Here is a 115343-nt window from a genome sequence, read left to right on the forward strand (position 1 = left end):
GCGTCATCAACCCGGCATAAAGACAGGCGGCAACATAACGCTCTTCCGAGCTGACATTCTCCGTATTAACCCAACGCAGACTGGTGTCAGGATAAGGCCCGCAGCCCGGAACCGCAGACGGCAGCGCCATGATACTGCGCTTCAGAACCTCGTCGAGTATTCTGACACCCTCCTGCAATGAAGGTGCCTTCAGCCCGTCGGTCATCAGGTCAAATTCCCGCCCACCCATATAGCGTGCAGAAGGAACGGCGCGTCCATAGGCGTCGACATTGGCCAGTGCATCACGCTTCGGATTAAGCCCGTTAAGATCGCCACCCACTGCAAAGCTCACCACCCATGTCCCGGTTGAGACGACTGAGAACGGCGGCTCGCGGCCCATGAGATGTGACAGCAGCGATGCATTGGAATCATGGATTCCACAGTGAACCTGCACGGGTTCAGACAGGCCGATTTCGTCAGCGAGTGCCGGGGTCAACGTTCCGAGCGCATCGAATGCGGAGCGCAAAGGGGGAAACTTGCCTTCAAGGCCCAGCGTTTCGACCAGCGATGAGTAGGTACCGCTTTTCGGAAGCCACAGATCAGTGTGACAACCAAGCGATGTCACTTCTACAGAGGCAATGCCGGTAAGCCGATATGCCCAATATTGTGGGTAGGTCAGAATGGTGTGCACATCGGCGAAATTATCTGGAAATTCGGTTTTCAGGTAATGAAGTTGCGCACCGATATTCAGCCCCAGCGATAATGTCGGTGAGAACGTTTCTTCAAAACGAGGCTTTATACGAGCATAAGCTGCGCGAATTTCAGGCCCAAAATCATGCTCATAGTCGAGCACCAGCATAGCAAGTTCGCCGTTCTCATCAAGCAGGACAGCACTGGCACCATGGGTTGTAATTGATATGGTGTCAAAACCCGGCTCTTTCGCAAATGCTTTCAGGCTCTGGATGAAAAACTTCCATAGGGCCTCAATGTCGTAATGCGGATAGGGGCCATCGCGCCGTACAATGTTCGGCGTACGACGAACTGCAATCTCTTCACCCGTTTCTGCGTTGAGAAGAACGGCCTTGGCATTGGTTTTGCCGATATCGAGAATGGCAATACGCTTCATGACATATGAAATACAAGCTTGAGGTCGGGGGCAATTGGCGAGTTATCTGGATTGGTTTCCATGATGTCCGCCATATGCGCCCACCACTTTTTCATCACAGGATGATCAGGCAGAGCTGCCATGCCATGCGACCTCAAACGCGTCAGCACACCAAACAGAATATGCGTTTCCTCATCCAGCCATATTGAATAATCAGACACTCCTGCCTCATGCAGAAGATCAACAAGTTCGGGCCAGATTTCATCATGGCGACGACGATACTCAGCCTCCATACCGGGATGAAGCTGCATCCGGAAAGCATAGCGCTCAGTCGTCATGCTCTGTGCCTCGCCTTGAACTTTCGGCCAAGGATTGGAAGTGAAATGGTAATGATCAGCAGAAGGCCAATGAAGATTGACATCACAATGCCGGGCACATTGAGTAGCCCAAGCCCGAAGGTCACAAGCCCCATAACGAAAGCAGCAATCACCACGCCAATTATGCTGCCAGCTCCGCCAAGGATCGACACACCACCCAGCACCACCATTGTCACAACCTCAAGTTCCCATCCCTGCGCGATCGATGGGCGAGTGGAGCCAAGGCGAGAGGTAAGACAGACAGCTGCAATGCCACTCATGATGCCGGTCAGCAAAAACAGGGTGAATTTCATACGCTCTACCGGAATTCCGGAAAACCGTGCTGCGAATTCATTGTTGCCAATGGCATAGACCCGGCGACCAAAGCTTGTGCAGTGGAGCAGAACGCCGAAAATGATGGCGACGACGATAAACAGCACAAATTCAAAAGAGAATACCCAGAAGACATAGCCCTGTCCGAAATAGGCGAAGCTTGCCGGATAGCCGCCATAGGCTTTATCGCCAAGCACAATATAGGAAAGGCCGCGAAAGAGGCTCATCGTGCCGATGGTGACGACAATGGAGGGGAGTTTCAGCCCGGCAACAAGACCACCATTGATCGCTCCACAGACAAGGCCTGTGCCAATACCGATGAGGACCAAGCCGGGGGTGCCGACGCCTGCTTGCGCTGCCGCCCCCATCGCTGTGGATGCCAGTGCAATAATGGCCGCTACCGACAGATCAATCTCACCGGAGATGATCAAGAGCGTCATGGCAAAGGCGATGAGTGCTTTTTCCGTAAAATTGAATGTTGCATCCGACAAGTTCCACGCGTTCAGGAAAAACGGCGAGGCAAAGGCATTCGCAATGAAAATTGCAATTGCGACGCCTAGCAGCAGCATTTCCCAGCTTGCGAACAGGCGGGTATAGGAAGTTCCCAGCCGATCAGGGATTTGGCGGCGTTCGGTTATATCGCTCACGCGGCGGGCTCCTCATAAGTCTTTGCAGCTTTCTCACGCAGAATGATGCGTCCGCCGCGCTTTTCCTGTCGGGCATTGAAGATCACCGCTGCGATGATCACCGCGCCAGAAATTGCCATCTGCCAGAAAGGAGAAATGTCGATGACGGGCAGGGCATTCTTGATTACGCCCAGAAACAAAGCGCCGAGCACCGCACCAACTGCCGTTCCAATGCCACCCACAATGGAAATACCGCCAATGACACACGCGGCGACACTGTCAAGTTCGAACCCATTGGCGATATCGACATAGGCAACCGCATAGCGCGATACCCAAAGATAACCGCACAGCCCAGCCAGTGAACCAGAGAGCACGAAGGCCAGAAAGCGAGTGCGCCCCACGTCAATTCCTGCATAGACTGCTGCTGTGGGATTGCCGCCGGAGGCATAAAGCGCGCGACCGAAGAAACTACGCGTTAACAGCACAAAGACCAGCGCAACAATTACAATAGCCGTCCAGCCAAGCAGAGGCAGGCCGAGGAAAATCGTGCGCGGCGTATTCAGAAACGGTGCCGTCATCTGATGAGCATTCACCCATGCCCCCCCAGAAAGCACAAATGCCATGCCGCGATAGATGGTGAGAGTGCCGAGCGTGACCACAATCGCCGGGATATCAAGCTTCCAGACAAGAATACCATTGATCGCGCCAAGAGCCGCACCGATACCAATCGCCGCTATGATCAAGAAGAATAGCGGGATATCCGGGAAGGTCGCATTAAGCATCGCTACGGCCATACCGGTAAAAGCGAGGTTGGCTGCGACGGAAAGATCAATGGACTTGGTGAGGATTACGGACATCTGACCCAAAGCCAGAATGATCAGGATCGATGTATCATTAAAGATATTTGCAAGATTGCCCGGCGACGCGAAGCCCGGTGCGCGCAACGAAAACAGCCCGATCATAATCGCGATGATAACAAAGAGCAGGAGTTCACGCTGTTTGAGAAGCTGCTTCATATTCATTCCGCATTCCCCGTAGCAGCACGCACCAGCACTTCTGCATCAAGCCCTGCGCGATCAAAAATACCTTCCATCAAGCCTTCGCGCATGACCATGACACGATCCGACATTCCAATGATTTCAGGTAGTTCTGATGAAATCATGATAATGCTGAGCCCTTCGGCAGCGAGCTCACTGATAAATTCATGAACGGCGGCTTTGGAGCCGATATCGATGCCTTTGGTCGGCTCATCGAGAATGATGACCTTAGGATTGGTCGCAAGCCATTTGCCAATAACGACCTTCTGTTGATTGCCACCGGAAAGCGTTCCGACAGGTACGGATAATGCTGCGGCACGCAGATCAAAACGCTCGGCATATTTACGCGCGAGCTTGAACTCTTCCGCCATGCGCAGAAACCCATTGCGCGAGGTGCGTCCGAGCGAGGGCAGGGAGACGTTCTGGAAAATTGGCATTTGCAAAACTGCGCCATGCCGCCCGCGTTCTTCAGGCACATAGACAATGCCGTGCGCAATGGCTTCGCCGGAGCGGCGTATTTTGATTTCTTTGCCTTCTAAGGTTACGCGTCCCTCAGATGGTGTTGTCATGCCAAACAATGATTGTGCAAACTCCGAGCGACCTGCACCGACAAGCCCATAAATGCCAAGGATTTCGCCGCGCCTAAGATCGAAAGAAATGTCGCGAAACTCGGTCGGATGCGAATAATTCACTACGCTGAGAACTGTGTCGCCAAGCCCAACGTCCTGCTTGGGAAAAGCTTTGTCCACGGAACGTCCAACCATCAGCCGGACGATTTCTTTCTCATTCATTTCAGAGAGAAGTCCGTGCCCAACTGCACAACCATCGCGGAACACCGCATAATGATCGGCAATTTCATAAACTTCATCAAACTTGTGGCTGATGAACAGGATCGCTTTGCCTTGCGCCTTCAAGCGCTCGACGATCCGAAAAAGATCGTCGACCTCCTTGCGCGAAAGTGCTGCCGTTGGCTCGTCCATGATAACAATTTGAGCATCAACGGACAGTGCACGTGCGATGGCCACCAGATGTCGTTGTGCAATCGAAAGCTCTTTGAGCTTGATGCGGGCATCCACAGTGATTTCAAGTGAGGAGAGCAGGGCCTGTGCCCGCGCATAAACGGCAGTCCAGTTCACAAAACCAAGTTTTGTACGCGGCGAATGACCAAGATAGATATTTTCACCGACAGATAATTCGTCGAAAAGTACTGTCTCCTGATGAATTGCTGTAACGCCCGCATTGGTCGCATCCTGCGCGGTCGCAAAATGCAATGCTTTGCCGTCGATAAGGATTTCGCCTTCATCAGGCTGATAGATCCCGGTCAGGATTTTAACGAGGGTGGATTTGCCTGCACCATTTTCGCCAATCAGTGCAGTTACCTTGCCGGGGTAAAGCGCAATATTGACATTATCTAGCGCGCGGACGCCAGGAAATGTCTTGGCGATGCCGCGCATTTCCAGCAACGGTTGAACTGTTCCGTCAGCAGGCCCCGCAGACAAGGTCGATTGCCCGCTTTTTTGCAAAGCTGCATTCATCAGAAATACCTGAAATAAATTCGGAAGATGATGGCGATGTCAGGTGCTGCCTGACACCGCCAACCTCAATCAAGTTTCAATCTGAAATCAGAAGACCTTGGAGAACGCGTCGATGTTCGAAGCATCATAAACGAACGGATCGCTCATCGCCGCTTCACCGTTTTCGCCAATCTTGATCTTGCCCATGCGGCCAGCTTCGATTTCCGAGCCAGGCTTGCCATCTGCATCACCCTTTACGAGGTGATAGGCAATCTGCGTTGCAGAATAGCCAAGATCAATCGGGTTCCAGATCGCAAATTCCTTGGTCGCACCCGATTTGATGGCGCCGGCCATTTCAGATGGAAGGCCAAGGCCGGTCACGTAAACATCGCCGATCTTGCCTGCGTCTTTGACTGCCTGCGAGGCTGCAAGCACGCCAACGGTGGTCGGCGCGACAATCACCTTCACATTTGGATTGGAGGTGAGGAGGCCCTGCGCTTCGCGATAGCTCTTGTCGGCAAGGTCATCACCATAAACGGTGGTTACGAGATTGAGGCCCGGAAAATCCTTGAGCTGCTTCTTCATCTCGTCAATCCAGATATTCTGGTTTGTCGAGGTGGTCGTTGCTGACAGGATTGCGAAGTCACCTTTGCCATCTGGCAGATGGTGTGCCGCAAGCGTCAGGCACATCTTGCCGATCAGATCATTGGACGACGGATTAAGATGAACAATGCGACCTTCGGCAGCGACACCGGAATCCCATGAGATAACCTTGATGCCACGCTGTGCTGCTTTTTTAAGAGCTGGCACCACTGCATCCGGATCGTTTGCCGAGATGGCAATTGCATCGACACCCTGAGCGATCAACGAATTGATGACTTCGATCTGGCCTTCGGCTGTGGTTGTTGTCGGGCCTGTGTAGATGACCTCAACGCCGCCAAGTTCCTTGGCGGCTTCCTGTGCGCCTTTATTGGCAGCTTCGAAAAAGCCATTGCCAAGCGATTTGGCAACAAGTGCGATCTTCATGTCGGCAGCCTGTGCAGCTGTCGCCATGAAGGCAACAGCCAATGCTGTACTCATTGCCAGTTTCTTGAAAAGTTTCATGTCCTATTCCTCCCGATTAAGAACATTAAGATTGATAAATCCGGTTCAGGCTACTTCCGTGGTTTCCCCCCGTTCGCTGCCTTTACCGGCATTCGCAGAAACCTGAGCCACGATGAGCTTGATGCCTGCATTTTCCACCATCCGCCGCGCCTCGTCCGAAATGCCGTCATCAGTAATCAGTGTGCTGATACGGTCGAGAGGACAGAGAATAAGACTGGAGCGACGGGTGAATTTCGATGAATCAACCATCAGAACAATATCGTCTGCCTGGCCCATCAGTTTTTGTTCGCTTTGAATAATCAGTGCGTCCGATTCCATCACGCCGAGAGGGCTGACGCCCTGACAGCCCATGAACATACGCCGACCGTAGAAATTACGGATCACGTCATTGTCGAAGGGCGACAGAATAAGGCTCTGATCGCGATAAATAGCGCCGCCGGGCACGATAACTGTGCTTTTGGATTGGCGCAGAAGATGTTCCGCAATTGCAAAGGAATTGGTCAGCACCTGTAGTCGACGTGCGGCGAGATAATGCACCATCTGAAAAGTGGTCGAACCACCATTGATGATGATGCTGTCACCTTCCTCACAAAGCGACACAGCCTCGCGAGCGATTGCGCGCTTGCGGTCGGTGTTTTCCGTTTCCGATACTTTAAATGGCCGGCCAGCAAGACTACCAAGCTGCGGTGGATGAATGGCTTCCGCGCCACCACGTACCCGCTTGATACGGCCTTGCATATGAAGCGATGCAATGTCGCGCCGAAGAGTCGCCTCGGACGCCTCCGTCAATTCCACCAGATCCTGAATGGTGATCACCGGCTTTTCCTGAACTGCGCTCAGGATAATACGGTGGCGCTCTCTTTCGTGCATAGCTCCTCCTACTTTCTTGTATCAAACATAAATACGCTCAGTGTCAATCATAAACAATCACATCCATGCAAAATAAGAACAGTATTGCGTACTTTTGATCATTTATGATTGACATTAATTTGCACATTACGCCATATCTGTCGCCAACATGATCGTTTGTGCGCGAAAAAGAAAGTGCGCAATCAGGTCTTCACCATAAAACGGGAGGATGACATGGTGGCCCAAAGCAGGCTTTTGGATAACCGCTGGGATGATGCCAAGGCAGCGAAGCTGGATGAGCAGGGCAAATTGCTTTATCGCTCAAATCTCCTTGGCTCCGACAAGCGCATCACCAATTATGGTGGCGGCAATACGTCTGCAAAGGTTGAGGAAATTGATCCGCTGACAGGCCAGAAGGTTCAGGTTCTCTGGGTCAAAGGGTCCGGCGGCGATGTTGGCACGATCAAGCTTGATGGCTTTGCCACGCTTTATCAGGACAAGCTTGATGCACTGAAGGGTATTTACAAGGGTGTAGAAGATGAAGACCGCATGGTCGGATTCCTTCCGCACTGCACCTTCAACCTCAATCCACGCGCCGCTTCCATCGATACGCCACTGCATGGTTTCGTACCATTCACCCATGTCGATCACATGCATCCGGACGCGATCATCGCGATCGCCGCGTCTAAGAACTCTCGCGAACTGACGGCCGAGATATTTGGCAACGATATTGGTTGGCTTCCTTGGCGCCGACCGGGCTTTCAGCTTGGCCTTGACCTCGAAGCATTCGTGAAGTCAAATCCGAAGGCAAAGGGCGTAGTCCTTGAAAGTCATGGACTTTTCACCTGGGATAATGATGCAAAAACCTGCTACGAAACAACCCTTGCTATCATCAACAAAGCTATAGAATGGCTTGATCAGAGGACGGATGGCAAAGCCGCTTTTGGCGGAGCAGTCGCGCAAAGCCTCGACGCAGCGGAGCGTCGCGCCATCGCAGCGCGTCTTATGCCTGAGATTCGTGGTTTCATAGGAAACAGCGAGCGCAAACTTGGTCATTTCGACGATCAGAATGCCGTACTTGAATTCGTAAATGCGAAAGAGCTTCAGCCGCTAGCGCGTCTTGGCACATCCTGCCCGGATCACTTCCTGCGCACAAAAATTCGTCCCCTGGTAATCGATTTTAACCCAGCCAAGCCTGATGTGGATCGTGTTGTTGACGGACTGGAAGCCGCATTGGAAGCCTATCGCGCTGATTACACGCGCTATTATGAGAGCTGCAAGCGCGATAATTCGCCCAAAATGCGCGATCCAAACCCGGTAATTTTCCTGATCCCCGGCGTTGGAATGCTGTCATTTGCCCGCGACAAGGCCACCGCACGCATAGCCGGTGAGTTCTATGTCAACGCGATCAATGTCATGCGCGGCGCATCCGCTGTGTCGGAATATCAGGGCTTGCCGGAGCAAGAAGCCTTCGACATCGAATATTGGTTGCTTGAGGAAGCAAAACTCCAGCGAATGCCAAAGCCAAAAAGCCTTGCGGGGCGTATTGCTCTCATCACCGGTGGAGCAGGTGGCATCGGTTACGCGACCGCAGAACGCCTTGCAGGAGAGGGTGCTTGCGTGGTTTTGGCGGATATTGATGCAGGATCGCTCAAATCCGCTCATGATAATCTATCGAAACGCTTCGGCTCGGATCAGGTGCGCAGCGTGGAGCTGAATGTGACGGATGAAAAGGCCGTGATAAGCGCTTTCACTGAAGCAAGCGTTGAACTCGGCGGTATCGACATTCTGGTGTCCAATGCCGGCATTGCATCCTCGGCACCAGTCGAGGCGACAGAGCTCTCGATGTGGAATCGCAATATCGATATTCTGGCAACGGGCTATTTCCTCGTCTCGCGCGAGGCTTTCCGGCTGTTCCGCCGCCAGAAAATCGGTGGCAATGTTGTTTTCGTAGCATCCAAAAACGGTCTTGCCGCGTCACCCAGTGCATCTGCCTATTGCACGGCGAAGGCTGCCGAAATTCATCTGGCACGTTGTCTGGCGCTTGAAGGCGCGGAGGCTGGTATCCGGGTTAATGTCGTCAATCCTGATGCCGTCTTGCGCGGCTCGAAAATCTGGGACGGTGAGTGGCGTGAGCAACGTGCGGCATCCTCCAAGATCGACGTTACCGAACTTGAAGAGCATTACCGCAAGCGCTCACTGTTGAAGCTCAATGTGCTGCCAGAAGATATCGCAGAAGCCATCTACTTCCTTTCAAGCGACGCTTCAGCCAAGTCGACTGGCAACATCATCAATGTTGACGCAGGCAACCAGCAAAGCTTTCCGCGCTGATAATTGAAAGGTGGGTGAGGCGATCTTGCCTTCCTGCCTTTTATCCAAGAAATTGAGGGCATTCTGGGAGGAACCATGTCCGAACAACGTATTGCAGCAGATTTCATTGCTGAGCATAATTCCGGTTACGAAGGCGCTTTGAAGAGTGATTATCAAGCGCTTGGCGAACAACTTGCTCGTCGCGGCATTGAAATCGAAAAGATCACCGAAAAAGTCGCGAAGTATTTTGTTGCCGTGCCGTCATGGGGTACGGGAACCGGCGGCACACGCTTCGGTCGTTTTCCGTGGCGCGGTGAACCACGCGGTATTTTTGACAAACTCAATGATTGCGCCGTCATCAACGAACTCTCTTGCGCAACACCGAATGTTTCGCTGCATATTCCATGGGATAAGGCCGATCCGAAGAAGCTGGTGGCACATGCTGCTGCCTTGGGGTTGGGCTTTGATGCGATGAATTCCAATACGTTTGCGGATTCCGCCGATCAGCAGCATTCTTATAAATACGGCTCGCTCACGCATGTGGACGCGGCAGTCCGCGCGCAGGCCGTTGAACACAATATTGAGTGCATCGAAATTGGAAATGCGATCGGTTCAAAGGCGCTGACGGTTTGGCTTAGTGATGGCTCAAACTTCCCGGGCCAGCAGAACTTCACCCGCGCTTTTGAGCGCTATCTGCATTCGATGGGAGAGATTTATAAGGCGCTACCGGACGATTGGCGCTTATTCTCCGAGCATAAGATGTACGAGCCTGCCTTCTATTCGACGGTCGTGCAGGACTGGGGAACCAACTATCTCATTGCCACCACACTTGGTCCGAAAGCGCAATGTCTGGTCGATCTTGGGCACCACGCACCCAACACGAATATCGAAATGATCGTTGCGCGGCTGATGCAGTTTGGAAAACTCGGCGGCTTTCATTTCAATGACAGCAAGTATGGCGACGACGATCTCGATGCGGGATCTATCGATCCTTATCGGTTGTTCCTTGTTTTCAATGAGTTGGTTGATGCGGATTATCGCGGTGTAAAGGATTTTCATCCTGCCCACATGATCGATCAGTCGCATAATGTGACCGATCCGCTGGAAAGCCTTATCTCTTCAGCAAACGAAATCCGCCGCGCTTATGCGCAAGCACTGTTGGTAGATCGCGAGGCGCTGGAAACCTATCAGCAGGAAAACGACGCACTTATGGCGTCAGACACGCTGAAACGTGCTTATCGGACTGATGTTGAACCGATATTGGCCGAAGCGCGTCGTCGCACGGGTGGGGCAATCGAGCCGATTTCAGCTTATCGAGCGAGCGGCTACCGTGAGAAAGTTGCCAAAGAGCGCCCCGAAAGCAAAAGTGACGGTGGCGCTTTCAACTAAAACATATCGCAGTCGGGGGGGGGGCGTCCTTATAAGAACGTTCCCCGTTGCATTTCGACTATTGCGCTTTTCTGAATGTCAGATTGTAGCGATATCGCCCGAGTTGTGGGTGCTCGCCATCTTTGAGCGCCAGAATACCGTGATAGAACAGTCTTGATGGGCCGCCCCAAACGACGACATCGCCATGATGCAGCACAAGTTTGCGCACTGGATCACTGCGCTGCAAACCACCGAACTGAAATGTCGCGGGAAGGCCGAGCGAGACGGACACAATCGGATTGGTGAAATCCTTCTCGTCCTTATCCTGATGCAGAGACATCTTAGCACCAGGCTCATAGCGATTGATAAGGCAGGCATCGGGTGAGAAATCGGTATAACCCGCTTCCTGTGCGGCAGTTTCAGCGAGGCTCAGCAATGCATCCGGCATCTGAGGCCAAGGCCTGTCAGTCTCTGGATCGACTGGATTGTAACGATAGCCGCGTCGGTCTGTGACCCAACCGAATGCACCACAATTGCTCATGGCCACAGACATTCGGAAGCCGCCAGGAGTCATCATATGGCGAAAAGGCGCTTCATCGGCGACTACTCCCATCGAACTGATGATATCCTTGTCGTCCGCGAGAGCAAATCCACGTAAAAGTACGGCACCGTCTGCAAGATCTTCACGTGTTTTGAGACTGGAAAAAAGATCGTTCATGGAGCGATCTTAGCACAAAGTTTTTCCGCAACTTCCCGAAAATTGCTTTCAATTTTTGCGCCTCTTGACATTCAACAGGACTCGTAACATATAAAGTTACATGAAAAGAGATAGCAAGTTATCAGGCGTTCTGCACGTCCTCCTTCACATGGCCGAATATCAGAAGCCGGTGACTTCCGAGGTGCTCGCCAAAGCAATGGGCACCAATCCTGTTGTTGTCCGCCGTGTCATGGGCGGCCTGCGTGAGCAAGGCTATGTTCATTCCGAAAAAGGCCACGGTGGCGGTTGGGAGATTTCCTGTGATCTGTCAAAAGTCACGCTGCGCGACATCTATGATGCCATCGGAAGCCCTTCGCTCCTTGCCATGAGCAATCGTACTGAAATGCCCGGATGCATTGTTGAGCAGGCAGTTAATGCCTCGCTGAACAAAGCGTTCCAGGACGCCGAAGACCTTTTGTTGACACGCTTTGGCGAAGTGACACTCGCCATGCTGAGTGAAGACTTCCATCAACGTGCGCTCGAACGTGGCGCTACATTCGATCTGGAGACAGCGCATGACGCATCATGATGCCATCATTATCGGCGGAAGCTTTGCCGGCCTTACCGCTGCGACCTATATCGCGCGCGGCAGACGGTCTGTTCAGGTGATTGACGCAGGCAAACCCCGTAATCGGTTTGCCGAACATTCGCACGGTTTCTTCGCACAGGACGGAAGCAATCCGGCAGCAATGCTCGAAACAGCAAGGGCTCAAGTGCAGGCCTATCCCGCTGTCGCACTGACTCAGGGAAAAGCCATTGGCGGGGCCGGGGAGCTTGATGATTTTTCAATCCAGCTCGATACGGGCGAGACGGTGCACGGACGCAGGCTCATTTTTGCCTTTGGCATCTCGGACGAGCTGCCTGATGTTCCGGGGCTTGCTGAACGATGGGGCAATTCGGTTATCCATTGCCCATATTGCCATGGCTACGAATTCAGCGGAAGATAACTGGGTGTATTGAATCTTTCGCCTGTGTCTGTCCACCAAGCCATGCTGATCGCAGAATGGGGACCCACAACATTCTATCTGAATGGTAGAGATGAACCGGATGCGGCTACGCTTGCAGATCTTGAAAAACGTGGCATAAAAATTGAACCCACCAAGGTGGTCGGCTTACGAGGTGCAGGAACATCTCTGTCAGAGATCGAATTGGCTGATGGTCGCATGTCCTTTGCGGAGGCTCTGTATATTGCTCCCCGCAATCGGCTCAATAGTTCCATAGCCGAACAATTCGGCTGTGTGCTTGAAAACATGCCGCTCGGCAAGGTGATCAAGACTGACGAAATGAAAGCGACCAATGTTGCAGGAATTTATGCAGCTGGCGATGTTTCACGCGGTGCACACAGTGTTGCATGGTCTGTTTCAGATGGTGTTACCGCTGGTGTCTCGGCTCACCGATCGCTTGTATTTTAGAGTTATATTTCATTGTAAGAAAACGGGGCTAATGCCCCGTTTTCAATTGCTAATTTAGATCTATCAATCGGTTCCAAAACGTTCTTCGCTGAGTGCCGCCGCCATTAGTGCTTTGGTATAATCCTCATGCGGATTATCGAAGACCTGCTCCGTATCGCCTTGCTCTACGATCTTACCGTTCTTCATCACAATCACGTAGTCTGATACCGCACGGACCACCGCCATGTCATGGCTGATGAAGATGTAGGAAAGGCCATAATCCTTCTGCAAGTCGCGCAATAGCGTGACGATCTGCTTCTGAACCGAACGATCAAGCGCACTTGTCGGTTCATCGAGTACGATCACCTTCGGTTTAAGGATCATGGTGCGGGCAATCGCGATACGCTGACGCTGGCCACCAGAAAACTCGTGCGGATAACGATTGCGCATCGCCGGATCCATATCGACTTCCCTGAGCGCTTCACAAGCCCGGCGGTCGCGCTCTTTCGCCGACAGCTTCGGCTCATGGATCAAAAGCCCTTCGGTAATGATACGCCCCACAGTCATGCGTGGGCTCAGCGAGCCGAATGGATCCTGAAACACGAGTTGCAGTTCACGGCGCATTGGCCGCATTGCCTGCGATTCATGCGGAAGCTCTTTTCCGAGATAGGCGACCCGCCCCTCGGAAGGCAGAAGGCGCAGGATGGCACGACCAAGTGTGGACTTGCCGGAACCAGATTCACCAACGATACCGATGGTCTGGCCCTCTTTCAGGGTCAACGAAACATCGTTGACGGCTGTGAGATAGGTTGCCGCGCCAAGCCATGGCTTGTTTATGAGGAAATTGACCTTCACATTATCAGCACGGATAAGCACCGGTGCCTGATCAGGCGGTGAGAGCTTTTCGCCTTCTGGCTCAGCATCTAGCAGCATCTTTGTGTAAGGATGCTCAGGCGCGGTGAAGAGCTTGTCTGTCTCGTTGGTTTCAACCACCTCACCATAACGCATGACATAAACCCGGTCAGCAAAGCGGCGGACAATTCCAAGATCATGGGTGATGAAGACCACGGCCATGCCGAGCCGCTTTTGCAGATCTGCCAACAGGTCGAGTATCTGCGCCTGAATGGTGACGTCGAGCGCAGTCGTTGGCTCGTCGGCAATCAGCACATCCGGCTCATTGGCAAGCGCCATTGCAATCATCACGCGCTGACGCTGTCCGCCCGAAAGCTCGTATGGATAGCTGTCGATGCGGCGTTCCGGTTCTGGAATCCCAACCAGTTTAAGCAGTTCCAGAATACGTGGGCGCGCTTCCTTCTTGCTCATCCCACGATGATAACGCAGCGGTTCGGCCAGCTGATCGCCGATACGATAAAGCGGATCAAGCGAGGTCATCGGTTCCTGAAAGATCATCGTGATCTTTGCGCCGCGTATCTTGTTGAGCGCCTTATCGGTCATCCCAATCAGGTCTTGTCCGCGATAAAGCGCTTGCCCGGTTGCCTTGCCGTTCTGGGCCAACAGACCCATCATCGCCATGGTTGTCTGACTTTTACCAGAACCAGATTCACCCACGATAGCGACCGTCTCACCAGCTTTGACATCAAGATTGATGCCGCGCACAGCTTCAACTGGTCCATCATTTGTATCAAAGGTAACGCGCAGATCGCGCACGCTCAGAATGTTTTCGTTCGTCATCTCAGCGATCCTTCGGGTCAAGGCTGTCACGCAGGCCATCGCCAAGGAAATTCAGCGCAAACAGGATGATAGTGAGGGTTGCGGCAGGCCAGATTAATTGCCAGCTCGCGCCGCGCATATTCTGAGCTCCTTCCGAGATGAGAAGTCCAAGCGAGGTGAGGGGGTCCTGCACGCCGAGGCCGAGGAACGATAGAAGGCTTTCAAGCAGAATTGCCTTCGGCACCAGCAGCGTCACGAAAACGATGACCGGTCCGAGCGCGTTTGGAATAATATGTCGTGTGATGACGCCCCGCCGTGTCGCGCCGAGTGCTTCCGCCGCCTGCACGAATTCCTGCCGCTTGAGGCTCAATGTCTGCCCACGCACAATACGCGCCATATCAAGCCACTCCGTCGCGCCAATGGCGATAAAGATAATGAATATGGATCGCCCAAAGAAAACGAGCATCAAGATCACGAAGAAAATGAAAGGCAGCGAATAGAGAATATCGACAAGCCGCATCATGACATTGTCGGCACGTCCGCCAAGATAGCCTGATACTGCGCCATATCCGACGCCGAGCACCAGAGCCATTGCCGAAGCCAGCAGGCCAATGGCGAGCGACATGCGGACGCCGATGAAGATACGCGTCATCAGATCGCGCCCGAGATTGTCGGTGCCAAGTACGAAATAATTACGCGCGACATTCAGCGTCAGCTTGCCAGAAAGTCCATCTGCAGCAAGTTCGATCTTCGGATTGCTGAACAGGTCAGAACGCTGAAAATAACGCAAGACACGCTCATCAGTCGGGCGCTGTGCGGTGAAGTCAACCACGATATTATTGCCGGTCAGTTCCGGCTCGGTCGACGCATTGAGACGGGCGCGGGCAAGTTCGCGTTCCAATCCCGGCATGATGGTATCAGCACGCGGATAGGCCTCCAAACTTGGTGCTACGCGCACAAACTGCGGATAGATTTTGTCGTAAGGATGCGGGCTGACCATTGGGCCAAAAATGCCCACAAGAGCCAGCACGATGAGGACAATGGCGCTAGTAACAGCTGCCTTGTTTTTGCGCAGACGCAACCATGCATCCTGCCAAAGCGAACGGCTTTTAACAGTCGAAAGCTGCGCTGTTTCGGTCGGTACGGTCAGATCAGTCATAGCGAACCCTCGGATCAAGCCATGCATAAAGAAGGTCGACGATGAGATTGAACACCACGACAAAGACGGAAATCACAACCACAGTGCCCATAACCATCGTGTAATCGCGGCTCAAAGCACCCTGCACGAAGTAGCGGCCGATACCGGGAATACCGAAGATCGTCTCAACGACGACCGAGCCTGTGAGGAGTGCGGCAGCGGTAGGTCCAAGATAGGAAACAGCTGGCAACATCGCCGCTCGCAAGGCATGAACGCCGACGACCACGCGTGCCGGCAAACCATAAGCACGGGCTGTGCGAACATGATTGGCTCGCAGTGCTTCGATGGTTGCACCACGCACGAGACGCGCGATTACGCCAACCTGCGGCAATGCCAGGGTTAACACCGGCAATATCCAGTAAGTGATATTTGCAGAAGACCAGCCGCCTGCAGGCACCCAACCGAGAATGACGCCAAACAACAGGCTGAGAAGGGGTGCTACAACAAAATTTGGGGTGGTGATGCCGAAAGTTGCAAGCGCAACAACAAAATAATCGATGGAAGAATTCTGTTTCAGCGCTGCAATTGTACCCAGAAATGTTCCGATAACTGCCGCCAGACTAAGCGCCAGAGCACCAAGCATGATCGAAACCGGCAGACCAGAAGCGAACAGGTCGTTCACCGTAAAATCGCGACGTGTGAAGCTTGGTCCAAGATCTCCGCGAAGCAGATTGCCCAGATAAATCAGATACTGCTGAAACAGCGGCGCATCCATATTATAGGCTTTCTTGAGGTTCTCAAGAATTAGCGGGTCGATCGGACGCTCCAGATCGAAAGGCCCACCGGGCGCTAGTCTTATAAGGAAGAATGTCAACGTCACTATGATAAAAATCGTGGGTATTGCACTACCCAATCGTCGGAGCGTGTAGCCCAGCATTTTTATTTCCCTTCTTTGCCGGACCGCATTGAACCGGTCCGGCAAATCCCATTTCCGCATAATATTTAAATCGGACCCGATTTAAGAAAACTATGCAGCCTTTTAAATTTCAGAGCGTCCTTTTGTGCACTTGCGGGCGCACGGCGCTCTAAGGGTGTTCCTGTTTTTGTTCAGCCTTTTATCGACAACCAATGCGTGGCGTGCGAATTCATCAGATTGTCGTCGTAGCCTTTGACTTTGTCGGCAACCAATGCGGTTGATGAATAATAGAGCAGGGGTATAGAAGCGCCGCCTTTAAGCAATATCTTCTCAGCATCGGCGAGAATTTTTGCCCGTTCTCCGATGTCCGGCGTGATGGCTGATTTCATCATCAGCGCGTCATAGTCCTTGTTCGACCATTGTGCGTAATTGAAGTAGCTGTTGCTCGTAAAGAGCGAGAGGAATGAGTTCGGATCATTGTAATCCCCAACCCAACCATCGCGTGCTATGTCGAACATGCCTTTCTGCTCAAGATAATTGAAATAGGTCGTACCATCGGCTTCATCGAGCGTAGCGCTGATGCCAATATCTTTGAGCATGTCGGCAATCGCCGCCATCGTATTCTTATGGTTTTCTGATGTGCTGTATTTCAGAACCACCGAAAGGCTTCCGGGAGCAACGCCTGCTTCTTCAAGAAGCTTCTTTGCCTCGTCCTGTCGATCCAGAATATCCAGTTTGGCGTAATCTAACTGCGGCGCGTCTTTCACGTAATCATTGATGCCGGGCGGTACCATTGAACCAGCGGGCAGCATTGTTCCACGCCATACTTCCTGGGACAGAAAATCGCGATCAATCGTCATGCCAATAGCTTGCCTGACACGTGAGTCACGCAATTTACTGGAAGGCTCACCTTTGATGTCGATATAATAAACACCGAGCAAAGGCGCCTGACGGAAGGTTTTGCCGAAGTTCTTCTTCACATAATCCATCTGCTCAGCGGCCACATCGGAGCAGATATCCACTTCTTTCGCCTCGAACCGGCGCATGCAGCTGGAACGATCCTGAAACGGCATCCAGTTCACCTGATCGATCTGAACATTCCGAGCATCCCAGTAGCAGGGATTTTTCTTCATGACGATCTTATCGTTGGGATTGAAGCTAATAAGCTCATAAGCGCCATTGCTGATCATGTGACCCGGCTGGCTAAACTTCGATCCGAATTCCTTTACGGCCTTGGGATTGACTGGAAAACCAGTGTTATGGGTCAGCAGTTCAATGAAATATGGAGTAGGGGCGTTCAGGGCAATCTGAAGCGTCTTTTCATCCAAAGCCTTCACGCCCAACTGATCGACGAACATGTGACCGGTCGCGACTTGTTCCGCATTTTTGATCGCATAAAAGACGCTGGCATAGCCAGCTGCAGTTTTTGGGTCCATCAGGCGGCGAAAGGAGAACTCGAAGTCACCGGCCGTTACAGGATCACCATTGGACCACTTGGCATCTTCACGCATATGAAATGTGTAGGTGAGACCATCGGGCGAAATTTCCCATGAGGTGGCGGCACCCGGCACTGCTTTGCCTTTGCTGTCCTGAGCAACCAGCCCTTCGTACAGATCCTTTAAAACGCGGTCTTCCTGAACTGTGGTGGTTAGTTGTTGATCCAACGTCGATGGATCCATGTCATTTCCACGATTAAGTACGATTGCAGCTGACGAAGCGCTGCTGAGCGAAACCAGACAAACGCCTGCCAATAAAATTCCGCGAACCATCGAGAACTCCCATAAAATCTTAAAAATATCTGTCCCATAAAAAAGGACCCTCCGACCCTCCCGAGGCCGAAAGAAAAAGGGGCTGCGCCGTAAGACGCAGCCCGAACTGAAAATTTATTGCTTGAACGAAAGCCAACGGGTCTTGTGGCTGTCCATAAGATTGTCGTTCCAGCCGTCGATCTTGTCGGAAACAAGAGCCCGCGAGGAATAATAAAGGACCGGAATATTGCTCATATCATCGAGCTTGAGTTGCTCCGCTTCAGCCAGAACTTTGGCACGAGCATCGAGATCGAGAATTTTCTCAGCCTCAGCCATCTTCGCATCATATTCCGGGTTTTTCACCTTGGAATAGTTGAAGCTGACATCGCTCTGGCTGATGTAAAGGAAGTTCTGCGGATCGTTGTAATCACCGATCCAGCCAGCGCGTGCGATATCAAACGGGCCATCTTCACGCAGGAAGTTGAAGTAAGTAGCGCCTTCAATTTCGTTGAGCGATGCCTTCACGCCGATATTGCCGAGCTGGTCAGCAATCGCAGCCATTGTATTCTTGTTGTTTTCAGATGTGTTGTAGAGGAGCTCGATTGACAGCGTGTTCGGTTCAACGCCTGCCTCTTTCAGAAGCTCCTTGGCCTTGTCTTCACGATCAAGCATATCGTCGGAATAGTCGAGCTTTGGCGCATCCTTGACGTAATGATTGATACCGGGAGGTACCATCGAATAGCCCGGCAACATCGTTCCCTGCCAAACCTGACTGGCAATGAAATCACGATCGATTGCCATGGAAAGAGCCTGCCTAACGCGTGGATCTTTCAGCTTGCTATCCGCAGTCTTGCCCTTAACCGGCAGATAGTAGACGCCAAGATAAGGCGCCATATGGAATTCGTTAGCAAGATTCTTCTTCACATAATCCATCTGTTCGGCCGGAACGTCAGAGCAAATCTGAACTTCCTTGGCCTCGAAACGGCGCATGCAACTTGCACGGTCTTCAAACGGAATCCAGTTGAGCGTATCGATCTTGACCTGATCCGCTTCGTAATAATTGGGGTTCTTCTTCATGACGATCTTGTCGTTCGGCGTGAAGCTGACCAGCTCGTAAGCGCCGTTCGTCACCATTTTCCCCGGTGTCGTGAACTTGTCGCCATTTTCTTCAACGCTCTTCTGATGCAGCGGGAAACCCGTCTGGTGTGTCAGAAGCTCAAGGAAGTAAGGAGCAGGGGAGCTCAGCGTCACCTTCAGCGTGTGATCGTCAACCGCTTCGACGCCTAGTTCTTCAACCGGCTTTTTGCCACCTGCAACATCTTCAGCATTCTTGATAACAAACAGCATGCTGGCGTAGCCCGCAGCGGTCTTCGGGTCCATCAGACGACGGAAAGCGAACTGGAAATCGCCAGCTGTGACCGGATCTCCATTCGACCACTTGGCATTATCGCGTAAGTGGAAGGTGTAAGAAGTGCCATCTTCGGAAATATCCCACGACTTCGCCACACCCGGGACTGCTTCGCCATCTGCGTTCTGGATAGTCAGGCCATCGTAAAGATCACGAAGAACATTGCTTTCGGAAACAGTGGACGTGCGATGATGGTCAAGGGTTGCCGGATCGGTATCATTGCCACGATTGAGAACAGTCTCAGCCGATGCCGCTCCCATCAACGCCAGAAGACACACGCTTGTCAGTAAAGTTTTGCGAAACACGAAGAACCCCTCCTTGGTAATTTTTGAAATGGCGTGCATCTTATGGATAAGATTGGCTGTTGCAAGAGAACTTCTTAACATGCTGAATCATCTGATATTTTTAGGACGACAACGCTAATTTAGAACGAGAAAATCTGGTACGCAGTGGCCACTACAAAGCGAATTTATGCATGATGTCAGCGGCTGAATAATCATGAAAACTCCTTATTTTGCAGCACTTTTTGCACTGCCGTTGTCAGCAGTTGCATTCAATTTTGAACATACGATTCGCCTGGATTGTCACCAGTAAATTCAGGTCCGGGAAAACACCCATCGCAAGCCGAGTTTCACAGTCCATCAAAGCATCATATTGAAACTGCGGGAAATAGTTCACCCCAAGCAAATGCTGGCATTTTACAAGCCATTTATAAGCCACGCTAGTTCCATAACATACCTTATGCGATTAGAACTTACGGCTGGGGTGGGTTCTATATTAAAGTGCAACATGCCAATGAATTCATGAGCCTAAGACAGCCAAAATTACTCGGCAGTCCAACCACGATCCCATTCGGGTTCCTCGCGAAAACTATCTACGAGATAGTCGACGAGTGCGCGGACTTTGATAGCAAGATGCCGGGCTGGCGGATAAACCGCATAAATGCCCAGCGGCCTGTCTTCAAACTTAGCAAGCAACTGTTGCACCCGACCATCACGAATAGATGGGCCGGCGATGAAGGTCGGCACGTGCGCAACACCCAATCCGGCGGAAGCGGCTTGCAGACAGGCTTCACCATTAGAAAACTGTAGCCGACCAGTAATGCTGACAGGCTGGGTTTCCCCATCTGATGTCGTCAAAAAGCGCCAGACGAATGGTTCACGGAAATTCGTATCGACTATGCAACTATGCGCCGACAAATCACGAGGATGCTCAGGAGCGCCCTGCTCCTGAATATAAGCCGGTGCGGCTACCAGCACGACGCGCGCATCGCACAATCGCCTTGCTATGAGAGTACTGTCGAGCGGCTTACCTATCCTGACGCCAATATCAAAACCCTCGTCGACCAGATTAACGATGCGGTCGGAAAAACTGACATCAATCTGTATATCAGGAAATGTTTTGGCAAACTCAATTAGCACAGGCGTCAGCTGTAGCGTGCCAAATGACATGGGTGCAGTCAGCCTTATTCGTCCGGTAGGTGCGCCAGAAGCATTGCGCACGGACGCATCCAATGCATCAAAATCCTGCAACAAGCCCTTGATACGCTCATAATATGCATAGCCCACTTCGGTCGGAGATAACGCTCTGGTGGTCCGCTTTATTAGTTGAACGCCCAAAGCGGTCTCGAGCTTGGATATGAGCTTGGAGGCCTGCCCGCTGCTTGTGCCGAGGCGCTGAGCCGCCGCAGAAAAACTGCCGGTATCGAGTACCGCGACGAACATCCGCTCACTATCAAGCCGATCCATTGACTGTTTCCATTTTGGCTACTTTCTGCGTCTTCTAGCAAAAAAATAGCCAATTTTGGAAATTATTGTAGATGCGTTTGCTAATCGACTGCATTCAGATTTGTACGGGTGCCAATCCGGGCAGATCAGGACCCAGCGGCACAATTCCGGTTGGGTTGAGTGCCTTGATCGAGTAATAGCCCTGCTTGATATGATCGATGTTGACCGTTTCACGAATACCTGGAATTTCCAGTACTCGCGTAAGCCACATGCTCAATGCAGGATAATCGACCAACCGCCGCAGATTGCACTTAAACAGGCCATAATAGGCCGCGTCGAAGCGCACCAGTGTTACAAACAACCTGATATCCGTTTCCGTGAAACTATCACCGAACAAGAACGGTCCCTGGCCCGCAAGCCCGTATTCCAGCTCGTCCAGCATACCGAATACATCCCGGAATGCTTCATCATAAGCTATCTGCGTTGTTGCAAAACCGGCTCGATAGACGCCGTTATTGAGGCGCGGATAAATACGCTCGTTCAAGGCATTGATCTCAGTATGCAACTGTTCTGGATAAAGATCGATATCAGTGCGTGCGAGACTGCCGAAACCCGAATTGAGGATACGCAGAATATCTGCCGATTCATTATTGACGATGGTCTGCTTATGCTTGTCCCACAACACAGGCACGGTTGCGCGTCCGGTATAATGCGGATCAGCCTTCGTATAGATTTCATGCATGTAAGTCGCGCCGTTGAGAACGTCTCGATCTGAACCGGGATAGTCGCCAAACCGCCAGCCCTGGTTGGTCAGAGCAGGCTCGACAACAGAGACCGTGATAACGTCTTCAAGTCCCTTGAGCTTGCGTGCGATCAACGTGCGCGATGCCCATGGACAGATGAATGCAACATAAAGATGGTAGCGACCAGCTTCGGCCTTGAAACCCGCCTCGCCTGTTGGCCCAGCACTACCGTCTGGAGTGACCCAGTTTCGGAAACCCGAAATCTGGCGCACGAAACCGCCTTGTTCATCCTTGGCGTGGACCGGCTGCCAGTCCTCCATCCATTTTCCATCTACCAGCATGGTACTTTCCTTGAATGCGGGCATCAACACAGAGAGATATGCTCTCCCGCGACAATTCAATAAACGTCTGTTTGTTGCTTATTGGCCGGATGCGGCAGGTTTAACACTATAGGCGCCATTACCAGCCAGTGCCACGACGATAAGTCCCACGATCCAGAATGCTGGAAACTCCCAGCCGCCGTTAGCATTGGTGAAGAAGAAGCCAGCAGCGCCGTGAACCGTTATGATCGCTCCAAGGAGGATCGGAATAAGAGCAACGGCTGCAACACGTGGATAAATGCCGATTATCAGCGCGACGGCACCCAGCACTTCCCAAAAAATGGTGACATAGGCAAACCAACCCGGCAAGCCAAGTGATCCAAAAAATGCGGCAGTGCCCGCAGGTGTGAAGACAAAGATTTTCAGTCCGGCATGGGCGAAAAAGAGAGTGCCCAACGCAAGACGCAGAATGAAGATTGCATAGGGTGCGGTACGATTGTCGATCACGATAAGCCTCGTTTTTAGGAGTAGCGGTTGAGCGTGACCATGCCCAAAAGCCTGTGCAATGATTAGATAGGTGCTCCGAATTGAACTTCTTCCAAAATGGAAGAAATCAAAAATAGGTGCATTTGCGGGCGTTGAACCATCTTGCAGCGACCGCAAGATCGCATTAACAACAGCCTCATTCTTCTGGAGAATTGTTATGGCAGGTGGACGCCAATCTATGCCGCCGCTCAACGCGCTCGTTGTGTTCGACAGTGCTGCGCGGCTTGGCAGCTTTTCGCGTGCAGGCCTCGAACTGGGACTAACCCAGAGCGCGGTCAGTCGTCAGATTGGCAAACTCGAAGCCTTTATCGGCTCGAAACTGTTCAACCGCCTCCCCGTCGGCGTTCAGCTGACCACCATGGGTGAAAGCTACGCCTCCGACATCAGCCGTTTGCTTGGCGACTTGACGGCAGTCACCGATGGCTTGCGCGCATGGACCGGACCTCGACAGATCACAATCGCCTGCTCGCGCGGGATCGCCGATCAATGGTTTCTGTCCCGCGTTGGAATACTCAAAGAGGAAATTCCCGGTATCGAAATCCGGCTTCGCGTGACGGACGACGTCGCACATTTACGCCTGGATGAATTTGACCTCGCACTCTTCTACCGCAAGGAACGCCCTATCGGTGTCAACCTCACGGTACTGGGACGTGAAGAGGTTGTTCCCGTTTCAGCGCCTGGCACAGCCAATATCATGGAGCAGGAAGCGCCTGTTCTACTCTCGATAGAAGACACCATGCGGGAATGGCAAGGGTGGCCGGAATGGTGGCATGATGCCCGCATCTCCCCTCCTCCCGGCGCGCTGGAATGGCGGCTAGGCGACTATGGTCTCTGCGTTGCAGCAGCTACACAGGGAATTGGTATTACATTGGGCTGGACATGGCTCATCAAAGAGCAGCTTGCGGCTGGTACGCTTGTACCTGTCCACGACCACATGATGCGCTCTGATGCCTATTTTTACCTGATGCGGCCTGCCGACCGTCATCAGCGCAAAATAGTACGCGAAGTGTCCGACTGGCTGATAGCCAGCAACGGACCAGACGCGATCACATAAAGATGATGAGGCTTATTCGGCGGGCGCCATCATGGCGCGACGGCGGGCCATCACGCGAAAACGCACATAACCAACAACGGTAAAGACAAGCCACGCAATTTGCGTGATGATGGAACCCAGATTGAAGTTCCACGAAAGTGAATAGATCAGCGCAATACCGCCAAGGATATTAAGCACTGTGATGATGGCATCGTCCACCGTGTAAATGCGTAGCTGAATCAGAGCATAAGCAGAGAGATAAAAGACCGCGCCCAACAAGCCAACGATATCCGGCAAACCCATTTTGATCTCCACGATCAGCAAAAATTCAATCGCAGAAGCTACTTCTTTTGAGGAAGAATAAGCCTCCGCAGATCATTGTGGGTGCTCCTTTATTCCTGTTCGCGTAAAAGCCAAGAGGCACATTTAGCATGGGGGTATGCATAAAAGTCATACCAGAAAAACCGCTTATAACCCTTGAAAATGACGCGATGAGTGGGCTAGTCCAACCCGCAAAATCGAATTAGCTATGCATAAAATACAAGCTAAGACTTCAACAGGGGTAACGCATGACTGAGCACCGAAACGATTTTAATCTCACACGTCGCACGTTCATGACCGGCGCCGCAGGTCTTGGCCTTCTCGCTGTCACGGGCATGAGCGGCTTGATCACCTCGCCCGCCGCCGCAGCGACAGATGGCACGCCAAAGAAAGGCGGAGTGTTGAAGCTCGGCATTGGCGGCGGCAGCACCACCGACAATTTCGATCCGCGTCTTCTGAAGGATTGGGTTCCGGTCAATCAGGCTTACATGCTCATGAACGGTCTCGTTGAAATCGACGCCAACAACAAGGCGGTGCCGGAGTTGTTCGAGAGCTGGGAGCCATCGGCAGACGCCAAGGAATGGACATTCAAAATCCGTCAGGGCGTAACTTTCCACAATGGCAAGACGCTCGACGCCGACGACATCATCTATTCGATCAACCTGCATCGCGGTGAAACTGCGTCGGCTGCGCGTGCACTCGCTGCAGAATTTGCCGACGTGGCCAAAGATGGCGATGACAAGGTCAGGATCACGCTCAAAAGCGGCAATGCCGATCTGCCATACATCCTGTCCGACTACCATTTCCTGGTCGTGCCAAAGGATTGGACTGACTTCAACAAGCCAGTTGGCACCGGACCTTTCGTCTATGAACGCTTCCAGCCAGGCGTGCGCGCACGTTTCAAGCGCAATGAGAGCTACTGGAAGCCGAACACGGCCTGGGTCGATGCAGTTGAAGTCATCGTCATCAATGATGTTTCCGCCCGCACCAATGCCATGATGTCGGGTCAGGTTCACGCCATCAACCAGCTCGACTTTAAGACCGTCGATCTGTTGAAGCGCAATCCGAACCTCAACATCGTTCAGTCGGCAAGCGGCCAGCATTTCTCGTTCCTGATGGATTGCACGCAGGCGCCATTCACTGACAACAATGTCCGTCTGGCAGTCAAATACGCAATCGACCGCGAGCAGCTACTGAAAACCGCTCTGCGTGGTTATGGACGTCTGGGCAACGACAACCCGATTCCAAGCTCGGACCCGTTCTTCAATGCAGAGCTGCCGCAGCGCGCTTATGACCCTGAAAAGGCCAGGTTCCACCTCAAGCAGGCCGGTCTCGAAAAGCTGCCGCTACAGCTCGCAGCTTCCGACGCTGCCTTCACCGGGGCAGTGGATGCCGCTGCAATTTTCCGTACCGCTGCAGCAAAGTCTGGCATTGATCTCAACATCAAGCGCGAACCTGCTGACGGTTACTGGGATAACGTCTGGATGAAGGCACCGTTCTGCATGTCGTATCGCGGTGGCCGTCCGACGGCCGATCTGGCACTGTCAGTTGCCTATGCGTCGACCGCTTCGCAGAACGACACGCATTGGAAGAATGCTGATTTCGACGCCAAACTGCTTGAAGCCCGGGGTATGCTGGATCAGGCCAAGCGTAAGGAAATTTATGCTGACCTGCAGGCCATGATCAGCGATGATGGCGGCGCTTTGATCCCGATGTTTGGCGATTATCTCGATGCTACCTCCAAGAAGCTGAAGGGTGTCACAACCCATCCAATGTTCAACCTTATGGGTGCACGCCTCGCCGAAAAAGTCTGGCTGGAAGCATAATGTTCGTTCTTATCCTCAAGCGTGTAGGGCTAGGTGCCCTCACGCTACTCCTCGTGTCAGTACTGATTTTCGCCGGCACGCAGATCCTTCCCGGTGATGTTGCCTCAGCCATCCTTGGCCAGAATGCCACGCCTGAAGCACTTGCGACATTGCGAGCAAGCCTTGGTCTCGATCAGCCGCTTCTGGTGCGCTATTTCTCATGGCTTGCCGGCTTCGTGACCGGTGATCTTGGTACTTCGCTTGCTAACCAGCAGCCGGTTGCTGATCTCTTATGGCCACGTTTCTGGAACACGATGGCGCTCGCGGCCTTCGCCGCAGTCATCAGCGTTCCAATTGCGATCATTCTTGGCCTCGTCACTGCGGTAAAGCGCGGAGGCCTGTTCGACCGCATCGTCAATATCGTAGCGCTTGCTTTCGTTTCGTTGCCAGAGTACTTCCTCGGCCTGTTGCTGATCCTGTTTCTGTCGATCCGCTTCAACCTGCTGCCAAGCCTGGCCGATACCTATGAAGGCATGACATTCCTTGAATGGGTGCAGGCGACCGCCCTTCCCGCTCTGACGCTGGTTCTCGTCACTGTTGCACAGATGATGCGCATGACACGTACCGCCGTTCTATCGGTCATGGATCAGGCCTATGTCGAAACGGCATACCTCAAAGGCCTTCGCACCAAACGCGTCATAACCAGGCACGCCCTGCCGAATGCGGCGGCTCCAATCGTAAATGTGGTGGCGTTCAACGTCGCTTACCTCATCACCGGTGTGGTGCTTGTCGAAGCTGTCTTCAACTATAACGGCCTTGGCCGCTTCATGGTTGATGCCGTTTCCAAGCGTGATCTTCCGCTCGTGCAGGCTGCGGCACTCGTCTTCGGTGCGGCCTATGTCATTCTCAATATCATCGCCGATGTCGCTGCCATCGCGCTCAATCCGCGCCTGAGGCACCCACGATGACAACAATGAAAAAATCTATTCCCCTGACAGCGTGGGTTGGTCTCGCCATCGTCACCATCTGTCTTTTGATGTTCCTGTTTGGCCCGCTCATCGCACCTTATGGTCAGGAAGAAATCGTCGGCGCACCGTTTGATCCGCCATCGGCACAGTTCTGGTTCGGCCTCGATCAGAATGGCCGGGACATGCTCTCGCGTCTGCTCTTTGGTGCGCAGATGTCCATCGGCGTATCCCTGGCCGCATCGCTCCTGTCGTTTAGCGTGGGCGTGCCACTTGGTTTCCTTGCTGCCATTTTCGGCGGCTGGGTTGATACGATCCTGTCACGCATTGTCGATACCGTCATGTGCATTCCGGTGCTCATTTCGGCGCTCGTCGTCCTGCAGGCACTCGGTTCCTCATTGCCGGTTCTGATCATCACCATCGCATTGCTCGATTCCACCCGCGTATTCCGTTTGGCGCGTATCGTGGCTCAGGGCGTGAATGTGCTGGAATATGCCGAAACCGCACGTCTTCGCGGCGAAGGCCTCGGTTGGCTGATCTGGCGCGAAATTCTGCCAAACACGCTGCCGCCGCTGATCGCGGAATTCGGTCTGCGTTTCTGCTTCACCTTCCTGTTCGTTGCCGGTCTGTCGTTCCTTGGCCTTGGCATTCAGCCGCCATTTGCGGATTGGGGCGGCATGGTGAAGGACAACCAGCAGGCTATTCTCTATGGGCTTTACGCACCGCTGTTCCCTGCGGCGGCCATCGCCATTCTCACTGTTGGCGTCAACCTCGTCGTTGACTGGCTTCTGGCAGGACGCACAACAACGCAGGGAGCTGATCGATGAGTAAGGATATCGTTCTTTCCATCTCCGACCTCGTCGTCAAAGCACCAAATGGCGCAACGCTGGTTGATCATGTCGATGTGATGCTGAAGCGTGGCGAAGTGCTTGGCCTCATTGGCGAGTCCGGTGCTGGCAAATCCACCATCGGTCTGGCCGCAATGGGCTATGGTCGTGGCGGCTGCAAAATCGTTGAAGGCACCATTGTCGTTGACGATATTTCGCTGATGGACGGCACGCGCGAGACCCGTGAAAAGACGCGCGGTGCCCGTATTGCCTATGTCGCACAAAGTGCGGCGGCATCATTTAATCCGGCGCATCGTATTGGCGATCAGATCATGGAAGGACCGCTTTATCACGGCCTCATGAGCAAAGCGGAAGCCAAAGCATGGATGCTCGAACTGTTGCATACATTGCAACTGCCAGACGCTGACACCTTTGGCGATCGCTATCCCCATCAGGTTTCCGGTGGTCAGTTGCAGCGTGCCATGGTTGCCATGGCCATGTCGTGCCGTCCGGATATTCTGGTGCTGGACGAACCGACAACCGCGCTTGACGTGACAACCCAGATCGAAGTGCTTGCACTTCTGCGCAGTCTCATCCAGCGTTACAACACGGCCGCGCTCTACATCACACATGACCTTGCGGTCGTAGCCCAGATCGCCGACCGCATCATGGTTTTGCGTCATGGCAAGATGGTCGAGCTTGGTTCTGCGGAAGAAATTCTCGAAGCACCAAAGCAAGATTATACGCAGCGTCTGGTTTCCGAGCGCGAAGCCAGTATTTCAGGCGAAGGCACCGCACACAAGACCGGCGAAATCCTGCTCGAAGTAAAGAATGCGACTGCTTATTACGGTAAGAAACTCGTCCTAACCGATGTCGGCTGTTACATTCGTCGTGGTGAAACGCTCGCAGTTGTGGGTGAATCCGGCTCGGGCAAATCGACGCTTGCACGCATTATTGCCGGCCTGCCACCCCATTCGAGCGGTATCATCAATCTCGCCGGGCAACGGCTGGAAGCAAACTACAAAAAGCGTAGTCGCGAAGAACTGCGCCGCATTCAGCTCGTATACCAGCTTCCTGACGTGGCGCTGAATCCACGTCAGACCGTTGGCGAAATCATCGGTCGACCGATGAAATTCTATTTCGGTATGAATGAAGATCAGCGCGAGACCGAGGTCAAGCGTCTGCTTGAACTCATTGGTCTGCCAGCAGACTTCGCAGACCGTCTGCCGGGTGCGCTTTCGGGCGGACAAAAGCAACGTGTATGCATCGCTCGTGCGCTTGCAGCAAAACCAGATCTTATCATCTGCGATGAAGTTACCTCAGCGCTCGACCCTCTGGTCGCTGAGGAAATTCTCAGGCTCTTGCGCAAGTTGCAGGACGAGTTGCAGGTGTCATATCTCTTCATCACCCACGACCTTGGTGTCGTACGTCGGCTCGCCGATCGCACCATGGTGATGCAGAAGGGCAAAGTGGTCGAAACCGGCACCACGACGGCAATCTTCGAACCACCTTATGAGCCTTATACGGAGCAGCTCATCACATCCGTTCCGGAGCTGCGCCGCGACTGGCTGGACGACATACTCAAAGCACGTGCTGCCAGTTAAACTACCGATGCGGCGCTAATGCCGCACCGGCTCCTCTTTATTGAAATTGGAACCGATCATGACCGTCAATATCACCGAGCATCTGTGGATCACACTCAAGGATGGCACCCGTCTTGGCGCGCGCCTGTGGCTGCCTGAAGGTGCGGAGGCAAATCCTGTTCCGGCCGTGCTCGAATATATCCCATACCGCAAGCGCGATGGTACGCGTGGCCGCGACGAGCCAATGCATGGCTATTTCGCTGAGAACGGCTATGCCGCAATCCGCGTCGACATGCGCGGTACGGGTGAATCCGACGGTCATATGGCCGATGAATATATCAGCCAGGAGCAGGACGACGCACTCGAAGTCATAGCCTGGATTGCAGAACAGCCCTGGTGCAGCGGCAATGTCGGCATGATGGGCAAGAGCTGGGGCGGGTTCAACGGCCTTCAGGTCGCAGCCTGCCGTCCGCCTGCATTGAAAGCGGTCATCACTGCCTATTCGACCGATGACCGTTTCCGCGACGACATTCACTACATGGGCGGCCTGCTGCTCAATGATAATCTGTGGTGGGGCACCATCATGCTCGCCTACCAGTCGCGACCGCTCGATCCGGCGATCGTGGGTGAAGGCTGGCGCGATGCATGGATTGAACGTCTGGAGCGTCTGCCGTTCTTCCCTGCTCTCTGGCTCGAACACCAACACTACGACGAATACTGGAAGCATGGTTCGGTCTGCGAAGACTGGTCTGCAATCCAGTGCCCGGTTCTCACCATTGGCGCTTGGGCCGATAGCTATACCAATGCTGTCCCACGCCTGCTCGAAAACCTTCAGGTTCCAGCGCGCGGCATTATCGGCCCTTGGGGCCATGTCTATCCGCAGGATGGTCTTCCCGGTCCGGCAATCGGCTTTCTGCAGGAAGCTGTTCGCTGGTGGGACCAGTGGCTGAAGGGCAAAGACACCGGCATCATGGACGAGCCGAAGCTTCGCGCCTATATCTGCGACACTATCGAGCCAACCGGCTCGCGCGACTTTACCAATGGTCGCTGGGTCGGTGAAAAAAACTGGCCATCGACCGAGATCGTCCAAACGCCATTTGCGCTGGGTAGTGACTTCACGTTGGGCAAAACCGATGCAGCCAAGGGCGTACTCACAATCTCCTCGCCCAACAGCCACGGCAAGGCCGGTGGCGAATGGATGGCGACGGGTTGTCCCGGCGAACACCCAACCGATCAGCGTCTCGATGATGGCGGTTCGCTCAACTTCGACACCGCAGTTCTTAGCGAAGATCTGGAAATTCTGGGCGCGCCAGTTGCACGTCTGAAATTCACCGTCGATCAGCCGGTTGCACAGGTTTCGCTGCGTTTGAGCGACATTTTGCCGGATGGCCGCATCACTCGCGTCAGCTATCAGGTCTTCAATCTCAACCACATCAACGGCCACGACAAACCGGAAATGCTGGTGCCGGGCAAAACCTATGAAATCGCGATCAAGCTCAACGACAGTGGTTACAGCTTCAGGCAAGGCCATCGCATCCGTCTTTCGGTTGCAACCGGCTACTGGCCAATGGTCTGGCCATCACCAAAGCGCGTGACGCTGACACTCGACACAACGGCATCGGCTCTCGATCTGCCGGTGCGTCCTGCGTCTGCCATCGACACCAGTGTCGTGTTCCAGAAACCAGCGCATGGCCCTGCGACGCCAATGACCCAGCTTGATCCGGGCAGCGTGCGCCGCTGGACTGAGCAGGACCATGTCACTGGCGAAACTCTTTATGTGACAGAAGGCATTGGCGGTCTGTTCGGTGAAGGCGTATTGCGCTTTGACGACCTCGGCACGCAGTTAAGCCATAGCCTCAAGCGTGAATTGCGCATCAACGACAATGATCCGCTTTCAGCATCCTATACGCTAACGCAAGCTTATCAGATGGGCCGCGAAGGCTGGATGGTCGACATTGAAAGCACCACTAAGATGCTTTCAGATGCCGAAAATTTCTACATTTCAGGAGTTCTAACGGCAAAGGAAAATGGTGAAGCGGTGACGACACGCGAATGGAACCAGACCATCCCGCGCGATCATCTCTGATCGATTGTAAGAGAGCCAAACAAAATACCCCCGCGTTGACCGCGGGGGTATTTTTTTATCTTATACTGAAAAGCGGCTGCATTTTTACGCAGCCGCTTTTCGTTTTTATATTAATGCGAAGGCTGATCCCGCACCGCCGAAACATCGGCTGCGGAAACTGTACCAGCCTTGTTACCCCAAGCCGAACGAACAAAGGTTGCAAGCTCTGCAACTTCCTCATTCGACAAGCGGTCGGCATAACCCTGCATCACGAGACGCATTGGACGCTTTTCGGTCGAAGGCACTTCCGCACCATGCAGAATGATCGAAATCAGAGGCTTTACTTCTGAACCAGTCACCAGATCATTGCCAGCCAATTCGGGGAAGATGCCCGGAGCGCCCTTGCCCGTCACAAAGTGACACGCTGCACAGTTGTCGATGTAAAGCCGTGCGCCGACTGGCATGCTTGGAGAAGCTTCCGTCAGCATCTTTGCAGTCTCTTCACCGGCAGCATCAGCAGGCGCTGCAGGCAGTGCTGTCGGAACCTTCGCGGCAAAGTTCTGCGGAACTTCCACCGCTGCGCCATCAATACCCTTGAGGAAAGCAGCAATCGCCAGATTGTCGGCATCAGTCAGATACTGAAGCGAATGTTCAACAACCAGCCCCATTTCGCCATTTGCAGTCGAATGCATGTTACGACCAGTTGCGAGATAGGAAGCCATTTCCTCAATGGACCATTTCTGAGCTGCCGACTGTGGACCACGCAACGATGGTGCATTCCAGCCATCGACAACACCACCGGTAAGGAAGGCCTTGTCGCCAGCCTGAGTACCGTCCTGAGCCATCAGGATATTACGCGGGCTGTGACAGGCTGCGCAGTGCGCAGGACCTTCTACCAGATACTGGCCACGTTCCTGCACTTCGTTCTGACCCGCAGGTGTGAAACCAGCTTTATGGTTCAGAGCAAGCCAGTTCCATGCGCGGATACCGAAACGCATGTTGAACGGGAAACCAAGTTCGGTCTGCTGCACTTCGTTCTTTACGGGTTCCACTTCATTCATGAAGTAGTCGTAAAGCGCGCGGACGTCTTCTTCGGTCAGCTTACGATAGTTCTCGTAAGGCATGGCCGGATAAAGATGCGCTCCATCAGCACGAATGCCGTCATAAAGCGCCGCACGGAACTGGTCGAGAGTCCAGTTACCGATACCTGTTTCCTTGTCCGGGGTAATATTGGTCGTCCAGATTGTGCCCATCGGGCTTGCAATCTGACGGCCACCAGCAAAGGACTTGCCCCCTTCTGCCGTATGGCAAGCCATACAGTCGGAGGCGTACATCACATATTCGCCCTGCCCCTTCGCTGGCTTCCAGTCAGCAGCAAGCTCTTTCGTTGGCTTAGTCAGCTGAACCGGAACGAACAGGAAAGCCAGAAACGCGATAACTCCTAGAACGACCAGAGCGCCGATGATACGAAGAAAAGTTTTCATGACTATTCTCCTCAAACCAGCGGACGTGGATTGGACAGATACTGCGTGCGGATCGCATGAGCGGTCCAGTAAGCCAGACCACCAAGAAGCCCCGTCGGGTTATACTGCGTGTTCTGCACGAAGTTGCCCGCACCCAGCATGAACACGTTGTGCTTGTCCCATGCCTGCGAGAAGCGGTTGACCACACCCTCACGCGGATTTGCCGACATGGTGTGACCGCCAGTCGTATGTGTCGTCTGGTAAGGACGAACGTCGAACTGTGAGCCTTCCTTCTTGAAAGACGACTGTATCAGGTCCGGGTTCATGGTCTTGGCCAGTTCTTCTGCCTTGCCCTTCATGAACTGGGTCATCCGGATATCGTTCGGATTCCAGTTGAAGGTCATGCGCATCAGAGGACGTCCGTGTGGGTCCTTGTAAGTCGGATCAAGGTCGAGGTGGTTGGTCTTATAAGCCATGACAGAACCGTGGGTTCCGATGTTCATGGAATGACCGTACCACTCCGCAATCGCATTCTTCCAGCCAGCGCCCCAGCCGGGTGTGCCTGAAGGCAGTGTCATGCTGCGGATTGGCTGACCATTGGTCTGGCCCGAACGCCAATAAGCACCGCCAATGAAGCCTTCACGACCGAAGTCGATCTGGTTCACACCGAAATCATCGATGCACATGCCGTTTGCGCCGGTGCCGATGAAGGGATTGAACTCTTCATTCTTGAAGAAGAGTGTCACACCGCCGGTCAGCTGATAGGCATAGTTACGGCCGGTTACACCTTCGCCCGTTGTCGGATCGTATGGCTTGCCAATTCCCGACAGCAGCGCCAGATGCACGTTGTTGAGCTGGAACGATGCCATGATGACGATATCAGCCGGCTGGAAAACTTCTTCCTGTGTCTTGTCGTCAAAGTATGTGACGCCGGTTGCAGTCTTGCCATCCGGCGCCATTTCAATGCGCAGAACTTCAGATTCCGTACGGTAAGAGAAGTTCGGCATACGCTTCAAAGCATCGAGAATGGTCGTCTGTGGTGAAGACTTCGAATACTGGTAACAGCCGAAACGTTCGCAGAAACCGCAATGGTTGCACGGTCCCATCTGCATGCCATATTCATTGACATAAGACGTCGAAGCAATGCCACCCGGTGAAGGGAATGGGTGATAACCCATGGCTTGCGCCGCATCGGCAAATTTCCGGCCATCCCATGTCGTATGCATCGGCGGCATCGGGTAGTCGTTGGCACGCCAACCTTCAAAAGGATTGCCGCCTTCAACGATCTTACCGTTGAGGTTGCCTGCCTTGCCGGAAATACCTGCAACGCGTTCAAAACGGTCGAAGAACGGCTCCATCTCGTCGTAAGTGACAGGATAATCGCCAAGCAACATATCTTCGGGGATGATTTGCTCACCCCAGTTTTCAAGCACATGCGAACGCAGACGCAGTTCTTCCGCCTGTGGGCGCCAGTTCAAGCCGTTCCAGTGCGTGCCGGCGCCGCCGACACCATTGCCCGGAAGAAACGAACCGAAACTGCGATAAGGCAGTGCTATTTCGGTGTCAGTGCGGCGTATAGTGACAGTCTGCTGGCTGGCGCGCTGCATCATCTTGAGACGCACGCCATATTTCAGCTCATCAATCATGTTCGGATATTTGAAATCCGGCACGGTATTCTGATCGCGTCCACGTTCAAGGGCAACAATTTCGAGCCCTTCCTGCGCCAGTTCCATAGCGAGAATGGCACCAGTCCAGCCGAGGCCAACAATGACCACGTCTTTTTTCTTTTCCTGACGTGCCATTTTAAGCCCTCTCGCCCGTGATCGAAACCGGGCCCAGTGGGTAGCGAACGTTGTAACGCTCAACCCATTCCTTGTAGCTGCCACGCGCACCCGGGAAGCCGATATAGCTCCACGCCTGCATGCCGTGATTCCCGCCATACATTGGATCGGCGAAGTAACCTTCCTTCGTGTTCTGCAGGAGAATGCCGAAGAAATCACGCAGCTCAGGCTGCAAGCCAACATCACCCTTTTGAAGGGATGTCAGTGCTTCATCCTGCTGCTCAGCAGTCAGCGCTGAAAATGCAGCACCGTATTTCTGCTCGCACCAACCATTGAATGCTGGAATAGCCTGACGATAAATCTGTGCAGGGTTAAGCGGGGTCTGCCAGCCGCGCGTCGGATCTGCCGAGGCATCATGCGGGCCAACCATGTACCAGTCGTCTGCACGACCATAGTCGCCAGCAAGCTGAAGATCGATGAATACAGGAACACGGGTTTCGATAGCGCCGGGGCCATCACCGTCAGATGGGATCAACCTTGCTGTTGCAGCGAGGATAAATGTCCATTCAAGATCGTTAAAATATTGGCGTTCGTATTGTTCGAGAGCAACAGGGGGCGTCGACTGTTGCGCCTGAGCTGACACAGCCAGTCCTGAAAGCATCACGCTTGCTGCGGAAGCCTTCAAAAAGCTGCGCCGGCTCGGATAGCCGGGGAGGTCGGTCATTTGTCATTTCCTGCCGATTAGGTGGGTAAGACGGTTAAATTTGTTTCGGGGGATTCCATATATATTATGGCATTATGAAACAAAGCGTTTCGATATACAAACATTTGCCACAATTCAAATTTCGCAAATCCGGTTTGTTTATAGCCGGCGCTGCTCAATGCGAAGCGCGGGGTGCCGCAACACATGACGCAAATTTTGAATACAATAATTAAATCAATGAGATGATTTGTTCAACACACCGCTAAAACTTGCTATTTAATTTCATATTTTCGCATATGCACAAAACCGTGATCGGGCTCAGAACGCTTCTTCCGAGCCCTTATTTTGGTCACGATTCCCTCGGCATCCTGGGCAAACTGGTCAGCAGTTTCTGCGTGTAAACATGCTGCGGATTGGCAAGAATATCTTGCGTATCGCCCTGTTCAACGATCTTGCCTTTTTCCAGAACAATCAAGCGTTCGCACAGCAGAGCCACAAGCGCAATATCGTGTGAAACCACTACGAAAGTCGTGCGCTTTGACAAGGTTTGCATCAATTCGATAATGCGAGCGCGCGTGGTAAGATCGAGTGCGCTGACAACTTCGTCGGCAATGATGAGATCAGGGTTGGCGACGATAGCACGCGCAATTGCAATACGTTGACGTTGCCCGCCGGAGAACTCGTGCGGATAGCGTGTTGCGGCGTCAGCAGGCAGATCAACAGCCGCCAGAGCATCGTTTACGGCTTGCGTGATGTCTGTTTCGATTTTCAACGAGCGGAGCGGCTCGGCTATAATGTTGAATACACGCTGGCGTGGATCAAGCGACGAGTACGGGTCCTGAAAAACCGCCTGCACAGAACGGCGAAAACCACGCATAAAGCTGCGGTTTTTGATATCCAGCTTCTCGCCGCGAAAACTCACATCACCGAAAGTCGCACGCTGCAATCCTAATAGAAGCTTCAGCATCGTTGTCTTGCCGGAACCGGATTCTCCAACAATGCCAAGATTACTGCCGCTCTCAAGCTTCAAATCAATATCATGCAGTACGGTTTTGCCACCACCATAGGCGAAAGACACATTTGAAAGATTGATGAGGCTCATCGTGCCACCTCCAATGCAGCATCAAAAGCACGAGCCGCCGCAACCAATCCTTTGGTGTAATCCTCAGTTGGTCTCGCAAAAAGCTCGGTAACAGGCCCCTGCTCTATCAAACTGCCGTGCCGTAAAACGAGTGCGCGTTGGGCAACACTTGCTACGACAGGTAAATCGTGACTGATGAACAACAGCCCCATCGCCTCATCGCGAACCAACCGTTCCAGAAGCTTCAGAATTTCGGCCTGCGTTGTTACATCAAGTGCTGTTGTCGGCTCATCAGCGATAAGCAGTTTTGGACGGCAAGCAAGCGCCATGGCAATAGCTGCACGCTGACGTTGGCCACCTGAAATTTCATGTGGCCAAGAGCGTGCGATACGTTCCGGTTCGGGCAAGGAAACGCGCTCAAGAAGGGCAACAACCTCACCTTTGAGTTCTGATTTTCCAAGCTTGCGTCCGTCCCGCACAGCTCGCCGCTGGACCGCTTCCGCAACCTGTTTTCCGATCCGCATCAACGGATCAAGTGCGGTCATCGGCTCCTGAAAAACGACGGCTACGCTTCGTCCGCGTAACGGTACAAGATCACGGTCGCGCGCACCGATAATCTGATGACCATCAAGTAAGATTGAGCCTGTCACCTGCATGCCGTCTGAAAGCAATCCCATGACGGCCAATGCGGTGAGTGACTTACCAGAACCGGATTCACCGATGAGCCCTACCCTTTCGCCCTGCGCGACAGAGAATGATACCCCCGAAACCAGCACACGACCTGCCGTTTCAATTGCAAGATTCTCGACCTGCAACAAACTGCTCATCGCTGCCTCCTCCGTGTTGGATCGGCGACATCACGCAAACCATCTGCAAAAAGATTAAGCCCGATGACGAGCGAAACCAGCGCCAGACCCGGCGCAATTGCACCGAAAGGAGCCGTATAAACGGAAGCCTGTGCTTCTTGCAAAAGCCGTCCCCAGGAAGCATTGGGCGGTGGAGCACCAAGGCCCAAATACGAGAGCGAAGCTTCTGCAATAACGGCCAGCCCGAACTGGAGAGCGAAATTGACGATCAGTGTCGGCCAGATATTCGGCAGCACATGGATGCGAACAACACCCAGCCAGGACGTGCCGGAAATGCGTGATGCCGTGATGTAGTCCATCGACAGAACGCGCTTTGTAAGGATCCGCGTCAACCGCGCGACAATCGCCGATCCCGCGACACCGATGGCTATAATGGCTGTCGAAAGACTGGCACCATCGCTGGAAGCAACAATCAGCATTGCCAGCAAAAGCGTCGGAAACGCTATGAGGATATCAAGTGAAGCAGCAAGAATATCATCCAGCGTCTGGGTGGCAAATGCCGCCAGAACCCCGAGCGTCACACCGATCACAGCGCTGATAGCAATTGCACCCAGTCCCACGATCAGCGCGATGCGTGAACCAACCATGATCTGTGTCATGAGATCACGCCCCAGCCGATCCGTTCCGGCCCAGTGAAGCAATGAAGGCGCTTCAAGCCGCCCGCCAACCATGTCGCCGACGCCGTAGGGTGTCCAGAAGAGGGTGAGCAGCGCGACAATAATATGCATGCCGACGAAAAGGCCGCCGACCACCAAAGGCCAGGGCAATCGGATGCGCAGCGACGTCTGTTTTGCAGGTTTAGCGATGGTTGGATTGCTCATGCGCCACCTCCTGCTGCTCGCCCGCGCAATCGCGGATCGATAAGCCGCTGTGCGAGATCGGCAGCAAAACCTACCAACAGCACCAGAAGAGTTGAGACAAACAGGACGCCCTGCACATTGGGATAGTCGCGCTGCTCAATACCCAGAAGCAGCATGGAACCAAGCCCGGGAAGTGAGAACACGCGCTCAACCACCACAGCGCCAAGAAGCGTAGAAGCCAGTTCGATACCAAGGATAGAGATCACCGGTACCGCTCCGTTGCTAATGCCGTGACGAATAAGCGCCTGCGAGAACGTAGAACCAAGCGCGCGTGCCGTGCGCAGATAATCGCTGCCCAGAACATCCTGCGTAGCCGAGCGGACATAGCGGATGAGTGATGCCGACATTACGAGTGCAATGGTTATCACAGGCAGTGCCAACGACTGAAATACAGCAGGTAGCGATTGCCAACCACGCGATGGAAAACCACCGGATGGAAACAAACGCAATTTAACTGCAAAGACCCAGACCAGCAGAATGCCGATCCAGAAAACAGGCACCGCAATACCAAGCTGGGAGATCACGGAAATGACGGAACCGTACCAGCTTTTCTGGCGGACGACTGACAGGATACCGAGCGGAACGGCAACAATGATCGCGAGAACAAAAGCCATCAGTGTCAGCGGAAGCGTTACGATCAGGCGCTTGCCAATTTCGGTCAAAACCGGGGCGCCGCTGACAAAGGAATTGCCCAGATCAAAGCGCAGGAGTGCGCTGATAAACTGTGTGAACTGCTGATAAAGCGGCAGATCAGAACCAACCTGTTTGCGTGCAGCTTCAATCTGCGCAGCATCCGCGCCAACCGAAACGAGCGCATTTGCCGGATCGCCCGGCAAAAGCCGGAGCAACAAAAACAAAACAATGGCTGCGATGAACACCGACAAGATCAGAATTGCTGAGCGGCGAAGGATATAAGCGAAAATGGCGTTTACCTCTGGGACATGAGGGGCAGCGCTTGTACCCTCTTCTATATGCGATAACGCCGCCGGAAAATAATTCAGGCGGCGCTCTCTGTCGAGTATCAGTTCTCGATTATGGACAGCAGATTATTCTGATGCTTTGGTAATATCATAGGCGAAGAACTGCGAGTTCAGACCATTGACCGGATAACCCGTGACCGACTTCTTCGAAACCACGATCTGCGGATAGAGATAGAACCAGTTGCTGGCGGCATCTTCAGCAATAATTTTGTTGGCTTCGGTCAGCCTGGCAGTCTGTTCGTCGGTCGTGGAGCTGGCTTCCGCTTCCTTGATGAGGTCAACAACCTTCGGGTTGTTATAGCCCCAGTAGAAATCCGGATTGCCATAGAACACGATATCACGATGGTTCACATGTTCCTGCAAAGTTGCCTGAAAATCATGTGCTTTGTAGACCTTCGTGTACCACTCATTGGCGGTAATGATGTTGATGTTTACCTTCACACCTACCTTTGCCAGCTCGCTCTGGATGAACTGTGCGGCAATCGGATGCGGATCGTAATTCGGCGTATCAATGGTGAAGGTAAAACCATCCGGATAACCGGCTTCCTTCAGAAGCTCCTTTGCACTTTCGGGATTATAGGCATCGACACTGGTCAGATCGACGTACCACGGATCTGTCGGCGGAACGAAGGAGCCAATCAATGTGCCATAGTCGCCCCAGACAGCCTTCAGAAGCTTCTGATCGTCGATAGCGCGCGCCAGCGCCTTGCGAACTTTCACGTTGTCGAAAGGTGCAATGCGATCATTATAGGCGAGAAGCAGCTTGGTCGTGGACTTGCCTTCGCTGACGGTAAAGTCAGGATTGTCCTTGAACTGTGCGAGTGAATCCGGGCTCTGAACAGAAGTAATGATGTCAACCGAACCTGTCAGAAGCGCATTGTTAAGAGCGCTTGCATCAGTGAAATACTGGAAGACAACTTCTTCATTTTTCGGCTTTGCGCCCCAATAACCGTCAAAGCGCTTAATGGCGAGAGATGATCCGCGACGCCAATCTTCCAGCGCGTAAGGACCAGTGCCGTCTTCTTTCGATTGAAAATCTGTCGCTTCGTCATTCACAACCCAGACATAGCTGAGGTTGTAAGGCAGCGAGATGGAACGTGAGGATAGCTTGACCACGACGGTTTCATCGTCGGGCGTCTCGATACCGGCAATGGTCTTGAGGCTGCTCTTGCGCGAGCTTTTAGAATCCGGCGCAGCAACACGTTCAATCGAGAACTTGACATCCTTTGACGTCAGCGGCGCGCCGGAGTGGAATTTGACGCCTGGCTGAAGCTTGAACGTATAGGTTAGACCATCGTCACTGACGGTATAATCCTTCGACAGCACGGGTTCGACCTTGCCGTCATCATCCAGACGGAAAAGCGCTTCATAAACATTGCCGTTGAAGGCTTCGTTGACGCCCTGCCCAGCGCCCGCAGTGTTGTCGAGGTTCTGCGGCTCGTAGAGAGATCCGATATTGATCGTCGCGTCTGCGTCATGTTCCTGAGCATAAGCCTGAGTGAACGAACCGAATGCAAGTGCTACGGTCAGAGCCGTCGTCAGACCCCAGTTGCTCAATGTCGTTTTGCGATTGCGAATAGTCAAACCGCTCATTTTAGTCTCCTGCTGCAAGGTCGCTATAAAGACCTCATTTGATACCGTTATACAGCGAGCGCCTGAGCATCGATATGCGCGGGAGCTATACCACACAGGGATTTATTAGAAGAATATTCTATAATATCTAAAATTGGTAGATGATTTATCCTCACTTTTGAGCTGATATCTCAGCACATTCAAAATTGAATTAAAAGGCTTCTCCGTCCTATATATGCGGTATGGAATCCCCCCGGCACTTCCCCATGAAAGCAATCGTGAGCAAGTGGTATCAAGAGAGACTTTATGAGCCAGATAGATCGCGGCAGAACCCAATCACTTCTCGAAGCTGAAGGGCTTGATGCGCTGGTGCTGTTTCAACCTGAGAATTTCCGCTATGCGACAAGTGTTGCGGCAGGCGTTGCCACGATGTGGGGCCGCGCAGGCTCTGCAATTGCACTCGTACCAGCCGATAAGCATGCAAAGCTCGCCGCAGTCATCAGTGACCATGCTTTTGCAGGCGCAGCTTATCTTGCTGATAAGATAGATTTTCGCACCCATCGCATCTGGATCGATATGGTGACGGTAACTGGCGCGAAAACAATTGATGACATCAATGCGGCCTACCGACAGACCGACAATATCGGACCACGTGCCGAAACCTTCGACCGGGATGCAGCTTTCAGACTACTGAGTGATCTGCTGGCCGAACGCGGATTATCCGCGGCAAGCATTGGCGTCGATCTCGAATTTATGCCCGCTGCTGACTTTGCCCGCCTCAAAATCGCGCTGCCAGCCGTTAAATGGCGCGATGCATCGATCCTGGTCAAGCGTCTGCGCCTGATCAAGAATAGCCGCGAAATCGGGTATCTGCGAAATGCAGCACATTATGCAGAAAGCGGGCTGGAAAATATGCTGAACATTGCGAAACGTGGCGCAAGCATAGAGACGCTTTCGGCAGCGTGGCTTGATGGTGCAACGAAGGCAGCTGCGCAAAATGATCAGGCGCTTTCCGGACATTGGGCGTATATTTCGACGGGTCCCGATCTTCAGGACATGAAGGCCGAACTCAAAGAAGGCGATCTCGTCAAAGCTGACGTGGGTACGCTGGTCAACGGCTATTCTTCGGATGGTGCGCGTACTTATGTTTGCGTTGCGCCCGATCCTCTGGCCAGCGAAATATACAAAGCGCTTCAGGAAACCTTCGGGATCGGTCTGGCGCTCTTAAAGCCGGGCAACCGGTTTTGCGACGTCCATGCAGCGATGCTTGGGTCCATGCGAAAGTGTGGGTTTAGCGAATATTATCGTGGCCACTTTGGTCATTCAGTCGGAGCAGCGCTGGGCATTGAAGAATGGCCTTTCATTTCAAGCAGCAATGAAATGCTGATTGAGCCCAATATGGTGCTGGCGTTGGAAACTCCGTTTTACGCCAATGGTCTGGGTGCTCTGATGATCGAAGAGCAATTTTTGATCACTGAAAGTGGTGCGGAAAGCATGAACAGGCTTTCTCGTGAATTGATGCCAATCGGATAGCAAATGCTCAATGGACGAGACTTACTCGCTGCTTGCGATGTTTCTTTCGCGGCGCCGGCGTTTCCATGGCCATTCACCATCGATTTCTGCTTCAAGCGAAAAGCTGAGAAATGTTCTGATCAGAACGATCAACCCGAGCAGGCCGACACTCTCCCAGGTAAGCGGCGAAATGATTGTGGCAATGATATCTGCCCCGATCAGAATTTCGAGACCGAGCAGGATGCCGCGCCCAAGGTTGGCGCGATAGCGCGTATAGGCATTTTCGCCGGAAAGTATGAAGACATCTTTGAGATAACCAAGCGTTGCAACGGCGACACCTATAAGGATCACGGCCACACCAAAAAACTCCAGAGCTGACGCCATCGGCTCCAGTATCGGCGCAATCAAACTTACGAACTCGCCGCGTTCCGCACCCGCATTCATATTGGCGCGCTCCTTTAATCATTGGTGATCCGACTTGAGTCTAGTTCGGAAAACTTAAAAAAGATGCGCCTAATTTCCCTAATGCGTTGCGGTCACATCGGCTCGCTTCAAATCCGATCATCAGACTGATCGACGGGTTATCTTTTGGCGTTTTCAAGCCATTTACTGTTCACATATACTTGAATAAATAACACACCATTGGGTGAATGAGCCATTTTCATGGCCTATTGTCTACCATTATGAATACAATGCGTGAACCATTTGCGGTCTAGGCGCAGCCCCTTCAAAGGCATATCTCTGGATCATCGAAACGACGAACACAACGTCGCTTCCCAAATTCAAGGAGATAGAAAATGAAAAAGTTTGTTCTTGCTGCCGTAGCTGTTGCCCTTAGTGCCGGTGCTGCTTTCGCCGAAAACCCACGTGTTGGTGAACCAGCTGATCTTTATGCAAATGACCGCACGCCAGTTGCAACACAGCAGGTTGATCGCACTGCCACCGCTTCCATCGGTCAGACGACCTCTTATCAGGATGGTTCGGCTAATCGCTTCGGTGATGCGTCACCTTCGAGCTTTCAGAACTAAGCTCAATTCTTAAACAATCCTGCCTGACGGAATAATCCGAACGGCATCCCAGTTATCTCCCCGGTGGATGGCATTGGTGTCACCCCGGTGTCCCCGGAAGCGCTGATGCCATCCAAAGGGGCGATCAGAAGGAATAGAAAAATGAAGAAGTTTGCTCTTGCTGCCGTAGCCGTTGCCCTTAGCGCCGGTGCTGCTTTCGCTGAAAACCCACATGTTGGTGAACCAGCTGATCTTTATGCAAATGACCGTACGCCAGTTGCAACACAGCAGGTTGATAACACTGCAACCGCTTCCATCGGTCAGACGACTACTTATAAGGATGGCTCCGCTCATCGCTTTGGTGATGCATCACCTTCGAGCTTCCAGAACTAACATCGGCGCAAGCTGGTAGAATACAAAAAGGCGAAGCCTCTTCAGGCTCCGCCTTTTGTTGTTTGTGGGGGTGGCCCACTATTCCATCCGCGTGATGATTGCCTTGATCTCCCGTTCAAAAAAGTCCGAAAATGATGCAATACGCGGTGGTAGTTTCTGGAATGGCGGATAGTAAAGTGTAAGCCAAAGCTGCGGCGGCGACCATTCTGGCAGTATCTGGACCAAACGACCTGTCCGCAGATGCTCTGCTACAATGAAGATAGGCAACATCGCCACGCCTGCTCCGCCGGCTGCCATATTGGCAAGTACTTCGCCATTATTAGCGCTGATCATGCGCCCGGCCGAAACATTAACCGTCGAACTTCCATCAGACAAAGCCCAGTTCTCCCGGCGACTTTCAGAGCTATAGCCCAAGCAGCCATTAACGGTCAGTTCGCTCGGATGCTTGATATCGACGAAAGCCGTACCGGGCGCTGCAACCAGAATACGCTCAATCGCGCTGATCTTACGCCAGATTGTAAACTTATCAGACGGCACACCAGATATGCGTATCGCAAGATCAAAATCCTGTTCGACAATATCCAGCATCTGGTCAGTCAGCGATAATTCAATTTCAATCTTGGGATAGAGCTCGCTAAATGCAGAAAGTATCTGTGGCAGAACCTGCTGGCCAAGTGACATGGGCGCATTGATCCGCAAGCGTCCCTGATCGGCTTTGTGCACATTCATGAGTTCAAGTCGCGCAGTATCAAGTGCAGTAACCGCTGGCTCAATACGTGCCGCGAACACAGCGCCATCCGTGGTCAGTGAGACTTGCCGTGTTGTGCGCACGAAAAGCTGGACGCCCAAGTCTTCTTCAAGTGCTGCGATTGTCCGCGTAACAGAGGCTGGCGTCATATCCAGTTCTCGTGCAACCTGCGCAAAATTGCGCTTTTCGGCGGCCAATAAGAAGGTTTTGAGGGCTTTGAGTTCATTCATCGGTTTATTACCATTAATGCAATATAATTGAGACTATTGCATTAATGAGTGTCAACGATCAATCCCACCAGATCACTTGGCCACTGGCAAGCCGTTTGCCGTCCACGCTTCCAGTCCGCCACGATACCAGAATGTGGTCCATCCAAGCGACGCAGCACGCAATGCCGCATTGTAGGATGAACGATCGCGCATTCCTTTGCCAAAGAAAACAACGCCCACGCTCTTGTCGCCACCAGCCTTCTCGGTCAGCCACTCATCCAAAGCTTGCTGCAAGCTGTCGGTAACACTGCCGTCGCGCCCCGCATCAGGCAGAGAATAGGCATTCTTCAAGGTTTCTTGCAGACCACTCGTATCGACAAAGAGTGTTGTCCGGTCACTCGCAATAATTTTCACAGCTTCAACCGTGGTAATCACAGTCGCTCTGGCGTGTTTGTTTGGTGTTGGACCGACATATGGCGACTGAAACAGCACCATGCTCGCAGCAACGCCGTCATCCCGCAATTCATCCAAACCGGCACCGGCAGCAGCAGCTGTATCCGGAGCAGATGCATTGGTTGTCTGCCCCGCAGAACCACTCTGACTACTACCCGTCTCTACGTCAGAAATCATAACTGCCAGATGCTCAAAAAGGTCGTAACACATGGTAATCGATCCCTCTTTGGGATCGTACCACGCATTCAACTGACCGCAGTCGCGAAACGTAACGGTAATTGGCCGTGGCAGAACATAGGTTTGGGACAGATTATCGAAATAGCTTGTCAAAGCAGGCGAAAGCTTTGTCGAATAAAAATCGCCTACTCTGCTCGAAGAAGGCTCGAACACAGTCTTGATTGCTGCGCCAGGGGCATTTGCAGGCTGCTCGCCTTCCGGGTGCCATTCACCGGACCGAGTGTGCGGGGCAAGGATTTTACGCCACGCACGGTTCTGTTTGTTGAATTCATCAGAACACCGGAAACGAGTGCGTTCGTCCAGCTGCACACCATCAGCAATCTTGCTGAATACCTTCGGATTGCCGCCATACATGATACAAATCATGTTACGGAAACGCTTCAGATCAGCGGTGTGCTCGTCTTGCCATGGCGAAGGCGCACTGCCCTTCATTTCATTGAGCTTACCGCTGTAATACCATTGCAGCGCGGCGTAGCTCGCGCTTCCAATTGCCATGTCGTCAACTTCTTTGTCGCCTGACGGATACATGGTCGGTTCGACAATCTGCAGCGCGGAATAGATATCGACAGCATCTTCTTCGGGGCCAGTTGAAGGAAGTTGCAACTCTCCAATCAACGCGTGCCCAAATTCATGCGCAAAGATACTCCGCATAAGCCCGATATAAACGGATGCGATACGACCGCCATCACCGCCAAATTCAGGCAACGGGCCGGAAGGCACGCCACTTCCTGATGCAGGTTGCGAACCGTTATCAGCGGTTTTCGGCGCAGGTTGTGAACCAGTATCGGCCGTTTGTGGTGCGGCGGCACCCTGCCCTCTTCCTACGATCGGCTGTGTCGGGACAATCTGGCCTTCAGAGGTAATGTTGAAATTGGCGATGCCAAACATACCGGTGTCATAGGCCATGATGCCTATCTGAGCACCGAGAGCCGGTGAGCCCTGAACATCGCCAATCATCCTTCCGTTCAGAAGAAAACGCGTCACGCCAGGGACATCAACCATTTCGATGACGTCGGTGCCATCAAGTTTGGCTATGTTTGGTATTGTCGCAATGTTCCGCTGCTGGCCGTTTTCCATACAGAAAAGCTTGACGCTCTTATCTGCGACGATTTCCATCAAACAGATCGCCTTATTTGCGGGATTTGATGCAATCAATCCCAGCGAGGCGCTTGGTTTAGACGAATTGAGGGCAATTGTTACCTTCGTTACGCGTCCAGCTTCGGGCGCAGGTCCAGCATTGACGACCAGTGTCTGCTCTGTGCCGCCGGCCTGCTGGTTATTGAGAACGAACCATCCGTCTTGTGCGGCACCGGTCCATCCCTGGACAATCTGCGAGGAGACAGTTGACGCCAGTGGACCAAGTTCCCTCTCGAACTCGGCATGGGCAGGAAGATTGGACGCGATAAAACTCGCGAAAAAAACCGCACCCCAAAGACGCATTCGAAAGTCCCCATTCAGTAATGTCATCAATATCGAGCGGTTCTTATCCCGGATAACGAGGCATCCGTCCGCCCAAATTTGTATCTGCCATTCAACTCATTTATTGCAATACGATTCAACAGATTGATGTCAATCAATAATTGCTCGTTAGCACAAGCAGATAGTGGATTACCCTCCAAGAAATTGGAGCCCAATCCGCAACCTCGAGGCTCGGCTACCCGCGCTGCAACTCGCGCCGTCCTTTGGAAATCATCACCCAGCCGATAACCGTCAACAGTCCGCCCCCGATTGCCATTGGCAATACAAGGACGAACAACCAGAACAGGAATGCTGTTGCCGCATCGTTACGACCTGATGCTCCGAGGTTCGCACCTTCCTGCAAACTTGCACCAGATACAAAGACCGTAGCAAGCAAACCCAGAAGAATGACCGCACCAAGCACAAGGCAGCCCCAACCGATCTGGAGCTTGCGGGTTTCAAATCGAGATGACCAAACTGCTGCCACCACAACTATCAAAAGCTGCGCGAGCACAGTGATGATGATTGTGCTGTCAAGACCATCTGAACTGGCTGTTCCAACCGTGGCTGAATCCAGCTGCGTGGGGAAAAATGCTGTCGTCAATGGCACCAAGAGGCCAAAACCAAAACGTGCCAACAGAACGCCAAACACGATACTAATAAGCCATTTGGTCCATAGTGAATTCATCAGACATCTTTCTTATAAGGCCACCTTGGCACGAAGTGCCTCACATTAACAAACACTAGACAGAAGATCGGATAGAGGTCAATTCAGTATTGTCCACAGAGCAATCAATTGACTCATCTGCCAATGTTTGCAATGCGATAGCGAATGAATGCTCTCGTTGCGACCGAAGACATGAAAGTTGCAATACTGTACTGCGAGCCGCCGCCAACGCATGTGGATAGTGCAAGCATCCAACACTGTTTCAGAAAGCGACTGAGATGAATCGAATATTCCGCACACTTTTTCTGACATCATTCATCAATGCCACTTTCGTTGTATCCTTCGTTGCGATTGGTAACGCGGGGCCTGCCGCAGGGGCCGTGGCAGCTGTCGAACAGGAGCAGACGCCCGAACAGCCAGCACCTGAAACCGGCACCTTCGGACGCTCCCAATTCGTTCTGTCTGGGAATCCGATCGTTCCGCCAAGAGATTACAGCAAAGGACTGCAACGTCCGAAAACTGAGGATTACAACCCTATTGAAAGCGGAACCATCTACGATATCGCCTTTCTGGGCATCGAAAATGGCGAGGTACAGTTTGAAGTCCGGGGCTATTCAATCGAGGATTTGGATCATCCAGCAACCGGGCAAACTTTAGCTTTTCCGCAAGAACAAAAATCTGTCGAAATACGCGATATCGTCATTGAGATCGAAGATGTTCAGGAAGGCAGTGTGACTTACAAGATTGCGTATCGGAAGTAATTGGTCACGATGCGGTTAGCTGTGCCCAATCGGGTGCAGCACCGCCGACTTCAAGCCTGCAGTTGAGAGCAAATAACAGGTTACATGTTTTTCGACCAGACAAACACAGTTCAGTGCGAAACGCACATATCATCTGGCTGCGAATTGACGGCGGCTTGCGTGTTCAGCTCATAAAGTTCAGCGATTTCCATCGCAACGAGCTCCTGAAGCTTCCAAAGATTGCGATCTCTAATACCTTTTTCTTCCAGATGTTTGACCGTCAGATAAAGATATTCCGCACATGAACCAAGGTGCCCACAGGCACGCGCCAGAGTTTGGGCCACCGTCTCAAGCGGCAAACCGTTCAATACCCGCTCTCCGCGCGGGCCAGCCCAAAATGTCAGCGCCCTCACTGGCCCGTCAGACGTTTCAAGGGATACCCAGCGAATGCTCGATGCATCACTTATTGAGCTGATTTCTCGGCGGATCATGCGCTCAATCTGACCTAACCGGTCTTCGTCAGAGAGGCGAAAGGCAATCCCATTACAACTACCGCCGCGCTTCAGAGCCAACATGAGCCCTGGCTGGGTCTGGGTACCGCGCCAGCGTGTCAGCCGCAGGCAAAAAGACCTGTGCCAGCCTTTCAATCCACCATAACGCCAATCAACAGCATTAAAATCGGGTTTCCAGATCAGGGAGCCATAAGCAAACACCCATAACGGATCTTCGCCACTTTCACGGTGCAATTTTTCTGAAAGTTTCTGCACATCAAGATCAGTCATCGGAATCCTGTTCGGCTCCGGCCCCCGATCAACTTCTGCCCGAATGCTTAGCGAAACCAATTCCTCAGTCAGCGTCATTCTGGATGCAAAATCAGCCAATGCACTTCTTCCTGTTCAAACCAACTTCGTGCCCAATGATAGAGTGGCGATTATGGAATGAATATGCCGCCATGCTCAAGCCCGCAACAACGCCTTAGCGTCGTCGAGCTGCCTTATTTTTGAAAACAGCAATTCACGGTCCGACAAATGCCGATCAAAAAGTGCAATGAAAATTGTATTGTCAGCGATATGCGGCAACGGAGCGGATTGAGCGCGGCGCAGGCTCTCATTCGCAGTCTGCTTGGCTGTTTCCACATCCGCCAACAACGACCCAATCGTACCCCGAGATTTTCCATTTTCTGTATAGCTCGGTGATGAAGAATGCGGATAGTCTGACTGCGCTTGCATCATAATCACATCTCCTATCAATGGCATTTACGATTTTGCGGTCTCGTGTTCATTGTAATCTATATCGTGCGGCAGAAACGAGGCACTCCAAGCTATTTGGGCAGAGAATTCGGGAATTCCGACCTTAGATAGACCGCGATTAGTGGAAAAAATGCCCTAAGAACAATGGCAACCAAAGCGCCACCAGATTGTTCAAAGCAAATAAACTGACTTCATTGAGAGATCAGAATGAACGCTGGAAGCGAACCGCACCCTGCCAGGCATCCCGACCTTTAAAGATCGAATTCTTGTCATCCCATTTAGTGTAGGAAATCTGATCGCATCATAATCTGCTTAAATTGCTCAGTTCATTTTGGAGCGCGCTCTAAGCATCAAAGACCGAGCAACCTGTAAGCTCCGCCATGATAGAGAAGTGGCTCTCCACCGCCTGTGACGATCTTTAAAGCACGTCCGATTATCATCGCATGGGTATGGCGTTCAATGACATCTTCGACTGCGCAGTCTACTGAAGCCAATGCGCCATGAAGTGCCAGCGCACCGCTTTCCAGCGCATACCATTCACCCCCATCGTAGCGGGCAACGCCTTTGATGCCATCTTTGCCTGCAAAGCGATCAGCAATAGCCTGTTGACCTGCAGACAGGATATTGACGCAGAAATGGTTGTGGCGGTTGATCACAGGCCAGACGGAGGAACCGCGATTGATATTCACGATCATCGTTGGTGGATCCACCGAAAGCGCTGTCGCTGAGGTTACGGTCGCGCCTGTACGCCCTTCATCAAAGCCCGCAGTTACAACGCTGACGCCGCCCGCAAGCTGTCGCATCGCGGCTTTGATCTCACCAGGAGAAACTTCAATTGCTGCAGGCTCCTCAACATACTGCGGAATGCTCTCGCGGAGATAAGTTACCGTCGATCCCATATCAGTTTATCACTCCAGATTTCTAGCCGGCCATACGGTAACAGCCCTCCGCAAGCAGGCCGAGAATGCACTTGCTATATTCGACTGAATTTGTAGAAAATTAAAATCTACATCCGGAATAACGGTAGAAGTGAAGCCTGTCTGGCTTCCAATGTCCGGGGGCGGAAATAGATGATGTCAGCGCAGCTTGCAGCAAAAAGCTGTTGATTTGAATTGTCTGCTAACTGGCCCGAACGACACTGAATTCCGGCTTAGCTCCCTTGGAGGCTGGAATAAGCCGCGCAAAATCCTCCAGGATTTGGGCATAGTCTTCTGCATAGAACTCGTAAGGCATTTCCAGACGAAACTCTTTCACAAGCGGAAGTACTGGATCGATGGATAGTTTCTCCAGAATCTCTTCCGTGGTTCCAACAATATCGGGTAGAAAAAGCGTGCGTCGCGGACCATGAGCAAAGCCCGTTCGCTTGTCGCGTTCGGCTACAAACTCTGTATAACGACGGCGTGCATCTGAATTTGCACTGTCTGTTGGTAAGATCACACGGCCAAGCGCAATACGTGGTTCGCGATCATGAACCCACTCTTGACGAAACCTCTCGATCAGCGCGCGTTGCGAGGTCAGGAAGTCGTCCGTTTTTTCGCCGCTGACAATGTTACCCGTTAGCAGATTGAAACCAGCTCGCCCCGCCCATTGAGCAGAGTTTTGCGAACCGCCTCCATACCAAAGACGATCTGTCAGACCTTTGGCAAATGGTCTGAGGCGTGGAATTTGCGCTCCGGCTGCGTTGCCTGCCTCCGTCTCATTTGAAAGTGGCTCCGAACGAAGTGCGTGCGCAAGCTTTTCCGCTCGAGCATGGCTGTAATCGGCAATCGGAGCAGCATCAACGAAGTTCGAAAGCAGATGAGCAAAAGGGGGAGCTCCGACCGAAACCCCCACATTGAGCCTGCCGTGCGAAAGCAAATCAACAGTCGCCAGATCTTCGGCCAGACGAAAAGGATTTTCATAGCCGAGCTGTATAACAGCTGTGCCCAGTCCGATGCGATTTGTCCGTTGTGAAGCCGCGGCGAGAAAGGTTGCAGCCGATGAAATACCGCGCTCAAGATGACGTTGGCGGACCCACCCGCTATCATAACCCAACTGCTCCCCCCGCTCGAAGAGTTGCAAAGTATCCTCCAGACCTTGAGCGGGATTATTTTCACGATGGCTTCCCGGAATGAGAAAAGCGAAATGATCAATATGAGAAAGGGGCACGGCTCTATTCCCTTCTCACGCGGCGTTTTCACGATAGCTTTGAAGCCGCGCTAAAATCTTTGCTTCTTGCGTGGCTTTGCGCTCCTCAACACGCTGAGTTGCTTCGTCAAAAGAAGCGGCAGCCGAATAGAGCGGCGTAGCAATCGGACGCCCTGATTTGGAACCTATATGTTTTTCAAAAGGCAGTGAGCGGTATCGCTGCACATCAACTGATGTATCGAACAGTGGTCGATAACCGAGCGAAACGTAAAGTGCTGTTGCCTCAGGCTGGCGGAAGCCCGTGGACAGATAAGCGCGCGTATAACCCAGTTCTCCAGCATTTTCTTCAAGCGCCAACACAATGCGCCGCGCCAATCCTTGCCTTCGCAAGTGGGGCGCGGTCCATATGCGCTTCAGCTCAACGGTTTCGTCGTCGTGGCTCATAAAAGCGCCGCCAGCGATTGTCTCTCCATCGCGCAGGAGGAGAAGAAAACCTCCAAGGGGAGCCCAAAATGCTTCAGTCGGATAGCGTAGGATTTCCGCGCGTGCACCGCCTGGACGATCAGGATTGCCATATAGGCTGTCATACTCCTGAGCCAGTCCTTCAATGAGAGGCCGCGCAGCCGGGTCCAGAAGAGAAGACTGGATTATAACATCAACCATAGAAAGCCTCCGCTAAAACAAACCCCGCTCGATATTTGTTGAGTGGAAGCAAAAAGCCGCCATCGAGCAGTATCTCTCCTTAACGGTGCATCTTTGCCGGCACATTTGCACGGCAAGAACGTTTAATGAGTATGCCAATATTGGAAGATCGTTGCGCGATTATATGTCTGTAAAAAACACAGATGCATCCCGCAACGGCTGAACAGATCTTAAGCTTTCTGGATGCCATCAAAAAAGCGGTTTACAGGCCTCGGAAGGCCAAGATGTTCGCGCAAGGTGCTGCCTTCATAGTCGGCACGGAAGATGCCGCGACGCTGCAGCTCTGGCACCAGCCTGTCCGCTACATCATCAAGGCCTTGTGGCAAAAACGGAAATACCACCGTAAAACCATCGCTGGCGCTCTCTTCAAGCCACTTCTGCATTTCATCAGCAACAGTCTCGACTGTCCCCACAAAGGCCAGACCTGAGTACCCACCATAACGCTGCGCAAGCTGCCTGACCGTTAGCTTTTCTTCTTCGGCGAGTTTGAGAACCTGTGCCCTGCCCGATTTGCTTGCATTGGTTTCGGGAATCTCGGGCAGATAACCATCCGGATCAAAGCTGGACACATCATGGCCCAAAGCGATCGACAGCGATGCAATACCGCTGTCATAGTGCACGAGACTATCGAGTCTCGCGCGTTTTTGCCTCGCCTCGTCTACACTCTCGCCAAGCACGATAAAGGCTGCAGGCAAGATCCTGAGCGATGAAAATGAACGACCGGCAGTCGCTAATCGCGATTTCAGGTCAGCATAAAGTTTCTTAGCTGCAACAATGTCATGAGGTGCGCAGAAGACGACTTCAGCCGTTTCTGCTGCCAGCTGCAGGCCCGGCTCGGATTGTCCTGCCTGAACGATAACCGGCCAACCCTGCACGGGGCGGGTGATATTGAGTGGTCCGCGCACATTGAAATCGTCGCCGCGATGATCAAGAATATGCATCCTGGAGGGATCGAAGAATATTCCGGTTTCCTGATCGCGAATGAAAGCATCGTCCGCAAAGCTATCCCAAAGACCAGTGACAACATCATAAAATTCACGCGCGCGTTTATAACGCTCGCCGTGTTCGACATGTTCTTCCTTACCGAAATTGAGTGCTGAGTCCGGGTTCGATGTCGTGACGACATTCCACGCAGCACGCCCCTGACTGATATGATCCAGCGAGGCAAATCGCCTTGCTATGTGATAAGGTTCATCGAAAGTGGTGGATGCGGTCGCTGCCAGCCCAATCTTTTCCGTCACTGCAGCCAAAGCCGATAGCAATGTGAATGGCTCAAACGAAGTAACTGTATGACTGCGCTTGAGCGCTTCGACAGGCATATTGAGTACCGCCAGATGATCTGCCATGAAAAACGCGTCGAACTTGGCCGCTTCCAGCTTCTGAGCAAAAGCTTTCAGATGCGCGAAATTAAAATTGGCGTCAGCATATGAGCCCGGATATCGCCAAGCCCCCGTATGCAGGCTTACGGGGCGCATAAACGCCGTAAGATGAAGAGACTTTTCCAATTGATTGTTCCTGAGGCTGTTGCGACATGAGGTGATGCGGCTGGAAAGTGTGCTTTATGAGATCAGTGATTTTACGACTGTCGGCATCAAGTTCTAAGAAATATGTTTGCACGAACCATGCACTGCAAGGATTTTGCGCTTCATATTTCCGTGTTTCGTGGATGATATTGCTTCAAGCGGGCGCATCGACGAATTTTAGCTCGCTCCCTATTTATCACTGTGACTTTATTGGGTTTTTTAAAAAAACTGAGCGTGGCATATTTCTGTAGCGGAACCGGTGTTGTCCTTTTCTCGTTAAAGATGACGATCCGGCGGAAGATGACGATCCGGCGAATGTCGGATGGTTGAGACGTTTCTATCGACAAGCATAAAACGGACTAAACGGAGGTCAGAGAAATGAAAGCACGAACAGCGAGTGTTGGTGATCTTGAAAGCGTTTTTCACGACCTTTCGGAGCGGATGGCAACGGAATATATTGCGTCCGGGAAAGATGTGAAATCTGCTTACGACAAGCTGACGATGAACCTGCGCGAAGGACGCGCTCATGCCTTGATCGATGATGACAAGGTCGTCGCGATCATTGCCTGGCAAGAGGGAGATGATGCGACAGACACCCTGTTTGCGGCCAAAGAAGATTTCTTCAACGCCCGGACAGTGCGTTTTTGCAGAAAGCACATAAAGCAGATTCAGGCTCTGTCGGGCGACCGTCCGATACATTCCAGAAGCTGGCTCGATCGTCCTGAGGTGGTCAGATGGTTCAGGATCATTGGCTATCAGGAAGCGGGATTTGAAGAAGGTGCACATCTTTTTGAGCTTCTGCCACTTACAGGCAACAGCATCTCAAGTCAGTAGTATTGTTTATCGCGCCGTGTGGAATTATGCGCGGCGCCGTTCACCCCAATGCGTGCGCGATTGCATCAATAGTCACCCGAACACGGGATGCCATGGCACGCCCACCGGGCCATATGATATGAATAGGCAAGCTAGGCGTTCTGACATCTGACAGCACATCGATCCATCACTCTGATGGCAGGTACTGCCGGTGCGAGACCAGTCAAAGGCGGAGCGGTTTACGCCGCTTGCAACAGCGCGATTGAAGGGGTGGGACGCGGTCTGATAATCGATCTCGCACCAATTCGGGTCAATACAATTTCACCGGGCACGATAAACGGCCACCTTTGGCAAAATCGCCCTGCCGAAATTCGCGATGTCGCATTCGAGCATTATAGCCAGATCTCGCTCGCCGGGCGCCCGGGTACTGAAGCAGAAGTTGCGGATACAGTGCTCTACCTCATGGGAAACAGTTTTATGACTGGCTCCACCTTGTACCCGGACGGCGGCTACGCGCTGCGGTAGGCATAATGGCTGTTTTAAGAGAAGTTATCATCATAGCCAATTGAATTTAAACGGTTTCTCCGCGCAGTTGATTTGCAAGAAATCCGAGATTGTCCTGTCCCCAATAGGTTTCATTGTCATAAATATAGGTGGGAAATCCAAAGACCCCTTTATCGACGGCACGTTCACGATCTGAATTCCATTTGGCCTTCACATCATGATCGTTCTCGCGACCAACAAGATACTGTCCATTGAACCCGGCTTCATCGGCAACGGCACTTCGGACGTCAGGCTGACCAATATCTTTGGCCTCAGTCCAGAACGCTTGCTGGAGCGCCCGCGTCAGTTGCAGCCAGTTCTGCCCGTCCAGATATGCGGCAATGACCGTAAATGAGGCTGGCGTCGGATCACTTAACGTGGGGCGATCGTCAATGAACAACGGTTTGCCACGAAACTTCGCCCAGCGTTTGAGGTCCTGTGTGCCGTAGGCCCGGCGCGCCTCCGGTCGATTGCGGGAAAATATACCCCCATTCTCCTCAATGACTGTTGCCAGATGTGGTTTGATTTGAACCACATGCCGTTCTGCCAGTTCTTCCAGCGCATCAAGTCCAAGATAGGACCAGGGCGACCCTATGGAAAAAAAGTAATCAATCGTCTTCGTCATCTTTTTGTCTCTCATAACCGATTACAATTTTGCCAGAGGCGGAGCGAGTTTCAATAAGATTAAATAAAGTAAACGATATAACTAACTGTTTTTAAAGCACTATATTTCAAATTTCTCTCGCGCTCTTCTGGCAATACTCTATTGAAACTTCGGCAGTCCGGGTGGGTTCGTTTCCGACTGCTCCAATGCTTCCTCTTGGAGATGCCAGCGGTCAAGAACACGTGCATAATCCCCATTTTTGATCAAACCGTTGGTCGCAACCGTCAACGCGTTGGCGAGGCCGCTTCCCTTGCGGGTCGTGATCGCAACATCGGAGCGATCAGGCCAGCCAGCGCTCAAAGTGCCCACGCGTCTGATGTTCTTGTCACGGGATGCGATGAAAACGAGTTGCGCATGTGGTTGCACGATTACATCTGCCCGACCCGATTGAAGCGCCAGAAGGCTTGCAGCTTCATCATCATAATATTGCAGGTCCAGCGGCTTCAGGCCCGCCTTCACATTCTCCTCGCTCCATCGGACCAGAATGCGCTCCTGATTGGTTCCCGCCCCTACGATGATACGCAGACCAGCCGTATCCTTCGGCTCCTTGATTGAAGTAACGGCGCTGTTTGCCTTTACGAAGAGCCCATGCAGCCCCTGTCGATAGGTCGAGAAATCGAACTTCTCCTTACGCTCTTCGGTCACGCCAACGTTTGATATGACCGCATCGTATTTTCCGGACGCCAGCCCGAGCGGCCAATCAATCCATGCGACGGGAACACTCTCAAGCTCAAGTCCGAGGCTTTCAGCAATAGCTGAAGCATAATCTGCATCCGCACCAACGACAGTCCTGGCATCTGTCGCGTAAGCTGCAAGCGGAGGACCACCGGGTGCGACTGCAACTGTAAATTTTCCGGGCGTTACAAACTTGAAATCAGCCGGGATTGCGGAAATAGCAGCGGCATTCCTCTGCACATGCACGCGTCCTGACTGCTCAGGTGAGAGATCAAATCCATCTTCTGCATAAGCCGACAGAGCCGTGCTTACAATAAACGCCAATGCAGTGGCTAACACAGCAGTTGCTCTCATAAAAAATTCTCCAGACAAATAGTAGTTCATAGGCCGGCACACACGTCTCCTGATGCACCGGCCAAGGGCCTTACGATCCGCTTTTTGGCAGACCCTGTGGATTGGTTTTAGCTTCACTGATTGCTTCCGGTCCAAGGTTCCACGTCTCAAGAACCTTGGTATACGCACCGCTGGCGATCAGATCGTTGAGAACATTGGTCAGTGGCTGAGCAAACCCACTGCCCTTACGCGTCGTCACCGCAATTTCTGCCGTAATCGGCCAACCGCCGCTCACTGTGCCAACCAGCTTGGTTTTCCCGTTAATACCAGCGGAATAGGCTTGCGTGGCGTTTACGCTGAAAACGACATCTGCGCGCCCGCTTTGGATAGCCAGGTCTTTAACCGCATCATCATCGTAATATTGCACCTCAACAGGCTTCAGACCCGCGGCAACGTTCTGGCGATCCCATTCGAGCAGAATTTTTTCCTGATTGGTGCCCGCGTCAGTAATGATCTTTAGACCCGCAATATCCTTAGGCTGCTTCAGCTCGGTAATGGCACTGTCGGATTTTACGTAGAAGCCCAACTCATCCTTGCGATAAGTGGAGAAATCAAATTTTTCTTTGCGTTCTTCCGTTACCGTCACGTTGGAGATAACCGCATCGAATTTGCCCGAAGCAAGTCCGAGCGGCCAGTCTGCCCAGGCGACAGAAACCAATTCAAGGTCACGACCCAAGCTATCGGCAATGATCTGTGCCAGATCAACGTCATAGCCGATCACGGTTTTTGAATCCGACGCATAATCATGCAGAGGAAGGTGCCCGCTTGTGCTGATACCGATGGTCAACGCACCATCTTTCACAAACTTGAAATCCTTGGCCTCGTCGATACGCTTTTCGCTTTTTTCAACCCGCAAACGGTTCGACTGTTCGGGGCTCAAATCAAACTTGCCCTCACTCTGCGCTGCACCGGTTGACAACAGACCCATCGAAATCAGGCCTGCAGTGAAGTATCCCGCTTTTCTGATATACGTCATATTCCCATCTCCCTGAGTATTGAAAATCTGTGTAATGACTTGATTTCTGTATATTTCTTCCTGCTAAGAGCGGGGCTTATGATCCGCTTTTTGGCAAACCGGGAGGATTGGTCTTCGCCTCATCAACGGCCTCAGAGCTCAGGCTCCAGCGATCAAGCACCTGATGATATTTGCCGTTTTTGATGAGCTCGTTGAGCGAAAGCGTGAGTGCATCAGCCAGACCGCTGCCTTTGCGGGTGGTAATCGCCACTTCGGCAGTCTGTGGCCAGCCACCGCTGACTGTGCCAACCAGTTTGGTTTTACCATGCTGAGAAGCCGCATAGGCCTGCACGGCGTTGACGCTGAAAACTGCATCTGCACGCCCAGATTCAAGCGCCAGACTTTTTACCGCATCATCGTCATAATACTGTACTTCAACCGGCTTCAAACCGGCTGCCACATTCTGCTTGTCCCATTGCAGAAGGATGTTTTCCTGATTGGTGCCCGGATCGGTAATGATCTTGAGGCCCGCAATATCCTTTGGTTCTTTCAGGGAGGAAATCGGGCTGTCAGTCTTTACGTAAAATCCCAGCTCATCCTTGCGATACGTTGAAAAATCGAACTTTTCTTTGCGTTCTTCCGTCACAGTCACATTAGAAATCACCGCATCGAACTTGCCGGATTCAAGCGACAGAGGCCAATCCGCCCAGGCAATCGGCACCAGAACCAGCTCGCGATCAAGCGTGTCGGATACGAGCTGAATAAGATCGGGATCGAAGGCGACAACGGTCTTTGCGTCTGTCGCATAAGTACTGATTGGTGGAACCCACGGGTTGATGCCGACGACCAGTTTTCCATCCTGAACGAATTTGAAATCCTTCGGTACAGCATTGATAACTGTTTCACTCTTTTCAGTGCGAAGGCGATTTGGCTGCTCAGGACTTAAATCGAGTTCGGCTGAGAACGCAGGAACGGATAGCAGCGTTGCAGCGGCGAACAGCCCTCCAATAATTGACTTTTTGCGATAGACTGATTTCACTTTGTTTCTCCTGTAAATTTTGGTCGAACAATCCCTGACGATCGCCCGACAAAAGGTGATCGTGGATCTCGAAAGCTGTTTTTCGGTTCAAGAAGGAAAGGTTGGAAGTGTTACCCCGAGCCTGGATGCCAATAGCTCCATCCGGGCATTACCCATCAAAGGACTTTTGCAAGAAACTCCCGGGTACGAGGATGCGAAGCCGCGTTAAAAAGCTGTTCTGGCCTGCCAGTTTCCAGAATGCGTCCTTCTTCCATGAAAACCACCGTATCGGCGACTTCACGCGCAAAGCCTATTTCATGGGTCACGATCACAAGCGTCGTGCCGGAACGTGCCAATTCTTTGATAACGTCGAGGACCTCTCCCACCAGTTCCGGATCGAGCGCCGATGTCGGTTCGTCGAAGAGAATGACTTTCGGATTAAGCGCAAGAGTGCGGGCAATGGCGACACGTTGCTGCTGTCCGCCTGAAAGCTGGCGCGGATAGGCATTGATCTTTTCACTCAGACCCACGCGGGCCAGCAGCCGTTGTGCAACAATGGTCGCATTTTCCCGGCTCAGACCACGAACGGTCATCGGCGCTTCAACGATATTCTCAAGCACTGTCAGATGCGGGAACAAATTGAAATTCTGAAACACCATCCCAACATCGACGCGCTTTTTCAGAATGTCTTTTTCTTTCAGTTCATAGAGGGTGTTGCCGCTCTGGCGATACCCCAGAAGCTCATCATCAATCGAGATGAAACCATCATCGACACGTTCCAGATGATTAATCGAACGAAGAAGCGTCGATTTACCGGAACCCGACGGTCCGAGAATGGCCGTCACACTACCCGGCTTGATATGCAGGCTCACATTATCAAGAACGAGATTGGAACCAAAGCTCTTGGAAACGCTGTGAATATCCACCGCTCCGCGTCGTGCGCCAGTGAACCCACCGACAGCCAGCGCTTCCGTAATCTGTGCATCCTGCGTACGGCTTACTACGTTCTGAGGTTTGGTTGATGTCGTGGCTTGGGCCGGAATGAAGTGGGCGAAAAGGCGTGTCAGAACGGCAGGTGGCGGATTACGAAGCGCACCACGCGAAAAATGTCGCTCTATGTAATATTGCGCAATCGACAGAACGGTCATGATGATCAGATACCAGACGGTCGCGACCATCAGCAGCGGGATCACTTCCAGATTGCGGCGATAAATCACCTGCACCGTATAAAACAGCTCTGGCAGCGCAAGGACGTAGACCATCGATGTGCCTTTGGCGAGACCGATGATTTCGTTGAACCCTGTCGGCAGAATGGTGCGCATGGCTTGTGGGAGAATGATGCGAAAGGCTTGCCTGCGCCGTGGCAAACCGAGCGCCGCTGCAGCTTCAAGCTGGCCTTGATCCACTGACAGAATGCCGCCGCGAATGATCTCGGATGAGAAAGCTGCCTGATTTAGGCTTAGTCCCAACAGAGCGGCGGCAAAGGGACTGAGGATTTGAACAGTCGGATATTCGGCAAATGTAATGCTGGTGTAAGGCACACCAAGCCTAACAGTTTCATATAGATAGCCGAGATTATTAAGAACGAGGAGCAGGACAATCAGTGGAATGGATCGCAGCAACCAGATGTAAGCCCAGGAGAGGCTCGACAGCAGTGGTGAACGCGACACGCGTGCCAGTGCAAGAGCTGTACCTAACGCAAAACCCAGAACTGTTGCAAGCGCCGTTAGCCATAACGTCCGCATCAATCCCACGAGAACAGGCTCAGAAAGAAACCATTCAGCAAAGACCGGCCAACCCCATTTGGGATTTGTCAGAATGGACTGGATGACCATAATAATCAGTCCCGCAGCGAAAATCGTTCCAACCACGCGCGCCGGATATCGAGCTGGAACGATCTTGTAGTGCTTGAAGTCGCCCGGACTTACTCGGGAAACCGTTTCCCTATCCGTCCCTGCAAAATCTGTAGCAATTGCCATGATCAACACCGCTCCGAAGTATAATTTAACTTCCAATCCTATGCATAAGTCTCTGCCATAGGATTAATTGAAGTTTATTTTCGGAGAAATAATGTTAATGTTCAAAACAAATAAGTCTATTTAAACACTCATGAACGAACATTTTTTCCATTATGCGCACAGATTGGCATAACATTAACTTATACAGAAGCCACTTGTTTCGATTCAATTTCAGAAGAGAGAAAATTAACTTCATGAATATTATGTAAGCTCTTCTCAAAGGGAAGCGTCCCGTAAATTTCGGGATCGGCCGACACATCGAAAAGTGCTGTATATCCATTTCTGAGGTAAAGCTCTCTCGCCTCGGGCTGTCTGAACCCGGTGGTGAGATATACCCGTTTGTAACCCTGACGATACGCCTGCGCTTCAAGCTCGTTGAGCACCTTTCGTGCCAGCCCCTGCCGCCGCAGATCGCCATGAGTCCAGATGCGCTTGAACTCGGCAGTTACCCCGTCATAGCGCATGAATGCCCCGCCTCCGATAGTCTGCCCATCGCGAAGCAAAAGCAGAAAATTGCCATGCGGCGGAGCAAAAACCTCTGGCGGATATTTGTTCATTTCGGCCGCAGCACCGTCAGTACTAAAATATGTGCCATAGCGCGTGTCATATTCGATCGTAAGCGCCTCGATAAGTGGTACGGCACGAACATCCTGCGTTGAAGTGTAGAGAAATTCATCAGCCATGATTTAAACACCCATTTCAGGTCAAAGAGGCCTCTGTCAGACGCACCCAGAACAGAGCCGCTGGCAGCAGGATTTCGTCATTGAAGTCGTATTCTGGACTGTGCAGTCCGGCGCTCTCCCCATTGCCGACAAAGAAGTAGCTTCCGGGCCGCTCTTCCAGCATGAAAGCAAAATCTTCGCTGGCTGTTCGCGGCCTGAAGTCTTCGATCACTGCCCCCTTGGGAAAGGTAGTGAGTGCCACTTGCTGTGCAAACGCAGTCTCGGCTTTGGCATTAATCAAAGCAGGAAAGCCCCATTGGTAATCGACATCCGCCTCCGCGCCGTAACTCTCTGCATGTGAACGGACGAGCGCTTCGATCCTGCCACGCAACTCTTCACGTACGCTTTGTGAGAACGAACGAATGGTCAGACCAAGCTCGACACTTGCGGGAATGACATTCAGTGCATCACCACCATGGATAGATGCAACCGTCACCACGGCCATATCAAGCGGATCGATATTGCGCGAAACCACCGTTTGAAGCGCCAGAACAATGGATGACGCAACAACAACCGGATCAACGGATTTATGCGGCTCCGCGCCATGACCGCCACGGCCATTGACCCGGATCTTTGCACGATCAACAGATGCCATTGCGGGGCCTGCAACAAATCCAAAGTTGCCGGCAGGCACGCCAGGCCAATTGTGCAGCCCGTAGATTGCGTCGCAGGGAAAACGGTCGAAAAGACCGCCCTCAATCATACGCCGGGCACCTGCACCGATTTCTTCGGCAGGCTGGAAAATCACATACAATATACCGGAAAACTGACCAGCCTCTGCCAGATAGCGTGCAGCTGCCAGCAAGATACTGGTGTGCCCGTCATGGCCGCAGGCATGCATAACGCCGGGATTGCTGCTCACATATTCAAGCCCCGTCGCCTCGATAATCGGCAACGCATCCATATCAGCCCTGATACTGATGGTTTTTGTCGACGTGCCGCGCCGTAACGTGCCAACCACACCTGTACCACCAACACCCGTCGTTACCTCATATCCCCACTGACGCAGCAAATCTGCAACCAGAGAGGCCGTGCGGTGTTCTTTGAACGCCAGTTCCGGATGGATGTGAATATCGCGGCGCAGAGCAATAAACTCATCAAGAAACGAAGCGATCCCCGTTTCGATTTCGAGTTTACGGTTTACGTCTGGCGCCTGCCGGATATTCATGCCGCACCTTTTTGGTGACTTCCGGCATCGTCATCCACAAACGGTGTTGCGTAGCGGCTCTCAGGATATCCAAGCCCCAGATTTCCGCGCAGCGTATCACTGGCAAGCGTCGCTTCATGATAGCCGCGCTCTTCCAGAATTGGCAGAACATGCTTTGTAAAATCATCAAGACCTTCGGCGATCACAGGAAAACCCAGAATGAAGCCATCAGCGGCCTTCAGTTCTTTCCATCGAATAATTTCGTCAGCGATCTTATCCGCTGTTCCAATAAACGACGTGCGCGGCGTCGCAACGTTCAAAGCGACTTCACGCAAGGTCAGTCCGTTCTCTGTCGCATCGCGTTTGATACGATCCGTAGTCGAGCGGAAGCTGTTTTTGCCAACATCGCCCAAATCAGGAAAAGGTTCGTCCAGCTTATATGTGCTGAAATCATGATGATCGAAGAAACGTCCAAGATAAGACAGAGCTTCACTGATGCTCACCAGATTGCGGATTGCATGGTATTTTTCTTCAGCTTCGGCTTCTGTTAGCCCCACAACAGGACCAATGCCCGGAAAAATACCGACATCGTCCTGCGCGCGTCCATGTGACAAAGCACTGGCCTTGATCTGCGCATAAAAGGTCTGGCTATCGTTGATTGTACCTGCATTGGTGAAAACGGCGTTTGCGTGTTTACCTGCAAGCCCAACGCCGGCTTCCGAAGCGCCAGCCTGAAAAATAACCGGCTGCCCCTGCGGCGATCGCTGAATGTTCAGCGGACCTTCAACCGAAAAAAAGCGCCCCTTATGATCAAGACGATGAAAACTTTCCGGCTTATAAAACGTGCCACTCTCACGGTCGCGGATAAAGGCGTCATTATCCCATGAATCCCAAAGCCCCTTAGTGACTTCAAGATACTCGTCCGCAATTTCATAACGCAATGCATGTTCAGGATGCGGCTTGCCGTAGTTGCGCCCGGAACCTTCAAGTGGTGACGTCACAACATTCCAGCCAGCACGCCCACCCGAAATCAAATCAAGCGACGCAAACTGACGTGCAACGGTGAACGGATCGCTGTAGGACGTTGAAACTGTACCAACAAGGCCGATGCGCTTTGTGTTTGCTGCAAGTGCGGAGAGAACCGTCAAAGGCTCGAAGCGATTGAGAAAATGAGGAATGGAAACTTCGTTGATGTAAAGTCCATCTGCAACGAAGGCGAAGCTGATGCCTGCCTCTTCAGCTTTGCGTGCGGCATCGATAAAAAATTGAAGATTGACGCTGGCATCTGCTGGCCCGGATGGATGTTTCCAGGCATTCATATGTCCACCTGCGCCTTGCAACATAATGCCGAATTTAATCTGCTTGGAACTCACTTCAAATTCTCCTTATAGCCCGCCTGCCTTGCGATCAGGCTGCAATAGCCAGTCGTTCACAGGCCAGACTTTCAACGGCAACCAGTCGCTGCTCATGGGAGACAGCGGGAAATTCGAGCACAAACTCTGCAACCCCATATTGCTCATGCAATTCATCGAGTTTCTGCTTCACCTGCCTGGGCGAGCCTGCGAGTACGCTTGGGCGTTTTTCCTCGACCCGATAATCAGCTTCACCAGCCTGACGAGCAAACTCTGCCGCAGCCTCCGGAGTGCCTACCGAGACCGAAGTGCCGGAAGCCAGATGAACTTTAAAAATCTTGATTTTTAACAGCGCTGCATCAACGTCTTCTTTGTTTTCCGCGACGACAGCTCCAAGCGCCAGAATAGGCACTTTTCCGGTTACGTCACGATAGGCATCGAACGTCTTTTGCAGATTGTCAGTATCGCCGTTCAGATGCCCGGCATACACAAAATCCCAGCCCGAATGCGCGGCAAGCAGAGCGCTTTCGGGACTTGCTCCAAGAACAAACCGTTCGGCCGACGTTTGAGGCTTTGGTGTAGCAGCCAGCCCCGCAAACGGGCCGGATCCGATCTTTTCACCACCCAGAAATGCGCTCAGCTGTGCGAGTTTTCCATTAAAATCAAGCCGTTTTGCGCTGTCGATTTCCTGCTGCAAAGCTTTGGTCGATAGCGGAAGTCCGCCGGGTGCCTTGCCAACGCCAAGATCAACGCGTCCGCGCCCAAGTGCAGCCAGTAAATTAAAATTTTCCGCAACTTTGTAAGGGCTATAGTGCTGAAGCATAACCCCGCCCGACCCAATTCTGATGCGTTTCGTCGATGCCAGGAGATAAGAGACAAGCACCTCTGGAGATGGTCCGGCCAATTCATTCGCGTGATGGTGTTCAGCTACCCAGAAGCGTTTATATCCCGCCTGCTCCGCAGCCTGAGCGTAGGATACAGTGTTGGCAAGAGCAGCTTCGGCGGTTCCCCCCTCTGCCACCGGGCTCTTGTCGAGAAGACTTATCTGATACGGCATTGGCCCATCCACTTTCATCGCAAAACTGAAGCCGCCTGAGGTCAACCTCAAGCACAGCCTTGCCCACAAACATTCGCAAACGCGGATATGTGGGGTGGCCAGGACTTAGTTTCTTGGCTTCTTGATGAAAGCTCAAAGATCAGGCGTCTTAAATCAGGGTCGATGAGATAAATTTATTTCGCTTACGCTGAACATCTTGAAACATGCAGCGTTAGTTGGTCATACTGTTACGCAGCTGGACGGAACAGGCATCTGCAAAAAAACAGCACGATTCATACGCCAAAAGAGTAAAAAATCGAGATCGCGCGACTTTTACGCGGCTATATTCCTGCGCCGCGAAGCAGATTCAGCCGTGATTTTCGTTTCTTTGGCGGCTCTGGTTCCTGAAACCGTAATGATCGTGCAAGAGCACTCAGCAAGTCGGTTTGAGAGATGAGGCCCTGAACGACATTGTCCTGATCTGTTACGATGACAGCATGAGATCGCCCATCCGTCAGAAGCGGCACTAATTTCACAACCGGCTCGTCTTTCTGCACCGTTATAGCATCGACCATCAGCATACTGATTTCATTGGCGGAACCACCCAGCTCGCGCAGCCCGACAGTACCAACCAGCCTGCCCTGTTCGCCAATCACAGGCAACGTGCGGATATTGTGCTCAAGCATCAGGCGTCGGGCTTCATCAGGAACTGCGTGCTTATTGATACTGATAACGTCACGCGACATGATATCTTCAGCCGTCAACGTTCCGTGTGTGCGAATAAGCGCTTGCAGTTCAACCTGCCTCAGCAGCCGATCAAGATCACCCGGATCAATATCGAAAGTCTCATCGACTTCCTTCAATGCCGAGGCAATATCGTCTGACGTAAAACCTACCCGCAAAGGTGCGGGAAGATCGTTGGTCTTGTGTGTATTCGCAGGCGCTGAAACTGGCACATGCGGGTATTTTCGTCTCGCCAATTTGTGAAACGCAACACCAAGAACGACCAACAATACAGAGTTCAGACCCACCGGCAAAAATGCAAATTTATAGCCCAGATCGGTTACGCCTGAGCCGCCGATAATAGCTGTCAAAGCGGCAGCACCGCCTGGTGGATGCAAGCAACGCGATATCGACATGATGGCTATCGCAAGAGAAACGCCAACACCGATGGCAATCAGCGGATTACCAATAAAACGAGCGACCGTGATACCAACAAGCGCTGAAATCACATTGCCGCCAATGACTGACCAGGGCTGGGCTAACGGACTTGCAGGCACTGCGAAAATCAACACAGCAGAAGCGCCGATCGGTGCCACAATCAAGGGAAATTCAATACCTCTGCCCATAACGAGTGCAGTTATGAGACCTGTCAGGCATATGCCGATCAATGCGCCAAGGCTGCCAATCAACCGGTCACGCAAACTGGCACCAGCCAATATGGGCACGAAAAGCCGAAAGCCGTTGAACATCATCGGTCCCTGTTTCTAACCGCGAGAAAAAGCGCTTATCGATCCAAACAATTTCAGTAACCGGAACATGGAACGATGTCGCGCAGGCTTATATCAAGTTGTTCTCGATTACGAGAATGCATTTCTATGAGCAGTGCAAACTTTTAACCGGTCACCCTGGTCACCCCGCTGAAATCTATAACGCACCGTGCCGGACTGATTGGCGAGAACTTGATTGATCCGATATGCCATAGCTCTAAGCTTCGCAAAAACAAACGGATAGCGATAATTCACGCAACTCGGTAAAGAACCTATGCCTGTTTCAAGTATCAAGGACAACTCGCATGAAATCGCGCATCATCACCTCTCAGGGCCGAGTAGCAGATCGTACTCCAGGTGCTATTCCCGGCGCTCTGGCCGTCGCAAAAGCTCTGTCAGAGCGCTACGATTTTTCCATCAGAACCATTGGTACACCTACGCCTTCTGTCTCCGATGACTGGAGTGAGGCATTGCCACAGGCCGGTAGCACGCTCAAAGGTCTCGCGGCAGCTGTCTGCGAAGAACTAACTGCCGGCCACCTACCGCTCCTTGCCACCAACACCTGTTCGGCAAGCCTTGCGACCATTCCTCAGGCGGCCAGCCAGATAGATGGGCTGACTGTCCTTTGGATTGATGCACATGGTGATTTCAATACACCCGAGACAACTGGTTCCGGCTATATGGGCGGAATGGCGCTGGCTGGCATCTGTGGGCTTTGGGACAGCGGATATGGAGGAAATTTAGCGCCGGAAAGGGTGATAATTTTCGGAGCTCGTGACATTGATCCTGAAGAAATGGAAACGCTTGATCGCAACAATGTCAAAGTAATCAGGCCTGAGGCAGCCAATGCTCAATCGCTTCTGGCTGCAATCGGCACAGGTCCAATCTGGGTTCACATCGATTGGGATGTCATGGAACCGGGGCTGATTCCGGCCGCTTACGCGATCGAAGGTGGATTGCTTGCACTTCAGCTTCGTGACGCGCTGGCCGCAATTCCTGCCTCTCAAATTGCTGCTATTGAGCTTGCAGAGTTTGAACTTCCTGCAGATGAGCAAGATGCGGACCGGGCACTCAATTTGATCCTCGACATTACCGCACCGCTTTTTGAAAGCATTGGTGCTTGATGCAAATCATCGCTCCGGGAGATTTTCCAACTAAAATAGTGTCATTGGAACGGGTGTGGCTTCCATTTTCCCAAGATCAGAAAATGGAAGCAATACGTGCTGGCTTTGACGATGAAGACATACTTGTCACAACCATCATCTTGTCAAACTCACCGCGTTTGAACGCGCTTAGGAACCGCTTATAGTCTTTGAAGACCACACATCCATTTGAATCACCAGCCCGACGAAGCATATAGGTGTGAGCCAGCAGACCATCTCTGTTGTACGGATTGCGCCCATCGACGGGTAACAACCGGACTGCTTCGACACCGTGGAACAGGCTTTCACGCATCTGAAGCTTATAAGTGCTTGGCGGCGTGGCACCACGCATCTTCTGGTTAACATAGCGCGGGTTGTCACGCATGTGGCCCATACCCGAATGCGCTTCGAGTTTTTCACCGCTCGGCAGATACACTGTTGCGGCAGAAATATCATAAATCGCCGTCCGACCGTGGGCAGCCTGACCGAAAAGTCGACCAAAAAGGCCGCGCTGTATATTCTCGGTTTTCCCAGTTGGAGGCGCATAGGCCAATTGCGCTTTTTCCTGCTTTTCAGGCTTGGCGACACCAGGCTTATTAATCACCGGCTTTCGGCCAGGAAAAGGCACGTCGTCAGGAAGAAAACTATCGGTGTCGTCTTCAATAGATGCCTGCGCGGTTTTGGCGTCAGGAGCAGACGTTGGAACAGGAATAGCATCGCCGGATGGCAGTGCCGCTTGTGAACGCGCACTATAATCTTGCGCCGCCATTTGGGCTGCGCTCGTAGCTGAAGCGATTATCGTTGGCGAAACCACGTCCTGTTTCAGCGTCGTCGTTACCACCCTCTCCTCGCGCGGTTCGATTACCGGCGTCACAGCTACGGGCACGTCTTCGATCACTGCTTCCGGACCGACATCGGCGATGATCGGTGCATCCGCAATCGCCTTATTGCGCCGCCAATCAAGATTGGAATATGGCGCATCGGCGGTATAGGCGTCGATGAAGCGTTGACGGATGACATGGCCCATGCCGATTTTTTGATCGACGACGGCCAGCTGATGCGGCGTTGCCGTCGGAAGACGTCGGATTACAGGAGCCATTGGCACGAAAGCTGGCAATACAGCTTCCACCGTGCCTAATGCAGTCATCAGGCAGCTGCCAGCCAAAAGGCCTGCACCGAGCACTGCTGCAACACGTAAAATGCCTTTAAATACAAAGGGGTTGGGGATGTTAATCCCACGCGGCAATACAAAATCATACGTTTCTGTGACGAACGCCATACTACTCGTCCTGAATAATTACTGGTTTTCTCGCAGTCGCTTTGCATGAAAGTTCGGCGGAAAAGCGAAGCAATCATGGCAAAAGTGCTGACTTGAAACTCGCACTAAGCATGAAGAATTATGGTAACTAAATTCTTTACAATCGCTTGCTGACAGCAAAGAAAGTATGGTTGTCTCTCTCAGACAGGCTCACTATGCCGTGAGCAAATAGTTGACATGGGCCGTGTTTTGAAACTCCGAGCCCTCGACCGCCACGCGATTACGTCCGCGCCGTTTCACTCTCAGAAGGGCAATATCTGCACGTTCTGCGGCATCCCAAACCGTCTCGTGATTGCGCATAATGGACATGCCGAAACTGCTGGTGAGCTTGCGCCCATTGGGCAACATCGAAAAGCTATATCGTGCCACGTGATTGCAAAGACGATTGGCAAAGACCTCACATTGCTCTGCGCTGCCTTCCACGATCAGAATGAATTCCTCGCCGCCAACGCGACCGACTATCGTTCCTTCGTCAGCAGTTAATCGAAGCAAAGAGGCAAATTCCACCAGAACCTTATCACCGATGGAATGGCCAAATTCATCGTTGATCGCTTTGAAGTGATCAATATCCGCGATGATGACAGCGCGTTTATTCTTATCCGAAGCGGTGACCTTCCGCCCAATAGATCGCTCCAACCCACGGCGATTAAGAACGCCCGTTAGCGGATCTGAATCACGCTCGCCTTGCAATTCGTTGACCACATCAGCAGTTGCCACGACCAGAATAACCAGGCCAAGCAATACCCCTATAAAGGAAACAGAAATCGTCACGAGGGTCCAGTATTTCGAACTAATCAACTCTTCAGAACTCGCAACACCCTCAAGCATGTTGAAAGTTAGTACGCTGCGGAGAAAGAAATGCATCGCAAATATCATGAGGACGCTATGCAGTGTCCGTTCAATCCAATTACCTTCGGCTAGTTGCTGAGACTTTATACAAAGGACCGCGATCATTGCGCCAAGCCCGAAATTTGAAACAATCGCCATATATTTATAGGCGATGCCAGCTTGTGCGAGATAGGCGATCATCGCCAATGTCAGCACACTAATCGCCACCCCAGCAAAGGGGGAAAATGGCCTGCCAAGACGAACCATCACGGCTTCACAAAAGAAAAGCCCGGCCAGGAGATAAAAGGCAGTGGCGGTAAATACCTCTGCATTTAAGCTTGGTAGAAGATGCAGTACCTGTAGCAGCAAGCCGGTCGCAAATGTTGCGAAACCCAGTCCGAACAACAACATATGTTTGCGTTTGGTGTCGAGCATCCATACGCCGGACATCGTCGTCGCAAACAACATAATCAGGAGAGGAGGAACGAATTTCACGACAGATGATACCGTTTAAACAAAAAATATATTAAAATCGGAATTGAATGCATTTAAAACGATAATAAACGATTCAAATCAAGCAAACTTTTATTGTAAAAAGATAGATATTTCACTGATTTAGACTATTGTAAATTAATTATGTTCTAATAATAAAATATAAACAATAGGATCACAGCCGCACGGGCCAATGCTCCGTTTTATACATTGATAGTTATCCCCAGATACTGATTTCAAGCATTCACTTAAATAAGCCTATAACATTCAATATCGCCAACATTACCTGTTACTAAACTTATTAAGGCCTTGGTGACGAGGTTCTGAAATGCCATTTTAACACTACGCACAGCCCCAATGCGGAGAAAACATATGCGCCATCAGTTCGACCTTTTTACTCCTCCAGCAGTGGACGGAGAAAAACGGGCGGAACTGCGTCCTGCCCGCACCAGACCCGGCAAGGGAACGGCTATTGATGAAGCGGAAATGGTACAGCGCCTGAAGGACAGCGGCCGCTATCGCATCCTGCAACGGCTCGACCCGGCACCGATAGTGCCGGATGCAGATAAACTTGCTTTCCCGCGTCTTGGTGTGGTGGTCGATACAGAAACGACTGGTCTGAGTGCCGCGCAAGAAGAAATTATTGAGATTGGCGCGGTCGCTTTCCGCTATGCCGACGATGGTTCTATTGGTGATGTCTGCGCGACGTTCAGCGCGCTGCAGGAACCATCAAAACCAATTCCAACCGATATCACCCGCATCACCGGCATTACCGATGAGATGGTAGCGGGACAGATGATCCCCCGTGCGAAACTGGAATCGCTGATCTCAGAGGCAGATCTGATCATTGCACATAATGCAGGTTTCGACCGACCATTTCTTGAACGGTTCTCGCCTGTGTTTGAGAACAAGCCATGGGCCTGTTCGGTCAAGGAGATTGATTGGACCGCGCGCGGCTTTGAAGGCACAAAACTTGGTTATCTGATTGGCCAGAGCGGCTATTTTCACAACGGCCACCGCGCTGAAGATGATTGTCAGGCACTGTTGGCCGTGTTGCGCGAAACATCAGGCCGCAAGCAAACGCCATTTTCGGAGCTGCTCAAGGCCAGTCACAAATCGCGCCTGCGCATCTACGCTGAAAACAGCCCCTTCGAGATGAAGGACAAGCTGAAAGAGCGCCGCTATCGCTGGTCAGACGGCACCGATGGTCGCCCGAAATCATGGTGGACTGAGGTAGACGAGGACGAGCTGGATAGCGAGCTTGAGTATCTGCGCACGGAGATTTATCCATGGCGCGATGCGGAACCACTTATCGTGAAACTGACTGCAACAGAACGCTATAAAGAGCGAGCGCCATTGCGACCGGGCAAATAAAAAAGGCGGTATAAACCGCCTTTCCCTTATCAGATGACAGGCCACGGCCTTTGTGCGGGCCGCATGTCCTCATAGGCTTTTGCCAAACGCAATACACCCAGATCATCAAAGCGCTGGCCGAAAATCTGCAAGCCAATCGGCAACCCTTCGGACGTATATCCGCAATTGATCGAAACTGCGGGCTGCTCCGACATATTGAGCGAAACCGTAAAGGCGATATGCTCAAACGGGCGCTGCGGATCGTTGATCGGCGAGGCCCATTCTGCCGGATAGGTCGCCATCGGCGCGGTCGGAGAGATGATGAAATCAAACTCTTTCGACGCTGCAAGTGCTGCATTGCGCATCGCATCCATCTGGGCAAAGCCTGTATAAACCTCTTCGCCCGACAGCCCTTCAGCGGTCTCAGTCCATTGATATATGTAGGGCAGGATTTTCGCCCGGTTTTCAGGTGTCATTTTCTTGATGTCCGACCATGATCGCGCGCGCCAGAAACGATCAAGACCGTCAATCATTGTACGATTTAAGAACGGCTCGACTGGCTCGATGATAGCGCCGGCATCCGCAAACAACTTTGCTGCAGCTTCGATTGCCGCCCTGGTTTCATCGCCGACATCTTCACCAAAACCAGCATCAAGCCAAAGGCCGATCTTCAGGCCTTTCACATCAATGTCGAGGTTCATCCAATCAATTGGCTGATAAGGCAGGCTCATGCCATCACGACGATCAGGCTTGGAAAGCACCGACATATAAAGCGCCGTATCCGCAACATCGCGTGTCATAGGACCGGCAACTCGGCCCAAAAAGGCAGGATCGATCGGAATACGCCCAAAAGACGGCTTGAGGCCCACGACTCCACACCAGCCGGCAGGCAAGCGGATGGAACCACCAATATCGGTACCAACATGCAAAGGCCCATAACCGGCAGCGGCAGCACTACCAGCACCTGCACTCGATCCACCAGGATTTGTGCTCAGATCCCATGGGTTGCGGGCAAGCTTATGGAAGCTCGAAAGCCCGGAGGATAGCATGCCAAGGTCTGGCATAGTTGTTTTGCCAAGCAGTACACCGCCAGCTTCACGAGTGCGGGCAGCAGCTGGCGCATCAGCGGTAGCAGGCTTCAACGGCAATGCAGCACAACCAAGCGGCACAGCCAAGCCTTGCGTTGCTATATTTTCTTTGAGTGTCAGCGGTACGCCGTCAATCGCGCCTGCAGGCTCTCCTTTGGCCCAGCGCGCTTCCGACGCCTTTGCTGATTTACGTGCAGCATCAGGGTCATAGGCCCAGAGGGCGTTGAGCTTTGGTTCATAGGCTTCAATGCGATGAATGACCGCTTCGGTCACTTCAACCGGCGACAGCCTTTTCGCCTTATAAGCATCAACAAGCGTGACAGCAGATAAATCCGCTAGATTTGACATTCAGGTTCCCTTTTATCATTCCGGTAATTGGAGATTGGCGGTCTGCCGCGATGCGCGTTTGCGCCGTCCCGAGAAAGGCTTTGGCACCGCATCGACAAGCGCTCGCGTATATTCATGCTGCGGATTATCAAAGACCTCGTTGGTTGGCCCCTGCTCGACAATATTGCCGCGATAAATCACCGCCACACGGTCGGTAATGGCACGCACAACACCAAGATCATGACTGATGAAAAGATAGCTGAGACCAAATTTCTCCTGCAAATCCATCATCAGATTAAGCACCTGCGCCTGAATGGAAACATCAAGCGCCGAGACCGGCTCATCCGCAACAATCAGCGCTGGCTTTGTAATCAGCGCACGCGCAATGGCGATACGCTGACGCTGACCGCCGGAGAATTCATGCGGATATTTATCCGCCGATGCGGACGGCAATCCAACCGCTGCCAGCACTTCCTCCACACGCTCATTGCGTTCAGCATTGCTTGTTCCTCGTTCCAGCGAGACAATCGGTTCCGATATAATTCGTCGCACCGTATGGCGTGGATCAAGCGAGCCATAAGGGTCCTGAAAAATTGCCTGAAAGCCTTTGCGTGCTTCACGGAGCCCACCGCGATCAAGCGCATAAATATCCTGCCCATTGATCAGAATTTGACCAGATTGCGGCCTCTCCAAACCCATAACTGCACGGGCTAATGTGGATTTACCGGAGCCACTTTCGCCAACGATGCCGAGGCTTTGCCCTGCTTCAATATCAACGCTGACACCGTGAAGCACGCGCAAGCTCTCCTGTTTCGACAAAAAAGAAGCGCGCGGCAGACGATATTCGCGCACGACATTGCGCACTTCCAGAATGTGTTTCGTCATGCCATCACCTCGCCTTCACACGGATGAAAGCAGGCGGCACGATGCGTGATCCCGTCATTCTCACCGAGAATATCAAGCGGCGGAATGGTTTGGCGGCAATCATCCTGCACAAAGGTACAGCGATCAGCAAAAGTGCAATGCGCCGGACGCGCAAGCGGATCGGGCACCACACCGGGAATGGCTTTCAGTCGTTGCCGCCCACCAGAGCTCGAACGCACAAGGGCTGCACCATGAGGTGAGGCTGCAAAAAGGCCGCGCGCATATGGATGCGCCATGCGATTGAACACGGCTTCTGTGCGGCCCGTTTCCACGATCCGCCCTGCATACATAACCGCAATACGGTCCGTCATCTCGGAAACGACGCCGAGATCATGCGTGATCAGCATCAAGGCCGTCCCGGTCTCGTCGATCAGTTCATCCATTAGATCGAGGATCTGCGCCTGCACCGTTACATCAAGCGCGGTTGTCGGCTCATCAGCAATCAGCAGGTCCGGTTCGCAGGCAATCGCCATAGCAATCATCACGCGCTGACGCTGACCGCCGGAAAGCTGATGCGGATAGAGTTCAAGATTGAAGCGTGGTGCGGGCAATCCAACCCGATCAAGAAGCTCGCGTGCTTTTCGTTCAGCGTCCGCACGACTTTCACCAAGATGCAGACGACGGCCTTCAGCAATCTGTGCGCCAATTGATTTCACTGGATTGAGCGCAGTCATCGGCTCCTGAAAAATCATCGCCATGCGACGTCCGCGCATTTTACACAATTCTGCTTCCGGCAAGGACGCAAGGTCTTGGCCGTCAAAGCGCAGTGTTCCACGCACGCGCATGCGATCTGGCAAAAGCCCCATCGCCGCAAGAGCGGTGATCGATTTGCCACTTCCGGACTCACCCACCACGCCGAGACGTTCGCCGCGATTAAGCGTCAGCGTGATGTCGGAGACAATATCCGCGACCTTGAGCCCAATGGGCAGCTCAACGGACATATTGTTCATTTCAAGCAAAGGTATTGTCATCTCTGCCTCCTTACACGCGGGTCAAGCACATCTCGCAGTCCATCTCCGAGCATATTGAGCCCCAGAACGGCAAACGTGATGGCAAGGCCGGGGAAAATGGCCAGCCATGGCGCGTCATAAATGAAAGTTTGTGCGTCATTGAGCATCTTGCCCCAGCTCGGCATTGGCGGCTGGGTACCAAGTCCGACATAGGACAGGCCAGCTTCTGCAACGATTGCGAGAGCAAACTGAATGGTCGCCTGCACGATGAGCACGTGATTAATGTTGGGCAGTACATGCAACAGCGTGATCGAAATATCGCCACGCCCAGCACAGCGCGCGGCCTGCACATATTCGCGCTTCCACAGACCAAGTGATGCGCCGCGTGTCACACGGGCAAAGACCGGCACGTTGAAGATGCCAATTGCAATCATTGCATTGACAGCGCCCGGACCAAAAATCGCGGTGATGATGACAGCGGTCAACAGTGCGGGGAACGCAAAGGCAAGGTCTGTCATGCGCATGACAAAACCATCAATCAATCCGCCGCGCGCAGCCGCGAAGGCTCCCAGCGGAATGCCTATACCAGCACCAACCAGAACCGCAATGATGGAAACGGCAATCGAATTGCGCGCGCCCACCATGATCATGGAGAAAACATCTCGACCGAAATTATCGGTGCCAAAAAGATGGCTAAGGCTCGGGCCTTGCAGCTTGTCGCGAAAATTCATCGCGGTTGGCGAATAAGGCGTCCAGAAATAAGACACCAACGCCATAGACACGAGAATGACCGTAATCAGCGATCCTATAAACAAGCTTCGGCTCAGAAACAGCACCCGGAAGCGACTTGGTTTAACCATAGTCTGAACATCGCTCATCGGCTGCCTCCTGTCGAAAGGCGCGGATCGATGAACCCGTAGACCAGATCGACAACGAAATTAACCGCAATGACGGAAGCGGCGAGCATTGTCACCAAGGATTGCACGGTAATGAGATCGCGTTGCGCAATCGCCTGAAAGACCAGTCTTCCGAGGCCGGGGAGATTGAAGACATTTTCGATAATGATGGTTCCTGCGAGCAGAAATGAGAATTGCAGGCCGATAATGGTGACAACCGGGATCAGCGCATTGGGCACGGCATGACGCCAGAGGGCCGCCCTGCGAGTAAGCCCCTTGGCACGCGCGGTACGCACGAAATCTTCGCCCAGTGTTTCAATAACGGCCGAGCGGGTGACGCGGGCGAGAATTGCGGCAAGCGGCATGGCAAGCGCCAGCGCAGGCAGAAATAGCGAACGGATGCCAATCCAGAAGCCATTTTCCCATCCGGCAAAGCCTGATGCTGGGAACCAGCCGAGCTGCAGTGCAAACAGAAGAATTAACAGCAATCCGAGCCAAAAATTGGGGATCGCGACACCGACCTGTGCGACACCCATCGAAAGTATATCACCCGTCTTGCCGCGCTTGGATGCCGCATAAACGCCAACAGGAATGGCTACGGCGACGGACAGGATCATGGAAAGCAAAGCCAGCGGCAGCGTGACCATGATCCGCGGGCCCAGCAACTCGCTGATCGGCACGGAATAGGTATAACTCGTGCCGAAATCGCCTTTCAGAAACCCACCGATCCATGAGAGATAACGCCACCACAGCGGCTGATCGAGACCAAGCTGCTTATGAAGGGCGGCAAGCGTTTCAGGCTGAGCGTTGATGCCAAGGATGACTGCCGCGGGGTCGCCTGGCAGCACCTGCATGAGCAGAAAGACGATGACGGAGGCCGCAAGCGTCGTAAGCATGAGCGAGACTAACCGCCCGGATATATAAGCCAGCAAAGCGACCTCCTTGAAGTGCTGGCGTCTGCCGCACACTCCGCATTCCATTCTTTACCGCGCCGCAGCCCCTTGATTATTATCGCTGCACGGCCATTCAGGTGGTTTTACGCGCATTTTTGTCCGAAAACCGTCTTACATTTTTCGGAACCCGCGTGAATATCCGCCCCTGAACATGTGTGCCGGGGGCGGATCAGTTTTCAGTTTTCCCAGTAAGCCTGTGTCAGATCATCAGCCGGGATCGGCATGTTCTTCCACAAACCTTTGACGTTCTTATTCCACACACCGATTTTTGGCAGCGCATAGAGGAAGATATTCGGCTCGTCAGCGGCAAGTTTTTCCTGCAGCTTCTTCACGAGTTCGAGCTGTTCTTCGTCACTGCCGGCTTCGGCATAGGCCTTGTAGAGCGCCTTATATTCCGGGTTGTTGTAGTTGAAGTAGTATTTGTCGCGGGCATAGATATCGAGATCGCGTGCTTCTGTATGAGCAATGATCGTCGCATCGAAATCTGACCGCTTGAATACCTGATCGAGCCACTGAGCGAACTCTATCGGCACAAGATTGGCCTGAATGCCAACTTCTGCCAGCATGGCTGCAATAATCTCACCACCACGACGCGCATAGGCCGGAGGCGGCAGTGTTATCGTGATCGACGTGCCTGCTGGAACACCTGCCTCTTCCAGCAACTGCTTTGCCTTGGCCGGATCATACGGATATGTTTCCGACAGATCGACATAGCCCGGATCAACCGGCGCGTAATGCGAGCCAATTGGCGTACCAAAACCCGAATAAACGCCTTCGATCAGCGCTTTGCTGTCGATTGCATGAGCCAAAGCCTGACGCACCTTCACATTGTCGAACGGCGCTTTGGCATTGTTGAGTGAAAGCAGAACTTTGCCTGCAGTATCACCCACTTCCACCTGAAGCTTGTCATCACTCTTGAAGCGGCTGATCAGTTCAGGTGCCTGGAACATCGGGAAAACGTCGATGTCACCAGCAAGGATCGCAGCGGCAGCGGCCGATGGATCGCTCACAAAGCGAAAAGTGACTGCAGAGAGTTTTGCAGGTTCACCCCAATAATCTGGATTGCGGTCAAGTTCGACGCGATCACCCTGCACCCAGCGTTTGAACTTGAACGGACCTGTGCCGACAGGCTTGGTGCGGTTTTCGGCTGCGGAATTTGGTGCGACCATCACAGCATCGCCCCACCCCATATTGAACAGGAAGTTCGAGCTTGGGCGCCTGAGCGTGACAACCGCAGTCGCCGGGTCAGGACACTCGGTGCTGGCAATCGGCTCGAAAAGACCTTTTTGCGCGTTGGTGGAATCGGGCGCCACCGCACGCTCATAGGAGAACTTTACAACCGAGCAATCAAACGGCGTTCCGTCATGGAACTTCACGCCCTCGCGCAGCTTGAAAGTATAGGTCTTTTTATCATCGGAGACTGTCCAGCTTTCGGCCAATTGCGGCTTAACCGTACCGTCTTCAACAATCCGCACCAGACCTTCATAAAGGTTGGCATAAGTAACCTGCCGGATACCGGCGGCTGCATTTGCCGTAGGATCAAGGCCCGGCGGTTCCAGCACTTCACCGACAACCAGTGTATCTTTTGCAAAGGCACCGTTGATCGATGCCAGCATGGCGGCAGTTATAAGTCCTGCCTTGAATAACTTACCCATAGCTCCCCTTTTCCCTCTTTTAATTCAGATCGAGCGTCCGCCATCCACGTCGAGCGCAACCCCTGTAATCATAGAGGCTTGAGACGAACAAAGGAAAGCCGCAGCTTCAGCCAAATCATCAGGTTTCAACAGGCGGCCCATTGGAATGGAATCGCGGAATTTCTTGCGGATTTCCTCAGTGTCCTCACCCATAAAGGTGGTGAGAAGCGGCGTTTCGCCAGCAACCGGATTAAGCGCCACAACGCGAATTTTTGCCGGAGCCAGCTCAATAGCAAGCGCTTTGGTGACGGAAACAACCCAGCCTTTGGTGGCATTATACCAGGCGAGGTTAGGACGTGGCCGACCCGCTCCGGTCGACGCGACATTAAGAATGACGCCTTCGCCATTTTTCTTCATAAGCGGGATCAGCTTGCGCGTAGTCAGATAAATTCCGCGTACATTAACGCCAATAATACGGTCAAATTGTTCCGGGTCCACCAGTTCAGCACTTTGTGGCTTGTGACCAATACCTGCATTGTTGATCAGAATGTCGACTTTGCCGAATTTTGAAAGAGCTGCTTCAACGGCGGCATCGACATCCGCTTCCCTGGAAATATCGGCAGCAACACTGAGCGCCGCATCACCAATTTCCGCTGCAACACGGTCGGCACCAGCCTTATCGCGATCCACGACCACGACCTTTGCGCCGTCTGCTGCAAAGCGCTTCGCCATGCCTTCGCCAAATCCAGAACCGGCTCCCGTGATGAGCGCTACCTTACCCTTAAGCGACACTGTCATTCTCCCAAATGCGCATTCTAAAGTTTCATCCGTGATAGACCGAAATTGTTTTCAAGCTCGCAAAGCCGTAGAGCGCTTCAAAACCCTTCTCGCGACCATGACCGGACTTCTTCACGCCGCCGAATGGCAATTCAATGCCGCCGCCAGCGCCATAATTATTGATGAACACCTGACCGGAATGGATCGCATGGGCGAGCCGGAACTGACGCCCGCCGTCGTTAGTCCAGATGCCGCACACAAGGCCGTAAGACGTTCCATTGGCAATGGCTATCGCTTCTTCTTCCGTATCGAACGGCAGGATGATCTGTACCGGACCAAAGATTTCTTCCTGCGCCAGACGATGATCGGCAGGAACGTCGCGGATCAGCGTCGGCAGAACATAAGCACCACCTTCTGGCGCGTTGTCGACAAGCACACCTTGCGCCGCGATGGCTAAACCATCTTCTTTCGCTACATCAAGATAGCCTTCGATGATTGCCTTCTGACGCTGCGAAACAACCGGACCAACTGACGGGTCATCGCCTGCCGGCCCAACTTTCAATGCGCGATAGCGTTCGCTCATGCGTGCCACAACATCTTCATAGATGCTGCGCTCGACCAGAATGCGCGAGGAGGCAGAGCAGGTCTGGCCCGCATTCTGAATGCCTGCATTCACGAGAAACGGAACCGCGCGCTCGATATCCGCATCAGCAAAGACGATCTGCGGCGACTTACCGCCCAGTTCAAGCGTAACAGGCACGGTGTTTTTCGCAGCCGCAGCCTGAATGAGTTCGCCGGTGCGAACCGAGCCTGTGAATGAAATATGATTGACGTCCGGATGTTCAGAGAGTGCCGCACCAGCCTCTGCACCAAGGCCGGTCACGATATTCAGAGCACCATTCGGAAGGCCCGCCTTTTCGGCAATCTTCGCAAATTCCAGTATGGTGAGACAGGCTTCCTCAGCAGGCTTCACCACCGCCGCGTTTCCCATGGCAAGTGCAGCACCTAGGCTGCGGCCAAGAATCTGCATTGGATAATTCCAAGGGATGATATGACCTGTCACACCATGCGGCTCATAGATCGAAAGCACGGTGAAGCCGTTCTGATAAGGCAGCGTATCGCCGTGCACCTTGTCGGCTGAGGCCCCGTAAAACTCAAAATAACGCGCCAGAGCAATCACATCGGCGCGGGCCTGCGTAACCGGCTTGCCGACATCTTTCGATTCAAGATCAGTGAGCAATTCGACATTCTTGAGGACTTCCTGAGAAATACTATGAAGAATACGGCCACGTTCCGTCGCAGTTTTCTTGCCCCACTCACCGCTTAAGGCTGCGCGTGCTGCGGCCACGGCAAGATCGACGTCAGCCTTGTTACTGCGGGCAATCAGCGCAAGGTCATAGCCATTGGAAGGATTGCGCAAAGTGACATGATCGCCGCCCAGTGCGTCGCACCATTCACCATTGATGTAATTCCCATAGCGTAGCAAGCCTGCAGCTCCTGCCTTGTTTTCATGTCTCATTTTCAGTCTCCTGCAAAGGCATTTCAGCCTCCAGTCTTGCCATGGTTGCGCGGATATGCGCCCGCGCAAGCCGTTCGGCTTCTTCGCCATCGCGTGCGGCAATAGCTTCGACAATTGCGCCATGTTCGCGGATCGCGTCGCGCGCCCTGTCCACCGACAGTGAGAAGGATGGTGCAAATACCTGCGAAGTCATGCGCAATACCGGAACAAAGGCGATCAGCGAAGCATTGCCGGCGGTGTTCATAACCGCCATGTGAAAATCGACATTGGATTGAGTGTAGGCTTTCGGGTCCCACGGATCGACAACCGCACCCTGCCCTTCAACATGCGCACGCAACTTTGCGATATCCTCGTCAGTTGCTCGCTCAGCGGCAAAGCGCGCTGCAACACCATCCAGCACTTCACGAACGGCATAAGCATCAATGAGACGGGTAAGATCGGCAGAAGCCACGCGAACACCACGACCGGGCAGATGAACAACCAGCCCGTCACGCTCCAGAACACGCAAGGCCTCTCGCAACGGAGTACGGCTGATGCCAAACTCAGCGGCCATGTGTTCCTGTCGGAGTATCGCGCCCGGCGCATAGACGCCTGCATAGATTCGCTCACGAAGTGCCTCTGCAACTTCGTCCAGCAAACGGGTCTGACTGCGCCATTCAAAAGCCGCCAATAGAAAAGCCTCCCAACTTTTCTAGACAGAATATCCTGGATACAAAATCAGTCAATCCGAAATTTGACGGCATTTTTGAAAAGATTGAAGCCTGTTGGCAAACATTAATTCTGAAAAACAACCCGTACGCGAAACAAGGCGTAACAATATACAAAACGCCGCGACCAGCGCGGCGTTTCAAGCATATCCCAAAAAGTGTGAAACGATTTTACAGGAAGCTATCTGGAATAGGCTTCCACTCTCCATCCTGATTATCGAACTGCGGAATGTGTGCGAGGCTGTGAAGTAGTTTCACATCATCGCCAAGCACTTCCTGCCAATCTTTGGCTTCGGTGAGAATGACCCCAATACCAACGACTTCACCACCTGCTTTGCGCACCAGTTCGACCGAACCTTTGAGGCTTGAACCCGATGCAACGACGTCATCGACCACAACCACGCGCTTGCCTTCAAGCAGCGGGATTGCCTGACGGTCGAGAAGCAGACGCTGCTCACCTTTTGAAGTGATAGACGAGATTGTCTGTACCAGTGCATCGCCCAGATGGATCTTCGGTGACTTTTGCAGGATGACATAATCATCAAGCCCAAGCGCCCGCGAGACTTCAATCGCCACAGGAATACCAAGCGTGGCAGCACCAACGATCACATCTGGCTTCAGCGGCGCAAGCTTTTCAGCTAGCTCCTTGCCCACATGCTCACCAAACCGCACACCGAGATCAATGACCATCATCAGCGAAATGGCGAAGTTCGAATTGATCGGCACGATCGACAGATCGACCTTGCTGCCAGCCACATCGACGGTCCAAACCTGGCCGTTGCCAGAAAGTTTCGCGCTGTCATCAGTCATCGTTTTGCATCCTTGGAATTGAAGCATTTCCAGCAAAAGTGTGAAACGGTTTTGCGCCCGGAAATGCGGGAAAACAAATAGTTAGAGCGGTTCCAACTAGTCATTTTTTGTCGGAACTGCTCTCAAGTCTCGATTCGACCAGCAAGCCGACGTTACGCCATGTGGTACGCTTGCGCTTGGTATCAAATCCATAAATGGCAAGAGAAAGCGAAATGGCGTGCGCCATGCGGATCGCCTGCACAAGAAGCGGCACCCCGCGTGCCAGTGCAAAGCGCAGACGCATGGGGAAAGAAACATCATCAATTTCCATACCGCGCGCGCGTTGCGCATCTGCGATACGCTCGAAATCCTCACGCAACATTGGGATGATGCCAAAGGTGAGTGATAATACGAGCGTTACCATAGGCGGTAGACGTGCAGCACTGGCGGCGGCCAGAATGGAACCCGGCGTGCTGGTTTCCATCACGAAATAGAAGGCCGCGGTTGTCGTCACCAGACGTGCTGCCATGCCTGCCGCGATAGGCAAAGTATCAACAAATGCCATACCTTGCAGCACGAGGTTAAGAATCCAGCTTGCCATGACAAGCAGCGTCAGAAGCACAGCTCCTTTGAGATAGCCACGAAGGCCCGGCACCTTGACCATCACCAGAAAACCCACGGTAGCCAACGCAAGCGGCAAACCATATTTCCAGCCCGGCACCAGCCATGCTGCGAGCATAACCAGAAATGCGGCTGCGAGTTTTACGAAGAAGTTCAGGTCATAAAAGATTTTCATGCCGCTTCTCCGGTCTCGACAACACGCGGCTTTGGCCAGCCAAGCACACGATAGGCTTCCGAGCCCCACGATGCATCCACATCACCATCGAAAGTGACCTGGCCACGATCCAGGATCATGACGCGGGACGAAACATCATCCACCAGCTCAAGGTCGTGAGAGATCAGCATCACAGCGCGGTTTTCAGCGAGAGCTGTTTCGAGAAACAGCTCCAGCATACGACGACCGTTAAGATCACGCGCCAGTAGCGGTTCATCGAGAATTGCAACCGAAGCACCCGCCGCTTCTGCGCAAGCCAGACCAAGCAGAGCCTGCTGACGCGACGAGAGTGCAAACGGGTTGGTTTCCTCGTGCCCACCAAGGCCATATTTTTGCAAACATGCCGTCGCACGAGCAGTGACCGCATCGTCTTTTGGTGCGCGCGTTGCAGCGGTGATCGCAAAGACCACTTCTTCCAGAACAGTCATATTGAACAGAATACGGCGCATGTTCTGTGGCAGATAGGCAATAGAACGTGCCCGCTTTGCCGCCGTCCACTTGTCGGCGTTTTCGCCGCCAATGGTGATGGTGCCAGCCACGATCTTCTGAAGTCCCAGAACGGATTGAAACAACGTGGTTTTACCCGCACCATTTTTGCCGATCAGTGCAACAACTTCCCCGGCGCGAATTTCAAAATTCACGTTTTGCAGCACCGGCTGACCATCACGACGTTGAAGCTGTGTCTTGATGCCCGACACTGAAACAAGCACCTTGCCATCGGCCTTTGTGCCAGCGAGACGTTGACGGATACCGACTGGCGGCAGAACGCCTGTATCTTCCCATGCTGCAGCATTGTTGATGATTTCGGAAAGCGGCACGAGAGGTGCGAGCTTTCCATCTTTGAGCAAACCGACATGTGTAACCACGGCTTGCAAAGATGCCGGATCTTGCTCGGCGATCAGAAGAGCCGGAATTTCTGCACCGAGCTTCTTCAAAACGCGCACAAGGCGCTGGCGTGCGGCTGGATCGAGGCCCGTAGTCGGCTCGTCAAGGATGAGCAGTTTCGGTTCTGCGGCCAGTGCTGCAGCCATTGCAACCATCCGGCGCTCGCCGCCCGAAAGCGTCAGCACGCGACGTCCACGCAAAGCGTTTAGCTCCAGTTCATTCAGAAGATCGTCGATACGTGTACGGATGAGTTCTCTGGCAAAACCGCGATTTTCCAACGGAAAAGCGACCAGGTCTTCAACGCTCAGATCCCATAGCTGGTCTTCAACATTCTGCGACACCACCCCGACCATGCTGAAGAGTTCGTCCTTTGGCATGGAGGACATTGGCTTGCCATTCAGCGATATATCGCCAGCGAAAACCTGAGGCGTGATCAGACGCGGTACGATGCCGGATGCAGCGTTGAGCAGCGTGGTTTTGCCACTGCCGCCCGCGCCACAGATAAGAAGGCGTTCGCCATCACGAATATTCAGGCTGGCTTCGGCGATGCCCAAAACGGAATCGCCAAAACCTACTTTTACATTCTCTAACTGGAGCACTTTTCTGGTCTCGCGATCAGAAACGGGTGAAACCGGACGGATGAGCGCCCTTGAGAATCTTCAGAGCCGGAACAACCAGCAATGGCGTGCCGATGAGCATTGGTACGATGTCAGACAGGCCGAGATACATCACTGCCCACCAGAATGGGAAAATACCAAGATAGGCTAGGCTTGCCGAAACGGCAGAAACCATCAGAAGGCCAGCAACAAGGCAGGTTGCCGCAATTTTAATCAGCGTTGCCCGATTGAATGTGGTGGTCTTCGGATCGAACAACATGCCGGGGATCAAACCAGTCAAACCCACCATGATGCCATCGATGATGAGCGAATGCGCTGGAATGAATGTTCCCGCAAGCAACGACCAGATAACGGTCCCAAGATACCCGCAGATGAAACCGCTTTTCCGGCCAAGAAGAATGCCGACAAGCGGCGGAAGGAAAGCGAAGATACGCCACTGGATAACGCCAGGCACGAGCTGGATCGGGTTCGCATAGGCCCAAAGAACGCCTGTTGCAGCAGCTGCAACGATTGAAAGAACGATCGGAAACAGTGTGTTTCCATCGTTATGAGTGATGGTGGTGTTGGACATTATCATAATCCCGTAAAGCGCCTCCCACTTGCAATAAGCAAGAACCATGCCGTTTGGCTGTCGCAGCGAGCGAAAGGAACTTTAAGATGGTGGAAGTGGGGGCTATCCTGTCGGCATATCTGTAGCGCTATCAACAGGCAAAAACACCGCGTTTGCGGTAGAGTCAAGAAGGCTCGCGCTGTTTGACGCAATGAGTCACATTAAATCAGCCTGTTAAAGCAATATTCGATCATTCCCCAACAATTTTGGCCAGCATTTCCACCAATTGCCGTATCTGATCGGAACCGTTCTCCATATGTCGAATGACAATTTCCATGGGGTCGACACTGGGCAAGCCTGCTGTTGCAGGCACAATACGGTGCGCTGGCTGCGCGACGCGTGTGGGGAGGAGACTCACACCCAGACCTTCAGCAACCGCACTTTGAACGCTCGCGAGACTGGAACTGGTAAAAACGACATGCCACGACCGCCCGATGCGGTCGAGTGCTTCCATCATGTCGCTGCGGTAAAGTCCATTTGGTGGGAAAACGACCAGCGGCAATGGATCAACATGCGAAACCGGATAATCCGCGCTCTCCAGCCATGACAGTGGTTCGGGCCAATGCATGGTTCCCACAGTTTCTCCACGTCTTTGCTTGATCATAACGAGATCAAACTCACCCGTTTCAAAACCCTTTTGTAGTTCGCGGCTCAATCCGCTGGTCACCTCAAGCTTCATATTGGGATGTGCGCGCAGAAAAGCCGCAAGCGCCGGCGTCACAAGCCTTGCCGCGAAATCCTCAGCCAACCCAAGTCGAAAAACAGCAGCAAGTGCGTCACCAGTCATGGCCGCAGCCGCCTCATCATGCAAATGCAGCATTCGTCGCGCATAGCCGAGCAGCTTTTCGCCGGCATCAGTTGGGCGGATATCATGGCGTGCACGCTCCAAAAGAGATTGCCCGGCCGCTTCTTCAAGACGAAGGATTTTCTGGCTTACAGTTGATTGCGTAGAGTGCAGTTGCTGTGCCGCAATCGTGAAGCTTCGGCTGTCAACAACGGCCACAAAAGCACGCAAAAGATCGAGGCTGAATACATTATTCATGATCTGAATGGATACCAGTTGAACATTTAATTTCTAAATATGACGTGTTGCTAGTATTTAATCAATAAATTAGGAGCACCGCCGATGCGTCGAACATTATTCAGCTTGAGTGCCTTGGCATTGATTGCAGGAACCATAGTCATGACCGAACCAACTCTGCCGGGCCACCACGCTGTAGCACAGGCGCAAAGCTCACTCATTGAAGCTGCCTCCACAGGTAATCTCTCCACTATCAATGAAGCGATCAAATCGGGTGTCGAACTTGACGCGCGCGGCAACCGGGGTGAAACGGCCTTGCTTGCCGCCACCCATGCTAATCATGTCGATGTCGCCTGTGCGCTTATTGAAGCGGGTGCCGATGTGAATGCGAAAGATGCGATCAAGGACAGCCCTTATCTTTATGCGGGCGCGCGCGGCCATCTTGAAATCCTGAAACTCACACTCTCCCACGGTGCCGATCTCAAAAGCACCAATCGCTATGGCGGCACCGCACTTATCCCAGCGTCAGAACGTGGCCACGTGGAAACGGTGCAGACGCTGATTGAAGCGGGCGTCAAAGTCGATCACGTCAATAATCTCGGTTGGACCGCTCTTCTCGAAGCCATCATCCTTGGCGATGGTGGGCAGCGTCATGTCGATATCGTGAAATTGCTGATTGATGCCGGAGCAGACGTTAATCTTGCCGATAATGATGGTGTTTCGCCATTGCAGCATGCGCGTCAGCGTGGCTTTGCGTCTATGGTGGCGATGTTGGAGAAAGCTGGCGCGAAATGAGTGGCAATCACGCATTTCTTGACCGAGCGGTCGCGCTTGCTTTTGAAAATATCGAACAAGGTGGGCGCCCCTTCGGCGCGGTCATTGTAAAAGACGACAAGATCATCGCTACAGGCGTCAATCGCATGCAAGCAGATTGTGATCCGACTGCCCACGCCGAATTACTGGCATTGCGCGCAGCAGGCCAGGCATTGCAATCGTCGCGGCTCGACGGTTGCAGCGTATATGCTAGTGGCCAGCCCTGCCCCATGTGCTTCGCCGCCATGCGCATGTCTGGCATAGACAAGATCATATTCGCCTATTCAAACGATCAGGCAGAACCTTACAATCTCTCGACTGCAAAAATTGCTGCAGAGCTTTCCAAGCCCGCAAGCGAGCAAACCGGCATCAAGATCGAGCATTGCTCACCTGAAGATGGCGAACGGCTCTATCGCGTATGGCAGGAAAAAGAACAGTCAAAACGCTAGATAATAAAATGCATCCCACCACAACCGTGCCAGTTGGCAAACAAGCCAGTCCAATCGCTCTTATAATCCTCGTCATCCTGATCGGTCTTAATCTCCGACCGTTCCTCACGGCACCCGGACCCGTTCTCACAGATATCGCGAACGATACCGGCATGGGTTTTGGCGCGCTGTCATTACTCACGTTTCTGCCAATGTTGTTGATGGGGCTTGGTGCCTTTGTCGCGCCGCACATTCAATCATTGATTGGAACGCGACGAAGCATGTTCATGGCGCTCGTGGTGCTCGCAACAGGCTCGCTCCTGCGTGGCTTTGTACCCAACGGCTTCTCATTGGTACTTACTGCGGTCTTGTGTGGTGCTGGTGTTGCCATGATTCAAGCAATGATGCCGGGGCTCATTAAAGCGAAATTTCCGTCAAGCATTGCAGCCGTGACAGGTCTTTACTCCGCAATGATCATGGGTGGTGGGGCGCTAGGTGCCCGTTTGACACCTTGGCTGGCAGGTTCTGAGCACAATTGGCGTCTTGCACTCGCAGTTCTCGCAATTCCAGCAGTGGTGGCTTTGCTCGCAGCAATACCCATCCTCAGTGAAACGACTTCATCTGGTTCAAAGTCTGGTATCACGATCAAGCTGCTTCGGCGCCCACGCACATGGGTGTTGATGGCTGCCTTCGGGCTTGTGAATGCGGGTTACTCGTCGATGGTGGCCTGGCTCGCAACCTATTATCAGTCGCTTGGTGTCGACGCTTCCGCGACCGGCAATCTGGTCGCAATAATGGCAATCGCTCAGGCGCTCTCGGCCTTCTGTCTTCCACTCCTTGCGCGGCGCAGCGTCGACCGTCGGCCATGGCTCTTTCTGACATTGGCCATGCAGGGTATAGGATTTGCAGGTCTTGCTTTCACTCCGCAGCTATCCCCTCTGTTCTGGTCTGCAATTTGTGGAGCTGGTCTCGGCGGTAGTTTCGCACTCGCAATGATAACGTCACTCGATCATCTTCCAAAACCGGAAGAAGCTGGCGCACTGGCAGCCATGATGCAAGGCGGCGGTTTTATCATTGCCGCTCTTGGTCCGATTGCTACAGCTTTCCTGCACAATCTGACCGGCAGCTTTGCTTCAGGCTGGATCATGCATCTTGTGCTGGTGGCAAGCATTTGCCCGCTATATCTAAGCTTTAATCCCCGTCACTATGCGCGTGTGATGAGCTTCCCAATTGCGGCTGAAAACAGCACACAATAGCGTTACCTGACCCGCTTCACAGGATAAAGGCAGTGTTTTGCGTGCAATTTTGCAGTAGGTAGCTAGCTGACCTTCCCCAACCGGATAAGGTTGGACAGAATTCTGTCATTTACTCACGCTGCAACAGTCTGCAGTCTGCCGCTCGCCACCCATGTAACTGGTCGATGAAATGAAGCATGAAATGGTCGTTAAAGAAGGGGCATTCGTGGCACCGGATGGCCTTCCGAAGCCGCGCATCTACTGGGCATGGGCAACGCTCATGGTGGGACTCACCCTCGCCGTCATTGATGGCACCATCGCCAATGTTGCGCTTCCGACCATCGCTGCCGATTTTTCCGCAGGTCCAGCCGCATCGATCTGGATCGTCAATGGTTATCAGCTGGCAATCGTCATCACGCTTCTGCCGTTGGCAGCCTTAGGTGAAATCTACGGCTACCGGCGCGTCTATCTGATTGGCGTGTCATTGTTCACTCTTGCCTCGATTGCCTGTGTTTTCTCCCGTTCCCTGGAGGCGCTGACCATAGCGCGTATCATTCAGGGCTTTGGTGCGGCGGGCCTGATGAGCGTCAACACTGCTTTGTTGCGCTATACAGTTCCGCAGGCCAAGTTCGGCACGGCCATCGGCCTCAATGCGCTCTTTGTTGCCGTTTCGTCGACCATTGGCCCCACCCTTGCCGGGGTTATTCTGCATTCACTCAGCTGGCCATGGCTTTTTGTCATAAACATTCCGCTCGGTGTTTTGGCGGTCGCAATGGGCATCAAAAGCTTGCCCGACAATGAACGCTCGTCACGACGCTTCGACTATCTGAGTGCCGTTCTCAGTGCATTTGCGCTCGGATTGCTGGTAACAGTGATCGATAGTGCGGGCTCTGGAGTAAATGGCGGCTGGCTTTTACTGCAGGCAGCGGCCTGCGTGTTCGCCGCGACTTGGCTTATTCGCCGCTCGCTTCGTACCAGCGACCCGTTGTTACCACTCGATCTGTTGCGAATTCCTGTTTTCAGCCTGTCGCTCTGTACGTCGATCATGTCATTTCTGGCACAAATGATGGCATTCATTTCCCTGCCATTCCTGTTTCAGACAGTTTACGGCTTCACACCAATAGAAGTTGGCTTCCTGATCATGCCTTGGCCAATAGCACTGGCTATTGTCGCCCCCCTCTCCGGTAAACTTTCAGACAAATATTCACCCGCCACGCTCGGTCTTGTCGGATTGATCATTTTTGCTGCTGGCCTGGCATTAGTTGGTCTTCTGCCAGAGCAACCAACCGTTCAGGATATCTGTTGGCGTATGGCGATTTGCGGCATCGGCTTCGGCTTCTTTCAAGCTCCAAACAACCGCATGATCATAACGTCTGCTCCACGGGCCAGAAGTGGTGCCGCAAGCGGCATGCTCGGAACAGCAAGACTGATGGGACAATCGCTCGGCGCGGCTTTCGTAGCGTTTCTGCTGGCACATTGGGGGCTCACCAATATCCCAAACATTTTGCTTGTTGCCGCAGGCTTTGCTGCACTTGCTTCGATCATCAGCATCGCGCGACGCAAGCGTTAAAGGCGGAATGGATCAGCCTGTGAATCTTTGCAAATATCTTAGTCGAAACATGAAATTCCCTGTTGCAATCCCGAAATCATTAGTCCATATAGCGCTTGCCTAACGGAAACGACTTCTCTTAGAGAAGACTGGCGCGAGCGGGTGTAGCTCAGGGGTAGAGCACAACCTTGCCAAGGTTGGGGTCGAGGGTTCGAATCCCTTCGCCCGCTCCAGTTTTTCCGCGGCTTTCCAGACAAGTGTATGGAATCAATGCCTTAGGGCATGAATTAACCTTTGGAAATTTTATTCACTAAAACGCAGACCTGAATTTTCCTGTGTCTGAGCATTTGCTTCAATCTCATTTAGGCCCACCTTATGATCCGTAGTGTTTGCATGTTGATCGTCGGTATCGTTGCCTTCATTCAAGGGGCTTTGAGGCTTGGTCAACCAGCACAGACAATTGAAAAGTCGGGTTGGCTCTATCAGCAATTTGGCGATCAGGGCGTCGCATATGGAATGATCACTTTGGGAGCAGTAGCCTTCGTCATCGGCGCCATAATGTTCAACAACAGTTGGATCAAAGCTATTCTCGAACGTGCAAAGCATTGAAAATGCCAAGCCCAACGATTGATTATATCAGCCATGATTGACTGGCCGCTTATCTTCGTCATCGTTTTCGCCTTGGGTGTACTATCTTTCCTCGTTTATTGTTTTGCGATCATGATATTCGCAAAACCCACTGGAGAAAAAGTAAAGCCACCCAATATCGATACAGTCGATCTGATTATATTCCAGCATTCAGACGATAGATAATATTATTTGAATAGATTATTTCAGCGTGATCTTTGAATTGCATAACAGCTATGATTTAGTATCTATTGCTGACTCCAGTTCCTGACGCGATATGCAAGACTAACGTCAAGGGACGAATAACTCCATGAAACCTGATACTGTTGTCACCGCCGTTCTGGCGATGTGCCTGCTGTTTTTGACATGGGCGATCGTGCAACGCGCGTCAGATGAGATAGCACGTCTGAAACAAGGCAACAGCGGGCACAACACACCCGCTGCTTTGTTTCAACATCCAGCGATAGAATAAAATTCAATCAGCGTTTGAGTGTCATCTGTAGGTTCATCAGAACCAGATTTGACACTTCTGCATGAATATCCTTGCGCGCTCTGCCCGTCTGTTCGCAGATAGGATCGACTTCTCCGACTGACTTAAGGAATGCCGATGCTCCCTCCTTACACTCGGGCAAGAAGCTGAAATGATCCGAATCCTTAACGGTAACATAGGTGCTGTCTGGAACGAGAGCCGCCAAATGATCCGCGAGGACCGAGATCGGAACCTCTCCTTCACTTCCCAGATTGATAAAGCTCATTGGAATTTTGATCTCCTTGAGACTTTGAGCCACATAAGCTTGAGCCAGACCCGGATCAATCATGACAGCAGCTTTGATGCGCTGATCCAGATTTGATTGTTCAAAGCGCGCTTTGTCGATACTGCGCAGATCGAGCTTTTCAACGTTCACCGCTTCACCATCGGCATAGCCTCGCCCACCCGCATACCAGGCACAATCCCATTTCGTGTAACTGTCACAATAACGGGCATATGATTCCAGCGCAGCCTGAGCACCAGCAATTTCCATTGACGTTGCCCCGCCAAGTGAAAAACCGACAGTACCAATACGTTCCGCATCGATATGACCTGCCCAATCGGCATTGCCAGTCAGATAATTGATGACTGTCGACAGATCCTGTGTTCGCTGCCACAGCTTTGGTGTTTCGGCAGGCAAGGAATGCCCAGATGTCGTGCCGGGATGATTAGGGCCAGCAACGATAAACCCTGCTTTTGCAAGCTCGACGGCGAGCCAGCCCATAGCTTCGACGCGCCCACCTGAGCCGTGTGAAAGCGCCACGAGAGGAAACTCTCCGCTGGCCAACGCTGCATCCTTCGACGCGGAACTACCCTTGAATATCCTATTATCGCCGAAGAGAACCGCTTCCCCGCCTTCCATTGCAGGGTACCACACTGTTACCGCGAGATTTTGTCCACGCGCTTGTGATGGCACCTCAATTGTTCGTACCCCCACATCAGCGCTGAAAGCATTGGAAGCGGTCAGAGTTGCAGCAACAGCTGAGAATAACAAATATAAGCGGCTCATCGTGTATCTCCATATTTCATACGATGAGCCATGCTTTCCAGATATCGTATTATCTGGCGTTCTAAATCACGATTCAGGTCGTTCAGAATCGCGATATAGATCATTGATCGGCTACATATCGCCCATCAGATCGCGAGACCGCTTTTGATTTTCGTTCCATTGCCCTTCGTTGTTGCGCTTTTGTTGCTCATCCTCTTGGTAGCGATGTGGCGCCGTCAGGAGAGTGCTGCCTCCAATCGCCCCTGCCAACTGCTGATCGCGTTGTGTGCGGTGCAATCCGTGGCTGTCGGCCTTCGCTGGGGTTATGAGCTGGAAGAGTTCCGCTATTTACTTCCCATCATCGCGAGCAGCTTGCCTCCACTCGTATATGCGAGTTTTCGCAGTCTGATACGGGGAGACAGCAAACCTAATGACCGTTACTTATGGCATATTGCAGCTTTCCCGGCGGCGGTTACGGTCATCCTCCTGACTATTCCCATTCTGTTAGATTTTGGCCTTATTGTTCTGTTTGTCGGGTACGCACTCGCACTTCTCTATCTGGGCAGAACCGGCCCTGATGGGCTTGACGATGCGCGTTTCGACAGCGCGATTTCGGCGCATCGCGCGCTTGTCATTGCCGCAATATCGCTCTGCTTATCGGCTTTTTTTGATCTGGCAGTTTTGATGGATTTTGAATGGACCAATGGCAAGAATGCTGCCCTCATTGTCAGCAACGCCAATCTGCTTGGTCTACTGTTCGTAGGCCTGACAGCAATGGTTGCAAGTCGTGCAAAGCCTTCTGCTCCTGCATCGCATGAAGAAAACGAAGACGATGCACGCGATGAACAGGATCGGGATAGCCTCGCGCGTGTAGAGCATATCCTGGTTCAGAACCGATTATATCTGGACGAGAATTTGACTCTGATACGGCTTGCGCGAAAGGTTGGATTGCCGGCGCGCCAGATTTCCAGCTCCATCAACCGCATCACCGGCAAGAACGTATCGCAATACATCAATGATTACCGCATCACAGAAGCCTGCCGCCTGCTGCGAGACACGGCTCTGCCAGTGACGACTATTATGTTTGAATCAGGGTTTCAGACCAAATCCAATTTCAATCGGGAATTTCGGCGGGTCACCTCGTTAAGCCCAGCCAACTGGCGCGACCAAAAGGGCGCAAAACAATAAAAGAACAGCGTTTTTGTGAATAATTGGAAAGCTCGGCTACCAAAAATCCGCTGCGCTGAGCAGTTATTGTGCCCGTTCAGTTGGCGCTGCTGCCGACCTCATCGTACCGCACGTCCCCATATGGTGCAGCATGTATCGCAGACAGCAACACACTATCGTATTGAGCATCTATGATTGCGGCGTTGTAGTCGGGAACGGATTAATGCCCCAAGGAGCTATCCGGGAAGCATTCAGAAGCTTTCTTTCCGCAACACCCGATATGCTGAAGATGAAGTCCGATGCACGGTAAGTCTGCTGCCAGCAGTCGAATGCGACATCGTCAGCGGTGAAGCTTACACCGCGAATGCGCACAACCAGTTCGTCGCTTCCGATCTGCAAGCTCGTTTGTTCAATTCTGGTCGGCTGAACAACCTCGAAGAACTGTTCAATATGGGCATCGCTCAGTCCGTGGCGTTCGGCCAGAAAGCGATAGAGTGAGCCACCACCCGCCAGCTCCTCCTGCTCAAGGCTTGGGACGAGATTAAGAGGGAGGATGGCGCGCTCCAGGATAGCAGGCTTATCGCGCAGGCTTCGCAGTCTGACGATTTCCCAAACCGGCTGTCCCTGAGGGATCGAAAGCGCGTCTGCCGCACCCGAACTCGGTAAACCAACCGCAAGCTGAATAAGCCGCGTTGCCATCTCTGTTGGCTGCGCGGTCGTAAGCGTTTGCAACAGTTCGCCGGAACGGCTCGGTTCCATAACGATGCGGCGTTCGGCAACGAAGGTCCCCAGCCCCTGATGACGTGTGATACGGCCTTCACGCTCCAGTTTTTCCAGTGCGTGTCGGATCGAGATCGTGCTGACGCCTGAGAGTTCGCCCAACTCTGAAATGCTTGGCAGCTTGTCGCCGGGCTCAAGACCGTTATCCCTGATCAAGGCGACAATCGTGTCGTAAGCGACCTGATAGCGCAATTTTCCGGGTTCGGCAGTGTCCAATCGTGCTGTTTCAGCATTCTTCTCTGTCAAAGCTCTGTCAGCCTCTCGTTGGTATCAGTCATACCTTTCAGGGTAATTAGTCCCTTTATCATACTGAATGACAAGTCTGCACGTATAAACAACGTCGTCGCAGCGCTCTATCCGCCGTTAAATCAGCCCTGAAAAGAAGATAAGTCGCGTAAAACAGTCAAATCCTGATGGTCGACCAGCGCTGTCACGGAACGATCTGGATCTGGACGACCAGAGATAAGCGCGTTCAATGCATCTTCCTTACCTTGCCCTGATACCAGCAGCAGCAATTTGCGTGCCGCCAGCACTGTCGCAACACCCATCGTCAGACCATAATCCGGCACATCGGCCGGGGTTTTATATAGTCCGCTCTGCGCCTCGCGGGTCGTTTTGGTAAGCGCAACACGGTGAGTGCCAAGACTCCAGTCATCACCGGGTTCATTGAATGCCACATGGCCATTGCGCCCCAGCCCGAGAACTGCCAAATCCAGGCCACCAACGGCTTCAATCGCGGCCTCATAGGCAAGACATTCGGCCTCGGCGTCGAGAGCATCGCCCTGCAACAAACGCAACTTGTCAGGTGCAATCTGCAATGGCTCAAAAGCGTGGCGCATAAGAAAGCTGGCGTAGCTACCCTCGTCGGCCAATCCTTTGCCTTCAAACTCATCAAGATTAAAAAAGCGTGCCGAATGGCAATTCAATTTGCCTTCACACTGACGCGAAGCCAGATTGCGGTAAAGTCCGAGCGGCGTTTCACCCGTAGGTAGAGCGATCACCGCATTCGGCTTGCTTTCCAACAATGTTCCGACATAGCTGGCTGCGGCTTCATCCATCTCCGCGCGTGTCGCGAAATCCAGAATTTTCATTGCAATCTCTCTTACTGCTTCTGATCGACGCCGCGCGCGATATTCGGATAAAGCGACATGAAGCGTGTATGGACGCGCTCATATTCATGAGCGCTATCGGTAGGCACAATCACCGGGGTGTCGATGAGTTTGATTATCAGAGGCTCACCGGCAAGTGCAGCAGCACCAATTGCAGCAGAAGAACCAAAGCCAAAAACCTGCACCGATCGACTGGTCATATCGGCAAACATCTGCACCAATGCGGGATTACGCGCCAAACGACCAGACAATACGAGATGACGGACTGGCCATGTTTCCGACAGCACATCAATGCAGCGACGGATTTCATGGATGACACCTTCGAGATACGCGCGTGCCAGATCGGCGCGGGTCGTTGAGATGTTCAGCCCATGAAAGACGCCCGTTAACGATGTGTCCCAAAGCGCACCCTGTTCACCGCCGCCTGTCATGTAAGGTGCGCATGTAGTGCCATTTGCACCGGGAACACTGGCGAGCGCCTCTGCTTCCAGCGCTTCTGCAGACAGGCCAAGAATGCCGCCGAGCCACGCAAAACCAATGCCTGTTGAAAGCAGATCCATTTCCCGGCCATACCAGCCGGATGCCACGTGCGGTGTCAGCAGATAGCGTGCCTTGGGATCAAGATGCCGGGCTGGTGTTGCACCAAAAATAATCGCGCTGGATCCCATGGCAACGCAGGCACTATTGGCGTTGAGACCTGTCATTGCGAAGGCACCCGCTGCTGAATCAGCAGCACCGTTATAAACTTCAATGCCCTCTGACAGCCCCAGCAAATTTGCTGCCGCCGCGTTCACCATACCCACAACGGCAGATGTTGGCGCAAGTTCAGGCAATACCGACATCGGCAGATCCCAGATTTTACAAAGTTCAACGTCCCAATTTTCTGTTTCGAGGGCATAGACTCCATATCCTGCGGCTGTTGATGGATCGGTTATTACGCGCCCGGTCAGAAAATAGACAATGTAATCCTTTGCCGAAAGAATATGGCAAACCTCATCCCGACATTGGCTGAAATGGTGCAGAAATTGCGGAGCAAGATACCGGCCATCGACGGGCATACCAGTTTTGGCATAAACATGAGCGTGAGCTTCTCCATGCAGCTTTTCCCTCGCCATAACATCGGCCCGGCTATCCTGCCAGGTAATTGCAGGGCCGACGCATTCGCCGTCGCGATTGAGGCAAACAAGTGTTGGCATTTGCCCCGCGACTGAGATCGCACCAACTTTATCGGCTGCCCCGTCAGGCAAATCACCCAACGCTTTTATAAGAGCAGCGATCCAGTCAGAAGGGTTTTGTTCAGCCTGACCCGGACGCGTTGCAAGTGTTGGATGAGAGGCGCCGCTTTCGGCTCGGACCTGTCCCGAACTGTCCAGCACGACCAGCTTGACGGCAGAAGTGCCAAGGTCAATTCCTAACCGCCAATCCGTCATATCACCGAGTTCCTCTCATCCTTCATATGTGTCGTCCCGCTTCAGAGCATTTCCAGTTTGAGTTGAATCATTTTGAATGCTCTATCTATTTGTTCTAACACGTGTCTTTATCCCACAATCAGTTCCCGCTTTTGAGAGAAGTGCTCTAGCTCGCGCGGATCAGGCGCGCGACTTCCCGTGCAGCTTCCAGCGTGCGGTCTACATCATCATTTGTATGCGCAAAAGTGATGAAGAGATTTTCAAAAGCGCCCGGATGGAACAGAATGCCGCGTTCAAGCATGCCTTCCCACCAGATACGGAAGATGTCGTGGTTCGCATAGCGCGCGGCATCACGATAATTATGGATATCGTGTTCGGTAAACCAAACCTGATAAACAGCCCCCATGCCCACAACGCGCGTCGGAATTCCGGCACTGTTGAACACCTCGATCAGGCCCAGACGCAACCTGTCAGAAACTGAATCGAGAGAATTGTAAAAGCCCGGTTGCGACAGAATATCGAGCGTGGCGTTCGCAGACGAAACCGCAATCGTATTACCCGCATAAGTACCAGCAATCGACACACGACCATCTGCAACCAAAGACATGATATCCTTGCGACCACCCATTGCGGCAACAGGAAAACCACCACCGATACCTTTGGCGAAAGTGGATAAGTCGGGCGTAACACCGAGACGGGCTTGTGCACCGCCAAGTGCCAGACGGAAACCAGTAATGACCTCATCGAAAATGAGCAAAATACCGTGTTTCGCGGTTAACTCCCGCATGGCTTCGAGATAACCGGGTTTTGGTAGAATGCAGCCCGTGTTGCACATAACCGGTTCGGTCAGCACAGCTGCAATATTGTCGCCCTCCCGCTCGATGACTTCGCGCAGGACCGCAATGTCATTCCATGGCAGGATGATAAGCCCCTCCGAAATGCCATCAGGTATGCCCGGACCCTGTGGAATGGCGTATGGCGCATTGTCTGGACCGGACGTATCCGGATCAGGATGCTTGCTCCAGTAAACGCCGTCGGAAAAACCGTGATACATGCCCTCAAAGCGGATGATCTTCTTGCGACCTGTGAAGGCACGAGCGAGACGGACACTATAAAGCACCGCTTCCGTGCCTGTGTTGCAGAGGCGAACCTGTTCCAGCGACGGCACAGCGGCGATCAGCTTGTGCGCCAGAACTGTTTCCGGGGCACTCGGCATGGCGAACACTGTCCCCATTTCGCGAATTGCACGCACCACCGCTTCGGTAACTGCTTCTGGACGATGCCCAAGCAGCATTGGTCCCAGACCGATGAGGTAATCGATGTACTCATTCCCATCGGCATCCCAGACGCGCGCGCCCTCGCCCCGATCGACGAAGAGCGGATGTGGCTCCCAACCAGACCAGGTCGCACGTGCGGTGGAATTCACACCACCCGGAATGACCTCGCAAGCCCGGGCAAAAAGCTCACGACTTTTCTCATAACGATTACTGGAATAAGCGGCGACGGACATCATTTCCTCCTTTGAGTAACTCCTGAACATCGACAGCTCGTTATGGCTGCCATGCTCTTTGTTCTTTTTATACTTTGTATAATGAGTCTACTCAATCGTCAACCGACATGGCTGCGCCATGTGCGTTTTGTCACATCAGACGTGTAATTTCGGGGTCAATATGTGGAATGGCCGCGATCAGATCGCGTGTGTGCTGCGCTTGTGGCGCTCTTGCAACCTGCATGGCGGGTCCGGTCTCAATGATGCGCCCCTCGTGCATCACTGCAATTCGATCAGCATAGTTTGCTGCGGTGGATAGATCGTGCGTGATCATCAGCACCGACATTCCACCTTCACGACATAACCCGACAAGAAGATCGAGAATGCCGCTGCGGATTGATACGTCCAACATCGAAGTAGGCTCATCCGCAAGGATCAGCTTAGGTTTGAGAACAATTCCCGCAGCAATGGCGACGCGCTGGCGCTGCCCGCCGGAGAGTTCATGAGGAAAACGCCGCAGGTAATTATCCACTGGCGTGAGGCCTACGCGTTCAAGGGCCTCTCGCACCAGATGTAGTCGCTCCACACGATTGCGACCAATGCCATGGATTTCCAAAGGCTCCATTACCGTCTGCTCCACTCGGAAACGGCTATCCAGAGACTCATAGGGATCCTGATAGATCATCTGTATATCGCGCCTGACACGGCGCAATGCACGCCCTTCAATTGCTGTAATATCCTGTCCATCGAAAAGAATACGTCCCTCTGTGACAGGCTGCATACGCATCACCGCCTGCAAGGTTGAAGTCTTGCCGCAACCCGAGCGACCTACGAGGGCAACAATCTCCCCCGGGGCTATATTGAGGTCCAGCGCCTTCACCACCTGCTTCGGCCCAGGGCGACTGGACGTCAAAATCTGCTTCAGGCTTGGACGCTGGGGGTAGCTTACGGTCAGCCCCTCTATTCCCAGCAATGGTGAGCGTGAAATCTCTTTCATTGAAGATTTTTCTGCACGCTGATCGCTGTCGCTCGCAAGCGAAGGAGAGGCTTTCAGCAACTGCCGCGTATAAGGATGCACTGGCCGATGAAAGAGATCTGACGTTGGCCCGGTTTCAACATTGCGACCATTCAGCATGACCACCGCTCGCGTACAGGCTTCAGCCACAACGCCAAGATCATGGGTCACGAGAACAACACCCAAATCCAGCTTGCGGCTCAAATCGACCAGCAACTCCAACACCTGACGCTGCACCATCACATCGAGCGCAGTGGTGGGTTCGTCTGCCAACAGCACTTTCGGGGAACAGGCCAGCGCCATTGCAATCATTGCCCGCTGGCGCATCCCGCCCGAAAATTCATGTGCAAATCCGACAGCCTGAGCCGCCGGTATCCCAACCAGTTCCAGCAATTCGCCCACGCGCTGAATGCCCAAACGGCCCTTTGCCATACCCTGAACTTCCATGGCTTCTGCAATTTGCCAGCCGATACTGCGCACAGGATTGAAGGCGTTCATCGCACCTTGAAAAACCATGGCAATATCTTTCCAGCGATGTGGTGCAACCGATGCCTCCCCCGACGCCAGAATGTCGCGACCATTGAGGAGAATTCTCCCCGAGACCTCTGCTGATGGCTGGAGAAGCCCCATCGTCGCCAGTGCGATCGTTGTTTTGCCGGAGCCCGATTCCCCGATGAGGCCCAGACGCTCACCCGGCATCAAATCGAATGAAACGTCATCCAGAACCTGAATGCGCACCCGGTTTGACCTCCCCCCAGCGCCATACCAGACATTGAGTTTCTCGACGCGCAGCAAGGGCTGAGTTCCAAATGCAGAGGGCTGCTCTTCAGTCATGTTCGAGCTCCTTAGCAGGTCGCAGGCGCCAGTTGCGTGTCGAGAGATAGGAAACCGCAAGCCGCGGATTAAGCCGATCTTCGATTGAGCGCCCAACGAGATAGCAACCAATGACCAGCAGTGCGACAGCCGTGCCGGCGGGAACAATCGCCCACCAGGCCCCGGCACTTACTGCAGACCGATTGAATGCGTGCTCCATGATTGTGCCCCATGTCACGGCGTTTGAATCGGACAATCCAAGAAAGGCGAGTGCGGTCTCATTGAAGATCGCGACCGTAATTGCCAGCACCCAGTTGGCCGCCAGCAACGGCCCAATCTGTGGCAGAATGTGACGAAGAATGATGTGCAGATGCCCCGCACCATTGGCTTCGGCTCGGCGTACAAAAACGCGCTGGCGCAATGATTTCACCTGAGAACGGATTAGCCTTGCCACTGACGTCCACATAAGCAATCCAATCACCAGCACGACGTGCTCAATTGAAGGGCTCCAAACTGCCGCAACTACGATCATCAAAACGATTTGCGGAATAACCAGAAGATAATCGGTGATACCCATGAGTACCGTATCAGTTGGGCCACCGAAATAACCCGCCAACACACCAACCAATGCACCAACAAAAATCGCAATGAGGCTTGCAGTCACCCCAACCATGATCGAAATACGCCCGCCGTAAATCGTCAGGCTCAGCACATCTATCCCACCGTCATCGCAGCCAAACCAATGTGAGAACGATGGCGGTTCAAACACACCACAACTAGGCTCGACAATCGAATAGGGAATGATCCATGGCGCAGCCAAAGTGATTATTGCGAAGCTTATCAGTATCGCTAACCCTATCAGCAGTCCGGGCTTTCCCAACAACCCGAGCGCCAACTGACCAAGATGACTTTTAGTCATGCTCATCCCCCCACTATGTTCTGACGCGTGGATCGAGCACAAAATGCAGCAGATCAGCCGCAAGATTGAGCAAGGTAACAACTATGGTGATGGCCAGAAATCCACCTTGCAGCATGGGATAGTCGCGATTGAGCACCGCTTCGTAGAGGGTGCGGCCAATCCCCGGCCAAGAGAAAATAACTTCAACAAGAATTGCGCCTGATACGATGGAACCAAGCGAAAGCGCGGACATTGTTACGATAGGCAGAAGAGCATTTCGCAATGCGTGCCGCAGAATGATCCTGCGTCGCGGAACCCCTTTTGCGCGCGCGGTCAGAATGTAATCCTCGCCGAGTGTTTCCAGCATGGCTGAACGCGTAATGAGTGCATTTTCTGCGTAAAGAGTGAGAACCAGCGTCGAGACAGGCAGCACCATATGCCAGACGCGATCGCGCATCACATCCCACCAACCATCTGCAAGCAGAAACGGATCACTCATTCCGGCAGCAGGCAGATAACCAGCACCGAAGATGAGCATCATCAGGCCAAGAAACTGAGTTGGAAATGCATAGGCCAACACGGCGGAACCGGTCAGAATGTGATCCGTCGGCCCGTTGCGTCGTGTTGCTGCAACAGTTCCCACCACCAGGCCGAGGATCAGCGCAATGACCGTTCCTGTAGCGACCATCGGGATCGTATTGGAGAACGCTTCAAGCAGATTGTCGAAGACCGGCTGGCGGTTGGCGTAGGAAATACCAAGATTTCCATGCGCCATTTCACGCAGATAAATAAGAAACTGTTCCCATATTGGCTTATCAAGGCCAAACTTTATCTCAAGTGCACGGCGCATTTCGGCAGAAGCGTTGGGAATACGTGCAATATGCGTAACGGCATTGCCCGGCAACACGCGAAACAGCAGAAAATTGAGCGTAACAGCAACCAGAATGGTTACCGCCGCAGCAAATAACCGTCGTAGAAAATATGCGAGGTTGAGCAACCCGACCTCCCGATGCTGCCTTGACTTTCACACTCATCATAATAATGATAATAAGTACAAGTCAAGCGGAGATGAACCTGCATGTGAGGGTCGATATCCATTGCAATGGCGACTTATATCTGTCTAGTATTTATAATGACTATAATAAGCTAGCTTAAGCTGGCAACAGGAGGGAACAATGAAATCAGAGGCTTTTCCGTCAATCGCTCGTAAAGCGGGCGCTGTGAAAAATCTTGTCAGAGCTGCCGCGTTCGCTTTGTGTTTTTCTGCGAGTTGGGCAACACCCCAGCATGCCTTCGCCGATGTTCTGCGTATCGGCGTCAGTCAACCCATAGACTCTCTGAACCCCTTCGTCGCCAGTTCTGATTACAGTAGCATCGCATATCAATATGGATACCCATTTCTGACGATCTACGACGCTGACCTGAAGATTGTTCCATATTTTGCCACGGACTGGTCGTCATCAGACGATGGAACCGTCTGGACATTCCACACACGAAAAGATGCGAAATGGTCGGACGGCAACCCACTGACAGCAAAAGACGCCGCCTTCACCTATGACATGATCCTGAAATATAAGGACAGCACGACCGGCAAATTTGCGGGCTGGATAAGCCATCTGAAATCTGCCGAAGCCACCGACGATAACACCGTCGTGCTCACCTATGACGGACCGGCTGGAGATGTTCCGGTCAAGATGCAGTCCGTGCCTATTCTGCCCGCCCACATTTGGTCGGAGGTCGCGGGCGAGGATGGTTCGGAAATCGACAGTTTTGAAAATGCGGCTCCGTGGGTTTCTGGTGGCCCCTTCATCCTGTCCGGATACAAGAAGAACCAACTGGCGCTCTTCAAGGCTAACCCCAATTGGTGGGGAGAAACCAAGCCCAGGATTGAAGGGTTTGGCCTGCAATTCTTCGCAAATAGTGATGCGATGGTATCGGCGTTGACATCCGGGCAACTGGATATGGTCGGGCAGACAATATCACCTACCGCCATTGATGCGTTGAAAGCAGCCGGAATGGTGATCGAGTCTGCCCCCAGCACTGGTTTCCACAACATGATCATCAACACCAACCCCGAGAAGAAAGCCCATCACGAGTTGCTGAACCCGAAAGTTCGCGAAGCGCTTGAACTGGCGATTGACCGGGACGCGATTATCAAGCAGGTCTGGCTTGGCTATGCGACCCCAGGCACGTCAATCGTGGCACCGGCAACCGGATGGCATGATCCTGATCTCGCGTCCGTTGGTTATGACATCAAAAAGGCAAATACCATTCTCGATGAGGCTGGCTATGCACGTGGCGCGGACGGCATTCGTGTCGCAGACGGCATTCGTATGGAATATGACGTTATCTTCCCAACGGAAGTAGCAGGCGCTGGAGACCGTACCTTCAAGATTATTCAGGCCGGCTATGAGCAGATTGGCATCCGCCTTGCGCAGCGTAAAATGGATGCCGACGCAGCCAATCACGCCATCATGGGCGAAAATCGTGATTATCGCGATTACGACATCGCTATGTGGCTATGGGTGCCACCGTTGGACCCGGATTTCATCCTCAGCGTGCTGACCTGTGCCCAGCGTGGCAACAACAACGACAGCGGCTACTGTAACCCCGAATATGATAAGCTTTACATGCAACAGGCGCAGATCTCTGACCGGACGAAGCGAGCGGAGGTTGTCAATCAGATGCAGGAACTGGCTTATCGGGAACGACCTTACATCGCTCTGGTCTATCCGCAGACATTGGAAGCCCATAGTCCGAATTGGACCGGCTTTGTTTCGTCACCGCTTGTTGGCTCTGTCAATAATCTCTCCATAGAAACATTGCTGAACGCCCATAAAAAGTAGGTTCGCTGTGAACTTTGTTTTAGAAACGGCCGACGAAAATCTCGTCATTTCAGATAACCTGCAAGCGGCCCCATATGGAGCCGCCACTCGACATTTGTGGGAGAAAGCACCTGAAAATGGAGAGGTCGAAGCTGCCTGGGTTATAAGTCCTGACGGTAAAGGACATCGTTTGTTTGCGTTGGGTCTCGACGCCTTTAGTCAATCAGGCGACTATCGCGACTGTGGCATGCGCCTTGGTCGACTGGCAGCCGATGCGCCAACAATAGCCGTTGACCTGCTAGCGTTTTCCAGCCCCAATCCAAATGCGATTGGTGCTCTTTGTGAAGGGATCGCGCTTGGCAATTTCAAACCGGCTACCCGATCAGATCAAACGCTGCGTCTCATTCTGCCAAAAGATGTCGATCAGACCGCCTATGAACAGGCGGCACAGACCGGATTTATCATTGCCCACTGGACGAACTGGGCGCGTGATCTGGTCGAGCGACCTGCGGCTGATCTGTGGCCAGAGGCACTCGCGCAGGAAATCGCCAAACGTGCCGCCAATCTCGGTATTAGCGCAGAGATATGGGACGAAACCCGCATGGAGGCCGAAGGCTTCGGTGCAACGCTTGCGGTTGGGCGCGGCGCGGATGCAGCCCCACGCGTGGTCATCTTAAGATGCGGCTCCGGAGACAGGCCCATCGGGCTTGCTGGCAAGGGTGTTACCTTCGATACCGGTGGTCTTAATCTCAAGCGCGATCCACAAGAGATTGGCTATATGAAGAGCGACATGGCGGGGGCCGTTGCGGTCGCTGGCGCGCTGTTTGCCGCCGTGGAACTGAACAAAGCACCGGATGTGCTGGCCGTGTTGCCAATGGCAGAAAATATGCCATCGGGCCGAGCAATGCGCCCCGGCGACCGAGTTCGCCACCCCGACAACTCGACGACAGAAGTAATGGATACGGACAGCGAAGGACGCCTTCTGCTGGCCGACGCACTAAGCTGGCTCAATCGCCAGAAAGTCCGCGCACTGATTGACGTTGGCACCTTGAGCGACGGCGGAGGTGTTGGACCTGAATTCTGGGGTACCTGGTCTAATACCGCAAATCTGGCGGCACGTTTGACAAGTGCTGGAGATGACGCAGGTGATCCGGGCTGGCATCTTCCGCTGCGCAACGAACGCGGTACACTATTACGCTCACGCATCGCCAATCGTAGCAATGTAGCCTCGGATGAACCCGACAGCGGTCAGATTGCTGCCTGTTACCTGTCGCAATTTGTCGGCCAAACTGAATGGGCGCACATAGATAACGGCTCCACGGCTTGGTTGCTGCGAGACACTGGCCCGTGGCCGGAAGGTGCTACCGGCGCGCCGCTGCGTGCGCTGACCCAATTCCTTTGCAATGAGAAGCCATGACACGCCTCGACATTCCATCGATCCTCGCCCAAACTTATGCTGAACTTCCCGGTCAATGGCCTTTTACCGGAGGTATTCTGGGTATCGTCACGCGAGACGGCGATGCCCGCTACCTGCCTTTTGGCAAGGACTTCGAGAACAAGGAAATCACCGCACGTACACCATTTCTGATTGGCTCCATCAGCAAGTTTTTCACCGGGTTGATGATTGCGGATTTGATGGAGAAAGGCCTTTGCGATCCAGACCGTTCAGCCTCCGACATTCTGCCATGGCTGAAAATCGGTTCCGAATATCCCAAACCATCTTTGCGCCATTTGCTTCATCACACTGCAGGGCTCGTCAAGGGAGCTGACGATCCGCCAGACGAGCTGGCACAGTGCTGGAGCCTCCGTGACAGCAATACCGCCAGCCTACCCGGCACGTTCTTTCACTATTCCAATCTCGGCTACAATATCCTCGGCCTTGCCATCAGCCGACTGACTGGCATGCATGCCACTGAATATGCACAAACCACGTTATTGGCCCCACTCGGAATGTCCGATTCTTCCGCACGGCTTGAAACCGCTACCCGCGCAGCCGTTGCTACAGGAAGTCAGCCAGCACGCGATGATATTCCGTGGCGACCGGGTCTGGCTCTGGCCGCAGCTCCTTGGATTGAGGCCGAAGGCGGCGATGGAAGCATAGCCGCGTCCAGCCGGGATATGGTCCAGTTCATGACCGCACTGTTGAATGACGGTAGAATTAACGGCCAGCAGGCAATCCCTGCTTCCGCATTATTGCGTGCGACCATTGACCTTTCCCGCGAGGGTGAAGGAAATGTCGAAGGTTTCGGCGCATTGCCGGTCAGTTACAGCCGCTATGGTTACGGCATAAATGTCGAGATAGCTGGCGGGAATATATGCCTCACGCATGGTGGCGGAATGGTTGGGCATTCGAGCTTTCTTTTGGTAGATCGCACCGCAGGTCTGGGTATCTGCGTCCTGACCAATGCCAATGGCTGCTATGCCGCTGGAGAAACACTTGCACGCCACGCACACGCCGCTTTGGTAACAGGCGCTGTGCCTGAAGCACGGCTGGACCTTGCATTCGGAACTGATTGCACAAACTACGAAACCGGTATGGTCGGTCGTTTCGTATCCGATTCAATCGGAGAAACCGGCCCTGAGGCCATCGAGATTTTTGAAGAAAACCAACGCATCTTTTTGCGCGCGAACGGCATCACTGCCAATGTCTGGCGCAGTTGGGGCCCACGGTTAATGACCGATCATCCCGACATGGAGCGTTTCCATTTAACTTTTGAAGGCGATAAGACCGGTCAATGGACATACGGTGGCCGTGTGTACAGATCCGAAAACGGACAGCGGACCAGTGCATCCACTCCGCAAAATCACCCATATGGCGGATTGATCGGGCGCTATCGCAGCTATTCTCCGTGGTGCCCCATTTTCCGTATCGTGATGCGTGAAGACCGGCTTTGGCTCATCTCGCCCGGCGGCGTTGAAGGCCCAGACGCAGACATGGAACTCGTTCCTATTGAAGACGGAGTATTCAGAATCGGCACCGATCCGCGGCTGCCTGAACGCCTTTTGATAGACCAGATATGTGAAGGGCGCCCTGTCACGGTGTATCGAGACAGTTGCCGATACTCACGCATGACATTCTAAAGCAACAGGACATTGGAAGGTCATTTTTCAGTCAGTCAAAATTTTTGCGCAGTCTCGAAAAGCAATCGATGCTGCGCAACGTCGTTTGTACTGAATGTAAGCCAGAAACTGACCAGCGGGATAAGATTGCCCCCTAGTGGATTGAACTTGACGTTTGAATCCCGACCGACACAAAAGCTGTTTCAAACGTCAAATTCGAAAAATCCAATCGATTCATAAGCTTGCTAGTGGTCCTTTTGCTTCCGACATTTGTTCACCGCCTCTAACCGAGGGAGGCAAATGTCTAAATCAGACCACTAGTCAGTATTAAGTTTTCACCCAAAACCAAAGTTCACTAGTGATTATGGCGTGGTGGTGTTTTGGCCAGCTGACGGAATTTTTCAGCATCACGGATCGTTGCTCCGTCAGCCAACTGTGTCACCGTCTGTCTGTATATCATCTGCCAGGGCGTTGCATCGGCTGGTGTTTGCGGAATGCCTTCCGCCTTGCGGCGCGCGATTTCCACTTCGTCCACCAGCATATCGCATTCCCCCTTGTTGAAGTCGATGCGAATGATGTCACCGTTGCGCACCCAAGCCAGACCACCGCCCGCCGCACTTTCTGGTGAAGCATTGAGAATAGACGGGCTGTCAGCTGTGCCCGATTGGCGACCATCGCCGATTGTGGGCAAGCTTGTGATTCCACGTTTGATCAAATGATCCGGTGGTTGCATGTTTACAACTTCGGCAGAACCCGGCCACCCCAGCGGACCAGCGCCCCGGATGACAAGAATGCAGCGCTCGTCAATATTAAGCACAGGATCGTTGATGCGTTGGTGGTAATCTTCCGATCCATCAAAAACGATAGCTCGTCCATCGAAAATCCCTTCGCGTCCCGGCTCTGACAGGTAGCGGTCGCGAAACTCAGGCGAGACAACACTCATTTTCATAATGGCGAAATCGAACAGATTGCCCTTCATCACGAGGAAGCCGGCACGTTCCTTGAGCGGGTTATCATAAGAGAAAATGACGTCACGATCCGACGATTGACGACCTTCAAGATTCTCCGCCATCGTTTTGCCGGTAACACTCGCACAAGAGCCGTCAAGTTTTCCTGCCGAGAGCAGTTCCCACATGATCGCTGGGACACCACCTGCACGATGAAATTTCTCGCCCAGATATTTACCAGCAGGTTGAATATTGGCGAGCAGCGGAATATCAAAACCTTCGTCCTGCCAATCGTCCGGCTTCAGTTCAACACCCGCGTGTTTTGCCATCGCCATGAGATGGGGCTGGGCATTGGTCGAGCCACCAATGGCAGAGTTGACCTTGATGGCGTTCACGAACGCTTCTCGTGTCAGAATGTTGGATGGACGAATGTCTTCAAGCACCAGCTCGACCGCACGGCGACCAGTACGGTAAGCCATCTGGCCGCGCTCACGGTATGCAGCCGGGATGGCTGCACAACCTGTAAGCGACATGCCTAACGCCTCAGCCATCGCGTTCATCGTGGAAGCTGTGCCCATTGTATTACAATGGCCAACCGAAGGTGCCGAACTGAGTGCCGCTTCGAGGAATTGTTCCTTGGTGATTTCACCCGCCGCATATTTGCGGCGCGACTGCCATATTACCGTGCCGGAACCGACGAGCTTGCCTTCATGCCAGCCATCGAGCATCGGGCCACCGGAAAACACGATTGCCGGAATATCCACGGTGGAAGCTGCCATCAATGCGGAAGGTGTGGTCTTGTCACAGCCAGTTGTCAGGACAACGCCATCAAGCGGATAGCCATAAAGAATCTCGACAAGGGCCATATAGGCCAGATTGCGGTCGAGCGCAGCGGTTGGTCGCTTGCAGTTTTCAAACAGCGGATGGCTTGGAAACTCGATAACGATTCCACCCGCATCGCGAATGCCGTCGCGGACACGCTTGGCGAGATCAAGGTGGTGACGATTACAGGGGTTGAGATCGCTGCCAGACTGCGCAATGCCGATAATTGGCTTGCCTGAACGAAGTTCTTCTGGCGTCGTGCCATAGTTCATGAAGCGCTCCAGATAGAGCGCTGTCAGGTCAAGATGGTCGGGATTGTCGAACCAGTCCTGCGAGCGCAGACGGCGCGGTGTGTTTTGATCATCACTCATCTATCGTCTTCCCGCTGGCGATTATTGATCTTTTCAATATGCAGCAAAATGCCAGAATGATCCGTTTCCGCATGTCCGTCCTCTACAAAAGTGCGGAATTCATCGCGAATTTCTTCCGTCAACGGTAACGTAAGCGAAAGGCTTTCAGCCATCGCTGCCACGGCATCCAGATCTTTCAATTGCAGCCCTGAAGGACCACCTGGTTGAAAAGTACGATCAACCATGCGCTTCCCATGCAGTTCCAGAATGCGACTTTCTGCAAAGCCACCCCGAATGGCATCACGGAACTTGCCACGATCCGCACCACCGGCTTCCACCAGCATCATTGCTTCAGCGACCGCACCTATGGTGATAGCTACAATCTGCTGGTTAGCGAGTTTGCAAATCTGTCCTGCGCCGGAAGGACCGACATGAGTCACACGCCCTAGCGCCGCAAAAACATCTGCCAGTTCTTCGATCAGGACTGCGTCACCGCCAGCCATCAATGCCAGCGTTCCGGCTTCCGCACCAACAGTGCCGCCTGAGACAGGACAATCAATGTGACGAATGCCGAGAGCATTGAGCTTCTCTGCATGTTCTCTGGCAATTGGCGGCGCAATTGAAGACGTGTCGATGATGACTGTGCCAGCTTTCAAGGCCTTCGCCACCCCGCCATCAAACAACACCGAACCCATAGCCTTGCCATCGGACAGCATGGTGAAGACGATATCAGCGTTCGTGACTGCTTCCGCGGCACTTGATGCCACTTCAGCGCCGTCTTTGACCAATGCTTCGGCTTTAGATGCGTCGCGATTCCACACGCTGACGCTAAAGCCGGCATTCAAAAGGCGGCGCACCATCGGTGCCCCCATAAGGCCGGTGCCCAGAAATGCAATTTTACGCGTCACAGCGAACCTCCAAGCTCATCATCAATATGAGCACGGATGATTTCATCAAACGAAGTTTCCGCCGTAAAGCCCAGCTCGCGTGCACGCGTGGCTTCAAAGCCTGGTGCCCAACCCGCGCACATGCGCATGATCATCTCATCTGGTTCACGACGGATGAGAGCAACAGCCTTTTCACCGGCAATGCGTCTGAGCGCTGCAATCTGCTCGCCCACGGTCGCGGAAAGGCCGGGCATGGATAGATTGCGGCGGGCACCAACACGTTGAAGATCCATAGTCGCTCCATGGATCAGGAACCCGACGGCGGAACGTGGTGAAGTGTGCCAATGCCGAACATCGTCCGAAACAGGCAGCACCGCTTCTTGTCCGACCAGAGGCTCACGCAGAATATTTGAAAAGAAGCCTGACGCTGCTGCATTGGGCTTGCCCGGACGAATACAGATCGTAGGCAGTCGGATACCGATGCCATCGAAGAATCCGCGCCGCGTATAATCGGACAGCAAAAGTTCGCAAATTGCCTTCTGCGTGCCATAGCTGGTCAGCGGTGTCAGGTGAAACTCATCAGGAATTGGGAAAGGCAGCGGCGCACCAACGACTGCAATCGACGAGGTGAAGACAATGCGTGGGAAATATCCATCTTCGTTGTGGGCAATACGCACCGCATCGAACAAGTAGCGCGTTCCGTCAAGGTTGATACGGTAGCCCTTGTCGAAATCAAGCTCTGCTTCGCCCGAAACGATAGCAGCCAGATGGAAGATAACATCCGGGCGCTGTGCGATCAGCTTTTCAGCCGTACCGGGCGCAGAAAGGTCGCCCGTTTCAAGCGTTACCTGACCGGTAAAGCCCGCAGGTGCCTGCGGCGCCACCACATCCACCAGTGTAAGCGCCTCAATCGGCTTGCCATCAAGCTGGCCATCTTTCGTAAGACGCTCGGAAAGTTTGCGGCCAACCATACCTGCCGCGCCGATGATCAAAATGTGCATTGTTTCTCCTCCACCATGTACCGTAATCGATTTCACCATCGTAAAAACACTGATCGTGAAAAAGTATTTGTAAGGTTGTCTGATAACCTTATATCATGCGCTTGAAAACCAAAATAATACGGTTGCCACCTACTTCGCATTTGCAGGCAGGCAGCAGGAGGAAGCATGTCCGAGGAACACAAGATGATGAGCGTCGACACCGCAACGCAAGAGCATTTAAAGGCGCTGATTGACAGTCTCGGCGTGGACCTTGTTCTCTCGGGCACCGAGGCAGCGCGATATTGCAGCGACTGGCACGACGATGTGAAAGGTGGTGCAGTTGCAGTGCTTCGTCCTCGTTCCACTGCGGACGTATCTGCATGTGTGAAGGCCGTGCGCGCTCGTGGGCTGTGTATTGTTCCGCAGGGCGGCAACACTGGCCTTGTGCTTGGAGCAACGCCCGACTCACCAGAAACTCAGGTCGTGATCAGCCTCGAACGCATGACCACTGTTCGCAGCATTGACGCAGATGATTTTTCCGCCGTTGTGGATGCAGGCTGCATTCTGTCCGAATTCAAGGACAAGGTGGAGGCAGCGGGGATGTTCTTTCCACTGGCGCTGGGTGCACAAGGTTCTTGCCGTATAGGTGGCAATGTGTCGACCAATGCAGGCGGCATCAACGTGCTGCGATATGGGATGACACGCGAACTCGTGCTCGGCCTTGAAGTGGTGTTGCCTGACGGTTCCATTTTCGATGGCCTTTCTACCTTGCGCAAAGACAATCGCGGGATTGACCTCAAACAGCTTTTCATTGGCGCTGAAGGAACCCTGGGTATTGTTACAGCTGTCGCCGTAAAGCTGATGCCGCAGCCCAAACAGGTTGCCACCGCGCTGCTCAGTCTTAACGCTCTCGACGATGCCATTGCACTTTATCGCCGTGCACGGCGTGATTGCTGTGATTTGATGTCAGCTTTCGAATTTATGCCACCGCTTGCTTTCACTTTGGCCCGAGAAGCGATGCCAGACTTGGCGATGCCGATGGACGGCAATTACTCTGCCTATGTTCTAATGGAAATCTCCGGTTCCGGACTGATCGACATCGAAGATCTGATGGGGCGTTTCCTCGAAAACGTCATGGAAGATGGTCTGGTTGCGGATGGCGTTATCGCAACATCCCGAGAGCAATCCCGCAAGCTGTGGCTGTTCCGCGAAGGCATGAACGAAGGTCAAGCCAAGCGGGGACCTCACCTGCGCACCGACGTCTCCGTGCCGCTATCGCGTCTGGCGGATTTTGTGCGTGACGCAGAGACTGCAGTCTATGCGAGCCTGCCAGACTGCGTCTGCGTTTCTTATGGCCATGTGGGCGATGGCAATGTGCATCTTAATGTATTGCCGCCGAATACGCTCGACCGTGGGGAAATCGATGCCCGTATCTACAAAGCGAAGAACATCATCAATGATGTGCTGGACAACTATCGCGGCTCTATGAGCGCGGAGCATGGAATTGGTCGCCTTAAACGACCGGATTTTGAAAAGCGTCTACCTGATGTGCAGCGCCAATTGCTATCAGCAATCAAGACTGCAATAGACCCTAGTCTTGCGATGAACCCCGGTTGCCAATTGAGCTTGCTGTCTTATTCAGGAACCAGCAATTAGGGGTACGTAACATGTCGGCGGATTTTGGCCATATAAAGCGCAGTGAACACCTCCCTGCGCGGATTGCTGCCCAGATCGGCAGCGATATTCATGAAGGACGGTTGCAGCCTGGTGACAGGCTACCAACTGAACACGTTCTGTCAAAATCCTTTGGCGTAAGCCGCTCAGTCGTTCGGGAAGCCATTGCACAGTTGCGCAATGAAGGGCTCGTTGATACCCGTCAGGGTGTTGGTGCCTTTGTAACGGAGCGACAGGCCCGATCAATCCGAATAGATGAAGACGAACTGTTCAGCCGCGATAGTTTCCGCGACCTGTTCCAATTGCGTTTCCCTCTTGAGATTGAAGCAGCAGGATTGGCAGCAGCCCATCATACAGCCAAAGACCTTGCGCGGCTTGACGAAGCCCTCGAGCAAATGACCGGGGCTGCAAAATGGACTGAACAAGGCATCGTTGCGGATCTTGCCTTTCACAAAGCAGTGGCGGATGCGACCGGCAACGAATATTTTTCTACATTCGTCGGGTTCATCACAGAGCGTATCAGTCACGCAATCAACGTTGCACGCGCAAAGGCGGTTCTGGAAGAGATCGTCAATATCACCATTGAGGAACATGTCAGCTTGCGCGATGCCATTGCAAGCCGCGACCCGCTGATCGCACGCGACGCCATGCGCAAACATCTTATGGGAGCTGCAGCAAGAATCGGCCTTCCCCTTGAATCCTATTAAAATCGTTCAGGACCTGCATTTCAAACAGTGCGGAAAGTTGCAATTTTCCGGACAACCGATTTCGGTTCTGGACAGCGATAAAATCTCGAACTAAAACGATACAAACGGTTGTCAGACATCCTGACAATAAGGCAGGTTGGCTTTGGAGGGCCACTGCTTGAACAGTGGGAGATACCGGCACAGGCGGGAAGGATCAGACAACCCGACGGGTTCAGACCCTATGGAACTGTCAACCCTCGAAAGTCGCTGCACCGGACTGGAGCCATATAATCGTAGCTTTCCATTTTGATGGAGGCTACCGGGAGGAGGATAGCTTGACTTCAAAGCATTCGTTGAGTGCACATCAAATTTTGCCTGATGATCCTGAGAACGCCTTTCTGGTGGGACGCGTCTGGTCTAAGGCTGCAGACGGGCCCTGCCCCGTTCTGGTGCGCGATGAACGCGTGCTTGACCTGACAGCTATTGCTGCAACGGTATCGAGCCTTTTTGAGATAGACAGCATTGCTGAGAAACTTGCCACCATCACAAGCCTGCCGGACCTTGGTTCGCTGGACGACTTTCTCAATGGCGAAACCGGCCACCTTCTGGCTCCAATCGATCTGCAAGCAATCAAAGCTGCTGGTGTGACTTTTGCCGACAGCATGCTGGAGCGTGTTATTGAAGAGCAGGCGAAGGGTGATCCCTCACGCGCTCGTTCTATCCGCGAGAAGCTTGCTCCTGTGCTTGGTGACAGTCTGCGCGGTGTGTCCGCAGGTTCTGAAAAAGCAGCAAGCATTAAGACGCTTCTTCAAGACATGAACCTCTGGTCGCAATATCTCGAAGTCGGCATTGGACCAGACGCCGAGATTTTTACCAAAGCACAACCAATGTCTTCTGTAGGCTGTGGAGATAAGGTCGGCATTCATCCGATTTCCGAATGGAACAATCCAGAACCGGAAGTGGTACTGGCTGTACGTTCCGATGGCGAAATCCTTGGTGCGGCACTTGGTAACGATGTCAACTTGCGCGACGTTGAAGGCCGATCTGCTCTGTTGCTCGGAAAAGCCAAAGATAACAACGCGTCGTGTTCTGTAGGCCCATTCATCCGCTTGTTCCACGATACTTTTACGCTCGACGTTCTCTCCAGGGTTCGTGTTTCGCTCTTGGTAAAAGGTGACGATGGTTTCGAAATGACTGGCGAAAGCCCGATGGAAGCCATCAGCCGCTCGCCTGCCAATCTCGTATCGCAGCTTCGCAATCGCAATCATCAGTATCCCGACGGTGCAGTGCTGTTCCTTGGAACCATGTTCGCACCCGTCAAAGACCGGCGTGGCGTCGGCCAGGGTTTCACACATGAAATCGGTGACCGCGTCGAGATTTCGACGCCGTTGCTGGGCCGTCTGGTCAACTGGGTAGATCGCACTGATGCGTGCCCGGAATGGACCTTCGGCACAAGGGCGCTCTTCCGCAACCTTGCCGCGCGCGGCCTTCTTGAAAAGGTATGATGCCATGATTCAGAAGCTGATCGACCTGTTTTTCCGCTTTCTGGCGCTGCTTATGATTTTATCCTTAGCCAGCATGGCGCTGATGGTATTCGTCAATGTCATCCTTCGTTACGGTATGAATTCAGGCATTGCCATTTCCGATGAAATGTCCCGATATTTTTTCGTCTGGCTGACTTTTATTGGCGCTGTCGTTGCTCACCGTGAAAACTTGCACATGGGTGTGGAAACGGTGGTTTCCCGCTTCGGACGCAAGGGGCGGCTTGTCCTGATGGGCGTTTCAAATTTTGTTATTATGTGTGTTTCCGCAATCCTGTTTCTGGGCACGTGGCAACAGCTGCCGATCAACTCCTCAATGGTTGCGCCCGTAAGTGGCCTTTCAATGGGCTGGGT

Annotated in this window: 103 protein-coding genes, 1 tRNA gene and 1 pseudogene (2 of these 105 cut by a window edge); 33 read left to right on the top strand and 72 right to left on the bottom strand. The window is 52.9% G+C overall.

All coding sequences use genetic code 11. The features are described 5' to 3' along the window. From CEV32_RS05940 to CEV32_RS05970, 7 genes are all read right to left on the bottom strand, one after another. On the bottom strand, nucleotides 1-1105 hold the 5' portion of the coding sequence (locus CEV32_RS05940) for an FGGY-family carbohydrate kinase (protein ID WP_094575107.1). The gene continues 257 nt to the left of window position 1, outside the view; 1105 of the gene's 1362 nt are visible here — the first part of the coding sequence; it begins with the start codon at nucleotides 1103-1105; its stop codon lies off the left edge, out of view. Beyond that, on the bottom strand, nucleotides 1102-1422 hold the full coding sequence (rhaM, locus tag CEV32_RS05945; protein ID WP_094575113.1) for an L-rhamnose mutarotase: 321 nt from the start codon (nucleotides 1420-1422) through the stop codon (nucleotides 1102-1104). Before rhaM ends, CEV32_RS05940 begins: the two co-directional genes overlap by 4 nt. Beyond that, complete coding sequence (locus CEV32_RS05950; RefSeq protein ID WP_094575118.1) at nucleotides 1419-2420, bottom strand: ABC transporter permease; 1002 nt, start codon at nucleotides 2418-2420, stop codon at nucleotides 1419-1421. The genes rhaM and CEV32_RS05950 overlap by 4 nt, the downstream gene beginning before the upstream one ends. Beyond that, entirely contained in the window at nucleotides 2417-3415 is a 999-nt protein-coding gene (locus CEV32_RS05955; protein ID WP_094575412.1) for an ABC transporter permease, read from the bottom strand. The genes CEV32_RS05950 and CEV32_RS05955 overlap by 4 nt, the downstream gene beginning before the upstream one ends. Nucleotides 3416-3417: 2 nt before the next feature. Then, a complete protein-coding gene (locus CEV32_RS05960; RefSeq protein WP_094575122.1) occupies nucleotides 3418-4971 on the bottom strand; it encodes a sugar ABC transporter ATP-binding protein in 1554 nt (517 codons plus the stop codon). A gap of 87 nt (nucleotides 4972-5058) precedes the next feature. Beyond that, nucleotides 5059-6054 carry a rhamnose ABC transporter substrate-binding protein gene (gene rhaS, locus CEV32_RS05965; RefSeq protein WP_094575127.1) on the bottom strand — a complete coding sequence of 332 codons (996 nt, stop codon included), beginning with the start codon at nucleotides 6052-6054 and terminating at the stop codon, nucleotides 5059-5061. A gap of 45 nt (nucleotides 6055-6099) precedes the next feature. Beyond that, complete coding sequence (locus CEV32_RS05970) at nucleotides 6100-6924, bottom strand: DeoR/GlpR family DNA-binding transcription regulator (protein WP_094575132.1); 825 nt, start codon at nucleotides 6922-6924, stop codon at nucleotides 6100-6102. 213 nt (nucleotides 6925-7137) lie between these two features. Between CEV32_RS05970 and CEV32_RS05975 the strand changes: the two genes are divergently transcribed. Both CEV32_RS05975 and rhaI read left to right on the top strand, forming a co-directional pair. After that, entirely contained in the window at nucleotides 7138-9234 is a 2097-nt protein-coding gene (locus tag CEV32_RS05975) for a bifunctional rhamnulose-1-phosphate aldolase/short-chain dehydrogenase (protein ID WP_094575137.1), read from the top strand. 75 nt (nucleotides 9235-9309) lie between these two features. Then, entirely contained in the window at nucleotides 9310-10602 is a 1293-nt protein-coding gene (gene rhaI / locus CEV32_RS05980; protein WP_094575141.1) for an L-rhamnose catabolism isomerase, read from the top strand. Nucleotides 10603-10660: 58 nt separating this feature from the next. Here rhaI and alkB read toward each other — a convergent pair whose 3' ends face one another. Next, nucleotides 10661-11299 (bottom strand): DNA oxidative demethylase AlkB, encoded by a 639-nt coding sequence (alkB, locus tag CEV32_RS05985; RefSeq protein ID WP_094575145.1) that lies wholly within the window; start codon nucleotides 11297-11299, stop codon nucleotides 10661-10663. Between the two features lie 100 nt (nucleotides 11300-11399). Between alkB and CEV32_RS05990 the strand changes: the two genes are divergently transcribed. Then, nucleotides 11400-11867 carry an Rrf2 family transcriptional regulator gene (locus CEV32_RS05990; RefSeq protein ID WP_094575148.1) on the top strand — a complete coding sequence of 156 codons (468 nt, stop codon included), beginning with the start codon at nucleotides 11400-11402 and terminating at the stop codon, nucleotides 11865-11867. Then, nucleotides 11854-12750 (top strand): annotated as a pseudogene (locus tag CEV32_RS05995) (NAD(P)/FAD-dependent oxidoreductase). Before CEV32_RS05990 ends, CEV32_RS05995 begins: the two are co-directional and overlap by 14 nt. Nucleotides 12751-12813: 63 nt before the next feature. Here the strand turns inward: CEV32_RS05995 and CEV32_RS06000 are convergent. The 8 genes from CEV32_RS06000 to CEV32_RS06035 form a co-directional block, all read right to left on the bottom strand. Further along, the gene (locus CEV32_RS06000; RefSeq protein WP_094575152.1) at nucleotides 12814-14421 is read right to left on the bottom strand and encodes an ABC transporter ATP-binding protein; all 1608 of its coding nucleotides are present in this window, start codon (nucleotides 14419-14421) and stop codon (nucleotides 12814-12816) included. A 1-nt stretch (nucleotide 14422) separates the two neighbouring features. After that, nucleotides 14423-15559: an ABC transporter permease gene (locus CEV32_RS06005; RefSeq protein WP_094575156.1), complete on the bottom strand. Its 1137-nt coding sequence runs from the start codon at nucleotides 15557-15559 to the stop codon at nucleotides 14423-14425. Next, nucleotides 15552-16475 carry an ABC transporter permease gene (locus CEV32_RS06010; protein ID WP_094575159.1) on the bottom strand — a complete coding sequence of 308 codons (924 nt, stop codon included), beginning with the start codon at nucleotides 16473-16475 and terminating at the stop codon, nucleotides 15552-15554. The genes CEV32_RS06005 and CEV32_RS06010 overlap by 8 nt, the downstream gene beginning before the upstream one ends. 170 nt (nucleotides 16476-16645) lie before the next feature. Continuing rightward, a complete protein-coding gene (locus CEV32_RS06015; RefSeq protein ID WP_094575161.1) occupies nucleotides 16646-18223 on the bottom strand; it encodes a peptide ABC transporter substrate-binding protein in 1578 nt (525 codons plus the stop codon). A gap of 114 nt (nucleotides 18224-18337) precedes the next feature. Beyond that, the gene (locus tag CEV32_RS06020) at nucleotides 18338-19915 is read right to left on the bottom strand and encodes a peptide ABC transporter substrate-binding protein (RefSeq protein WP_094575416.1); all 1578 of its coding nucleotides are present in this window, start codon (nucleotides 19913-19915) and stop codon (nucleotides 18338-18340) included. 519 nt (nucleotides 19916-20434) lie between these two features. Next, complete coding sequence (locus CEV32_RS06025; RefSeq protein ID WP_094575163.1) at nucleotides 20435-21358, bottom strand: LysR family transcriptional regulator; 924 nt, start codon at nucleotides 21356-21358, stop codon at nucleotides 20435-20437. Nucleotides 21359-21452: 94 nt separating this feature from the next. Continuing rightward, the gene (locus tag CEV32_RS06030) at nucleotides 21453-22421 is read right to left on the bottom strand and encodes a glutathione S-transferase family protein (protein ID WP_094575420.1); all 969 of its coding nucleotides are present in this window, start codon (nucleotides 22419-22421) and stop codon (nucleotides 21453-21455) included. A 78-nt stretch (nucleotides 22422-22499) separates the two neighbouring features. Beyond that, nucleotides 22500-22907, bottom strand: a complete 408-nt coding sequence (locus CEV32_RS06035) for a DoxX family protein (RefSeq protein WP_094575165.1) — start codon at nucleotides 22905-22907, stop codon at nucleotides 22500-22502. Between the two features lie 196 nt (nucleotides 22908-23103). Between CEV32_RS06035 and CEV32_RS06040 the strand changes: the two genes are divergently transcribed. Next, nucleotides 23104-24000: a LysR substrate-binding domain-containing protein gene (locus CEV32_RS06040; protein WP_094575167.1), complete on the top strand. Its 897-nt coding sequence runs from the start codon at nucleotides 23104-23106 to the stop codon at nucleotides 23998-24000. A gap of 12 nt (nucleotides 24001-24012) precedes the next feature. On the opposite strand, the gene CEV32_RS06045 is transcribed toward CEV32_RS06040, so the two are convergent. Beyond that, nucleotides 24013-24282 (bottom strand): CBU_0592 family membrane protein, encoded by a 270-nt coding sequence (locus CEV32_RS06045; protein ID WP_094575169.1) that lies wholly within the window; start codon nucleotides 24280-24282, stop codon nucleotides 24013-24015. A gap of 266 nt (nucleotides 24283-24548) precedes the next feature. Here CEV32_RS06045 and CEV32_RS06050 point away from each other — a divergent pair, with 266 nt between their 5' ends. From CEV32_RS06050 to CEV32_RS06070, 5 genes are read left to right on the top strand one after another with little or no spacing between them, the layout of a single operon-like run. Continuing rightward, complete coding sequence (locus CEV32_RS06050) at nucleotides 24549-26126, top strand: ABC transporter substrate-binding protein (RefSeq protein WP_094575171.1); 1578 nt, start codon at nucleotides 24549-24551, stop codon at nucleotides 26124-26126. Further along, nucleotides 26126-27073: an ABC transporter permease gene (locus CEV32_RS06055; protein WP_094575173.1), complete on the top strand. Its 948-nt coding sequence runs from the start codon at nucleotides 26126-26128 to the stop codon at nucleotides 27071-27073. The genes CEV32_RS06050 and CEV32_RS06055 overlap by 1 nt, the downstream gene beginning before the upstream one ends. Before the next feature lie 5 nt (nucleotides 27074-27078). Then, nucleotides 27079-27897 (top strand): ABC transporter permease, encoded by an 819-nt coding sequence (locus CEV32_RS06060; protein WP_208620807.1) that lies wholly within the window; start codon nucleotides 27079-27081, stop codon nucleotides 27895-27897. Further along, on the top strand, nucleotides 27894-29501 hold the full coding sequence (locus CEV32_RS06065; RefSeq protein ID WP_094575177.1) for an ABC transporter ATP-binding protein: 1608 nt from the start codon (nucleotides 27894-27896) through the stop codon (nucleotides 29499-29501). Before CEV32_RS06060 ends, CEV32_RS06065 begins: the two co-directional genes overlap by 4 nt. Nucleotides 29502-29559: 58 nt before the next feature. After that, nucleotides 29560-31566 (top strand): CocE/NonD family hydrolase, encoded by a 2007-nt coding sequence (locus CEV32_RS06070; protein WP_094575179.1) that lies wholly within the window; start codon nucleotides 29560-29562, stop codon nucleotides 31564-31566. 110 nt (nucleotides 31567-31676) lie between these two features. Here the strand turns inward: CEV32_RS06070 and CEV32_RS06075 are convergent, their stop codons facing one another. The 8 genes from CEV32_RS06075 to CEV32_RS06110 form a co-directional block, all read right to left on the bottom strand. Then, nucleotides 31677-33029, bottom strand: a complete 1353-nt coding sequence (locus CEV32_RS06075) for a cytochrome c (RefSeq protein ID WP_094575181.1) — start codon at nucleotides 33027-33029, stop codon at nucleotides 31677-31679. 11 nt (nucleotides 33030-33040) lie between these two features. Further along, on the bottom strand, nucleotides 33041-34810 hold the full coding sequence (locus tag CEV32_RS06080) for a GMC family oxidoreductase (RefSeq protein WP_094575183.1): 1770 nt from the start codon (nucleotides 34808-34810) through the stop codon (nucleotides 33041-33043). Between the two features lies 1 nt (nucleotide 34811). After that, entirely contained in the window at nucleotides 34812-35513 is a 702-nt protein-coding gene (locus tag CEV32_RS06085; RefSeq protein WP_094575185.1) for a gluconate 2-dehydrogenase subunit 3 family protein, read from the bottom strand. Nucleotides 35514-35841: 328 nt separating this feature from the next. Beyond that, nucleotides 35842-36594, bottom strand: coding sequence for an ABC transporter ATP-binding protein (locus CEV32_RS06090; RefSeq protein ID WP_094575187.1), 753 nt, complete (start codon nucleotides 36592-36594; stop codon nucleotides 35842-35844). Beyond that, the gene (locus tag CEV32_RS06095; protein ID WP_094575189.1) at nucleotides 36591-37400 is read right to left on the bottom strand and encodes an ATP-binding cassette domain-containing protein; all 810 of its coding nucleotides are present in this window, start codon (nucleotides 37398-37400) and stop codon (nucleotides 36591-36593) included. Before CEV32_RS06095 ends, CEV32_RS06090 begins: the two co-directional genes overlap by 4 nt. Next, a complete protein-coding gene (locus tag CEV32_RS06100) occupies nucleotides 37397-38260 on the bottom strand; it encodes an ABC transporter permease (RefSeq protein WP_094575191.1) in 864 nt (287 codons plus the stop codon). Before CEV32_RS06100 ends, CEV32_RS06095 begins: the two co-directional genes overlap by 4 nt. Then, complete coding sequence (locus CEV32_RS06105; RefSeq protein WP_268876673.1) at nucleotides 38257-39210, bottom strand: ABC transporter permease; 954 nt, start codon at nucleotides 39208-39210, stop codon at nucleotides 38257-38259. Before CEV32_RS06105 ends, CEV32_RS06100 begins: the two co-directional genes overlap by 4 nt. Nucleotides 39211-39345: 135 nt before the next feature. After that, nucleotides 39346-40872: an ABC transporter substrate-binding protein gene (locus tag CEV32_RS06110; protein WP_094575195.1), complete on the bottom strand. Its 1527-nt coding sequence runs from the start codon at nucleotides 40870-40872 to the stop codon at nucleotides 39346-39348. Nucleotides 40873-41157: 285 nt separating this feature from the next. On the opposite strand from CEV32_RS06110, the gene CEV32_RS06115 reads away from it, so the two are divergent. Beyond that, nucleotides 41158-42384 carry a M24 family metallopeptidase gene (locus tag CEV32_RS06115; protein WP_094575197.1) on the top strand — a complete coding sequence of 409 codons (1227 nt, stop codon included), beginning with the start codon at nucleotides 41158-41160 and terminating at the stop codon, nucleotides 42382-42384. 21 nt (nucleotides 42385-42405) lie between these two features. Here the strand turns inward: CEV32_RS06115 and CEV32_RS06120 are convergent, their stop codons facing one another. Continuing rightward, complete coding sequence (locus CEV32_RS06120; protein ID WP_094575199.1) at nucleotides 42406-42807, bottom strand: DUF1622 domain-containing protein; 402 nt, start codon at nucleotides 42805-42807, stop codon at nucleotides 42406-42408. Nucleotides 42808-43160: 353 nt separating this feature from the next. On the opposite strand from CEV32_RS06120, the gene CEV32_RS06125 reads away from it, so the two are divergent. Beyond that, nucleotides 43161-43391: a hypothetical protein gene (locus CEV32_RS06125; protein WP_094575201.1), complete on the top strand. Its 231-nt coding sequence runs from the start codon at nucleotides 43161-43163 to the stop codon at nucleotides 43389-43391. Nucleotides 43392-43532: 141 nt separating this feature from the next. Next, entirely contained in the window at nucleotides 43533-43763 is a 231-nt protein-coding gene (locus CEV32_RS06130; RefSeq protein WP_094575203.1) for a hypothetical protein, read from the top strand. 78 nt (nucleotides 43764-43841) lie between these two features. On the opposite strand, the gene CEV32_RS06135 is transcribed toward CEV32_RS06130, so the two are convergent. From CEV32_RS06135 to CEV32_RS06145, 3 genes are all read right to left on the bottom strand, one after another. Next, nucleotides 43842-44741: a LysR family transcriptional regulator gene (locus CEV32_RS06135; protein WP_094575205.1), complete on the bottom strand. Its 900-nt coding sequence runs from the start codon at nucleotides 44739-44741 to the stop codon at nucleotides 43842-43844. 72 nt (nucleotides 44742-44813) lie between these two features. Then, nucleotides 44814-46850 carry a DUF4344 domain-containing metallopeptidase gene (locus CEV32_RS06140; RefSeq protein WP_094575207.1) on the bottom strand — a complete coding sequence of 679 codons (2037 nt, stop codon included), beginning with the start codon at nucleotides 46848-46850 and terminating at the stop codon, nucleotides 44814-44816. Nucleotides 46851-47064: 214 nt separating this feature from the next. Then, nucleotides 47065-47556, bottom strand: coding sequence for a hypothetical protein (locus tag CEV32_RS06145; RefSeq protein ID WP_094575209.1), 492 nt, complete (start codon nucleotides 47554-47556; stop codon nucleotides 47065-47067). 257 nt (nucleotides 47557-47813) lie between these two features. On the opposite strand from CEV32_RS06145, the gene CEV32_RS06150 reads away from it, so the two are divergent. Next, on the top strand, nucleotides 47814-48296 hold the full coding sequence (locus tag CEV32_RS06150; protein ID WP_094575211.1) for a hypothetical protein: 483 nt from the start codon (nucleotides 47814-47816) through the stop codon (nucleotides 48294-48296). A 110-nt stretch (nucleotides 48297-48406) separates the two neighbouring features. On the opposite strand, the gene CEV32_RS06155 is transcribed toward CEV32_RS06150, so the two are convergent. The 6 genes from CEV32_RS06155 to CEV32_RS06180 form a co-directional block, all read right to left on the bottom strand. Continuing rightward, on the bottom strand, nucleotides 48407-49135 hold the full coding sequence (locus CEV32_RS06155) for a gamma-glutamylcyclotransferase (RefSeq protein ID WP_094575423.1): 729 nt from the start codon (nucleotides 49133-49135) through the stop codon (nucleotides 48407-48409). Between the two features lie 96 nt (nucleotides 49136-49231). Further along, complete coding sequence (locus CEV32_RS06160) at nucleotides 49232-49507, bottom strand: hypothetical protein (RefSeq protein WP_094575213.1); 276 nt, start codon at nucleotides 49505-49507, stop codon at nucleotides 49232-49234. Nucleotides 49508-49875: 368 nt separating this feature from the next. After that, the gene (locus CEV32_RS06165; RefSeq protein WP_094575216.1) at nucleotides 49876-50424 is read right to left on the bottom strand and encodes a flavin reductase family protein; all 549 of its coding nucleotides are present in this window, start codon (nucleotides 50422-50424) and stop codon (nucleotides 49876-49878) included. A 220-nt stretch (nucleotides 50425-50644) separates the two neighbouring features. After that, nucleotides 50645-51673, bottom strand: a complete 1029-nt coding sequence (locus CEV32_RS06170) for an LLM class flavin-dependent oxidoreductase (RefSeq protein ID WP_094575218.1) — start codon at nucleotides 51671-51673, stop codon at nucleotides 50645-50647. A gap of 15 nt (nucleotides 51674-51688) precedes the next feature. Next, nucleotides 51689-52315, bottom strand: a complete 627-nt coding sequence (locus CEV32_RS06175; protein ID WP_094575220.1) for a GNAT family N-acetyltransferase — start codon at nucleotides 52313-52315, stop codon at nucleotides 51689-51691. A gap of 209 nt (nucleotides 52316-52524) precedes the next feature. Continuing rightward, on the bottom strand, nucleotides 52525-53829 hold the full coding sequence (locus tag CEV32_RS06180; protein ID WP_094575222.1) for an LLM class flavin-dependent oxidoreductase: 1305 nt from the start codon (nucleotides 53827-53829) through the stop codon (nucleotides 52525-52527). A gap of 426 nt (nucleotides 53830-54255) precedes the next feature. On the opposite strand from CEV32_RS06180, the gene CEV32_RS06185 reads away from it, so the two are divergent. Continuing rightward, complete coding sequence (locus CEV32_RS06185; RefSeq protein ID WP_094575224.1) at nucleotides 54256-54711, top strand: hypothetical protein; 456 nt, start codon at nucleotides 54256-54258, stop codon at nucleotides 54709-54711. Nucleotides 54712-54876: 165 nt separating this feature from the next. After that, complete coding sequence (locus tag CEV32_RS06190; protein ID WP_328587912.1) at nucleotides 54877-55215, top strand: SDR family oxidoreductase; 339 nt, start codon at nucleotides 54877-54879, stop codon at nucleotides 55213-55215. A 46-nt stretch (nucleotides 55216-55261) separates the two neighbouring features. Here CEV32_RS06190 and CEV32_RS06195 read toward each other — a convergent pair whose 3' ends face one another. The 10 genes from CEV32_RS06195 to CEV32_RS06240 all read right to left on the bottom strand — a co-directional run bounded on the left by CEV32_RS06195 (nucleotide 55262) and on the right by CEV32_RS06240 (nucleotide 66688). Further along, complete coding sequence (locus tag CEV32_RS06195) at nucleotides 55262-55858, bottom strand: 2-hydroxychromene-2-carboxylate isomerase (RefSeq protein WP_094575226.1); 597 nt, start codon at nucleotides 55856-55858, stop codon at nucleotides 55262-55264. 138 nt (nucleotides 55859-55996) lie between these two features. Beyond that, nucleotides 55997-56926, bottom strand: a complete 930-nt coding sequence (locus CEV32_RS06200) for an ABC transporter substrate-binding protein (RefSeq protein WP_094575228.1) — start codon at nucleotides 56924-56926, stop codon at nucleotides 55997-55999. 70 nt (nucleotides 56927-56996) lie between these two features. Continuing rightward, complete coding sequence (locus CEV32_RS06205) at nucleotides 56997-57893, bottom strand: ABC transporter substrate-binding protein (protein ID WP_374883347.1); 897 nt, start codon at nucleotides 57891-57893, stop codon at nucleotides 56997-56999. Nucleotides 57894-58017: 124 nt separating this feature from the next. Continuing rightward, a complete protein-coding gene (locus CEV32_RS06210; protein WP_094575232.1) occupies nucleotides 58018-58959 on the bottom strand; it encodes an ABC transporter substrate-binding protein in 942 nt (313 codons plus the stop codon). A 155-nt stretch (nucleotides 58960-59114) separates the two neighbouring features. Continuing rightward, complete coding sequence (locus CEV32_RS24035) at nucleotides 59115-60917, bottom strand: amino acid ABC transporter permease/ATP-binding protein (RefSeq protein ID WP_094575234.1); 1803 nt, start codon at nucleotides 60915-60917, stop codon at nucleotides 59115-59117. Nucleotides 60918-61096: 179 nt separating this feature from the next. Further along, nucleotides 61097-61639, bottom strand: a complete 543-nt coding sequence (locus CEV32_RS06220; RefSeq protein WP_094575236.1) for a GNAT family N-acetyltransferase — start codon at nucleotides 61637-61639, stop codon at nucleotides 61097-61099. A 16-nt stretch (nucleotides 61640-61655) separates the two neighbouring features. Further along, nucleotides 61656-62846 carry a M20 aminoacylase family protein gene (locus CEV32_RS06225; RefSeq protein ID WP_094575238.1) on the bottom strand — a complete coding sequence of 397 codons (1191 nt, stop codon included), beginning with the start codon at nucleotides 62844-62846 and terminating at the stop codon, nucleotides 61656-61658. Continuing rightward, nucleotides 62843-64168, bottom strand: coding sequence for an LLM class flavin-dependent oxidoreductase (locus CEV32_RS06230; RefSeq protein ID WP_374883349.1), 1326 nt, complete (start codon nucleotides 64166-64168; stop codon nucleotides 62843-62845). Before CEV32_RS06230 ends, CEV32_RS06225 begins: the two co-directional genes overlap by 4 nt. A 64-nt stretch (nucleotides 64169-64232) precedes the next feature. Beyond that, complete coding sequence (locus CEV32_RS06235; protein WP_094575242.1) at nucleotides 64233-65234, bottom strand: MsnO8 family LLM class oxidoreductase; 1002 nt, start codon at nucleotides 65232-65234, stop codon at nucleotides 64233-64235. A gap of 320 nt (nucleotides 65235-65554) precedes the next feature. Next, complete coding sequence (locus CEV32_RS06240; RefSeq protein WP_094575244.1) at nucleotides 65555-66688, bottom strand: HPP family protein; 1134 nt, start codon at nucleotides 66686-66688, stop codon at nucleotides 65555-65557. Between the two features lie 320 nt (nucleotides 66689-67008). On the opposite strand from CEV32_RS06240, the gene CEV32_RS06245 reads away from it, so the two are divergent. Next, on the top strand, nucleotides 67009-67827 hold the full coding sequence (locus CEV32_RS06245; RefSeq protein ID WP_094575246.1) for an arginase family protein: 819 nt from the start codon (nucleotides 67009-67011) through the stop codon (nucleotides 67825-67827). 76 nt (nucleotides 67828-67903) lie between these two features. On the opposite strand, the gene CEV32_RS06250 is transcribed toward CEV32_RS06245, so the two are convergent. Together CEV32_RS06250 and CEV32_RS06255 are read right to left on the bottom strand one after the other, a co-directional pair. Next, nucleotides 67904-69124: a DUF2778 domain-containing protein gene (locus CEV32_RS06250; RefSeq protein ID WP_094575248.1), complete on the bottom strand. Its 1221-nt coding sequence runs from the start codon at nucleotides 69122-69124 to the stop codon at nucleotides 67904-67906. A gap of 192 nt (nucleotides 69125-69316) precedes the next feature. Continuing rightward, a complete protein-coding gene (locus CEV32_RS06255; RefSeq protein ID WP_094575250.1) occupies nucleotides 69317-70486 on the bottom strand; it encodes a GGDEF domain-containing protein in 1170 nt (389 codons plus the stop codon). Between the two features lie 369 nt (nucleotides 70487-70855). Here CEV32_RS06255 and CEV32_RS06260 point away from each other — a divergent pair, with 369 nt between their 5' ends. Further along, a complete protein-coding gene (locus CEV32_RS06260; RefSeq protein WP_094575252.1) occupies nucleotides 70856-71857 on the top strand; it encodes a 3'-5' exonuclease in 1002 nt (333 codons plus the stop codon). 29 nt (nucleotides 71858-71886) lie between these two features. Here CEV32_RS06260 and CEV32_RS06265 read toward each other — a convergent pair whose 3' ends face one another. The 14 genes from CEV32_RS06265 to CEV32_RS06330 all read right to left on the bottom strand — a co-directional run bounded on the left by CEV32_RS06265 (nucleotide 71887) and on the right by CEV32_RS06330 (nucleotide 86389). Next, a complete protein-coding gene (locus CEV32_RS06265; protein WP_094575254.1) occupies nucleotides 71887-73272 on the bottom strand; it encodes an amidase in 1386 nt (461 codons plus the stop codon). Between the two features lie 15 nt (nucleotides 73273-73287). Further along, nucleotides 73288-74136 carry an ATP-binding cassette domain-containing protein gene (locus CEV32_RS06270; RefSeq protein WP_094575256.1) on the bottom strand — a complete coding sequence of 283 codons (849 nt, stop codon included), beginning with the start codon at nucleotides 74134-74136 and terminating at the stop codon, nucleotides 73288-73290. After that, a complete protein-coding gene (locus CEV32_RS06275; RefSeq protein ID WP_094575258.1) occupies nucleotides 74133-75146 on the bottom strand; it encodes an ABC transporter ATP-binding protein in 1014 nt (337 codons plus the stop codon). Before CEV32_RS06275 ends, CEV32_RS06270 begins: the two co-directional genes overlap by 4 nt. Then, on the bottom strand, nucleotides 75143-76003 hold the full coding sequence (locus CEV32_RS06280; protein ID WP_094575260.1) for an ABC transporter permease: 861 nt from the start codon (nucleotides 76001-76003) through the stop codon (nucleotides 75143-75145). Before CEV32_RS06280 ends, CEV32_RS06275 begins: the two co-directional genes overlap by 4 nt. Beyond that, nucleotides 76000-76953, bottom strand: coding sequence for an ABC transporter permease (locus CEV32_RS06285; protein WP_094575262.1), 954 nt, complete (start codon nucleotides 76951-76953; stop codon nucleotides 76000-76002). Before CEV32_RS06285 ends, CEV32_RS06280 begins: the two co-directional genes overlap by 4 nt. 197 nt (nucleotides 76954-77150) lie before the next feature. Beyond that, on the bottom strand, nucleotides 77151-78629 hold the full coding sequence (locus CEV32_RS06290) for an ABC transporter substrate-binding protein (RefSeq protein ID WP_094575264.1): 1479 nt from the start codon (nucleotides 78627-78629) through the stop codon (nucleotides 77151-77153). 24 nt (nucleotides 78630-78653) lie between these two features. Beyond that, nucleotides 78654-79400 (bottom strand): glucose 1-dehydrogenase, encoded by a 747-nt coding sequence (locus tag CEV32_RS06295; RefSeq protein WP_094575266.1) that lies wholly within the window; start codon nucleotides 79398-79400, stop codon nucleotides 78654-78656. 31 nt (nucleotides 79401-79431) lie between these two features. Continuing rightward, nucleotides 79432-80904 (bottom strand): aldehyde dehydrogenase family protein, encoded by a 1473-nt coding sequence (locus CEV32_RS06300; protein ID WP_094575268.1) that lies wholly within the window; start codon nucleotides 80902-80904, stop codon nucleotides 79432-79434. Next, on the bottom strand, nucleotides 80894-81574 hold the full coding sequence (locus CEV32_RS06305) for a GntR family transcriptional regulator (RefSeq protein WP_094575270.1): 681 nt from the start codon (nucleotides 81572-81574) through the stop codon (nucleotides 80894-80896). Before CEV32_RS06305 ends, CEV32_RS06300 begins: the two co-directional genes overlap by 11 nt. A gap of 208 nt (nucleotides 81575-81782) precedes the next feature. Beyond that, complete coding sequence (locus CEV32_RS06310; protein WP_094575272.1) at nucleotides 81783-82421, bottom strand: phosphoribosyltransferase family protein; 639 nt, start codon at nucleotides 82419-82421, stop codon at nucleotides 81783-81785. Between the two features lie 100 nt (nucleotides 82422-82521). Beyond that, on the bottom strand, nucleotides 82522-83196 hold the full coding sequence (locus tag CEV32_RS06315; protein ID WP_094575274.1) for an energy-coupling factor transporter transmembrane component T family protein: 675 nt from the start codon (nucleotides 83194-83196) through the stop codon (nucleotides 82522-82524). Then, nucleotides 83193-84719, bottom strand: a complete 1527-nt coding sequence (locus tag CEV32_RS06320; protein ID WP_094575276.1) for an ABC transporter ATP-binding protein — start codon at nucleotides 84717-84719, stop codon at nucleotides 83193-83195. The genes CEV32_RS06315 and CEV32_RS06320 overlap by 4 nt, the downstream gene beginning before the upstream one ends. A 16-nt stretch (nucleotides 84720-84735) precedes the next feature. Then, nucleotides 84736-85308: an aminotriazole resistance protein gene (locus CEV32_RS06325; protein ID WP_094575426.1), complete on the bottom strand. Its 573-nt coding sequence runs from the start codon at nucleotides 85306-85308 to the stop codon at nucleotides 84736-84738. Nucleotides 85309-85537: 229 nt separating this feature from the next. Further along, nucleotides 85538-86389: a LysR family transcriptional regulator gene (locus CEV32_RS06330; RefSeq protein WP_094575278.1), complete on the bottom strand. Its 852-nt coding sequence runs from the start codon at nucleotides 86387-86389 to the stop codon at nucleotides 85538-85540. A gap of 84 nt (nucleotides 86390-86473) precedes the next feature. On the opposite strand from CEV32_RS06330, the gene CEV32_RS06335 reads away from it, so the two are divergent. The 7 genes from CEV32_RS06335 (at nucleotide 86474) to CEV32_RS23615 (ending at nucleotide 91492) form a co-directional block, all read left to right on the top strand. After that, nucleotides 86474-87163 (top strand): ankyrin repeat domain-containing protein, encoded by a 690-nt coding sequence (locus CEV32_RS06335; protein WP_094575280.1) that lies wholly within the window; start codon nucleotides 86474-86476, stop codon nucleotides 87161-87163. Next, nucleotides 87160-87630: a nucleoside deaminase gene (locus CEV32_RS06340; RefSeq protein WP_094575282.1), complete on the top strand. Its 471-nt coding sequence runs from the start codon at nucleotides 87160-87162 to the stop codon at nucleotides 87628-87630. Before CEV32_RS06335 ends, CEV32_RS06340 begins: the two co-directional genes overlap by 4 nt. A gap of 8 nt (nucleotides 87631-87638) precedes the next feature. Beyond that, entirely contained in the window at nucleotides 87639-88865 is a 1227-nt protein-coding gene (locus CEV32_RS06345; RefSeq protein ID WP_094575284.1) for a cyanate transporter, read from the top strand. A gap of 169 nt (nucleotides 88866-89034) precedes the next feature. Beyond that, on the top strand, nucleotides 89035-90414 hold the full coding sequence (locus CEV32_RS06350) for an MFS transporter (RefSeq protein ID WP_094575286.1): 1380 nt from the start codon (nucleotides 89035-89037) through the stop codon (nucleotides 90412-90414). Between the two features lie 137 nt (nucleotides 90415-90551). After that, nucleotides 90552-90626, top strand: a tRNA-Gly gene (locus CEV32_RS06355). Between the two features lie 142 nt (nucleotides 90627-90768). Beyond that, the gene (locus CEV32_RS06360; RefSeq protein WP_235818743.1) at nucleotides 90769-91002 is read left to right on the top strand and encodes a hypothetical protein; all 234 of its coding nucleotides are present in this window, start codon (nucleotides 90769-90771) and stop codon (nucleotides 91000-91002) included. Between the two features lie 328 nt (nucleotides 91003-91330). Continuing rightward, complete coding sequence (locus CEV32_RS23615) at nucleotides 91331-91492, top strand: hypothetical protein (protein WP_167382752.1); 162 nt, start codon at nucleotides 91331-91333, stop codon at nucleotides 91490-91492. Nucleotides 91493-91499: 7 nt separating this feature from the next. On the opposite strand, the gene CEV32_RS06365 is transcribed toward CEV32_RS23615, so the two are convergent. After that, entirely contained in the window at nucleotides 91500-92558 is a 1059-nt protein-coding gene (locus tag CEV32_RS06365; RefSeq protein WP_094575288.1) for an alpha/beta hydrolase family protein, read from the bottom strand. 144 nt (nucleotides 92559-92702) lie between these two features. On the opposite strand from CEV32_RS06365, the gene CEV32_RS06370 reads away from it, so the two are divergent. Beyond that, on the top strand, nucleotides 92703-93725 hold the full coding sequence (locus CEV32_RS06370) for a helix-turn-helix domain-containing protein (protein ID WP_094575290.1): 1023 nt from the start codon (nucleotides 92703-92705) through the stop codon (nucleotides 93723-93725). A 168-nt stretch (nucleotides 93726-93893) separates the two neighbouring features. On the opposite strand, the gene CEV32_RS06375 is transcribed toward CEV32_RS06370, so the two are convergent. From CEV32_RS06375 to CEV32_RS06405, 7 genes are all read right to left on the bottom strand, one after another. After that, complete coding sequence (locus CEV32_RS06375; RefSeq protein WP_094575292.1) at nucleotides 93894-94730, bottom strand: GntR family transcriptional regulator; 837 nt, start codon at nucleotides 94728-94730, stop codon at nucleotides 93894-93896. Nucleotides 94731-94852: 122 nt separating this feature from the next. Continuing rightward, nucleotides 94853-95575, bottom strand: coding sequence for a glucosamine-6-phosphate deaminase (locus tag CEV32_RS06380; RefSeq protein WP_094575294.1), 723 nt, complete (start codon nucleotides 95573-95575; stop codon nucleotides 94853-94855). 11 nt (nucleotides 95576-95586) lie between these two features. Continuing rightward, nucleotides 95587-97023 (bottom strand): xylulokinase, encoded by a 1437-nt coding sequence (locus CEV32_RS06385; RefSeq protein ID WP_094575296.1) that lies wholly within the window; start codon nucleotides 97021-97023, stop codon nucleotides 95587-95589. A gap of 145 nt (nucleotides 97024-97168) precedes the next feature. Further along, nucleotides 97169-98515, bottom strand: a complete 1347-nt coding sequence (locus CEV32_RS06390) for an aspartate aminotransferase family protein (RefSeq protein WP_208620809.1) — start codon at nucleotides 98513-98515, stop codon at nucleotides 97169-97171. 127 nt (nucleotides 98516-98642) lie between these two features. Beyond that, nucleotides 98643-100340, bottom strand: a complete 1698-nt coding sequence (locus CEV32_RS06395; RefSeq protein ID WP_094575300.1) for a dipeptide ABC transporter ATP-binding protein — start codon at nucleotides 100338-100340, stop codon at nucleotides 98643-98645. Then, nucleotides 100333-101238 carry an ABC transporter permease gene (locus CEV32_RS06400; protein ID WP_208620810.1) on the bottom strand — a complete coding sequence of 302 codons (906 nt, stop codon included), beginning with the start codon at nucleotides 101236-101238 and terminating at the stop codon, nucleotides 100333-100335. The genes CEV32_RS06395 and CEV32_RS06400 overlap by 8 nt, the downstream gene beginning before the upstream one ends. Nucleotides 101239-101251: 13 nt before the next feature. Next, nucleotides 101252-102214: an ABC transporter permease gene (locus CEV32_RS06405; protein WP_094575304.1), complete on the bottom strand. Its 963-nt coding sequence runs from the start codon at nucleotides 102212-102214 to the stop codon at nucleotides 101252-101254. A gap of 178 nt (nucleotides 102215-102392) precedes the next feature. Between CEV32_RS06405 and CEV32_RS06410 the strand changes: the two genes are divergently transcribed. The 3 genes from CEV32_RS06410 to CEV32_RS06420 are packed head-to-tail and all read left to right on the top strand — an operon-like array spanning nucleotide 102393 to nucleotide 107123. Further along, complete coding sequence (locus CEV32_RS06410; RefSeq protein WP_094575306.1) at nucleotides 102393-104063, top strand: ABC transporter substrate-binding protein; 1671 nt, start codon at nucleotides 102393-102395, stop codon at nucleotides 104061-104063. Nucleotides 104064-104070: 7 nt separating this feature from the next. Then, a complete protein-coding gene (locus tag CEV32_RS06415) occupies nucleotides 104071-105459 on the top strand; it encodes a leucyl aminopeptidase family protein (protein ID WP_094575308.1) in 1389 nt (462 codons plus the stop codon). Then, the gene (locus CEV32_RS06420; protein WP_094575310.1) at nucleotides 105456-107123 is read left to right on the top strand and encodes a serine hydrolase domain-containing protein; all 1668 of its coding nucleotides are present in this window, start codon (nucleotides 105456-105458) and stop codon (nucleotides 107121-107123) included. Before CEV32_RS06415 ends, CEV32_RS06420 begins: the two co-directional genes overlap by 4 nt. A 334-nt stretch (nucleotides 107124-107457) precedes the next feature. Here the strand turns inward: CEV32_RS06420 and CEV32_RS06425 are convergent, their stop codons facing one another. From CEV32_RS06425 to denD, 3 genes are read right to left on the bottom strand one after another with little or no spacing between them, the layout of a single operon-like run. Continuing rightward, on the bottom strand, nucleotides 107458-109242 hold the full coding sequence (locus CEV32_RS06425) for an IlvD/Edd family dehydratase (protein ID WP_094575312.1): 1785 nt from the start codon (nucleotides 109240-109242) through the stop codon (nucleotides 107458-107460). After that, nucleotides 109239-110129 carry an NAD(P)-dependent oxidoreductase gene (locus tag CEV32_RS06430; RefSeq protein WP_268876672.1) on the bottom strand — a complete coding sequence of 297 codons (891 nt, stop codon included), beginning with the start codon at nucleotides 110127-110129 and terminating at the stop codon, nucleotides 109239-109241. Before CEV32_RS06430 ends, CEV32_RS06425 begins: the two co-directional genes overlap by 4 nt. After that, nucleotides 110126-111109 carry a D-erythronate dehydrogenase gene (denD, locus tag CEV32_RS06435; RefSeq protein ID WP_094575314.1) on the bottom strand — a complete coding sequence of 328 codons (984 nt, stop codon included), beginning with the start codon at nucleotides 111107-111109 and terminating at the stop codon, nucleotides 110126-110128. The genes CEV32_RS06430 and denD overlap by 4 nt, the downstream gene beginning before the upstream one ends. Before the next feature lie 165 nt (nucleotides 111110-111274). Here denD and CEV32_RS06440 point away from each other — a divergent pair, with 165 nt between their 5' ends. The 4 genes from CEV32_RS06440 to CEV32_RS06455 all read left to right on the top strand — a co-directional run. Continuing rightward, on the top strand, nucleotides 111275-112744 hold the full coding sequence (locus CEV32_RS06440; protein ID WP_374883303.1) for an FAD-binding oxidoreductase: 1470 nt from the start codon (nucleotides 111275-111277) through the stop codon (nucleotides 112742-112744). An 11-nt stretch (nucleotides 112745-112755) separates the two neighbouring features. Then, complete coding sequence (locus CEV32_RS06445; RefSeq protein WP_094575316.1) at nucleotides 112756-113469, top strand: FadR/GntR family transcriptional regulator; 714 nt, start codon at nucleotides 112756-112758, stop codon at nucleotides 113467-113469. Between the two features lie 314 nt (nucleotides 113470-113783). Continuing rightward, the gene (locus CEV32_RS06450) at nucleotides 113784-114953 is read left to right on the top strand and encodes a fumarylacetoacetate hydrolase family protein (protein WP_094575318.1); all 1170 of its coding nucleotides are present in this window, start codon (nucleotides 113784-113786) and stop codon (nucleotides 114951-114953) included. Between the two features lie 7 nt (nucleotides 114954-114960). Continuing rightward, nucleotides 114961-115343, top strand: partial view of a TRAP transporter small permease gene (locus CEV32_RS06455; protein WP_094575440.1) — the 5' portion only. It continues 151 nt past the right edge of the window; only the first 383 of its 534 coding nucleotides appear in the window; the start codon lies at nucleotides 114961-114963; its stop codon lies beyond the right edge, outside the window.

The sequence above is a fragment of the Brucella rhizosphaerae genome, assembly GCF_002252475.1.
GTDB lineage: Bacteria > Pseudomonadota > Alphaproteobacteria > Rhizobiales > Rhizobiaceae > Brucella > Brucella rhizosphaerae.

Coding starts and splice junctions, on each gene's coding strand:
- CEV32_RS06300 (WP_094575268.1), bottom strand. CDS start 80,904: ATGAGACATGAAAACAAGGCAGGAGCTGCAGGCTTGCTACGCTATGGG.
- CEV32_RS06345 (WP_094575284.1), top strand. CDS start 87,639: ATGCATCCCACCACAACCGTGCCAGTTGGCAAACAAGCCAGTCCAATC.
- CEV32_RS06085 (WP_094575185.1), bottom strand. CDS start 35,513: ATGACCGACCTCCCCGGCTATCCGAGCCGGCGCAGCTTTTTGAAGGCT.
- CEV32_RS05990 (WP_094575148.1), top strand. CDS start 11,400: ATGAAAAGAGATAGCAAGTTATCAGGCGTTCTGCACGTCCTCCTTCAC.
- CEV32_RS06115 (WP_094575197.1), top strand. CDS start 41,158: ATGAGCCAGATAGATCGCGGCAGAACCCAATCACTTCTCGAAGCTGAA.
- CEV32_RS06440 (WP_374883303.1), top strand. CDS start 111,275: ATGTCCGAGGAACACAAGATGATGAGCGTCGACACCGCAACGCAAGAG.
- CEV32_RS06180 (WP_094575222.1), bottom strand. CDS start 53,829: ATGCGCCCCGTAAGCCTGCATACGGGGGCTTGGCGATATCCGGGCTCA.
- rhaS (WP_094575127.1), bottom strand. CDS start 6,054: ATGAAACTTTTCAAGAAACTGGCAATGAGTACAGCATTGGCTGTTGCC.
- CEV32_RS06095 (WP_094575189.1), bottom strand. CDS start 37,400: ATGAGCAGTTTGTTGCAGGTCGAGAATCTTGCAATTGAAACGGCAGGT.
- CEV32_RS06205 (WP_374883347.1), bottom strand. CDS start 57,893: ATGGGTCTGTTGTCAACCGGTGCAGCGCAGAGTGAGGGCAAGTTTGAT.
- CEV32_RS06420 (WP_094575310.1), top strand. CDS start 105,456: ATGACACGCCTCGACATTCCATCGATCCTCGCCCAAACTTATGCTGAA.
- denD (WP_094575314.1), bottom strand. CDS start 111,109: ATGCACATTTTGATCATCGGCGCGGCAGGTATGGTTGGCCGCAAACTT.
- CEV32_RS06080 (WP_094575183.1), bottom strand. CDS start 34,810: ATGGCACGTCAGGAAAAGAAAAAAGACGTGGTCATTGTTGGCCTCGGC.
- CEV32_RS06250 (WP_094575248.1), bottom strand. CDS start 69,124: ATGGCGTTCGTCACAGAAACGTATGATTTTGTATTGCCGCGTGGGATT.
- CEV32_RS05955 (WP_094575412.1), bottom strand. CDS start 3,415: ATGAAGCAGCTTCTCAAACAGCGTGAACTCCTGCTCTTTGTTATCATC.
- CEV32_RS06145 (WP_094575209.1), bottom strand. CDS start 47,556: ATGAATTCACTATGGACCAAATGGCTTATTAGTATCGTGTTTGGCGTT.
- CEV32_RS06050 (WP_094575171.1), top strand. CDS start 24,549: ATGACTGAGCACCGAAACGATTTTAATCTCACACGTCGCACGTTCATG.
- CEV32_RS06235 (WP_094575242.1), bottom strand. CDS start 65,234: ATGCCGTATCAGATAAGTCTTCTCGACAAGAGCCCGGTGGCAGAGGGG.
- CEV32_RS05975 (WP_094575137.1), top strand. CDS start 7,138: ATGGTGGCCCAAAGCAGGCTTTTGGATAACCGCTGGGATGATGCCAAG.
- CEV32_RS24035 (WP_094575234.1), bottom strand. CDS start 60,917: ATGGCAATTGCTACAGATTTTGCAGGGACGGATAGGGAAACGGTTTCC.
- CEV32_RS06060 (WP_208620807.1), top strand. CDS start 27,079: ATGAAAAAATCTATTCCCCTGACAGCGTGGGTTGGTCTCGCCATCGTC.
- CEV32_RS06155 (WP_094575423.1), bottom strand. CDS start 49,135: ATGACGCTGACTGAGGAATTGGTTTCGCTAAGCATTCGGGCAGAAGTT.
- CEV32_RS06425 (WP_094575312.1), bottom strand. CDS start 109,242: ATGAGTGATGATCAAAACACACCGCGCCGTCTGCGCTCGCAGGACTGG.
- CEV32_RS06005 (WP_094575156.1), bottom strand. CDS start 15,559: ATGACTGATCTGACCGTACCGACCGAAACAGCGCAGCTTTCGACTGTT.
- CEV32_RS06380 (WP_094575294.1), bottom strand. CDS start 95,575: ATGAAAATTCTGGATTTCGCGACACGCGCGGAGATGGATGAAGCCGCA.
- CEV32_RS06265 (WP_094575254.1), bottom strand. CDS start 73,272: ATGTCAAATCTAGCGGATTTATCTGCTGTCACGCTTGTTGATGCTTAT.
- CEV32_RS06360 (WP_235818743.1), top strand. CDS start 90,769: ATGATCCGTAGTGTTTGCATGTTGATCGTCGGTATCGTTGCCTTCATT.
- CEV32_RS06110 (WP_094575195.1), bottom strand. CDS start 40,872: ATGAGCGGTTTGACTATTCGCAATCGCAAAACGACATTGAGCAACTGG.
- CEV32_RS06220 (WP_094575236.1), bottom strand. CDS start 61,639: ATGGCTGATGAATTTCTCTACACTTCAACGCAGGATGTTCGTGCCGTA.
- CEV32_RS06240 (WP_094575244.1), bottom strand. CDS start 66,688: ATGATGTTCAACGGCTTTCGGCTTTTCGTGCCCATATTGGCTGGTGCC.
- CEV32_RS06135 (WP_094575205.1), bottom strand. CDS start 44,741: ATGAATGAACTCAAAGCCCTCAAAACCTTCTTATTGGCCGCCGAAAAG.
- CEV32_RS06445 (WP_094575316.1), top strand. CDS start 112,756: ATGTCGGCGGATTTTGGCCATATAAAGCGCAGTGAACACCTCCCTGCG.
- CEV32_RS06000 (WP_094575152.1), bottom strand. CDS start 14,421: ATGACGAACGAAAACATTCTGAGCGTGCGCGATCTGCGCGTTACCTTT.
- CEV32_RS06270 (WP_094575256.1), bottom strand. CDS start 74,136: ATGACGAAACACATTCTGGAAGTGCGCAATGTCGTGCGCGAATATCGT.
- CEV32_RS06195 (WP_094575226.1), bottom strand. CDS start 55,858: ATGACGAAGACGATTGATTACTTTTTTTCCATAGGGTCGCCCTGGTCC.
- CEV32_RS06225 (WP_094575238.1), bottom strand. CDS start 62,846: ATGAATATCCGGCAGGCGCCAGACGTAAACCGTAAACTCGAAATCGAA.
- CEV32_RS06125 (WP_094575201.1), top strand. CDS start 43,161: ATGAAAAAGTTTGTTCTTGCTGCCGTAGCTGTTGCCCTTAGTGCCGGT.
- CEV32_RS06165 (WP_094575216.1), bottom strand. CDS start 50,424: ATGGGATCGACGGTAACTTATCTCCGCGAGAGCATTCCGCAGTATGTT.
- CEV32_RS06185 (WP_094575224.1), top strand. CDS start 54,256: ATGAAAGCACGAACAGCGAGTGTTGGTGATCTTGAAAGCGTTTTTCAC.
- CEV32_RS06410 (WP_094575306.1), top strand. CDS start 102,393: ATGAAATCAGAGGCTTTTCCGTCAATCGCTCGTAAAGCGGGCGCTGTG.
- CEV32_RS06335 (WP_094575280.1), top strand. CDS start 86,474: ATGCGTCGAACATTATTCAGCTTGAGTGCCTTGGCATTGATTGCAGGA.
- CEV32_RS06070 (WP_094575179.1), top strand. CDS start 29,560: ATGACCGTCAATATCACCGAGCATCTGTGGATCACACTCAAGGATGGC.
- CEV32_RS06290 (WP_094575264.1), bottom strand. CDS start 78,629: ATGGGTAAGTTATTCAAGGCAGGACTTATAACTGCCGCCATGCTGGCA.
- CEV32_RS06010 (WP_094575159.1), bottom strand. CDS start 16,475: ATGCTGGGCTACACGCTCCGACGATTGGGTAGTGCAATACCCACGATT.
- CEV32_RS06350 (WP_094575286.1), top strand. CDS start 89,035: ATGAAGCATGAAATGGTCGTTAAAGAAGGGGCATTCGTGGCACCGGAT.
- CEV32_RS06315 (WP_094575274.1), bottom strand. CDS start 83,196: ATGAAAATCTTTTATGACCTGAACTTCTTCGTAAAACTCGCAGCCGCA.
- CEV32_RS06365 (WP_094575288.1), bottom strand. CDS start 92,558: ATGAGCCGCTTATATTTGTTATTCTCAGCTGTTGCTGCAACTCTGACC.
- CEV32_RS06260 (WP_094575252.1), top strand. CDS start 70,856: ATGCGCCATCAGTTCGACCTTTTTACTCCTCCAGCAGTGGACGGAGAA.
- CEV32_RS06385 (WP_094575296.1), bottom strand. CDS start 97,023: ATGACGGATTGGCGGTTAGGAATTGACCTTGGCACTTCTGCCGTCAAG.
- CEV32_RS05960 (WP_094575122.1), bottom strand. CDS start 4,971: ATGAATGCAGCTTTGCAAAAAAGCGGGCAATCGACCTTGTCTGCGGGG.
- CEV32_RS06075 (WP_094575181.1), bottom strand. CDS start 33,029: ATGAAAACTTTTCTTCGTATCATCGGCGCTCTGGTCGTTCTAGGAGTT.
- CEV32_RS06025 (WP_094575163.1), bottom strand. CDS start 21,358: ATGGATCGGCTTGATAGTGAGCGGATGTTCGTCGCGGTACTCGATACC.
- CEV32_RS06390 (WP_208620809.1), bottom strand. CDS start 98,515: ATGATGTCCGTCGCCGCTTATTCCAGTAATCGTTATGAGAAAAGTCGT.
- CEV32_RS05970 (WP_094575132.1), bottom strand. CDS start 6,924: ATGCACGAAAGAGAGCGCCACCGTATTATCCTGAGCGCAGTTCAGGAA.
- CEV32_RS06395 (WP_094575300.1), bottom strand. CDS start 100,340: ATGACTGAAGAGCAGCCCTCTGCATTTGGAACTCAGCCCTTGCTGCGC.
- CEV32_RS06245 (WP_094575246.1), top strand. CDS start 67,009: ATGAAATCGCGCATCATCACCTCTCAGGGCCGAGTAGCAGATCGTACT.
- CEV32_RS06160 (WP_094575213.1), bottom strand. CDS start 49,507: ATGATGCAAGCGCAGTCAGACTATCCGCATTCTTCATCACCGAGCTAT.
- CEV32_RS06325 (WP_094575426.1), bottom strand. CDS start 85,308: ATGTCCAACACCACCATCACTCATAACGATGGAAACACACTGTTTCCG.
- CEV32_RS06055 (WP_094575173.1), top strand. CDS start 26,126: ATGTTCGTTCTTATCCTCAAGCGTGTAGGGCTAGGTGCCCTCACGCTA.
- CEV32_RS06065 (WP_094575177.1), top strand. CDS start 27,894: ATGAGTAAGGATATCGTTCTTTCCATCTCCGACCTCGTCGTCAAAGCA.
- CEV32_RS06280 (WP_094575260.1), bottom strand. CDS start 76,003: ATGAGCGATGTTCAGACTATGGTTAAACCAAGTCGCTTCCGGGTGCTG.
- CEV32_RS06230 (WP_374883349.1), bottom strand. CDS start 64,168: ATGTTGCAAGGCGCAGGTGGACATATGAATGCCTGGAAACATCCATCC.
- CEV32_RS06090 (WP_094575187.1), bottom strand. CDS start 36,594: ATGAGCCTCATCAATCTTTCAAATGTGTCTTTCGCCTATGGTGGTGGC.
- CEV32_RS06140 (WP_094575207.1), bottom strand. CDS start 46,850: ATGCGTCTTTGGGGTGCGGTTTTTTTCGCGAGTTTTATCGCGTCCAAT.
- rhaI (WP_094575141.1), top strand. CDS start 9,310: ATGTCCGAACAACGTATTGCAGCAGATTTCATTGCTGAGCATAATTCC.
- CEV32_RS06275 (WP_094575258.1), bottom strand. CDS start 75,146: ATGACAATACCTTTGCTTGAAATGAACAATATGTCCGTTGAGCTGCCC.
- CEV32_RS06200 (WP_094575228.1), bottom strand. CDS start 56,926: ATGAGAGCAACTGCTGTGTTAGCCACTGCATTGGCGTTTATTGTAAGC.
- CEV32_RS06330 (WP_094575278.1), bottom strand. CDS start 86,389: ATGAATAATGTATTCAGCCTCGATCTTTTGCGTGCTTTTGTGGCCGTT.
- CEV32_RS06130 (WP_094575203.1), top strand. CDS start 43,533: ATGAAGAAGTTTGCTCTTGCTGCCGTAGCCGTTGCCCTTAGCGCCGGT.
- CEV32_RS06040 (WP_094575167.1), top strand. CDS start 23,104: ATGGCAGGTGGACGCCAATCTATGCCGCCGCTCAACGCGCTCGTTGTG.
- alkB (WP_094575145.1), bottom strand. CDS start 11,299: ATGAACGATCTTTTTTCCAGTCTCAAAACACGTGAAGATCTTGCAGAC.
- CEV32_RS06100 (WP_094575191.1), bottom strand. CDS start 38,260: ATGAGCAATCCAACCATCGCTAAACCTGCAAAACAGACGTCGCTGCGC.
- CEV32_RS23615 (WP_167382752.1), top strand. CDS start 91,331: ATGAAACCTGATACTGTTGTCACCGCCGTTCTGGCGATGTGCCTGCTG.
- CEV32_RS06340 (WP_094575282.1), top strand. CDS start 87,160: ATGAGTGGCAATCACGCATTTCTTGACCGAGCGGTCGCGCTTGCTTTT.
- CEV32_RS06310 (WP_094575272.1), bottom strand. CDS start 82,421: ATGACTGATGACAGCGCGAAACTTTCTGGCAACGGCCAGGTTTGGACC.
- rhaM (WP_094575113.1), bottom strand. CDS start 1,422: ATGACGACTGAGCGCTATGCTTTCCGGATGCAGCTTCATCCCGGTATG.
- CEV32_RS06400 (WP_208620810.1), bottom strand. CDS start 101,238: ATGACTAAAAGTCATCTTGGTCAGTTGGCGCTCGGGTTGTTGGGAAAG.
- CEV32_RS06030 (WP_094575420.1), bottom strand. CDS start 22,421: ATGCTGGTAGATGGAAAATGGATGGAGGACTGGCAGCCGGTCCACGCC.
- CEV32_RS06045 (WP_094575169.1), bottom strand. CDS start 24,282: ATGGGTTTGCCGGATATCGTTGGCTTGTTGGGCGCGGTCTTTTATCTC.
- CEV32_RS06015 (WP_094575161.1), bottom strand. CDS start 18,223: ATGGTTCGCGGAATTTTATTGGCAGGCGTTTGTCTGGTTTCGCTCAGC.
- CEV32_RS06175 (WP_094575220.1), bottom strand. CDS start 52,315: ATGGTTGATGTTATAATCCAGTCTTCTCTTCTGGACCCGGCTGCGCGG.
- CEV32_RS06150 (WP_094575211.1), top strand. CDS start 47,814: ATGAATCGAATATTCCGCACACTTTTTCTGACATCATTCATCAATGCC.
- CEV32_RS06120 (WP_094575199.1), bottom strand. CDS start 42,807: ATGAATGCGGGTGCGGAACGCGGCGAGTTCGTAAGTTTGATTGCGCCG.